Annotated in this window: 106 protein-coding genes and 1 other RNA gene (1 of these 107 only partly in view); 48 read left to right on the top strand and 59 right to left on the bottom strand. The window is 66.0% G+C overall.

Translation table 11 applies throughout. The features are described from left to right. Positions 1-698 precede the first annotated feature (698 nt). On the bottom strand, positions 699-1,679 hold the full coding sequence (locus tag ACQR1E_RS24015) for a catalase family peroxidase (protein ID WP_316193533.1): 981 nt from the start codon (positions 1,677-1,679) through the stop codon (positions 699-701). A gap of 284 nt (positions 1,680-1,963) precedes the next feature. On the opposite strand from ACQR1E_RS24015, the gene ACQR1E_RS24010 reads away from it, so the two are divergent. From ACQR1E_RS24010 to ACQR1E_RS23995, 4 genes are all read left to right on the top strand, one after another. Further along, positions 1,964-2,491, top strand: coding sequence for a ParB N-terminal domain-containing protein (locus ACQR1E_RS24010; RefSeq protein ID WP_315752627.1), 528 nt, complete (start codon positions 1,964-1,966; stop codon positions 2,489-2,491). 365 nt (positions 2,492-2,856) lie between these two features. Further along, a complete protein-coding gene (locus tag ACQR1E_RS24005) occupies positions 2,857-3,183 on the top strand; it encodes a DUF4396 domain-containing protein (RefSeq protein ID WP_315752626.1) in 327 nt (108 codons plus the stop codon). A 258-nt stretch (positions 3,184-3,441) separates the two neighbouring features. Further along, positions 3,442-3,804, top strand: coding sequence for a hypothetical protein (locus ACQR1E_RS24000; RefSeq protein WP_315752625.1), 363 nt, complete (start codon positions 3,442-3,444; stop codon positions 3,802-3,804). A gap of 257 nt (positions 3,805-4,061) precedes the next feature. After that, positions 4,062-5,936 (top strand): pyrroloquinoline quinone-dependent dehydrogenase, encoded by a 1,875-nt coding sequence (locus tag ACQR1E_RS23995; RefSeq protein ID WP_315713929.1) that lies wholly within the window; start codon positions 4,062-4,064, stop codon positions 5,934-5,936. A gap of 184 nt (positions 5,937-6,120) precedes the next feature. Here the strand turns inward: ACQR1E_RS23995 and ybgC are convergent, their stop codons facing one another. The 7 genes from ybgC to ACQR1E_RS23960 form a co-directional block, all read right to left on the bottom strand. After that, positions 6,121-6,570, bottom strand: coding sequence for a tol-pal system-associated acyl-CoA thioesterase (gene ybgC / locus ACQR1E_RS23990; protein ID WP_316165763.1), 450 nt, complete (start codon positions 6,568-6,570; stop codon positions 6,121-6,123). An 80-nt stretch (positions 6,571-6,650) separates the two neighbouring features. Continuing rightward, on the bottom strand, positions 6,651-7,571 hold the full coding sequence (locus ACQR1E_RS23985) for a metallophosphoesterase (RefSeq protein WP_315713927.1): 921 nt from the start codon (positions 7,569-7,571) through the stop codon (positions 6,651-6,653). Between the two features lie 84 nt (positions 7,572-7,655). After that, positions 7,656-8,705 carry a Holliday junction branch migration DNA helicase RuvB gene (gene ruvB, locus ACQR1E_RS23980; RefSeq protein WP_316165764.1) on the bottom strand — a complete coding sequence of 350 codons (1,050 nt, stop codon included), beginning with the start codon at positions 8,703-8,705 and terminating at the stop codon, positions 7,656-7,658. Continuing rightward, entirely contained in the window at positions 8,702-9,121 is a 420-nt protein-coding gene (locus ACQR1E_RS23975; protein WP_315713925.1) for a cytidine deaminase, read from the bottom strand. Before ACQR1E_RS23975 ends, ruvB begins: the two co-directional genes overlap by 4 nt. A 46-nt stretch (positions 9,122-9,167) precedes the next feature. Next, complete coding sequence (ruvA, locus tag ACQR1E_RS23970; RefSeq protein ID WP_008961684.1) at positions 9,168-9,785, bottom strand: Holliday junction branch migration protein RuvA; 618 nt, start codon at positions 9,783-9,785, stop codon at positions 9,168-9,170. Next, positions 9,782-10,309 (bottom strand): crossover junction endodeoxyribonuclease RuvC, encoded by a 528-nt coding sequence (gene ruvC / locus ACQR1E_RS23965; protein WP_315713924.1) that lies wholly within the window; start codon positions 10,307-10,309, stop codon positions 9,782-9,784. The genes ruvA and ruvC overlap by 4 nt, the downstream gene beginning before the upstream one ends. Before the next feature lie 73 nt (positions 10,310-10,382). Then, positions 10,383-11,129 (bottom strand): YebC/PmpR family DNA-binding transcriptional regulator, encoded by a 747-nt coding sequence (locus tag ACQR1E_RS23960; RefSeq protein ID WP_315713923.1) that lies wholly within the window; start codon positions 11,127-11,129, stop codon positions 10,383-10,385. 222 nt (positions 11,130-11,351) lie between these two features. Between ACQR1E_RS23960 and ACQR1E_RS23955 the strand changes: the two genes are divergently transcribed. Both ACQR1E_RS23955 and ACQR1E_RS23950 read left to right on the top strand, forming a co-directional pair. Then, complete coding sequence (locus ACQR1E_RS23955) at positions 11,352-13,100, top strand: methyl-accepting chemotaxis protein (protein WP_315713922.1); 1,749 nt, start codon at positions 11,352-11,354, stop codon at positions 13,098-13,100. Positions 13,101-13,145: 45 nt separating this feature from the next. Next, complete coding sequence (locus tag ACQR1E_RS23950) at positions 13,146-14,576, top strand: methyl-accepting chemotaxis protein (protein ID WP_315713921.1); 1,431 nt, start codon at positions 13,146-13,148, stop codon at positions 14,574-14,576. Positions 14,577-14,585: 9 nt separating this feature from the next. Here the strand turns inward: ACQR1E_RS23950 and ACQR1E_RS23945 are convergent, their stop codons facing one another. From ACQR1E_RS23945 to ssrS, 3 genes are all read right to left on the bottom strand, one after another. Continuing rightward, positions 14,586-15,410, bottom strand: a complete 825-nt coding sequence (locus ACQR1E_RS23945; protein ID WP_315713920.1) for a TIGR00282 family metallophosphoesterase — start codon at positions 15,408-15,410, stop codon at positions 14,586-14,588. Position 15,411: 1 nt separating this feature from the next. Beyond that, a complete protein-coding gene (locus tag ACQR1E_RS23940) occupies positions 15,412-15,993 on the bottom strand; it encodes a 5-formyltetrahydrofolate cyclo-ligase (RefSeq protein WP_315714372.1) in 582 nt (193 codons plus the stop codon). A gap of 110 nt (positions 15,994-16,103) precedes the next feature. Continuing rightward, positions 16,104-16,265: non-coding RNA, 6S RNA (gene ssrS, locus ACQR1E_RS23935), on the bottom strand. A 1,058-nt stretch (positions 16,266-17,323) separates the two neighbouring features. Here ssrS and ACQR1E_RS23930 point away from each other — a divergent pair. Further along, complete coding sequence (locus ACQR1E_RS23930; protein ID WP_315826031.1) at positions 17,324-17,779, top strand: DsrE family protein; 456 nt, start codon at positions 17,324-17,326, stop codon at positions 17,777-17,779. Positions 17,780-17,895: 116 nt separating this feature from the next. After that, complete coding sequence (locus ACQR1E_RS23925) at positions 17,896-19,143, top strand: TAXI family TRAP transporter solute-binding subunit (protein ID WP_315713918.1); 1,248 nt, start codon at positions 17,896-17,898, stop codon at positions 19,141-19,143. Positions 19,144-19,461: 318 nt separating this feature from the next. On the opposite strand, the gene ACQR1E_RS23920 is transcribed toward ACQR1E_RS23925, so the two are convergent. Both ACQR1E_RS23920 and ACQR1E_RS23915 read right to left on the bottom strand, forming a co-directional pair. Next, positions 19,462-20,103, bottom strand: coding sequence for a glutathione S-transferase family protein (locus ACQR1E_RS23920; protein ID WP_316193527.1), 642 nt, complete (start codon positions 20,101-20,103; stop codon positions 19,462-19,464). Positions 20,104-20,106: 3 nt separating this feature from the next. Continuing rightward, positions 20,107-21,375 (bottom strand): serine hydrolase domain-containing protein, encoded by a 1,269-nt coding sequence (locus ACQR1E_RS23915; RefSeq protein ID WP_434897642.1) that lies wholly within the window; start codon positions 21,373-21,375, stop codon positions 20,107-20,109. A gap of 211 nt (positions 21,376-21,586) precedes the next feature. Between ACQR1E_RS23915 and ACQR1E_RS23910 the strand changes: the two genes are divergently transcribed. Both ACQR1E_RS23910 and ACQR1E_RS23905 read left to right on the top strand, forming a co-directional pair. After that, positions 21,587-21,790 carry a hypothetical protein gene (locus ACQR1E_RS23910; protein ID WP_434897641.1) on the top strand — a complete coding sequence of 68 codons (204 nt, stop codon included), beginning with the start codon at positions 21,587-21,589 and terminating at the stop codon, positions 21,788-21,790. A 161-nt stretch (positions 21,791-21,951) separates the two neighbouring features. Beyond that, positions 21,952-22,338, top strand: a complete 387-nt coding sequence (locus tag ACQR1E_RS23905) for an ester cyclase (RefSeq protein WP_315713914.1) — start codon at positions 21,952-21,954, stop codon at positions 22,336-22,338. A 138-nt stretch (positions 22,339-22,476) separates the two neighbouring features. On the opposite strand, the gene ACQR1E_RS23900 is transcribed toward ACQR1E_RS23905, so the two are convergent. Both ACQR1E_RS23900 and ACQR1E_RS23895 read right to left on the bottom strand, forming a co-directional pair. Beyond that, positions 22,477-22,860 (bottom strand): cell division protein ZapA, encoded by a 384-nt coding sequence (locus ACQR1E_RS23900; RefSeq protein WP_284423241.1) that lies wholly within the window; start codon positions 22,858-22,860, stop codon positions 22,477-22,479. Continuing rightward, complete coding sequence (locus ACQR1E_RS23895) at positions 22,857-23,207, bottom strand: DUF4164 domain-containing protein (protein WP_315713913.1); 351 nt, start codon at positions 23,205-23,207, stop codon at positions 22,857-22,859. Before ACQR1E_RS23895 ends, ACQR1E_RS23900 begins: the two co-directional genes overlap by 4 nt. 268 nt (positions 23,208-23,475) lie before the next feature. Between ACQR1E_RS23895 and tkt the strand changes: the two genes are divergently transcribed. From tkt to ACQR1E_RS23845, 10 genes are all read left to right on the top strand, one after another. Further along, positions 23,476-25,461, top strand: a complete 1,986-nt coding sequence (gene tkt / locus ACQR1E_RS23890) for a transketolase (protein ID WP_316193525.1) — start codon at positions 23,476-23,478, stop codon at positions 25,459-25,461. 213 nt (positions 25,462-25,674) lie between these two features. Next, the gene (gap, locus tag ACQR1E_RS23885; protein WP_316193524.1) at positions 25,675-26,682 is read left to right on the top strand and encodes a type I glyceraldehyde-3-phosphate dehydrogenase; all 1,008 of its coding nucleotides are present in this window, start codon (positions 25,675-25,677) and stop codon (positions 26,680-26,682) included. Positions 26,683-26,787: 105 nt separating this feature from the next. Further along, a complete protein-coding gene (locus ACQR1E_RS23880) occupies positions 26,788-26,931 on the top strand; it encodes a hypothetical protein (protein WP_315713910.1) in 144 nt (47 codons plus the stop codon). 26 nt (positions 26,932-26,957) lie between these two features. Beyond that, the gene (locus tag ACQR1E_RS23875) at positions 26,958-28,148 is read left to right on the top strand and encodes a phosphoglycerate kinase (RefSeq protein ID WP_315713909.1); all 1,191 of its coding nucleotides are present in this window, start codon (positions 26,958-26,960) and stop codon (positions 28,146-28,148) included. A 46-nt stretch (positions 28,149-28,194) separates the two neighbouring features. Continuing rightward, positions 28,195-28,446 carry a hypothetical protein gene (locus ACQR1E_RS23870; protein WP_315713908.1) on the top strand — a complete coding sequence of 84 codons (252 nt, stop codon included), beginning with the start codon at positions 28,195-28,197 and terminating at the stop codon, positions 28,444-28,446. Positions 28,447-28,642: 196 nt separating this feature from the next. Further along, on the top strand, positions 28,643-29,710 hold the full coding sequence (gene fba, locus ACQR1E_RS23865; protein ID WP_316175432.1) for a class II fructose-bisphosphate aldolase: 1,068 nt from the start codon (positions 28,643-28,645) through the stop codon (positions 29,708-29,710). Positions 29,711-30,084: 374 nt separating this feature from the next. Then, positions 30,085-31,107, top strand: coding sequence for a class I fructose-bisphosphate aldolase (locus ACQR1E_RS23860; RefSeq protein ID WP_315826025.1), 1,023 nt, complete (start codon positions 30,085-30,087; stop codon positions 31,105-31,107). Next, a complete protein-coding gene (locus ACQR1E_RS23855) occupies positions 31,107-31,784 on the top strand; it encodes a thiamine phosphate synthase (RefSeq protein WP_315826024.1) in 678 nt (225 codons plus the stop codon). Before ACQR1E_RS23860 ends, ACQR1E_RS23855 begins: the two co-directional genes overlap by 1 nt. Before the next feature lie 10 nt (positions 31,785-31,794). Continuing rightward, entirely contained in the window at positions 31,795-32,877 is a 1,083-nt protein-coding gene (locus tag ACQR1E_RS23850) for a tetratricopeptide repeat protein (RefSeq protein WP_316165772.1), read from the top strand. Between the two features lie 129 nt (positions 32,878-33,006). After that, positions 33,007-33,798 carry an inositol monophosphatase family protein gene (locus ACQR1E_RS23845; RefSeq protein ID WP_315713903.1) on the top strand — a complete coding sequence of 264 codons (792 nt, stop codon included), beginning with the start codon at positions 33,007-33,009 and terminating at the stop codon, positions 33,796-33,798. A 247-nt stretch (positions 33,799-34,045) separates the two neighbouring features. Here ACQR1E_RS23845 and ACQR1E_RS23840 read toward each other — a convergent pair whose 3' ends face one another. From ACQR1E_RS23840 to ACQR1E_RS23820, 5 genes are all read right to left on the bottom strand, one after another. Then, a complete protein-coding gene (locus ACQR1E_RS23840) occupies positions 34,046-34,642 on the bottom strand; it encodes an outer membrane protein (RefSeq protein WP_316201454.1) in 597 nt (198 codons plus the stop codon). 184 nt (positions 34,643-34,826) lie between these two features. Then, positions 34,827-37,982: a multidrug efflux RND transporter permease subunit gene (locus ACQR1E_RS23835; RefSeq protein ID WP_434897640.1), complete on the bottom strand. Its 3,156-nt coding sequence runs from the start codon at positions 37,980-37,982 to the stop codon at positions 34,827-34,829. Positions 37,983-37,988: 6 nt separating this feature from the next. Beyond that, entirely contained in the window at positions 37,989-39,185 is a 1,197-nt protein-coding gene (locus ACQR1E_RS23830; protein ID WP_315713900.1) for an efflux RND transporter periplasmic adaptor subunit, read from the bottom strand. 285 nt (positions 39,186-39,470) lie between these two features. Beyond that, on the bottom strand, positions 39,471-40,499 hold the full coding sequence (locus tag ACQR1E_RS23825) for an SAM-dependent methyltransferase (RefSeq protein ID WP_316201457.1): 1,029 nt from the start codon (positions 40,497-40,499) through the stop codon (positions 39,471-39,473). Positions 40,500-40,511: 12 nt separating this feature from the next. Next, on the bottom strand, positions 40,512-41,324 hold the full coding sequence (locus ACQR1E_RS23820) for a DUF1295 domain-containing protein (protein WP_315826019.1): 813 nt from the start codon (positions 41,322-41,324) through the stop codon (positions 40,512-40,514). A 180-nt stretch (positions 41,325-41,504) separates the two neighbouring features. Here ACQR1E_RS23820 and ACQR1E_RS23815 point away from each other — a divergent pair, with 180 nt between their 5' ends. The 3 genes from ACQR1E_RS23815 to ACQR1E_RS23805 are packed head-to-tail and all read left to right on the top strand — an operon-like array spanning position 41,505 to position 44,044. Further along, on the top strand, positions 41,505-42,494 hold the full coding sequence (locus tag ACQR1E_RS23815) for a flagellar motor protein MotA (protein ID WP_315713897.1): 990 nt from the start codon (positions 41,505-41,507) through the stop codon (positions 42,492-42,494). A gap of 42 nt (positions 42,495-42,536) precedes the next feature. Continuing rightward, positions 42,537-43,565 (top strand): peptidoglycan -binding protein, encoded by a 1,029-nt coding sequence (locus tag ACQR1E_RS23810; protein WP_315734445.1) that lies wholly within the window; start codon positions 42,537-42,539, stop codon positions 43,563-43,565. After that, on the top strand, positions 43,562-44,044 hold the full coding sequence (locus ACQR1E_RS23805) for a GNAT family N-acetyltransferase (RefSeq protein WP_315713895.1): 483 nt from the start codon (positions 43,562-43,564) through the stop codon (positions 44,042-44,044). Before ACQR1E_RS23810 ends, ACQR1E_RS23805 begins: the two co-directional genes overlap by 4 nt. A gap of 227 nt (positions 44,045-44,271) precedes the next feature. On the opposite strand, the gene ACQR1E_RS23800 is transcribed toward ACQR1E_RS23805, so the two are convergent. Then, complete coding sequence (locus ACQR1E_RS23800; protein ID WP_006614616.1) at positions 44,272-44,472, bottom strand: hypothetical protein; 201 nt, start codon at positions 44,470-44,472, stop codon at positions 44,272-44,274. A 147-nt stretch (positions 44,473-44,619) separates the two neighbouring features. Next, positions 44,620-46,476, bottom strand: coding sequence for an ABC transporter ATP-binding protein/permease (locus ACQR1E_RS23795; RefSeq protein WP_316169477.1), 1,857 nt, complete (start codon positions 46,474-46,476; stop codon positions 44,620-44,622). Between the two features lie 228 nt (positions 46,477-46,704). Here ACQR1E_RS23795 and rpmE point away from each other — a divergent pair, with 228 nt between their 5' ends. Next, complete coding sequence (gene rpmE, locus ACQR1E_RS23790) at positions 46,705-46,932, top strand: 50S ribosomal protein L31 (RefSeq protein ID WP_012046762.1); 228 nt, start codon at positions 46,705-46,707, stop codon at positions 46,930-46,932. A gap of 159 nt (positions 46,933-47,091) precedes the next feature. On the opposite strand, the gene ACQR1E_RS23785 is transcribed toward rpmE, so the two are convergent. Continuing rightward, positions 47,092-47,604: a DUF1465 family protein gene (locus tag ACQR1E_RS23785; RefSeq protein ID WP_315713893.1), complete on the bottom strand. Its 513-nt coding sequence runs from the start codon at positions 47,602-47,604 to the stop codon at positions 47,092-47,094. A gap of 613 nt (positions 47,605-48,217) precedes the next feature. Next, complete coding sequence (locus ACQR1E_RS23780; RefSeq protein ID WP_315713892.1) at positions 48,218-48,409, bottom strand: DUF1192 domain-containing protein; 192 nt, start codon at positions 48,407-48,409, stop codon at positions 48,218-48,220. An 87-nt stretch (positions 48,410-48,496) separates the two neighbouring features. Here ACQR1E_RS23780 and ACQR1E_RS23775 point away from each other — a divergent pair, with 87 nt between their 5' ends. Both ACQR1E_RS23775 and ACQR1E_RS23770 read left to right on the top strand, forming a co-directional pair. Next, on the top strand, positions 48,497-49,495 hold the full coding sequence (locus tag ACQR1E_RS23775; RefSeq protein WP_434897639.1) for an NAD(P)H-quinone oxidoreductase: 999 nt from the start codon (positions 48,497-48,499) through the stop codon (positions 49,493-49,495). Positions 49,496-49,664: 169 nt separating this feature from the next. Further along, positions 49,665-52,544 (top strand): EAL domain-containing protein, encoded by a 2,880-nt coding sequence (locus ACQR1E_RS23770; RefSeq protein WP_315713890.1) that lies wholly within the window; start codon positions 49,665-49,667, stop codon positions 52,542-52,544. A 163-nt stretch (positions 52,545-52,707) separates the two neighbouring features. Here the strand turns inward: ACQR1E_RS23770 and ACQR1E_RS23765 are convergent, their stop codons facing one another. Then, the gene (locus tag ACQR1E_RS23765) at positions 52,708-53,187 is read right to left on the bottom strand and encodes a MarR family winged helix-turn-helix transcriptional regulator (protein ID WP_316169479.1); all 480 of its coding nucleotides are present in this window, start codon (positions 53,185-53,187) and stop codon (positions 52,708-52,710) included. A gap of 288 nt (positions 53,188-53,475) precedes the next feature. Here ACQR1E_RS23765 and ACQR1E_RS23760 point away from each other — a divergent pair, with 288 nt between their 5' ends. Further along, the gene (locus ACQR1E_RS23760; protein WP_434897638.1) at positions 53,476-55,332 is read left to right on the top strand and encodes a feruloyl-CoA synthase; all 1,857 of its coding nucleotides are present in this window, start codon (positions 53,476-53,478) and stop codon (positions 55,330-55,332) included. A gap of 165 nt (positions 55,333-55,497) precedes the next feature. Continuing rightward, entirely contained in the window at positions 55,498-57,483 is a 1,986-nt protein-coding gene (locus tag ACQR1E_RS23755; protein WP_434897637.1) for a cache domain-containing protein, read from the top strand. 16 nt (positions 57,484-57,499) lie between these two features. On the opposite strand, the gene ACQR1E_RS23750 is transcribed toward ACQR1E_RS23755, so the two are convergent. The 7 genes from ACQR1E_RS23750 to ACQR1E_RS23720 all read right to left on the bottom strand — a co-directional run bounded on the left by ACQR1E_RS23750 (position 57,500) and on the right by ACQR1E_RS23720 (position 64,179). Beyond that, positions 57,500-58,498 (bottom strand): ABC transporter ATP-binding protein, encoded by a 999-nt coding sequence (locus tag ACQR1E_RS23750; protein ID WP_315713886.1) that lies wholly within the window; start codon positions 58,496-58,498, stop codon positions 57,500-57,502. Next, positions 58,498-59,496 carry an ABC transporter ATP-binding protein gene (locus ACQR1E_RS23745; protein WP_315826015.1) on the bottom strand — a complete coding sequence of 333 codons (999 nt, stop codon included), beginning with the start codon at positions 59,494-59,496 and terminating at the stop codon, positions 58,498-58,500. The genes ACQR1E_RS23750 and ACQR1E_RS23745 overlap by 1 nt, the downstream gene beginning before the upstream one ends. Beyond that, complete coding sequence (locus ACQR1E_RS23740; protein WP_315826014.1) at positions 59,496-60,437, bottom strand: ABC transporter permease; 942 nt, start codon at positions 60,435-60,437, stop codon at positions 59,496-59,498. Before ACQR1E_RS23740 ends, ACQR1E_RS23745 begins: the two co-directional genes overlap by 1 nt. Then, complete coding sequence (locus ACQR1E_RS23735; protein ID WP_316165784.1) at positions 60,403-61,362, bottom strand: ABC transporter permease; 960 nt, start codon at positions 61,360-61,362, stop codon at positions 60,403-60,405. The genes ACQR1E_RS23740 and ACQR1E_RS23735 overlap by 35 nt, the downstream gene beginning before the upstream one ends. 43 nt (positions 61,363-61,405) lie before the next feature. After that, the gene (locus tag ACQR1E_RS23730) at positions 61,406-63,199 is read right to left on the bottom strand and encodes a peptide ABC transporter substrate-binding protein (RefSeq protein ID WP_316186664.1); all 1,794 of its coding nucleotides are present in this window, start codon (positions 63,197-63,199) and stop codon (positions 61,406-61,408) included. A gap of 508 nt (positions 63,200-63,707) precedes the next feature. Further along, positions 63,708-63,833, bottom strand: coding sequence for a hypothetical protein (locus ACQR1E_RS23725; protein WP_410051199.1), 126 nt, complete (start codon positions 63,831-63,833; stop codon positions 63,708-63,710). A gap of 88 nt (positions 63,834-63,921) precedes the next feature. Then, positions 63,922-64,179, bottom strand: a complete 258-nt coding sequence (locus ACQR1E_RS23720) for a DUF7662 domain-containing protein (RefSeq protein WP_315713880.1) — start codon at positions 64,177-64,179, stop codon at positions 63,922-63,924. 143 nt (positions 64,180-64,322) lie between these two features. On the opposite strand from ACQR1E_RS23720, the gene ACQR1E_RS23715 reads away from it, so the two are divergent. Beyond that, positions 64,323-65,831: a sensor domain-containing diguanylate cyclase gene (locus ACQR1E_RS23715; RefSeq protein ID WP_316186663.1), complete on the top strand. Its 1,509-nt coding sequence runs from the start codon at positions 64,323-64,325 to the stop codon at positions 65,829-65,831. 46 nt (positions 65,832-65,877) lie between these two features. Here the strand turns inward: ACQR1E_RS23715 and galU are convergent, their stop codons facing one another. Next, complete coding sequence (gene galU, locus ACQR1E_RS23710) at positions 65,878-66,759, bottom strand: UTP--glucose-1-phosphate uridylyltransferase GalU (protein WP_315713878.1); 882 nt, start codon at positions 66,757-66,759, stop codon at positions 65,878-65,880. A 218-nt stretch (positions 66,760-66,977) separates the two neighbouring features. Here galU and ACQR1E_RS23705 point away from each other — a divergent pair, with 218 nt between their 5' ends. Then, positions 66,978-68,372, top strand: a complete 1,395-nt coding sequence (locus ACQR1E_RS23705) for a lytic murein transglycosylase (RefSeq protein ID WP_315713877.1) — start codon at positions 66,978-66,980, stop codon at positions 68,370-68,372. A 140-nt stretch (positions 68,373-68,512) separates the two neighbouring features. Next, positions 68,513-70,252, top strand: a complete 1,740-nt coding sequence (locus ACQR1E_RS23700) for an SGNH/GDSL hydrolase family protein (RefSeq protein WP_316169486.1) — start codon at positions 68,513-68,515, stop codon at positions 70,250-70,252. 133 nt (positions 70,253-70,385) lie between these two features. On the opposite strand, the gene ACQR1E_RS23695 is transcribed toward ACQR1E_RS23700, so the two are convergent. The 3 genes from ACQR1E_RS23695 to ACQR1E_RS23685 all read right to left on the bottom strand — a co-directional run bounded on the left by ACQR1E_RS23695 (position 70,386) and on the right by ACQR1E_RS23685 (position 72,830). Further along, on the bottom strand, positions 70,386-70,757 hold the full coding sequence (locus tag ACQR1E_RS23695; protein ID WP_315713875.1) for a CsbD family protein: 372 nt from the start codon (positions 70,755-70,757) through the stop codon (positions 70,386-70,388). A gap of 74 nt (positions 70,758-70,831) precedes the next feature. Further along, positions 70,832-71,566, bottom strand: coding sequence for an SDR family NAD(P)-dependent oxidoreductase (locus tag ACQR1E_RS23690; RefSeq protein WP_315713874.1), 735 nt, complete (start codon positions 71,564-71,566; stop codon positions 70,832-70,834). 121 nt (positions 71,567-71,687) lie between these two features. Beyond that, a complete protein-coding gene (locus ACQR1E_RS23685; protein ID WP_315713873.1) occupies positions 71,688-72,830 on the bottom strand; it encodes a PQQ-dependent sugar dehydrogenase in 1,143 nt (380 codons plus the stop codon). A 136-nt stretch (positions 72,831-72,966) separates the two neighbouring features. Here ACQR1E_RS23685 and ACQR1E_RS23680 point away from each other — a divergent pair, with 136 nt between their 5' ends. Together ACQR1E_RS23680 and ACQR1E_RS23675 are read left to right on the top strand one after the other, a co-directional pair. Beyond that, complete coding sequence (locus ACQR1E_RS23680; protein WP_315713872.1) at positions 72,967-73,746, top strand: SDR family NAD(P)-dependent oxidoreductase; 780 nt, start codon at positions 72,967-72,969, stop codon at positions 73,744-73,746. 136 nt (positions 73,747-73,882) lie between these two features. Next, the gene (locus ACQR1E_RS23675) at positions 73,883-74,770 is read left to right on the top strand and encodes a TauD/TfdA dioxygenase family protein (protein WP_316172639.1); all 888 of its coding nucleotides are present in this window, start codon (positions 73,883-73,885) and stop codon (positions 74,768-74,770) included. A 238-nt stretch (positions 74,771-75,008) separates the two neighbouring features. On the opposite strand, the gene ACQR1E_RS23670 is transcribed toward ACQR1E_RS23675, so the two are convergent. Further along, positions 75,009-75,659, bottom strand: coding sequence for a YqgE/AlgH family protein (locus ACQR1E_RS23670; protein WP_316172640.1), 651 nt, complete (start codon positions 75,657-75,659; stop codon positions 75,009-75,011). Positions 75,660-75,795: 136 nt separating this feature from the next. Between ACQR1E_RS23670 and ACQR1E_RS23665 the strand changes: the two genes are divergently transcribed. From ACQR1E_RS23665 to ACQR1E_RS23655, 3 genes are all read left to right on the top strand, one after another. Continuing rightward, on the top strand, positions 75,796-76,635 hold the full coding sequence (locus ACQR1E_RS23665; RefSeq protein WP_316172641.1) for a protein-disulfide reductase DsbD domain-containing protein: 840 nt from the start codon (positions 75,796-75,798) through the stop codon (positions 76,633-76,635). A 112-nt stretch (positions 76,636-76,747) separates the two neighbouring features. Then, positions 76,748-78,124: a lipopolysaccharide biosynthesis protein gene (locus ACQR1E_RS23660; protein ID WP_316172642.1), complete on the top strand. Its 1,377-nt coding sequence runs from the start codon at positions 76,748-76,750 to the stop codon at positions 78,122-78,124. Positions 78,125-78,299: 175 nt separating this feature from the next. After that, complete coding sequence (locus ACQR1E_RS23655; protein ID WP_316172643.1) at positions 78,300-78,959, top strand: L,D-transpeptidase; 660 nt, start codon at positions 78,300-78,302, stop codon at positions 78,957-78,959. A 14-nt stretch (positions 78,960-78,973) separates the two neighbouring features. Here ACQR1E_RS23655 and ACQR1E_RS23650 read toward each other — a convergent pair whose 3' ends face one another. The 13 genes from ACQR1E_RS23650 to cysG form a co-directional block, all read right to left on the bottom strand. Further along, positions 78,974-79,225 carry a SemiSWEET transporter gene (locus ACQR1E_RS23650; protein ID WP_315713865.1) on the bottom strand — a complete coding sequence of 84 codons (252 nt, stop codon included), beginning with the start codon at positions 79,223-79,225 and terminating at the stop codon, positions 78,974-78,976. 113 nt (positions 79,226-79,338) lie between these two features. After that, positions 79,339-80,130 carry a 3-hydroxybutyrate dehydrogenase gene (locus ACQR1E_RS23645; RefSeq protein WP_172134430.1) on the bottom strand — a complete coding sequence of 264 codons (792 nt, stop codon included), beginning with the start codon at positions 80,128-80,130 and terminating at the stop codon, positions 79,339-79,341. A gap of 4 nt (positions 80,131-80,134) precedes the next feature. Continuing rightward, positions 80,135-81,310, bottom strand: coding sequence for a patatin-like phospholipase family protein (locus ACQR1E_RS23640; RefSeq protein ID WP_316172644.1), 1,176 nt, complete (start codon positions 81,308-81,310; stop codon positions 80,135-80,137). 140 nt (positions 81,311-81,450) lie between these two features. After that, on the bottom strand, positions 81,451-81,966 hold the full coding sequence (locus tag ACQR1E_RS23635) for a CAP domain-containing protein (RefSeq protein WP_315714371.1): 516 nt from the start codon (positions 81,964-81,966) through the stop codon (positions 81,451-81,453). Positions 81,967-82,330: 364 nt separating this feature from the next. After that, positions 82,331-83,368 carry a sulfate/molybdate ABC transporter ATP-binding protein gene (locus ACQR1E_RS23630; protein WP_316169490.1) on the bottom strand — a complete coding sequence of 346 codons (1,038 nt, stop codon included), beginning with the start codon at positions 83,366-83,368 and terminating at the stop codon, positions 82,331-82,333. Further along, complete coding sequence (gene cysW / locus ACQR1E_RS23625) at positions 83,358-84,266, bottom strand: sulfate ABC transporter permease subunit CysW (RefSeq protein WP_316165794.1); 909 nt, start codon at positions 84,264-84,266, stop codon at positions 83,358-83,360. The genes ACQR1E_RS23630 and cysW overlap by 11 nt, the downstream gene beginning before the upstream one ends. A gap of 8 nt (positions 84,267-84,274) precedes the next feature. After that, positions 84,275-85,111, bottom strand: coding sequence for a sulfate ABC transporter permease subunit CysT (cysT, locus tag ACQR1E_RS23620; protein WP_315713861.1), 837 nt, complete (start codon positions 85,109-85,111; stop codon positions 84,275-84,277). Positions 85,112-85,318: 207 nt separating this feature from the next. Continuing rightward, positions 85,319-86,311 (bottom strand): sulfate ABC transporter substrate-binding protein, encoded by a 993-nt coding sequence (locus tag ACQR1E_RS23615; RefSeq protein WP_316165795.1) that lies wholly within the window; start codon positions 86,309-86,311, stop codon positions 85,319-85,321. Positions 86,312-86,522: 211 nt separating this feature from the next. Continuing rightward, the gene (locus ACQR1E_RS23610) at positions 86,523-87,248 is read right to left on the bottom strand and encodes a phosphoadenylyl-sulfate reductase (protein WP_316172646.1); all 726 of its coding nucleotides are present in this window, start codon (positions 87,246-87,248) and stop codon (positions 86,523-86,525) included. Further along, entirely contained in the window at positions 87,245-87,763 is a 519-nt protein-coding gene (locus ACQR1E_RS23605; protein WP_315826005.1) for a DUF934 domain-containing protein, read from the bottom strand. The genes ACQR1E_RS23610 and ACQR1E_RS23605 overlap by 4 nt, the downstream gene beginning before the upstream one ends. Beyond that, positions 87,750-89,405, bottom strand: a complete 1,656-nt coding sequence (locus tag ACQR1E_RS23600; protein ID WP_434897636.1) for a nitrite/sulfite reductase — start codon at positions 89,403-89,405, stop codon at positions 87,750-87,752. Before ACQR1E_RS23600 ends, ACQR1E_RS23605 begins: the two co-directional genes overlap by 14 nt. A 9-nt stretch (positions 89,406-89,414) precedes the next feature. Beyond that, positions 89,415-89,729 (bottom strand): DUF2849 domain-containing protein, encoded by a 315-nt coding sequence (locus ACQR1E_RS23595; RefSeq protein ID WP_315713857.1) that lies wholly within the window; start codon positions 89,727-89,729, stop codon positions 89,415-89,417. Next, entirely contained in the window at positions 89,730-91,160 is a 1,431-nt protein-coding gene (gene cysG / locus ACQR1E_RS23590; protein WP_434897635.1) for a siroheme synthase CysG, read from the bottom strand. Between the two features lie 204 nt (positions 91,161-91,364). On the opposite strand from cysG, the gene cysD reads away from it, so the two are divergent. Continuing rightward, positions 91,365-92,189, top strand: coding sequence for a sulfate adenylyltransferase subunit CysD (cysD, locus tag ACQR1E_RS23585; RefSeq protein ID WP_315826002.1), 825 nt, complete (start codon positions 91,365-91,367; stop codon positions 92,187-92,189). 14 nt (positions 92,190-92,203) lie between these two features. After that, positions 92,204-94,120, top strand: coding sequence for an adenylyl-sulfate kinase (cysC, locus tag ACQR1E_RS23580; RefSeq protein WP_315826001.1), 1,917 nt, complete (start codon positions 92,204-92,206; stop codon positions 94,118-94,120). 203 nt (positions 94,121-94,323) lie between these two features. Here cysC and ACQR1E_RS23575 read toward each other — a convergent pair whose 3' ends face one another. Next, positions 94,324-95,316, bottom strand: a complete 993-nt coding sequence (locus ACQR1E_RS23575) for a cytochrome-c peroxidase (RefSeq protein ID WP_316172647.1) — start codon at positions 95,314-95,316, stop codon at positions 94,324-94,326. A gap of 380 nt (positions 95,317-95,696) precedes the next feature. Here ACQR1E_RS23575 and ACQR1E_RS23570 point away from each other — a divergent pair, with 380 nt between their 5' ends. The 3 genes from ACQR1E_RS23570 (at position 95,697) to ACQR1E_RS23560 (ending at position 100,485) form a co-directional block, all read left to right on the top strand. Further along, on the top strand, positions 95,697-96,425 hold the full coding sequence (locus tag ACQR1E_RS23570) for an MgtC/SapB family protein (RefSeq protein WP_315825999.1): 729 nt from the start codon (positions 95,697-95,699) through the stop codon (positions 96,423-96,425). A 187-nt stretch (positions 96,426-96,612) separates the two neighbouring features. Further along, positions 96,613-97,074, top strand: a complete 462-nt coding sequence (locus ACQR1E_RS23565; RefSeq protein ID WP_434841727.1) for a hypothetical protein — start codon at positions 96,613-96,615, stop codon at positions 97,072-97,074. A gap of 1,248 nt (positions 97,075-98,322) precedes the next feature. Next, complete coding sequence (locus tag ACQR1E_RS23560; protein WP_316201469.1) at positions 98,323-100,485, top strand: malate synthase G; 2,163 nt, start codon at positions 98,323-98,325, stop codon at positions 100,483-100,485. Between the two features lie 64 nt (positions 100,486-100,549). Here the strand turns inward: ACQR1E_RS23560 and ACQR1E_RS23555 are convergent, their stop codons facing one another. Then, the gene (locus tag ACQR1E_RS23555; protein ID WP_315713847.1) at positions 100,550-100,705 is read right to left on the bottom strand and encodes a Thivi_2564 family membrane protein; all 156 of its coding nucleotides are present in this window, start codon (positions 100,703-100,705) and stop codon (positions 100,550-100,552) included. A 178-nt stretch (positions 100,706-100,883) separates the two neighbouring features. On the opposite strand from ACQR1E_RS23555, the gene ACQR1E_RS23550 reads away from it, so the two are divergent. Beyond that, positions 100,884-102,977 carry a methyl-accepting chemotaxis protein gene (locus ACQR1E_RS23550; protein ID WP_434897634.1) on the top strand — a complete coding sequence of 698 codons (2,094 nt, stop codon included), beginning with the start codon at positions 100,884-100,886 and terminating at the stop codon, positions 102,975-102,977. Between the two features lie 13 nt (positions 102,978-102,990). Here the strand turns inward: ACQR1E_RS23550 and ACQR1E_RS23545 are convergent, their stop codons facing one another. Beyond that, positions 102,991-103,650, bottom strand: coding sequence for a DUF2865 domain-containing protein (locus tag ACQR1E_RS23545; RefSeq protein WP_434897633.1), 660 nt, complete (start codon positions 103,648-103,650; stop codon positions 102,991-102,993). A 15-nt stretch (positions 103,651-103,665) separates the two neighbouring features. Further along, complete coding sequence (locus tag ACQR1E_RS23540) at positions 103,666-104,415, bottom strand: L,D-transpeptidase (RefSeq protein ID WP_316194811.1); 750 nt, start codon at positions 104,413-104,415, stop codon at positions 103,666-103,668. Positions 104,416-104,634: 219 nt separating this feature from the next. On the opposite strand from ACQR1E_RS23540, the gene ACQR1E_RS23535 reads away from it, so the two are divergent. The 3 genes from ACQR1E_RS23535 (at position 104,635) to ACQR1E_RS23525 (ending at position 106,751) form a co-directional block, all read left to right on the top strand. Further along, complete coding sequence (locus ACQR1E_RS23535) at positions 104,635-105,753, top strand: AI-2E family transporter (RefSeq protein ID WP_434862657.1); 1,119 nt, start codon at positions 104,635-104,637, stop codon at positions 105,751-105,753. Between the two features lie 80 nt (positions 105,754-105,833). Next, complete coding sequence (locus ACQR1E_RS23530) at positions 105,834-106,205, top strand: DUF883 family protein (RefSeq protein WP_315713842.1); 372 nt, start codon at positions 105,834-105,836, stop codon at positions 106,203-106,205. A 102-nt stretch (positions 106,206-106,307) separates the two neighbouring features. Continuing rightward, positions 106,308-106,751 carry a hypothetical protein gene (locus tag ACQR1E_RS23525; RefSeq protein WP_316169505.1) on the top strand — a complete coding sequence of 148 codons (444 nt, stop codon included), beginning with the start codon at positions 106,308-106,310 and terminating at the stop codon, positions 106,749-106,751. Positions 106,752-106,842: 91 nt separating this feature from the next. Here the strand turns inward: ACQR1E_RS23525 and ACQR1E_RS23520 are convergent, their stop codons facing one another. Continuing rightward, positions 106,843-107,283: a hypothetical protein gene (locus ACQR1E_RS23520; protein ID WP_315713840.1), complete on the bottom strand. Its 441-nt coding sequence runs from the start codon at positions 107,281-107,283 to the stop codon at positions 106,843-106,845. A 378-nt stretch (positions 107,284-107,661) separates the two neighbouring features. Here ACQR1E_RS23520 and ACQR1E_RS23515 point away from each other — a divergent pair, with 378 nt between their 5' ends. After that, a complete protein-coding gene (locus ACQR1E_RS23515; protein ID WP_315713839.1) occupies positions 107,662-108,147 on the top strand; it encodes an energy transducer TonB family protein in 486 nt (161 codons plus the stop codon). A 78-nt stretch (positions 108,148-108,225) separates the two neighbouring features. Here ACQR1E_RS23515 and ACQR1E_RS23510 read toward each other — a convergent pair whose 3' ends face one another. After that, positions 108,226-109,029, bottom strand: coding sequence for a response regulator (locus ACQR1E_RS23510; protein ID WP_315713838.1), 804 nt, complete (start codon positions 109,027-109,029; stop codon positions 108,226-108,228). A gap of 196 nt (positions 109,030-109,225) precedes the next feature. On the opposite strand from ACQR1E_RS23510, the gene ACQR1E_RS23505 reads away from it, so the two are divergent. Together ACQR1E_RS23505 and ACQR1E_RS23500 are read left to right on the top strand one after the other, a co-directional pair. Beyond that, positions 109,226-109,462 (top strand): NepR family anti-sigma factor, encoded by a 237-nt coding sequence (locus tag ACQR1E_RS23505; RefSeq protein WP_315734569.1) that lies wholly within the window; start codon positions 109,226-109,228, stop codon positions 109,460-109,462. Beyond that, positions 109,463-110,011 (top strand): sigma-70 family RNA polymerase sigma factor, encoded by a 549-nt coding sequence (locus ACQR1E_RS23500; RefSeq protein ID WP_006612137.1) that lies wholly within the window; start codon positions 109,463-109,465, stop codon positions 110,009-110,011. It begins immediately after the preceding gene. A gap of 130 nt (positions 110,012-110,141) precedes the next feature. On the opposite strand, the gene ACQR1E_RS23495 is transcribed toward ACQR1E_RS23500, so the two are convergent. The 3 genes from ACQR1E_RS23495 to ACQR1E_RS23485 form a co-directional block, all read right to left on the bottom strand. Then, entirely contained in the window at positions 110,142-111,797 is a 1,656-nt protein-coding gene (locus tag ACQR1E_RS23495) for a CHASE domain-containing protein (protein WP_316172654.1), read from the bottom strand. 293 nt (positions 111,798-112,090) lie between these two features. Beyond that, the gene (gene ureG / locus ACQR1E_RS23490) at positions 112,091-112,714 is read right to left on the bottom strand and encodes an urease accessory protein UreG (RefSeq protein ID WP_315713835.1); all 624 of its coding nucleotides are present in this window, start codon (positions 112,712-112,714) and stop codon (positions 112,091-112,093) included. Positions 112,715-112,782: 68 nt separating this feature from the next. Continuing rightward, on the bottom strand, positions 112,783-113,128 hold the end of the coding sequence (locus ACQR1E_RS23485) for an urease accessory protein UreF (RefSeq protein WP_315714368.1). The gene runs 377 nt beyond the window's last position; 346 of the gene's 723 nt are visible here — the last part of the coding sequence; the start codon falls outside the window, past its right edge; its stop codon occupies positions 112,783-112,785.

Below are 113,128 nucleotides of genomic sequence, written 5' to 3'. Positions count from 1 at the left end.
CGTGCGCACCGAACTCACTGGAGGCGCAGCGCGCGGCCCCGCGCTCGACGGCATGCTTCCTGATCGCGCGCACCTCGCGATCGTCGTCCTTCACATCTACTACACGCCTCGATTGCATCACATCGAGCGGGGCGGCACATCGGCTGCACGGTCGCCATCGTCTTCGACGCGCCGACGCTCGGCGGTCCATGCGTGTCGACAACCCCTGCTCTTGGTTTCGCCGTTATCGCGCAGCCTGTGCGACGTCATCGATCGGGAGAGAAAGCGGCGGACGCCGCCGCAATCGCACCGAATGAGGCGTGGCTTCGTCAACGTTGCGGCAACTCATCGGGGGCGCGTGCCGCGAAGCATCCATAATTGCGGCCGGTTGTGTCGTGCTCACTCGCCGGGCTCGAAGGCCCCGCAGAGGGTGTCGATCCGATCCTGCACTCCGAAGAGATGCACCCATTTCCGCTCGTTCTGGATTGCGATGAGGATGGAACGAAGCTAGGTCACGGCCGATCGCGTCCGGAAATACGGATTTGAGCTCGCCGCCAAATCGTCCGGTCATCAGCACAAGCGCCGCCTGCGGCGCGCAGCATCATGGCGGGGCTCGCCTCGGCCATGACGACAGACTGAGGCCCGTCAGGCGGATCAGCGCAGCGTGATCCGCCGCACCGCGCGGTGCGCACGGCACATGGCGTGTCATGCCACCATCATCACGGATTGCGCCGGGAGAACGAGATGGCATAGGCGCCGTTGCGGATGTCGATCATCGGATCGTCGGAGGCCTCGATGCCGTCGGTGAGCTGGCCCGGCAGGAACAGCAGCTTCTTCTGCGCGGCGTCACTGTCTTCGACCGCCTTGTCGATCGTCAGCACGCCGAGCTCGACCAGCTTGCGATCGTCAGGCCACGGCTTTGCCGGATCCTTGGTGTCGTCGCCGGCCGCGGCGAGCTGCGCCTTGAAGCGGAACGTCACCGGCCCCTGCTTCAGCCGCGCCGGCAGCTCGGCCATCAGGAAGTCCGGCGCGCGTTTCGCCGCGTCCTCCTGGTCGATATGCACGACCTTCTCCGGCAGCATCTGCCAGCGCACCGCCTGCTTCTCGCCGGCCCTGTTGACGAGGACGAAGGCGTTGACGCCGAAATAGGCCTCGTCGGCAAGACTGTCCGGCGTCGCGATGGTGCCGAGCGCCGCCGGCACCGAGGGATGGCTGGCGACGAACTGCTCGAGCCTGGTCGGCTTGGCCGCGTTCGGTCCAGAGTCCGCGATCGCCAGGAACAGATCGCGCAGCTCCGCACCGGTCGAGACGGGGAAGAATTTCAGCGAGTTGATCACGAGGTCCATGTCGCTGCCGTCGGCGAGATGAAACTTCACCGCCATGCCGTGCGGATTGGCGTCGCCGGATCCGTCCGGCAGGTTCGGCACGCCGGTGGAGTCCGAGAACCGCACCGTCACCGGAATCTCGCCGCCGCTGAACAGCGACGCCTTGCTCAAGGTCGTCGCCTCGGTCGACGGCTTGAACTTGCCCTCGACCACGACGCCCTTGGCGTGATTGGCGCGAAAGCCGGCGTGCACGCCGAACACCTTGTTCATCGCATTGACGAGTTGCTCCTCGACCGGCGGTTCCTGCGCGAGGGCAGCGGCGGGCAACGCGAGAGCAATCCCGGCCAGCGCGGCAACGAGTGTGCGTATCGTCATGAGCGGCGTCCTCCTGTATGAGCGATGCAGCATAGCAGCATGAATTGACGCGTGAGCGATTTTCGAGCGCGGCCGATTGGGCGCCCATCACAGCGGCATGATCCACCTTGCGGTCTGACAGGAGCCATCACGCCCCATCACCGCTCCTTGCGGCGAGATGGCGAATGTCTCTATTGTAGCCACACGTGCCCGGTCTGCCTCCCTCCGCCCTGCGGTGCGGATCCGGGGATCGTGCCCCCTCCGACCCTGACGCCGGACGGCGCGCCCACGACGGAGTTTCGACTGTGTCCGCACCGGAAAGCTTCCCCATCGACAAGATCCACATCCCCGACAAGAAGCGCAAGGCGCTGAAGCAGGACGCGATCGACGCGCTGGCCGAAAGCATTTTGGAGGTCGGCCAGCGCGAGCCGATCCTCGTCCGCCGCGACAAGGACCATTTTGTCCTGGTCGAAGGTCTGCACCGCCTCGAAGCCTGCAAGGCCCTCGGCGAAAGCGCCATCATGGGTCTGCTGATCTCCGCCGAGGAAGCCCGCCAGCGCGAGCTGCCACCGCCGCCCGTCGATCCGGAGCGCGAGAAGATGGAGCGGCTGCGCAAGCTGCGGCTGGAGAAGGAGGAAGCGGAGAAGCTCACAACGGCGCCGAGGGGCGTCTCTGGCGCCCATGCCGCGACGCGCCCGCGCGCGCCGACGGAGACGACGAACCGGAGCAACAGGCCTGCCACCGCGAAACCATCGCGCCCCGGACAAGGATCGTCGCCCCGGACCTTGTCGGATTGGATCAAGCAACAAGAGCGCAGCGGCGGGCGATACTGACGGTTTCAACGCGCGAGTTCCTCCCCGGCCACGGTCTGATTGAGCGGCAGTCCGTCTGGCGGGTCAGCGCAGCGTGATCCGCCCGGCGGCCTCTCCGATGCGCCTTGCGCAGCGGGATCACGGCAGGCTGCATGCAGATCGGACCGGCCTGGTTCTGCCCGTAGGCGCCGCGAGTCCGTCCCGCATGTTGCTCCGCGGAGGACGGTGCGGGACGGGATCGCTAGGCAACTCGGATCAAGCCCATCTGACTCAGCGCGACGCGAGGGAGCGCGGCAATCACTGCGAGCATGCCAAAGGCTGCGACGTTGGCCCCCACGTCCCTCGTCGCAGCCGCCTTCGGCTGAAAAAGCCTATTCTCGGAGAAGATGCTCGCCGTCTGGATCATCGACTTTTTGCGCGCTTACGGGTTCGGACGCCGTTTCCGGTATTTCACGATTGCGCCGATGCGAGGTCTGTCGCTCGGCCAGGGGCTTATCGCGGCCGCCAAGGCCGATACGATTTCGATCGCGTCTTGGCAGGTCGGAATGCACGGCGTCACACTTGCCATTTCCACGGCCTCCGACACGTGCTCGGCACGCGACTGGAGGTCTACGGCTCGTGAAGGTCAGCAGCCCGGAGTTCCGTGCTCCTGGGTTCCTTCCCACCCGGCGAACTGGTGGCTTCTGACTCGGGGCTCGAAGGAGAAGAAGTAGCGACCTCCGCGGCCGATCGAGGCCCGTTTGGTATTGAGCTGCGGATTGTCTCACGCCCCCCGCTATACCGACAGTGCCAGAGATAGTCCGCCATGCGCCGAGGAATTGGGTTGGCAAACCGGATGGGGGCCCTTCTCGGCCCCGAACGGGTACGGATGCGGCGCGTGGAACCCCTGCTTCGACGAGACATTCTTTTCTCGTCCGTTGAATCACCGCCGCTGCCCCGCGCTCGTCGGCCATGAATCTTGGAGCGTTGACTTGACCTCATTTGAGCAGAGGCCGCTCGGCCCGATCATCATCCTCGTGGCAGCCGCCGCCGGCACGCTGCTCGGCCTCTACGACTACCTAGCTCCTTTGACCGGGGTCACTGGCGCCCCGGGCGCGTTGCTCGTCATCGGATCCAGTCTGGCACTCGTCGTCGACGCCTTCGTCCTGTGGTTTGGTCGAAGCGGGTGGCTCTTCTGGGTGTTCTGGTCCCTCGGGCTGCTCGGCGCGCTCGGCACAATAACCGCCGCCTGCTTTCTGCATGCGTGGTGGCTGGCGGCGGCCACGGTCGTCGCACTCGTCGGATTGATTGTGACGCTTGCCGCCCCACCCCAGCCAAGAAGAGCCGTGGCATGAGAATCCGTTCATTCTGCCGTAGCGCCCCATTTGCGGCGCTCACGCTGGCGGTCATGGTCGCGCTGCCGCCGGCGATTGCACAGAACGACACTGCTCATCCGGCTGCCACCCCCGGAAGCATTCCAGGCCCAGAGCAGCATGGGCCTTCGAGCACTGGCTCGGAGCAGCCCCACAGCAATGCCGGTCGCGCATCGTCAGCACCGGGCAACGAGCAATCGGGAGCTGCCGACGCAGGCGCTCAGCTGCCGTCCGGCAGCTTGCCCACGCCGAAGCCGATCCCGCTCGTCCCGACCCATGCCGTCTGGAATACGTTTCACGGTCAGCTCAATGCCCAGAAGTACTCTCCCCTGACCCAGATCACAGCCGACAATGTCCGATCGCTGGTAAAGGTGTGGGAGTATCACACCGGCGACGTTTCGGATGGGTCGGGCAAGCTGCCGACCAGCGTCTGGTCCGCCACGCCGATCTTTGCCAATGACACGCTCTACATCGGCACGCCGTTCTATCGCGTTGTTGCGCTGGAGCCCGCGACCGGAAAGGTCAAATGGACCTTCGACTCCAAATCGACGCTCAAGGCCTTGACCCAGCCGGCGCTGAAGAACCGCGGGGTCGCCTATTGGGAGGCAGCGAATCCCGTCGCGGGCCAGCCGTGCCAGAAGATCGTCTATCTCGGCACCATGGACGCGCAGCTCTTTGCCATGGACGCGGATACTGGCAAGCTCTGTCGTGATTTCGCGAACGGCGGCGTCCTCAACGTCGATCAGTGGAACGACGTGAACAACAAATATCCGCTTTCGTTGCTTCAGCCGCCGACGGTCGCGGGCAATCACGTGATCCTGGGCTGGGCCGGCAAGGACTGGGCCTATGCTGAAGCACCGCCCGGCACCGTATTCTCGCTCGATCCGCAAACGGGCAAGCGACAATGGTCCTTCGCTACGCTGCCGCCGAAGATCGCGTCCCGCACCGGCACCGCCAATGTGTGGACGGGCATGTCGGTCGACGAGGGACTTGGATTGGTCTATCTCCCGGTCTCCAGCCCCTCCCCGAACTACTGGGGCGGCAACCGCACCGAGCCGATCCCGTTGGCCACATCGACAACGGCCCTCAACCTCGAAACCGGCGAGGTCGTTTGGTCTCGCCAGTGGGTGCACCATGACATCTGGGACTACGACATCAACTCCGCGCCGACGTTGATGGACATCACCGTCGATGGGAAGCAGATCCCAGCGCTGATGCAGGCAACCAAGATGGGGTTCCTCTTCGTCGTCGACCGACGCACTGGCAAGGACGTCTGGCCGATCGAGGAGCGCAAGGTGCCTGGTGGCGACGGCTCGATCCAGGGCGAAATCTACGCGCCGACGCAGCCGTTTCCGATCAGGCCGGCGCCGCTGCTCGACCAGTCGAAGAAGCCTCCCATCTGGTGGGTCGCCGACGCCCTCGGGCTCGGCCAATGCTCGAGGCTCTGGAAGAGCCTCAATTACGCCGGCATGTACTCGCCGCCGACTCACAAGGACAGCGGCGTGCTCGCCTATCCCGACTCGGCCGGCGGCGTGCAATGGGGCGGCGTAGCCTTCGATCCGCGCGGCAAGACCGCGATCGTCAACTTCTCGCACGTGGTGCAATCCATCAAGCTCTACCCCCGGAAAGAATATGAGCAGCGCGCAGCCGGCTCGGGCAACGAGCAAGGCTTCTATCCTCAAGAGGGTGCGCCATACGGCATGTCACTCGACAACGCGCTGAACTGGCTCGGCATGCCCTGCTGGAAGCCGCCATTCGGCGAGATCGCCGCCATCGACATGACCACCGGTGACATCAAATGGCGCCGTCCCATCGGCGCCTCCCAGAAGTGGGGCTTCTACATGCCGGAGTCGATGGGATCGGTGACGATCGGCGGCCCGGCGGTTACGGCCGGAGGCGTGATCTTCATCGGAGCCTCGATGGACGCCAAGGTGCGGGCCTACGCGCTGGCCGACGGCAAGGAGCTCTGGTCCGACATCGTCCAGGCCCCCGCGGTCGCCAATCCCGCCGTCTATGAGTACAAGGGCCGCGAATACGTCGCCTTCATCGCGGGCGGCAACACGATCCTCAAGGACCAGGTCGGCGATCAGGTCGCCGTCTACGCTCTACCGTAGTGCGGCGGTGCTCGCCAGCTGGCTTGCGCTGAACCGGAGCGGAATGGCTTCCGTGCCTACGCCGCGGCGATACAGCTGCCGTCGCATTCGCTGCGCAAATGGCGCGGCCGACTGGACCGCGGCGAGGTCGCGATCGCCGGCGGGCGCATCCTCATCCCTCCGCCCGCCCACCGTTAGGACGTCTTTAGGCGAGGTCCGCCTTCATCAGGTCGCGCAGCGCTTTCGGTATGGGCTGCGCCCTGCCGCCGCTGACGAACGCAACTCTCACGTCGGCCTTGACGAGCACCTCCTCGCCGCGCCTGACCTCCTGCGCCAGCGTGATCGACGCGCCCTTCACCGCCACGGGCCAGGTGACGACGTCGAGCACGTCGTCCATACGGGCCGGCCGCAGGAAGTCGAGCGTCATCGAGCGCACCACGAAGGCGAAGCCCGGGGCCTCGCTTGCCGCCTCCGCGAACAGCGCGTGCTGCTCGGCGCCCATCAGCCGCAGATGATTGGTGCGGCCGCGCTCCATGAAGCGGAGGTAGTTGGCGTGATAGACGATTCCGGAGAAATCCGTGTCCTCGTAGTAGACCCGCACCTGCATGTGGTGGCGGCCGTCGCGGATCGCGCCGTCGAGATGTCGTTGGGTCAAGGGAAGCCCTCGATAGCCGGAAATGGCGATCGTTTCGCCCAGTTCAACGGCCAACGCAAGAGCAGGCCAGCACGAGCCGGCTAGGACGTCACCTCGACGGGTTCCCTGCCGACGTTGACCAGCACGATCTCCGGCGGCATGCCGATCCGGACTGGCATGATGCTGCAGCCGAGGCCGCCGGAGACGATCACGTCGCATTGGGTGCGGATGTGGCCATAGGCCAGATTGACGCCATTGCGCGCGGGAACGGCCGGCGACCAGCCGAGCACGCGGATCTGGCCGCCATGCGTATGCCCCGACAACTGCAGCGCCACGCGCGGCGGCACCCGGAGCGCGACGTCAGGCTCGTGCGCCAGCAGAATTACCGGGGCGCTGTCCGTCACCTTGCGCAGCGTCGCTGCGAGATCATCGATGCCGATCCGCGGCATCGGCCGGAAGCGCCGCGCTGGCATGTAGGCCAACTGATCGCCGAGGCCGGCAAGCCAGAAGGCATGGCCATTCTTGGTGAGACGCACGACGTCGTTCTCGTAGACGGGAATGCCGGCGGCCTCGAGCGCCTTCTGGGCATACGGCGCGCCGCGGCCGTCGCGCTGCACGGTTCGATCATCCCAATAATCATGATTGCCCAGGATGGCGTGCACGCCCAACGGCGCCTTCAGGCCGCCGAGCACCGGCGCCCAGGCATCGGCGTCGATGCGTCCGATGTGATGACGATGACCGGCGACGTAGTCGCCGAGCAGAACGATCAGATCCGGCTGCAGCGCGTTGGTTCGCTGGACGATCCCGTCGATATGAGCGAGCGACATCCAGGGATCGCAGGCATGGATGTCGGCGATGGCCGCGATCTTCAGTCTTAGCCCAGCCGGCCAGTTGCGTGGATGGATGTGATAGTCGGTGACGCCCAAGCGGAGCGGCTCGACGCCGACGCCGTAGGTCGCGGTCGAAAAACCGGTGGCGGCAAGACCGCCTGAGAATGACAGAAAGCGACGGCGTGACAGCATCGATAAACTCCTCGCAGCGGCTCCCTTCTCCCCGATCATTGCAACCGATTTCGGGTGCGTCTGTGCAGATTGTCAGCAGTTTCGTTAATCATCGTCCTCGCTGCCGAACAGACCGAACTGGCCGGGATCGCGGTTCGAGGGCTCGGCCATGCCGAGATGCCTGAACGCGTGCGACGTCAGCAGCCGGCCGCGCGGCGTACGCTGCAGATAGCCGCATTGGATCAGATACGGCTCGATGATGTCCTCGATCGCATCGCGCGGCTCCGAAAGCGCTGCCGCCATGGTCTCGACGCCGACCGGCCCGCCGCCGTAGTTCAGCGCGATGGTCGAGAGATAGCGCCGGTCCATCGCGTCCAGCCCGGCGGCATCCACTTCGAGCGCGCTCAGCGCGTGATCGGCGATGGCACGATCGATCGCACTGGCGTTGGCGGCCGACGCGAAGTCGCGCACGCGGCGCAGCAGGCGGCCGGCGATCCGTGGCGTGCCGCGGGCGCGCCGCGCGATCTCGTTGGCGCCGTCGGCGGTCATGCCGACCCCGAGCACGCGGGCACCGCGCGTGACGATGCCTTCGAGCTCCTCCACCGTGTAGAAGTTCAGTCGGATCGGAATGCCGAACCGGTCACGCAACGGATTGGTCAGCAGGCCTGCGCGCGTCGTCGCGCCGACCAGCGTGAACTTCGACAGGTCGATCTTGACCGAGCGGGCCGCGGGGCCTTCGCCGATGATGAGATCGAGCTGGAAATCCTCCATCGCCGGATAAAGGACCTCCTCGACCGCCGGGCTGAGACGATGGATCTCGTCGATGAACAGCACGTCGCGCTCTTCGAGATTGGTCAGCAGCGCGGCGAGATCGCCGGCCTTGGCGATGACCGGGCCCGAGGTGGCGCGGAAGCCGACGCCGAGCTCACGCGCCACGATCTGCGCCAGCGTCGTCTTGCCAAGTCCGGGCGGACCGACGAACAGCACATGGTCGAGCGCCTCGCCGCGCTTGCGCGCCGCCTCGATGAAGATCGAGAGGTTGGCGCGCGCCTGCTGCTGCCCGACGAACTCCGACAGCTGCTGCGGACGCAGCGCGGTGTCGCCGACATCGTCGGAGCGCCGCTCCGGACTGACCATGCGCGCCGGCGGCTTCATTCGTTGCCGCGCCTGTATTTGTTCGGCAGCAATTCGCCGATGGTCACCGCCGCAGGCCCCTTGCCGTTCGACGGCACGATGACGCGCGCCTTGGCATCATAGTCGTGGATCAGCTCGCGGCAGGTGCCGCAGGGCGAGACCACGGCGACCTCGCCGGGCTCGCCGGGCTTGGGATGGCGCACGGCAACGATGGTCTCGATGCCGTGGTCGCCAAACTCGGTGATGGCGCGGCCGATCGCGATGGCCTCGGCGCAGACAGCGTTGCGGCCGAGATAGGCATCGATGTTGACGCCGGTGATGATGCGGCCGTCGCGCGTGCGCATGGCGGCGCCGACCTCCTGCCAATCGTTGCGATAGCGGCTCTTGACCGCTGATGCGGCCGCCTCGATCAGCTCCTTGTCCTTCTTGCTCACCATGGGGGAAACGGATGTCCTTCTGCTCGCCCGGCCGGGCGACGATAGCCTATTTCGCCAGCTCCTTGAGGCCGAGGCGAATGAGTTGCGCGGTCTCGGCCTTGTCGCCGGCCGCGCGTGACGCGGCGGCAATGGCGGCAGCCGCCTGCGGCTGGCCATAGCCGAGATTGATGAGCGCGGAGATCGCGTCCGCGATCGGCTGCGGCGCGCGGGATTCTTCGATGGCGCCGGACAGCCTGACGACACCGGGATCGACATCGGCGAACGCCGGCGCCTTGTCCTTCAGCTCGGTGACGATGCGCTCGGCGACCTTGGGGCCGACGCCCGGCGTGCGCGCCACCGCGGCCTTGTCGCGCAGCGCGATCGCATTGGCGAGGTCCGCCGGCGGCAGAGTGCCTAGGACCGCGAGGGCGACCTTGGCGCCGACGCCCTGCACCGTCTGCAAAAGGCGAAACCATTCCCGTTCGACATCCGAGCGAAAACCGAACAGCTTGATCTGGTCCTCGCGCACATAGGTCTCGATCGACAATGTGGCGGCTTCACCGGGCGACGGCAAGGCCTGCAGCGTCCGCGCCGAGCAGTGCACCTGGTAGCCGACGCCGCCGACGTCGAGGATGACGAAATCCTCCGCGTAGGAATCGATCAGCCCCTTCAGCTTGCCGATCATAGCCCGGCCACCTTCATGCGCAGCGCCTGGCCCTGGCGGTGATGGGCGTGGGTGATGGCGATGGCGAGCGCGTCCGCCGCGTCGGCCGACGGCGGCTCGGCCTTCGGCAGCAGGATCTTCAGCATCACCGCGATCTGGCCCTTGTCGGCATGACCGGCGCCGACCACGGTCTTCTTGACCTGGTTGGGGGCGTATTCGGCGACCGAAATTCCGAACATCGCCGGCGCCAGCATGGCGATGCCGCGGGCCTGGCCGAGCTTCAGGGTGGCGACGCCGTCCTTGTTGACGAAGGTCTGCTCGACCGCGGCTTCCATCGGCGCGAACCGGCCGAGCACCGCCGATAGCCCCTCATGGATCGCCAGCAGCCGGCTCGCCAGCGGCAGATCATCGGGCGGCTCGACCGAGCCGCAACCGACATAGATCAGCCGGTTGCCCTCGCTCTCGATCACGCCCCAGCCGGTGCGGCGGAGGCCGGGATCGATCCCGATGATGCGGATTGCTGCGCGAATCGGCTGGGCTTTCATGGATTAGAGATAGCCTCGCGCCGCACCGATGGAAACATAAACGGAACGCACGAACGACGTGGTTGAGCGTCCGTCAACCGCTCATCTTCGCCATCAGGGCGTCCGAGATTTCGAAATTGGCGTAGACGTTCTGGACGTCGTCGTGTTCGTTCAGGAGGTCCATCAGCTTCAGCAGCTTCTCGCCGGTCTCGTCGTCGACGGCCACCGTGTTCTGCGGCTTCCAGGTCAGCGCCGCCTTGCGCGGCTCGCCGAACTTGGCTTCGAGGTTCTTGGCGACTTCATGGAAACTGTCCGGCGAGGCATAGACCTCGTGGCCGCCCTCGCCCGAGATCACATCGTCGGCGCCGGCCTCGATCGCGGCGTCCAGCACGGCATCGTCGGAGGCGACGCTGCGGTCGAATTCGATGATGCCGACGCGGTCGAACATGAACGAGACCGAGCCGGTCTCGCCGAGGTTGCCGCCTGATTTGGTGAAGAAGGAGCGGATGTCGGACGCGGCGCGGTTGCGGTTGTCGGTCAGCGCCTCGACGATGACGGCGACGCCGCCCGGGCCGTAGCCCTCGTAGCGGATCTCGGCATAGTTGTCGCCCTCGCCGCCGAGCGCCTTCTTGATGGCCCGCTCGATGTTGTCCTTGGGCATGTTCTCGGCCCGGGCGGCGACCACGGCGGCGCGCAGCCGCGGGTTCATCGCCGGATCGGGCGTGCCGAGCTTGGCGGCGACGGTAATTTCGCGCGCCAGCTTGCCGAACAGCTTGGACTTCATCGCATCCTGCCGGCCCTTGCGATGCATGATGTTCTTGAATTGGGAATGGCCGGCCATGCGAGGTCTCTTGCAATCGTAGGGGATCAGGTGGGGAAGCGCGGCCTTATAGGCCGGGAATCGTCAAAATCAAAGATTTGAGGTAGTTTCAGGGTGGCTGCCCCCTCCTCGGAGAGCCAGTTGGCTGCCCCGCACCATAAGCCAAATGTTAACCATGGCTTCACAGTCAAGTGCAACGATGCCGCCCCTCTGCACCTTTTCACCCGCACCGGGGCCTACCCCATGGCGTTTGGTTTCTTTGCAAGACGAGCCTCTGCGCCCGAGCCGGTGGCCGAACCGAAGCCGGTGGCCGCGCCGGAGCCGCTGGCGTCGTCGGATGCCGATTCGGCCAAGGCCATCCTCGACCTGCTGGAGCTGGAACTCGGCGGCATGATTCGCCAGCTGGAGCGCGCCGCCGATGCGGTCGCCAGCGGCGCCGAGGCGACGGCGGGGACGCTGACGGACATTCGCCAGCGCGCCGATGCGCTGAGCGGACGCAGCAGCACCGCGCAAGGAACGGCGGCGACGTTCGCCCACGCCGCAGAGAAGGTGACCCAGTCCGCCCACGGTATCCGTGCCCAGGTCCAGGACGCCGGCCAGCTCGCCGACCAGGCCAGCGCCGCCGCCTCGGAAGCCCGGGCCAACGTCGACCGCCTGCGCGAATCCTCGGCGGCGATCGGCAACGTCGTCAACCTGATCTCCCAGATCGCGCGCCAGACCACCTTGCTCGCGCTCAACTCGACCATCGAGGCCGCCCGCGCCGGCGAGGCCGGCCGCGGCTTCGCGGTGGTGGCCACCGAGGTCAAGGCGCTTGCCGTCCAGACCCAGAACGCGACCGAGGAGATCACCCGCAAGATCGAGGCACTGCAGAAGGACGCCGCCGGCTCGGCCGAGGCCGTCCACCGCATCTCCCAGGCGATCGAGGCGATCCGCCCCGTCTTCACCAACGTCAACGGCGCCGTCGCCGAGCAGAACCAGACCACCGGCGAGATGTCGAACAATGCGGCCCAGGCCTCGCAGTTCATATCCTCGGTGGTCGACAGCGCCGCAGACATCAGCAACGCCACCCAGCAGGCCGAGAGCTATGGCGAGCGCGTCACGAACGCCGGCCGCGCCGTGACCATGTACGCCCAGAAGCTGAAGGCGCGCTGCGCCGTGCTGCTGCGGCAGGGCGATCGGCCCGTGCGCAGCGGCAGCGAGCGTCTGCCCTGTCACCTCAAGCTCGAGATCAAGTCGGGCGCACGCACGATCGGTGCGCCGGTCTATGAGATTTCCAACGACGGCCTTCTGATCACCGGCCCGGATGCGAGCCGCCTGCCCGTGAACGAGCGTCTCGACGCCGTGCTGGAGGACGTCGGTCCGTGCCGCCTGCGCGTCACCGAGCAGGTCAAGGCCGGCGCCCAGGCGCGGTTCGATGCGCCAAGCGCCGAGCTGCGCGAGAAGATCGAGGACAAGCTCTGGGCGCTGCATGAGGAGAACAACGAGTTCGTCACCCGCGCCATGGAAGCCGGCACCGAGCTGAACCGGATGTTCGAGAGCGCCGTTGCGCGCGGCGAGATCACGCTCGAGGACATGTTCGATACCAACTATGTCGAGATCCCCGGCACCAATCCGCAGCAGCACCGCAGCCGGATCCTCGACTGGGCCGAGCGCGTGCTGCCGTCGTTCCAGGAGGCCTTCCTCGCCAAGGACCAGCGCATGGCGTTCTGCGTCGCGATCGACCGCAACGGCTATCTGCCGGTGCACAACCGGATCTATTCGCATCCGCAGCGGCCGGGCGATACGGCCTTCAACACCGCCAACAGCCGCAACCGCCGCATCTTCAACGATCCGGCCGGGCTCGCGGCAGGCCGCAACCAGCGGCCCTATCTGATCCAGAGCTACGCGCGCGACATGGGCAACGGCAACACCATCATGATGCGCGAAATCGACGTGCCGATCCGGGTTCGCGGCCGGCACTGGGGCGGCTTCCGCACCGCCTACAAATTGTGAGCCAAGCCGTGATTTTCTGATCCTTTCAAGCCCGGGAGTCTGGACATGTCGGTCGCGCAACGCGCCATTCTGGAAAGTCACGACGCGCGCACCGGCGCCGAACGGCTGATGGACGAGATCGCCGACCGCATCGGCGGTCTCGGCGTCGAGCTCGCCGATGTCGCCGGCAACGTCCAGGAGGTCGCCAACCGCGTCAGCTACCAGTCGCAGCGGTTCGGGCATCTCCAGGCCACCGCCAAGACCATGGTCGCGGCCAATCACGACATCGCCACCGCCTCGCAGGCGGTGCAATCGGCCACGACCGCCGCGGTCGGCGACATCGCCCAGTCGCGCAACGTGGTCGACACCGCGGTGCGGCACATCGCCGAATTGGTCGAGTCCGTCGAGCGCATCGAGCAGCGGCTCGGCTCGGTCGGCGATGCGCTGTCGCAGGTCGCCAAGGTCTCGGTCGCGATCGAGGCGATCGCCAAGCAGACCAACCTGCTGGCGCTGAACGCAACCATCGAGGCGGCCCGTGCCGGCAGCGCCGGCCGGGGCTTCGCTGTCGTCGCGAGCGAGGTGAAGTCGCTCGCCGAGGCGACGCGGCAGGCCACCCAGGAGATCGGCGATACCTTGCGCGGGCTCGACTCGCAGGTGAAGAGCCTGCTCGGCGAGAGCGGCCAGGCCTCCTCCCGCGCCAAGACCGCGGGTGAAGGTGCCCAGCAGATCGGCGGCATCATCGTCCGCGTCCAGGACGGCTTCACCAGCGTCGGCCAGGAGATCGACGGCGTGGCGAAGGCCGCGACCTCCAACCTCGCGCATTGCGACGCCGTGATCAGCGAGCTCAACGAGCTCGCCAAGGGCGTCGACCAGTCCTCGGTCGAGCTCAAACAGGCCGACAGCCGGATCGCCAAGCTGCTCGATCATTCCGAGGCGCTGATCGGGCTGATCGCCGAGAGCGGCGTACAGACCGCGGACGCGCCGCTGATCAAGACCGTCGTCGACACCGCCCGGCAGATCTCGGCGACCTTCGAAACGGCGATCGACCGCGGCGAGATCACGCTCGCCGACCTGATGGACGAGAGCTATCGCGAGATCCCCGGCACCAATCCCAAGCAGTACATGACGCGCTACGTCGAATTCACCGACCGCGTTCTGCCGGCGATCCAGGACCCGATCCAGGGCAGCGATCCGCGCATCGTGTTCTGCGTCGCCTGGGCGCGCGGCGGCTACCTGCCGACGCACAATCCGAACTACCGCAAGCCGCAGGGGCCCGATCCGGTCTGGAACAACGCCAACTGCCGCAACCGCCGGCTGTTCGAGGACCGCGCGGTGAAGAAGGTCGCCGCCGCCAGCAACAAGCCGTTTCTGCTGCAGACCTACCGCCGCGACATGGGCGGCGGGCAGTTCGTGCTGATGAAGGACCTCTCGGCGCCGATCTTCATCAAGGGCCGGCATTGGGGCGCGTTCCGGATGGGTTTTCGGCTCAAGGCCTGATCCAGGCTCTCATCCTCCCCAGAACGAAGGCTTCGCCGGCGACAGCCGGCCGCCGATGCGCACCGGCGCGATCTTGATCGCAAGCCCGGTGCCGTTGTCGGTCTCGACCGCCACGCCGCTCAACGTCGCCTCGCCGGAGGCCGGCTCGAAGCGCGCCGACGGGATGCCCGACTGGAAGCGGCGCAGCGGCTCGTCCTTCTGCATGCCGATGATGGAGTCGTAATCGCCGGTCATGCCGGCATCGGTCATGTAGGCGGTGCCGCCGGGCAGGATCTGGTGATCGGCCGTTGGCACATGCGTATGGGTGCCGACGACGAGGCTGGCGCGGCCGTCGCAGAAATAGCCCAGGCCCTGCTTCTCGCTGGAGGCCTCGCAATGCACGTCGACCACGATCGCATCCGCCGCCTCGCGCAGCGGGCAGGCGCCGAGCTCGCGGCCGACAGCCGCGAACGGGTCGTCGAACGGCGTCATGAACACGCGCCCGAGCACGTTGACCACCAGCGCGCGGGCGCCGTTCTTGGCGTCGACCAGCGCCGCGCCACGGCCGGGCGTGCCCGCCGGATAATTCGCAGGGCGCACCAGGCGCGGTGCGCGCTCGATGAACACCAGCGCCTCGCGCTGGTCCCAGGAGTGGTTGCCGAGCGTGACCGCGTCGGCGCCGGCGTCGACCAGCTCCTGATAGATCGCCTCGGTGATGCCGAATCCGCCGGCCGCGTTCTCGCCATTGACGATGACGAGATCGAGCGCCCAATCGCGGATCAGGCCTGGCAGGTGGTCCGAGACGGCGCTGCGGCCGGCCCGGCCGACGACGTCGCCGACGAAGAGAATTCGCAACTCAATTGCTCCGGAAATCCAAGGTCTCGCGCTCGGTTAGCACATAATCCAGCGCCGCGTCGTGGGCCAAGGCCGGGATCGCCTCGGTTTCCTGCACGGCAAAGCCGAGGCCGACGCCGATGAGGTGATGCGATTTACGCAAGTGCGAGAAGGTGTAGTCGTAGTAGCCGCCACCGTAACCGATGCGATGGCCGGTGCGGTCGAAGGCGGCGAGCGGGACCAGCATCACGTCCGGCACCAGTTCGGCCGCAACAGGCGACGGCTCGGGGATACCGAGCGAGCCCAATGTCAGCCGATCACCCGGCGACCACGCCCGGAAGGAGAGCGAATGGCCGCGGGCCAGGATGACCGGCAGCGCCAGCCGCGCGCCCTTCGCCGCCAGCACGCGCATCAGCGGCACCGGATCGAGCTCGTTCCGAATCGGCGCATAGCCCGAGACCACCTGGCCCGGCTCCAGCGCGAAGGGGAGCCCGCGCGCCGCGATGGCCTGCGCGGCGGCGCTGCGCGCCTCGTCGCTCAGCGCGTCGCGCGCGGCGAGGGCTGCAGCCCGCAGCTGCTGCTTGGTGTGCTGGACGGCCTTCATCGGCATGCGGCGGGATCTCCGTCAAGAGCTCGCGGACGCGGGCACTCCAACGTTCTCAGAAACGCAGCAGATCGGCAATCAAGGGGACAGAACAGAGGGAGAGAGACAAGCGCGAAGCCGCAATCGCCGTTGAAACGCTCGATCCCGGAGTTCCCTACGAAAGTAGGTGGGCACCATATGTCCAGGTCCACGGACCTGGCCAGGGACAGTTCCCTAAAGGATCGATAAGGCCCCGGGGATATGTTGGTTCCGGACGCGCGTCGCAGCCTCGCTGACGCAATGTAACCATGGCGGGGTGATTTTGCCAGCGGTGGAAGCGGATTGACGCGCGCTGCCGTTGTCCAACCTCGGCGTCGTCGCCCGGCTTGACCGGGCGCCCCCGTACGCCGAGGCAGCAGTGGTTGAGCCGACAGGCCGCGGCGTACCGGATCGCCCGCTTTTCGCGGGCGATGACAGTTGTCGGGTGGTAGGAGCCGGGCCGAACACGGCAGAGCAGATCAGAATAGGCATGGCATCGCGTCCTCGTGGCGCTCGGCGTCCGAGTTGTTCATTTGGCTCGCCCTCTCGACACAGAGGGCACAGGGAAGGCCGGGCGTCGGCTGACGCCCGTGGCCCGCCTGCGTAAAAAATGCAGGCGGCAGGTACCACAGGTGCAGCCGGAAACACCCGGCCTTCCCTGCGCGACGGTTTGAACGGCTGCTTCGCGATCTCCCTGGTGCGCCGGGCTTGTTGGCCACCATGCGCGACAACGCGCTTGCGCGCGTTGCGCGGGACACCAGCATCGGGGTGTCAGGACCACGCGACTTGACCGTACGTGCATCGCCGTTCGTCCGCGCGATCAACTCACGCTGCGGCAATCCACGCCCATCGCATCCCACTGCCAACGCCTCGTGACGGTCGCGACACGCCCCTCATGCGGCAGCAGGACGAGCGGAAGCATCCGCCTGATTTGCCCGACACGGCAAGCCATGCGGCCTGCGACATCGTAACGCGACGGGCAGTTTACGCATGATCGACATGCGCGGTTTGCCCGTCGTGCAGTTTACGACGTGCATCTGCTCCCGTGCCGCCAGCTCAACATTCCGCCGTCGTCCCGGCCTCGCGCGCCCTTGCGCCGAGGCAATTCAGGATCTCTCCGCAGATGCAGCCTGTATTGCTTCGCCTCGCCACTGCGCTCGCAATGACGCCGTGGTGATGACGGCGCTCCCGCGGCAGCGCCGCGTCGGCAGCGCATAGTCTTGCCACGATTCAGGCTCATCGACTTGGAGCTGAGGTTGTGGCAGATCATGCCTACATCCCAATGCCCTGTATCGTACATTGGAGTCCTGGCATGCGCTTCGATCTCAAAACCGTCACGGCCGCCTGCGCGCTACTGATCGCGTCGGCTGCTGCGAGCCTCGCCGCCGACGTCAAGATTCATCGCGTCTCGATCCAGGTCGATCAGAACGATCCGGCGATCATGAATCTCGCGCTGAACAACGCCACCAACATCATGGAGACGTTCAAGGAGAAGGGCGAGGAGGTCGAGATCGAACTCGTCACCTATGGACCCGGGCTGAACATGCTGCGCGAGGATACCTCGCCGGTGAAGGACCGGCTCAAGCAGATTGCCGAGCTCAGCTTTCCCGCCAAGATCAAGTTCTCCGCCTGCAACATCACCAAGCGCGGCATGGAGAAACGCGAAGGACATCCGATTGCGATCGTCACCGAAGCGAGCCTGGTGCCATCGGGCGCCGTCAGGCTGATGGAACTGCAGGAGAGCGGCTGGAGCTACCTGAAACCTTAGGTAGTTTGTGCCCCAAAACTGCCAGCTTTAGGGCTCATTGAGATACGACCTTGGATTGAGCTGTGTCATCAGTCTGCTCGGGGGATGGCGAGCAGACGCGATCGGGGACTAGTCACATGCACAGAGTACTCGCCCGGCCGGCGCTGCTGGCGCTGGCAACGCTTTCGGCTGCCTTGCTCACCCCCGTCGGCGCGGTGCTTGCGCAAGGGCAGTCCGCCGCTCCGCTCTCGATCAAGCCTGCGCGCGCGTCGGAACGGCGGGCCGTCGAGCCGCGGGTCTCCGAGACCCGCGCGCCCGAACCACGGAGCGCCTCGGACGAAGCCGCCATCAAGACGCGCATGAACCAATGGACCGTCGGCCTGGCCGCGGGCCTGCCCGACGGTGGCTTCGTGCGCTTCGCCAGCGAGATGGCGCGGACCATGGACGACGGCGACAACATGCGCCTGATCCCGATGGTGACGCGCGGCACCACCTCGAACATCGCCGACCTGCTCTATCTGCGCGGTGTCGACGTCGCGATCACCTATGCCGATGCATTCGACTTCTATGCCAGGCAGGCAGGCCTTTCCAACATCAACGACCGCATCCGCTACGTGCTGCGCTTCTTCATCTCCGACGTGCACATCTATGCGCGCGAGGAGTTCAAGTCGCTGCAGGACCTGAAGGGCCAGAAGGTCGCGGTGGGCACGGCGGGCGTGGCCGCCGCCCACACCGGCCCACTGATCTTCCGGCGCCTCGGCATCGACATCGAGCCGGTCGCGGTCGGTGGCCCCGTCGCACTGGAGAAGCTGCACAAGGGCGAGATCGCCGCGATGGTGTATGTCGCCTCCAAGCCCGGCGAACTGTTCAGCGGCAAGAAGGCGGATCCTGGATTCCACTTCGTGCCGGTGCCGTACACGCAGCAATTCTCGGACTTCTACTATCCGACCAGCATCAAGGCCGACACCTATCCGGGGCTGGTCGCACCCGACACCGCCGTGGAAACCATCGCCGTGCCGTCGGTGCTGGCCGTCTACAACTGGAAGCCGGGCAGCGACCGCGCCGACCGCGTCAACCGCTTCGTCGACACGCTGTTCACCAACCTCGCGCGGCTGCAGCAGCCGCCGTTCCATCCGGGCTGGAAGGATCTCAATCTCGAGGCCCAGGTGCCGGGCTGGCAGCGCTATCCGTATGTCGACGCCGTGCTGGAGCGGATGAAGAAGGAGGCCAATGTCGGCCTGCCGCCCGCCGCGGCCGGCAGTCTCTCGCAGCAGGAGCGCTTCGATGCCTTTCTCGAATCGCAGGCCAAGGCGCCGACCTCGAAGGCGGAGAAGGAGGAGCTGTATCGCTCCTTCCTGGACTGGAGCCGCAAGCGGCAGAAGTGAGCAGGCGATGGGCTGATGACAGCGGGCGAGGTGGTGGGCTGTCGACCATAAGTTCATTTGCATTCTCGCCCTAACGCTGGCGTGTTGCGAGACGCTGAAAAATAGTGAGACGAGACATGGCGGCTCGGGCAGTCAGCTCTCTCTCCCTGTTCTCGCGGGGAGAGGGTTGAGGTGAGGGGCCGACGCACGGGGAGTGCACGTCGTGAGACCTGTACTCCCTCACCCGGATTGCATCTGACGATGCAATCCGACCTCTCCCCGCAAGCGGGGCGAGGTACACCGAGCAAGCCGCCAAAGCGATCTTCCGACCCGCGACGATCAGCTCAACAACAACGCCATCCCCGGATCCCCCTTGGCCATCGCGCGCTGATAGGCCGGGCGCGCAGCGATGCGGGCGAGATAGGCGCGGATGTTGGGGAAGGGTCCGAGATCGTAGGGCAGGAAGTAGCGCATGGTGGTAAGCGAGAACACGGTCATGATGTCGGCGGTGGTGAGCGCGTTTCCCGCGAGATAATCCACCTCGCCGCAACGCGCCTCGACCAGCGCGAAGGCACGGTCGAGCCTCGCCCTGATGGCGCCGAGAACCGGATTGTCGTCGGGCAGATGCAGCCGGTTGAGGATCATCAGTCGGCCCATCGCCGCCTGCAACGTACCGTTGGCGAAATGAAGCCAGTAGAGGAACGGCGCGAAGCTGGGATCATCAGGCCCAGGCCGCAAGCGGTCTTGGCCGTAGGTCGCGGTGACGTAGTCGACGATCGCGCCGGATTCGGCGAGCACGAGATCGCCATCGGTGATCACGGGCGCCGCGCCGATCGGATGCAGCGCCTTGTACTCGGGCGGCGCCAGCATCGTCCGGGCGTCGCGCGTGTAGCATTTCAGTTCGTACGGAATTTCCAGCTCCTCGCAGAGCCAGACGATACGTTCGGACTGCGACTTGCCGAGGTGATGAACCGTGAGCATGCGCTATTTCACCATCGCGCCATAGACGATGTCCTGCACCTGCTCGCGATAATATTTGCGCAAGTCCCCGGGCGCCGCCGTGCCGACCACGACGACGAGACGCTCCCTGGGATCGCAGAAGAACTGCGTGCCATAGGCGCCGTTCCAGCTGAACTCACCGGGATTGCCGGGCACCGCCGACAGGCCCTCGCTGACGCGCACGGCGACGCCGAGCCCGAAGCTGAAGCCGGCGCGATGCGGCTCCACATTGGCGACGGTGTTCTTGATCTCGGGCCCGAGATGGTTGGAGGTCATGTGGTGCACCGTCTTCGGACTCAGGATGCGCGCGCCGTCGAGCTCGCCGCCATTGAGCAGCATCTGGCCGAAGCGGACGTAGTCGCCGATGGTGGCGAACGAGCAGACGCCGCCGCAGTCCGACTTGGTCGGCGTGTCCAGCAGCTTGATCGCCTGCGGCTTGCCGGTCAGCGGATTGTTCGGAAACGGATGCGCCAGCCGCGGGCGCTGTGCGTCGGTCGGCGCGAACGTCGCATCGGCCATGCCGAGCGGCTTCCAGAGATTGGCCGACAGATATTCCCCGAGCCGCTGCTCGCTGACCTTCTCGATCACGGCGCCGAGCACGTCGATGGAGAAGCCGTATTCGAACTGCGTGCCGGGCTGATGCGCCAGCGGCAGCTTGGTGATGCGCTCGATGAACGCCTGGGTGTCGCCTTCGATCGCAGGCGCGGTGCCGTCGGGATAGAGCCGCGCCACCGCGCTCGAGCTGTCCGGCCGGCCGCCATACATCAGGCCCGAGGTGTGGCGGTAGAGATCATGGATCAGGATGGGGCGGGCCTGCGGCACCAGCAGCAGCGCTCCGTTCTCCTGGGTGACGCCGACCTTCATGTCGGCGAATGCCGGATAGTAGTCGGCGAGCCTGGCCTGCAGCGGCAGCCGCCCCTGCTCCATCAGCATCAGCCCGCCGACCGCAGTCATCGGCTTGGTCATCGAGGCCAGGGCGAAGATCGCGTCGAGCGGCATCGGCGTGCCCTTGACCGGATCGAGCTGGCCGTAGGCCTTGTAATGCACGAGCTTGCCGTCACGCGCGATCGCCACGACCGCGCCGGGCACGCGCTTGGCGGCGATCTCGCGAGCGAAGAAATCATCCATGCGTGCGAGACCCGCCGGCGAGAAGCCGACCTCGTCGGGCTTGGCTTCCGGCAAGGGCGCGGCAGCGACCGGCGCAATGATCGTTGTGAGCGCGACGGCCGCCGCCGCGAGGATCAGCTTGTTCAAGTGCACCTCCCTGATGTGCGGACGATCCCGCTTGTCTCGCAGGATTCGACAAGTCCGCTTCAGGAAGGAGTAAGGCAGCCCGTAGCGAACGACAAGCGCTCGCAACACGATCGCATCGCGATGACGTGATCGGCTTCGCTGCCGCACAATGGCGAATCCGCGCGACCAATCGAGGGGGACGGGTGAGACGCGCTGACACGCGAGATCACGCATGCTGAGGACGATCGGACTCATCCTTCACACGCTCTGGGCCATTTGTACGCTTGGGACCGGTGCCTTCGTCGGCGCAGCCGTCGGCTTTCACTATCATGGCTGGATCGGCGCCATTGTCCTTGGCGTCATTGGCCTCGGCGTCGGTAGCCTGGCCGCGGCCTACCCGCTGGAGACGATCGCGACGCTGTTGGAGGGTCTTTGACACGAGGGCCATGTAGCCCGCATGAGCGAAGCAACGTCCGGGAAAGCGCAGGCCCCGAGATGGTCTCGGATATCGCTGACCTTCATTGAGGCTACGGGCTGGGAACCGCCTTGCCGGCCACGTGTTGTCCGGTGCAACGCGTTCGTCCAAACAGCCGCGCCATGACCGGACCCGAGCTCGCCAATCACTATCGCGGCTATATCGTGTGCCTGAATGCGCAGGCTTGGCCGCAGCTCGGCGATTTCGTGCACGAGCACGTCGTTCACAACGGCCGGCAGCTCGGACTCTCCGGCTATCGCGACATGCTGATCGGGAACTTCGCCGACATTCCCGATCTCCGTTTCAACATCGGCCTGCTGCTATCAGACCCGCCCCGCGTCGCGAGCCGGCTGTACTTCGACTGCACGCCATCCGGCGAATTTCTCGGGCTCGCCATCGACGGCCAGCGCGTCGCCTTCACCGAGAACGTGTTCTACGAATTCCGCGAGCGCAAGATCGTGGAGGTGTGGTCGGTCATCGACAAGGCCGCAATCGAGGCGCAGCTGTGAATGCGAACGCGCGGCGGCACCAGCCGCCCCAATGGGCTCAAGGCCGGGACGACACCTTGGATGAGGCGGCAAGTCAGTCAATCGCTGATGGAGAGACTCACAACACGATGATACGTTGTCGCGAGGGCTTGAATCGTCTCACCCGATCGCCACACCACCGCCGATGGTGCGGTTCAGCACCTGCGTGGTGCGCTCGATGCGCTCGGCGGCGGCGTTCAGCGCCTTCGCCACCGCGACCTGCGTGGCACGGGCGCGGTCGCTGGCCTGGTTGCGGACGTTGCGCAGGCCTTCGAGCTCCTGCTCCAGCACCTGGACGCGCTGATTGGCATCGATCAGCTCATCGCACACGGTGAGCGCCGCCATCACGGTGAGCCGGGCGTCGCCGATCTCGCCGAACTTGCCGCGCAGATTGGTGATGCGCGTCTCGAGACTCTCCGCGAGCTTCAGCAGCCGCAGCTCCTGGCCCTCCTCGCAGGCCATGCGATATTGACGGCCGTTGATGGTGACGTTGATGTGGCTCATTCCTCGTCCTCATCATCATGGGCGGCGTCCTGCCCGTCGCCGCCAGCGAGCACCGCGCGGATGGTGCCGATCGCGGTGTCCAGGCGTTCGGCGATCTCGCGGTTGGTGCGCTCGAGCCGGCGCGTCTTCATCAGGGAGCCGTCGAGCTCGTCGGCGAGACGCGAGCGGTCGGCGCCGAGCGCCTGGATGCGCGTCGCCAGCTCGTCCTCGTCACGATCCGCCTCGCGCCGCCGCTCGACCGCGCTCTCCAGCGCGTCGAGGGCCGTCATCAGTCGCCGCGTCGCCGCCTCGAGATCGGCGGCGCCGGGTTCCACCTGGCCGGTAAGATTGGCAGGGTGATCGTTCATGGCACGGATGCGAGGCCCTCGGAGCAAGCGGGATGCGACAAAAGCGCTGTCCGGCAAGCGGTTACGGGCAAAATCTTACGTGGTGGGCGAGCCAAGCGCAACGCTCGGCCGAAACTATGCACTACTAAGCAACTTTTGGGAGGTTCCCGGCGTTGCAGAACCTTTGATTCCCGGAACCGAGGTGCTAATCAGCCCGCAAAATCCCGGCCCGCCAGCAATACCGGCGGCGCTCCTGTCATCAGCATTTCACGTTTGGACGGATTCCAGCATGACGCAGGTCGATCATTCCCGCATGGCCAACGCCATCCGCGGGCTCGCAATGGACGCCGTCGAGAAGGCGAAATCGGGCCATCCTGGCCTGCCGATGGGCGCGGCGGACGTCGCCACTGTGCTGTTCACCCGCGTGCTGAAATACGATGCCGCAGCGCCCGCCTGGCCGGACCGCGACCGCTTCGTGCTGTCGGCCGGCCACGGCTCGATGCTGCTCTATGCGCTGCTGTATCTGACCGGCAACGAGGAGATGACGCTCGACCAGATCAAGCGCTTCCGCCAGGTCGGTTCGCTCACCCCCGGCCATCCGGAGAATTTCCGCACCAAGGGCATCGAGACCACCACCGGCCCGCTCGGCCAGGGCATCTCCACCGCGGTCGGCATGGCGCTGGCCGAGAAGATGCTGCAGGCGGAATACGGCAAGAAGATCGTCGACCACCACACCTATGTGCTGGCCTCGGACGGCGACCTGATGGAGGGCATCTCCCAGGAAGCGATCGCGATGGCCGGGCACTGGAAGCTCAACAAGCTGATCGTGCTGTGGGACGACAACGGGATCTCGATCGACGGCCCGCTGTCGATCGCCGACTCGGTCGACCAGGTGAAGCGCTTCAAGGCGTGCGGCTGGGCCGCCGAGCTGATCGACGGCCATGATCCCGAGGCGATTGCGGCCGCGATCGCGCGGGCGCAGAAGTCGTCGAAGCCGTCGCTGATCGCCTGCAAGACCACCATCGGCTACGGCGCGCCGACCAAGGCCGGCACCTCCAAGGTGCATGGCGAGGCGCTCGGCGCGGAGGAATTGAAGGGCGCCAAGGAGAAGCTCGGCATTTCGCAGGAGCCGTTCTCCGTGCCCGACGACGTGCTCGCCGCCTGGCGCGAGGCCGGCCGCCGCGGCGCAACCGCACGGGCGGAGTGGGAGACCCGGCTCGGCGAGATGGGCCCGCGCAAGCGCGCCGAGTTCGAACGGCGGCTGCGCCACGAGCGGCCCGCCGCGCTGGCGAAGGCGCTGAAGGACCACAAGAAGGCGCTGCTGGAGACCCCGCTCAACGTCGCCACCCGCAAATCGTCGGAGGCCGCGATCGAGGTGATCGCAGCCGCCATGCCGTTCGAGTTCGTGGCCGGCTCCGCCGACCTCACCGGCTCCAACAACAACAAGGCGAAGTCGGCCGTCTCGTTCTCGGCCAAGACGCCGAAGGGACGCTTCATCCATTACGGCATCCGCGAGCACGGCATGGCCGCCTGCATGAACGGCATCTTCCTGCATGGCGGCTTCGCGCCGAACGGCGCCACCTTCCTGGTGTTCTCGGACTACGCGCGCGGTGCTATGCGCCTGTCGGCGCTGATGGGCGCGGGCGTCGTCTATGTGCTGACGCATGATTCGATCGGCCTCGGCGAGGACGGCCCGACGCACCAGCCGGTCGAGCATCTGGCCGCGCTGCGCGCGATCCCGAACATGCGCGTGTTCCGGCCGTGCGACGCGGTCGAGACCGCCGAATGCTGGGAGCTGGCGCTGAACCGCACCAACGGCCCGACCGTGCTGGCGCTGACGCGGCAGAACCTGCCGCAGCTGCGCACCAATGCGCCGGCGGACAACCCCTGCAGCCGGGGCGGCTACGAGCTCGTCGCCGCGCAGGGCGAGGCCAAGGTCTCGCTGTTCGCGACCGGCTCCGAGGTCGAGATCGCCGTTGCGGCGCAGAAGCAGCTCGCCGAGCGTGGCATCCCAGCCCGCGTCGTCTCGGTGCCGTCGCTGGAGCTGCTGCTCGAGCAGCCGGCCGAAGCCAGGGCCAAGATCATCGGCAATGCTCCGGTCAAGATCGCCATCGAGGCCGCGGTGCGCTGGGGCTGGGGTGCGGTGATCGGCCAGGACGGCATCTTCATCGGCATGCATTCGTTCGGCGAGAGTGGCCCGGCCAAGGAGCTCTACAAGCATTTCGGCATCACCGCCGAGGCGGCTGTCGCGGCGGCCGTACAGCGGCTGGCGTAAAGCCCGCTCGCTCCTGCGCGGCGGTTCACCAAATCAGGAGCGCCGCGCGAACATGATTCGCGACGGTTGAGCGAGCGCAAAAAAAGGACTACGAAAGGGCCATATCGTCCGCTCGCGCCCGGCAGAACCGGGCGTCAACAGGTCCAAACCCTCGTAGAGCCCTTGCCAGGGGCCGGCTGCGAGGGACGAGAAACGTCATTGAAGGAGACGAAAATGGCAGTCCGGGTCGGGATCAACGGGTTTGGCCGCATCGGCCGCAACGTTCTGCGCGCCATCGCGGAATCGGGTCGCAAGGACATCGTGGTGGTCGGCATCAACGATCTCGGCCCGGTCGAGACCAACGCCCACCTGCTGCGCTTCGACAGCGTGCACGGCCGCTTCCCCCATACCGTGACCGTCGACGGCGACACGATCGATATCGGCAACGGCAAGATCAAGGTCACCGCCGAGCGTGATCCGTCGAAGCTGCCCTGGAAGGACCTTGGCGTCGACATCGCGCTGGAATGCACCGGCATCTTCACCTCCAAGGACAAGGCCTCCGCGCATCTGACCGCCGGCGCCAAGCGCGTGCTGGTCTCGGCCCCGGCCGACGGCGCCGACGCCACCATCGTCTACGGCGTCAATCACACGACGCTGACCAAGGATCACCTCGTCGTCTCCAACGGCTCCTGCACCACCAACTGCCTGGCGCCGATCGCCAAGGTGCTGAACGACACGGTCGGCATCGAGACCGGCTTCATGACCACGATCCACGCCTACACCGGCGACCAGCCGACGCTCGACACCATGCACAAGGATCTCTATCGCGGCCGCGCGGCGGCGATGTCGATGATCCCGACCTCGACCGGCGCGGCCAAGGCGATCGGCCTGGTGCTGCCCGAGCTGAAGGGCAAGCTCGACGGCGTCGCGATCCGGGTGCCGACGCCGAACGTCTCGGTGGTGGATCTCAAGATCGTCGCCAAGCGCAACACCGATCCGAAGGAAATCAACGAGGCGATGAAGCGCGCCGCCGAGCAGGAGCTCAAGGGCGTGCTCGGCTACACCACCGCGCCGAACGTCTCGATCGACTTCAACCACGATCCGCACTCCTCGACGTTCCACATGGACCAGACCAAGGTCATGAACGGCAACCTCGTGCGCGTGATGTCCTGGTACGACAACGAGTGGGGCTTCTCCAACCGCATGGCCGACACCGCCGTCGCGATCGGCAAGCTGCTGTAACTCTCTCCCAGTCATTCCGGGGCGCCTCGCAGAGAGGCTCCCGGAATCTCGAGATTCCGGGTGTGGTCCTCCGGACCGCCCCGGAATGACGGCTGAGGAAGCGCGATGACCCTTCCCAACTGGCTTGGAATCCCCGGCGCGCTGCTGCTGATCGGCTTGATTGCCTATGGTTTCCGCCAAGGCATGCGGGTGACGACGAAGCAGGAAGGCGACCCGCCGGAAAACACCAACGGCTACAATCAGCCCTGATAGTCCCTCGTTCAACGGTGGCTTCAATGAAACAATTCCGCACCCTCGACGACGTCGATGTCAAAGGCAAACGCGTGCTGCTGCGCGTCGACCTCAACGTGCCCATGGAGAATGGCCACGTCAGCGATGCGACGCGCCTGGAGCGCGTCGCGCCGACCATCAATGAGATCGCGACCAAGGGCGGCAAGGTCATCCTGCTCGCGCATTTCGGCCGGCCGAAGGGGCGCGATGCCAAGGACTCGCTGAAGCCGGTCGCCACTGCGCTCTCGCAGGTGATCAAGCGTCCTGTCGCCTTTGCCGACGATTGCATCGGCGAGCCGGCGGCGACCGCCATCGCCGCGATGAAGGACGGCGACGTGCTGTGCCTGGAGAACACGCGCTTCCACAAGGAGGAAGAGAAGAACGATCCGGCGTTCGTCGCCGAGCTCGCCAAGCTCGGTGACATCTGGGTCAACGACGCCTTCTCCGCCGCGCACCGCGCCCACGCCTCGACCGAGGGCCTCGGCCACAAGCTGCCGGCCTATGCCGGCCGCACCATGCAGGCCGAGCTCGACGCGCTCGACAAGGCGCTGGGACGGCCGGCCAAGCCGGTCATCGCGATCGTCGGCGGCGCCAAGGTCTCCACCAAGATCGACCTGCTGGAAAACCTCGTCACCAAGGTCGATGCGCTGGTGATCGGCGGCGGCATGGCCAACACCTTCCTGCATGCCCAGGGCGTGCAGATCGGCAAGTCGCTGGCTGAGAAGGATCTCGCCGCCACCGCGCTCAGGATCATGGAGAAGGCCGAGGCCTCGAACTGCGCCATCATCCTGCCGGTGGATGCCACCGTCTCCTATCACTTCGCGGCCAACTCGCCGTCCTTCGCCTATGGCCTCGACGCCATCCCGCCGGACAGCATGATCCTCGACGTCGGCCCGCAATCGACCGCCCGCATCCATGCCGCGATCGACGACGCCGCGACGCTGGTGTGGAACGGTCCGCTCGGCGCCTTCGAGCTGACCCCGTTCGACCGCGGCACGATGGTCGCCGCCAAGCACGCGGCCGAGCGCACCAAGGCCAAGAAGCTGGTCTCGGTGGCCGGCGGCGGCGATACCGTCGCCGCGCTCAACCAGGCCGGAGTTGCTTCGGACTTCACCTATGTCTCGACCGCCGGCGGCGCTTTCCTGGAGTGGATGGAAGGCAAGCCGCTGCCGGGCGTCGAGGTGCTGAAGATCTGATTTCTCGAACGTTGTCGGCCATGGATGTTTCCGTTATGTTCCATCCATGGTCGAGACTCCGACAGACCATTCGATCCTGATCAAGATCCAGGAGAGCATTGCTGCGCTCCGGACAGAGGTCGGACAGTTCAGGCTGGATAATCGAGCCGAGCACGAGCGCATGGAAGCCTTGATCCGCAGGCAGCGTCGGGACTCTGCCGGCATGCTGGTGATGATGCGCGCGGCCGCCGGTGACTTAGACGTGCGTGTCACCGAGGTCGAGGAACGCATCACCGCTCTTGAAGCCAGGAAGACCTGATCTCCCATCGTTGAGCTACCGGCAACGCGCCAGCCCTACGCGCTAACCCTAGACGTATCCTGACCGCCTCCTCCTCCAGGCTGCGTCGCCACTGCCCTTGGAATCCGCCCACCACCGCGTTATGCACGGTGCAGCAGTTTCGGCGCGTGCGCATCCTGCCGCACGGTCCAATCCTTAATCTCAGGGAGTTCCAGCCATGGCTCGTATCACGTTGCGTCAATTGCTCGACCACGCGGCGGAAAATGACTACGGCGTCCCGGCCTTCAACATCAACAACATGGAGCAGGCGCTGGCGATCATGGAGGCGGCCAATGCGGTCGACGCGCCGGTCATCATCCAGGCCTCGCGCGGCGCCCGCTCCTATGCCAACGACGTCATGCTCAAGCACATGATGGACGCGGTCACCGAGATCTATCCGCACATTCCGGTGTGCGTGCATCTCGATCATGGCAACGGTCCCGACACCTGCATGACCGCGATCCAGTCCGGCTTCACCTCGGTGATGATGGACGGCTCGCTGAAGGCCGACGGCAAGACCCCGGCTGACTGGGACTACAATGTCGGCGTCACCAAGACGGTCGCCACCATGGCGCATCTCGGCGGCATCTCGGTCGAGGGCGAGCTCGGCGTGCTCGGCTCGCTCGAGACCGGAATGGGCGACAAGGAGGACGGCCACGGCGCCGAGGGCAAGCTGTCGCACGACCAGCTGCTGACCAATCCGGACGAGGCCGTGAAGTTCGTGCGCGAGACCCAGGTCGACGCGCTCGCAATCGCGATGGGAACGTCTCACGGCGCCTACAAGTTCACGCGCAAGCCCGACGGCGACATCCTTGCCATGAACGTGATCGAGGAGATCCACCGCAAGCTGCCGAATACGCATCTGGTGATGCACGGCTCGTCCTCGGTGCCGCAGGATCTGCAGGAGATCATCAACACCTACGGCGGCAAGATGAAGCCGACCTGGGGCGTGCCGGTCAGCGAGATCCAGCGCGGCATCAAGAACGGCGTACGCAAGATCAACATCGACACCGACAACCGCATGGCGATGACCGGCCAGATCCGCAAGGTGCTGTCGGAGCACCCGGAGGAATTCGATCCGCGCAAGTACCTGAAGCCGGCGATGGAGGCGATGGCCAAGCTGTGCAAGCAGCGCCTGCAGGAGTTCAACACCGCCGGCCAGGCCTCGAAGATCAAGCGCGTGCTGACGACGGCCGAGATGGCCAAGCGCTACGCCAAGGGCGAGCTCGCCCCGAAGGTCGCGTGAGCGTTCGTCGTGTAGTTCGACCTTCGCCCTGAACTCGGTGTGCTCCCCTCCCCCTTGCGGGTAGGGCTATCGCATCTGGCGCTTTACGTCTTGCGCCCGCCTTTTTCCACTTCGTCATGGCCGGGCTTGTCCCGGGCATGACGGAGTAACTCGTTGGCAGCAGTTCGTGCCGCGATTGCCGAATTTCGTCAAATGCGATCGCCCTGCCCGTACGGGGAGGGGAGCCGACTGCCGCTGAGTTGACAAGGTTGCACCATCAGCAACCTCCCCTTCACCTCTCCGAGAGTCCGCCTCACCTGCGGCCAATGTTTGCTCGGCAACCGCCCGAGAACCGTCTATTTTGATGGGCAGGGCAGGTGCGTCTGGAGCCAAGCATGAACCTCTCCGCACTGAACACCACGGCCCTTGCCATGGTCGCGCCGGGCAAGGGCATTCTCGCCGCCGATGAATCCACCGGGACGATCAAGAAGCGCTTCGATGCCATCAAGGTCGAATCGACCGAACAGAACCGCCGCGACTATCGCGAGATGCTGTTCCGCAGCGCAGGCATGTCGTTCATCTCCGGCGTCATTCTCTATGACGAAACAATCCGGCAGAACGCCGCCGACGGCACCCCGCTGGTGAAGCTGATCGAAGCGGCCGGCGCCATTCCCGGCATCAAGGTCGACGAGGGAACGCAACCGCTGCCCGGCTGCCCCGGCGAGCGGGTCACGGCCGGGCTCGACAGGCTTGCGGATCGGCTGGCGACGTACTACGCGCTGGGTGCGCGCTTCGCCAAATGGCGGGCCGTGATCGATATCGACAAGGACAATATCCCTTCGATGACAGCGATCCATGTCAACGCGCATGCGCTCGGCCGCTATGCCGCCCTGTGCCAGGCCGCGAACATCGTGCCGATCGTCGAACCGGAGGTGCTGATGGACGGCGATCATGACATCGCTCGCTGCTTCGACGTCACGCGCCGCGTCCTGAACGAGGTGTTTCGTGAATTGCGCATCCAGCGCGTCGCGTTGGAAGGCATGATCCTGAAGCCCAACATGGCGGTCCCGGGCAAGCAATCGCCGGACCAGGCCGGGGTGCAGGAGGTCGCCGAAAGGACCGTCCAACTGCTGAAGGAATGCGTGCCTGCGGCGGTGCCCGGCATCGCCTTCCTGTCCGGCGGACAATCCGACGAGAGCGCGACCGCGCATCTCGACGCGATGAACCGGCTCGGTCCGCTGCCCTGGAGGCTGACCTTCTCCTATGGCCGTGCGTTGCAGGCCGCGCCGCAACAGGCATGGGCCGGCAAGGCGGCGAACGTCGCTACCGGCCAGCGGGCCTTCACCCACCGCGCTCGCATGAACGCGCTTGCCAGCCGCGGCCAGTGGACCGCCGCGCTCGAGAAAGAGGCCGCCTAGTGTCCGGCAAGACGACATCCGCGCGGCCCGCGCCGCGCCTGTATCTGGCAACGCCGGTCGTGACCGACGCGGCGGCGCTGGCCGCCGGCCTGCCGGCGATCCTCGCCAGCGCCGATGTGGCAGCGGTGCTGGTGCGGCTGAAGGAGAGCGATCCGCGCAGCATGATCACGACGGTCAAGACGCTGGCGCCGGCGATCCAGGGCGCCGGTGCGGCGCTGCTGATCGACGGCCATCCCGACATCGTGGCCCGCGCCGGCGCCGATGGCGCGCATCTGACCGGCGTCGCCGCGCTGGAAGAGGCGCTGCCCGGCCTGAAGCCGGACCGCATCGCCGGCTGCGGCGGCCTGTCGACACGGCATGATTCGATGCGTGCCGGCGAGCTTGGCGCCGACTATGTGCTGTTCGGCGAGCGCGACGCGCAGGGCCGGCGGCCCTCGCCGGATGCCGTCAACGAGCGCCTGGCCTGGTGGGCCGAGCTGTTCGAGCCGCCCTGCGTCGGCTATGCGATCTCGCTCAAGGAGGCCGCGGACTTCGTCGCCGCGGGAGCCGATTTCGTGCTGGTCGACGACCTCGTCTGGAACGACGCCCGCGGTCCGGCCGCCGCTCTTGACGAGATCAGCGCCGCGATCCGGAGCGCGCATACGGCCGTGCCGGCCGACGCGCCGGGACAGAGCTGAACGGCCGCCGATGACGATCCTGCGCCTGACATGTGTTGTTGCTGCGCTCGCCATGGCGACGACGGGCGCGGCCGCGCAGATCTCGTTGACGCCGCCTGCTCAGCAGCCGCCGACGGAAAAGCCCAAGCCGGTCGAAAGGCCGGCGGAGAGGCCCAAGCCGCCGGCACCGTCCGCTGCGAAGAAGCCAGCCCCTGCCCCGTCGGCCAAGCCGGCCGCCCCGGCGCCGGCCGCGACGCCACAGCCCGCCGCCAATGATCCCAATGTCGACGTGGTCTACGGCGCCTATCAGCGCGGCCAGTACAAGACCGCGTTCGATCTGGCGTCGCCGCGCGCCCAGGCTGGCGACCCCAAGGCCATGGCGATGCTCGGCCAGCTCTACGAAAACGCCATGGGCATCCGCCGCGACTACGACAAGGCGGCGATCTGGTACAAACGCGCCGCCGAGGCCGGCGACCGCGAAGCGATGTTCGCGCTGGCGATGATGCGGCTGGCCGGGCGCGGCGGCCCTGTCGACAAGCTCGAGGCGGTCAAGCTGCTGGCCTCCGCCGCCAAGCTCGGCGAGCCCAAGGCAGCCTACAATCTCGCGCTGCTCTATCTCGACGGCCAGACCTTTCCGCAGGACCTCAGACGCTCGGCCGAGCTGCTGCGCCTTGCTGCGGATGCCGGCAACGCCGAGGCGCAATACGCGCTAGCGACCTTCTACAAGGAAGGAACCGGCGTGCCGAAAGACCTCGAGAAGGCCGCCCAATTGCTGAAGGCGGCCGCGGTCGCCGACAATATCGACGCCGAGGTCGAATACGCGATCGCGCTGTTCAACGGCACCGGCGTGCCGAAGGACCAGCCCGCGGCAATCGCGCTGCTGCGCAGGGCCGCGCGGCAGAACAGCCCGGTCGCCCAGAACCGACTGGCATGGGTGCTGCTGTATGGAATCGCCACCCAGATGGACAAGGTCGAGGCCTACAAATGGCACCTGGTGGCCAAGACAGCCGGCAAGGGCGATCCCAAGCTCGACGAGAAATTCGCCGACATGCCCCCCGAAGACCGCGCCAAGGGCGAACAGGCCGCCAAGCGCTGGCTGGGCACCATCAAGTGATCGGCCGCTGATCCGGCCTTGACGCGGCGGCCCCGGCAGGGCACCCACAGCCAGCCATTTCACCCGCCTTCGCCCGCTTCCGGGGAAGGCGCGCACCGCGAGGTGCGGTCAGCCCAGCGCATCGAGCTCATGATCCATTCCGCCCTCATCAATGTCATGGTCAAGGCCGCGCGCCGCGCCGGTCGCAACCTCAAGCGCGATCTCGGCGAGATCGAGCACCTGCAGGTGTCGCTGAAGGGCCCGGCGAACTTCGTCTCGCGCGCCGACAAGAAGGCCGAGGAGATGCTGTACGAGGACCTCTCGAAGGCCCGGCCCGGCTACGGCTTTCTCGGCGAGGAAGGCGGCAAGCGGGAAGGCAGCGACAAGTCGCACACCTGGATCGTCGATCCGCTCGACGGCACCACCAACTTCCTGCACGGCATCCCGCAATTCGCGATCTCGATCGCGCTCCAGCGCGAGGACACCGTGATCGCCGGCGTGATCTACAATCCCGCCAATGACGAGCTCTACATCGCCGAGCGCGGCAAGGGCGCGTTCCTCAACGACCAGCGGCTGCGCGTCGCCGCACGGCGCCAGCTCCATGAATGCGTCATCGCCTGCGGCCTGCCGCATATCGGCCGCGGCGACCACCAGCTGTTCCTGCGCGAGATGACCTCGCTGCAGGTCAAGGTCGCAGGGCTCCGCCGCTTCGGCGCCGCCTCGCTCGACCTCGCCTTCGTCGCCGCCGGTCGCTTCGACGCCTATTGGGAACGCGACCTGCAGCCCTGGGACATCGCGGCCGGCCTGATCATGGTGCGCGAGGCCGGCGGCACCGTGTCGGGCATCGACGGCAAGGAGGACGCGCTGGCGACCGGGCACGTCGTGTGCGGCAACGAGGTCATTCACCGCGAGCTCGTGAAGGTGCTGAAGGCGGCGGCGTAGCTTTGATTCTGCGCGGCCACGCCGTTCGCACCGCTCGCTTCACATACGGTGTCGTCCCGGCCTTGAGCCGGGACCCATAACCACCGGCTGTTCTGATGGAGCGAGATGGGGCGACCTGCGCGCCTCAAACATCTCCCTGGGGTATGGGTCCCGGATCTGCGCGCATACGCGCGCTTCTCCGGGACGACGCCGAGGATGGAGTTGGCGGCCGAGCTCTACCGCCGGAAAGCTATCTACAGCCTGAACGCTATCTGCGCCCGCTGGTGAACGCCTGCGGCGTCGCGCCGGGCAATGCCGGGGAATTGATGTCGCTGTCGACGCGGTCGGATGACTGGCCGGCATAGCTGAAGCCGAGCGACAGGCTGACATTGGATGTCGGCTTGAACTCGACGCCGCCATTGATCGCGTAGGCCGGCGTAGACGTCGAGCGTCCGTCGAATGTTGCGAACGGGCCGCCCAGGCCGGGATTGTATTTCAGCGTGTCGAAGCCGCCGTAGAGGCTGACGCCGCTCTTGAACGTGTAGCCGTATTGCGCGCCCTCGGTGGTATACGAGCCGAGTGCCCCATAGCGATTGACGATGTTCGGGCTCAGGCCGACTCCCGAAAGCGCCGCCCAATTGTTCGTCACGCTGTAGCGCCGCGAGAAGAAGCCGCTGTCGCTGCCGTTCGTCGTGAAGCTCGGAAAGTTGCCGTAGGAGTCGAGGCTGCCGGCATCGCTGAAGCCGACCGGCCAGCCCGGCAGCCAGTATTTCACGGGGCCCGACTGGGCGTGAGCCGCGTGGCTGACAAGGGAGAGACCAGCAAGCGCGATTGCGAAGACAGATTTGCGAGAGACCATCGACATGCCGTGACCGTTTACATGCTGTGGGAGCATACACGCGGAGAGTGGCGAACTCCAGCCGGCGTCGGTGGAGTTCCGTTCTCCCGGCACGAGCGGTGTGCTCCCCTCCCCCTTGCGGAGAGGGAAGCGGAGCGCCTGTGAGGCAAGACCGCGGCACAATCCTCCGAAAAGGCCTATTCAACCTCACTCACGGCTTCGCCGGCGCCGGCGGCCCATAAGCCTCAAGCTCCGCCACCGGCTCCGTCTTCTCCCGATCCCCCGCGAGCACGCGCTGCACCGAGACAAAGAACACCGGCACCATCAGCAGCGCCAGGATCACCACCGCGATCATGCCGCCCATCACGTTGGTGCCGAGCGCCTGCTGGCTGGCACCGCCGGCGCCCGTCGCCATCGACATCGGCAGCACGCCGCAGACGAAGGCGAGACCGGTCATGATGATCGGGCGGAAGCGCAAGGAGCAGGCCTCGATCGTCGCCGCGACCAGCGGCTTGCCGTGGGCGCGCAGATCCTTGGCGAACTCGATGATCAGGATCGCGTCCTTGGCGGCGAGACCGATGATGGTGATCAGCGCCACCGTGAAGTACACGTCGTTGGACAGGCCGCGCAGATTGGCGGCGACGACGGCGCCGAGGATGCCGAGCGGCACGGTCAAGAGCACCGCGAGCGGGATCGTCCAGCTCTCGTAGAGCGCAGCGAGACACAGGAACACGACCAGCGCCGAGAGACCGAGCAGCAGCGGCGCCTGCGAGCCCGACAGCTTCTCCTGCAGCGACTGTCCGGTCCATTCATAGCCGAAGCCACGCGGCAGCTTGCCGGCGAGCCGCTCCATTTCCTTGAGCGCATCGCCCGAGGTGTAGCCCGGCTTGGCCTCGCCGGAGATGCGGATCGCCGGATAGTAGTTGAAGCCGGCGATCTGGCTCGGTCCCTTGGCCCATTGGATGGTCGCGAACGACGAGAACGGCACCAGCTGCCCCTTGGCGTTCTTGACGCTGTAGTTGAGGATGTCGTCCGCGTTCATGCGGCTGATGCGGTCGGCCTGCACCACGACGCGTTGCATGCGGCCGCGGTTCGGGAAGTCGTTCACGTAAGTCGAGCCGAGATTGGTCGAGATCGTGGTGTTGATGTCCTCGAAGGTGACGCCGAAGGCGCCGGCCTTCTCGCGGTCGATCATCAGATTGACCTGGGGTCCCGGCGGCAGACCCTCGACATAGACCTTCTGCAGCACCGGGCTCGCATTGGCTTCCGCGATCAGCTGGTCGGCGGCAGCGGTCAGCGCAGCATAGCCCTTCTGGCCGCGGTCCTGCAGGCGGAAGCTGAAGCCCGAGGAGTTGCCGAGATTGTCGATCGGCGGCGGCTGCAGCGCCGTGATCTTGGCGTCGCGCAGCGAGGCCAGATCGCGATTGATGTCGGCGACCAGCGCCGCGGCACTGTCACGCTTGCCGCGCTCCGACCAGTCCTTCAGCGAAATGAAGGCCTGCGCGGTGTTGACGCCCTGGCCGGCATAGCTGAAGCCGGTCAGGAAGGTGACGTCCTCGATCCCTTCGCGCTTGGCGAGATACTTCTCGACCGCCTCCACCGCGGCCTGCGTCCGCGCGTAGGACGAGTCCGCCGGCGTCTGGACGTCGGTGGTGATGAAGCCCTGGTCGTCGACCGGCAGGAAGCCGCCGGGCAACTGAATGAAGGCGAAGGTCAGCCCGACCAGGAAGATCGCGTAGATCAGCATCAGCCGTCCGGTGCGCTTCAGCGCGCCGCCGACCACGCTGGTGTAGCGGTTGCGGCTGTTGTCCATGAAGCGGTTGAACCAGCCGAACACGCCCTTCTTCGCGTGGCCGTGGCCGGCCGTGACCGGCTTCAGCAGCGTCGCGCACAACGCCGGAGTCAGCGACAGCGCCAGCAGCGCCGAGAAGCCGATCGCCGCCACCATGGTGACCGAGAACTGCCGGTAGATGATGCCGACCGAGCCGGGAAAGAACGCCATCGGCACGAACACCGCCATCAGCACCAGCGTGATGCCGATGATGGCGCCGGTGATCTGGCCCATCGCCTTGCGCGTCGCCTCCTTCGGCGACAGCCCCTCCTCGGTCATGATGCGCTCGACGTTCTCGACCACGACGATGGCGTCGTCGACGAGGATGCCGACCGCGAGCACCATGCCGAACATCGTCAGCATGTTGATGGAGTAGCCGACCAGCATCAGCGTTGCGCAGGTGCCGAGCAGCGCCACGGGCACCACGATGGTCGGAATGATGGTGTAGCGGATGTTCTGCAGGAACAGGAACATCACCACGAACACCAGCACCACGGCTTCGACCAGCGTCATCAGCACCCGCTTGATCGACGCCTTCACCACCGGCGTGATGTCGTACGGAATCTCATAGCTGATGTTGGAGGGGAAGAAGCGCGACAGCTCCTTCATCTTGGCCTCGACCGCGCTCGCGGTCGCCAGCGCATTGCCGGTCGGCGACAGCAGCACCGAGAGACCCGCAGTCGGCTTGCCGTTGAGGCGGGTGTTGAACTGATAGCTGAGGCCGCCGATTTCGACGCGCGCGACATCGCGCAGCCGCACCGTCGAGCCGTCGGAATTGGCGCGCAGGATGATCGATCCGAACTCATCGGGCGAATCGAGCTGGCCCTTGACCAGCACCAGAGCCGAGGTGCGCTGCGAGGTCGTCGCGGGCTCGGCGCCGATGCTGCCCGAGGCGACCTGCGCGTTCTGCGCGCCGATCGCCTTGGTGACGTCGTCGGCAGTGAGGCCGTAGCCGATCAGCTTGGCGGGATCGAGCCAGACGCGCAGCGAGCGCTCGGTCGAATACAGCGTGGCGCGGCCGACGCCGGGAATGCGCCTGACTTCGCCGAGCACGTTGCGGATCATGAAGTCGCCGAGGCCGACCTCGTCGAGGCTGCCGTCGGTCGACTGCAGCGTGATGATCTGCAGCACGGCGGCGGAGGCTTCCTCGACCAGGATGCCCTGCTGGATGACGGCGCGCGGCAGCCGCGCCTCGACACGCTTGAGGCGGTTCTGCACCTCGACCGAGGCGTCATTGGTCGACGTGCCCGGCACGAAGTTCGCCGTGATCTCGACCTGGCCGAGCGAATCGCTGGTGGATTCGAAGTTGAGAATGCCGGAGGCGCCGTTGAGCTCCTCCTCGATCAGCCGCGTCACGCTGTTGTAGAGATTCTCCGGCGACGCGCCGGGGTAGCTGGTCGAGATCGAGATCGAGGGCGGCGCGATGATCGGATATTGCGCCACCGCCAGCAGCGGAATCGCGATCGCGCCGATCAGGCAGATGAACAGCGCGACCACCCAGGCGAAGATCGGCCTGTCGATGAAGAAGCTCGGCATGGCGACTTACCGCGTCGCCGACTTCGATTCGAGCTGCGTCGCGGCGCTGACCTCGGTCCAGACCTGCGGCGCGACCCTGTCGCCGGCGGCGAACTTCTGGAAGCCGTCCACCACGACCTTGTCGCCGGCGCGCAGACCGTCGGTGATCAGCACCAGGCCATCCTGGGTCGGGCCGGTGCGCACCGGCCTGGCGATCGCGCGGTTGTCGTCGCGGATGACGTAGACCTCGGACCCGCCGGCCGCGTTGCGCTGCACCGCCTGCTGCGGCACGCCGACGGAGTCGCTGTCGATGCCCTGCTCGATGCGGACGCGGACATACATGCCCGGCAGGAGCTCGCGCTTCGGATTGGCGAACTCGCCGCGCAAGGTGACCTGACCGGTGGCGGCATCGACCTTGGCGTCGGAGAACAGGAGCTTGCCCGGAATCGAATACGGCGTGCCGTCGTCGAGCACGAGACGGACCTTGATCGCGTCGGGCGCGATCTGGTCGAGGTCGCCGGACTCGAACGCCCGGCGCAGGCGGTTGAGCTCGCTCACCGACTGGGTGAAGTCGGCATAGATCGGATCGAGCTGCTGGATCGTGACCAGCGAGGTCTCGTTCTGGACCGCGATGGCGCCCTCGCTGACCTGGGCCGCGCCGACGATGCCGTCGATCGGCGCTCGCACGGTCGCATAGTCGAGATTGAGCTGGGCACGCGCAAGATCGGCCTTGCGGGCCTCGATGTCGGCCGCTGCCTCGCGCTCGGTCGAGATCGCCTTTTCGTTCTCGACCGCCGGGGCTGCGCGCTCCTTGAACAGCAGGCTGATGCGGTGGGCCTGCTGCACCGCGCGCTCATGCACCGCCTCGGCCTTGGCCAGCGCCGCCCGGCTCGACAGGATCTCCACCTCGAACGGCTTCGGATCGATGCGATAGAGGGGATCGCCCGCCTTGACCTCGCTGCCCTGGCGGAACAGCCGCTCGACGATGATGCCCGAGACGCGCGGACGGACGTCGGAGACGCGGGTCGGCGCGATGCGGCCGGGCAGCTCGCGCACGATCGCTCGCGCCTTCTGCTCGACGGTCACGATGCCGACGTCCGGAATGACGATCTGCTCATTGGCGGAGGCCTGAGCCTGGATGGGGTCGTTACAGCCGGCCAGCAGCGGCGCGGCGGCCGCGAGCATCAATGCACTGCTGACCAGCGACGCGCGAAAACGTGACATGCGTGGAGGAGCCCCCTCGATGATGATGATGAAAACCAGTCGACCGGATGGCCCAGTCATGGCGCCATTCTGGCGCTCGCCTTGCTGCAACATAGAAAAGAGCTGCTGCGACGCAACGCGAAACCCGGGCGGCTTGATGTCACACGAACTACATAACTGATAGATCAAGCTTTTTCGGGACTCACCTAATTGTGAGTGCTTTGTGGCAGCAGGTTCCCAGCAGGTTCCGCACAGCGAAACGCGAATCCCCCTACGACACTGCGGCATCCCGCCGCAGCGAACAAATTAGTTCGCCGGCCGCAGGCGGTAGTGACTGACGCCCCATTCACGGCCTTCGTCGTGCCCGAACAGACCCGCGGTGGCGAGGAAGAACCAGCGCCAGCGGCGCATCCACAGCGCCGTGTCGTCGCCATAGACCGGCTGCAGCACCTGCAGGATGCGGTTGTAATCGGCATCGAAATTGGCGAGCCAGTCCCGTGCCGTGCGCTGATAATGCGTGCCGCTCCAGCGCCATTCCTTCTCGACCGCGAACAGATCCGCGTACTGCCGGATCAGGCCGTGGCTCGGCATGATGCCGCCGGTGAAGAAGTGCTGCGCGATCCAGTCCTCGCGATCGTTGCGGTCGAACAGGTAGGATCCGGTGCGGTGGGTGAAGATGTGCATGAACAGGCAGCCGTCCGGCAGGAGCCATGACCGGACCCGCGACAGCAGCTCGCGCCAGTTCATCATGTGCTCGAACATCTCGACCGAGACGATGCGATCAAAGCGCGCGTCGGGAGCGAACCCGTTCATGTCGGCGGTGACGACCCGCAGGTTGAGCAGGCCGCGCGCGGCCGCCATCTCCTCGATCGCGCGGCGCTGCGAGTGCGAGTTGGAGACCGCCGTGATCTTCGCACGCGGGAACTGCCGGGCCATGAACAGCGACAGCGAGCCCCAGCCGCAGCCGAGCTCCAGAATGGTCTGGCCATCCTGGAGATCGGCATTGGCGACGGTCTGGCGCAGCGCCTCCTCCTCCGCCTCCCGCAGGGTCGAGACCGGCTCCTTGTAGAAGCAGCAGGAGTATTTGCGGTTCGGCCCGAGCACGCGGGCGAAGAACGCCGCCGGCACCTCATAGTGCTGGCTGTTCGCCGCGTCGGTATGCTCGGCGATCGGCCGCGTCGTCAGCAGGCGGGCGAACTCCGCGTCACCCATCGCATCGGCCCCGCCGAGCCGCGCCGCCGTGCGCGCGCACAATTCGGAGATTGCCGAGCGGATGACGGCATCGGGCAGCGGCACACGCTCGGCGGCGCCGATGATGGTCGAGATGAAGCTCATGCGGTGGCTCCGTTACTTCGTAAAAGGATTTGGCGGCAGGGGAAAGAACGCGCTGGTGCGCGCCTGATAGGCCCGGTAGCGATCGCCGCGCGAGCGCAGCATCTGCTGTTCCAGCGGCGGGATGCCGGTGACGTGGACCAGGATCCAGTACATGAACAATGGCGCGAGCAGGCTGGCGAGGCCCCACGGATGGTCGAACGACAGCGCGATGACCGGATAGGACAGCCAGCACACCCACTCGAAGAAATAGTTGGGATGGCGCGACCAGCGCCACAGGCCGACGTCGCACACCTTGCCCTTGTTGGCGGGATCGGCGCGAAACGCCTTGAGCTGAGCGTCGGCGACGCCCTCGCCGGCGATGCCTGCGAACAGCACGAGGATGCCGAGATAGTCCTGCAGCCGAAGCTCGGCGGCCGGCGCATGGGCGGCGACGAACATCGCGAACACCAGCGGGATCGAGCCCCAGGCCTGCTGCTGCAGGAACAGGAACATCTTTCGCGGTGCGGCCGCACCCCATTGCCGGGCAAACTCCGCGTAGCGCGGGTCGTCGGAGATGCCGCGGCTGCGCGCTGCGACATGGCCGCCGAGCCGCAGCGACCAGACCGCCACCAGCACCGCGACCAGCCACTGCCGCGCGTTGGGGGCGGCGCCGCCGGCGGGCCAGATCGCGCCGGCGGCGCCGACCAGCCCGACGGAAAATGTCCAGATCGTGTCGACCCAGCCGGAGTTGCCGGTGCGCTGCTGCACGACCCAGGCGAGCCCCATCAGCACCGACATCGCCACGGCCATCGCCAGCAGCGCCTGCAGATATTCAACGACGGTCATGACAAAGCCAGGGCGTTCCCGTTAGATATGAGCCACGGGACTAACTACGCCGCGGATGCCCGCCGGTTTCAGCCATAGTTCCGCGCAGGGACGGGATTGCGCTGATCGCGGCTTTTTTCCTGCCGCTGCTGTGCCATAGTGGATTTCAGGGACCGGTCCCCGCAACGGATGTCATCGACAATGCCTCAAGGCTCCCCTTCCCGCTCCGCGATGGATCTCGAACCGACCAAGCTGTCCACGCCCCGGATCTTCCTGGTGCGGATGCTGGTCTTCCTGGTGCTGTGCGCCCTGGTCGGTGTCGTGCTGTACAAGCAGATCATCCTGGCGTTCTTCGCCAATCCCGGCCTGAACGCGCTGATCGGGGCGGTACTGTTGATCGGCGTCATCCTGGCGTTCCGCCAGGTGGTCCGGCTCTATCCGGAAGTGTCCTGGGTCAACAATTTCCGCATCGCCGATCCCGGCCTGGCGGTGCCTCGCCACCCGGTCCTGCTGGCGCCCATGGCCGCGATCCTCGGCCGCGAGCGCTCGGGGCGAATGTCGATCTCGCAGCAGACCATGCGCCACCTGCTCGACTCGATCGCCACCCGGCTCGACGAGGCCCGTGACATCTCGCGCTACATGACCGGCCTCCTGGTGTTCCTGGGCCTGCTCGGCACGTTCTGGGGCCTGATCGAAACGGTCGGCTCGGTCGGCAAGGTGATCGAGGGACTCAAGGTCGGTGGCGACGCCGGCGCGCTGTTCGATACGCTGAAGGGCGGCCTTGCCGCGCCGCTGGGCGGCATGGGCATCTCGTTCTCGTCCTCGCTGTTCGGCCTCGCCGGCTCGCTGATCCTCGGCTTCCTCGACCTGCAATCGAGCCAGGCGCAGAATCGCTTCTATACCGATCTGGAGGACTGGCTCGCCGGCACCGTGCGGGAATATGGCGGCAGCGGCGACACCGGTGCCGACCTCTCGGTTGCCATCGAGCGGCTGCGCACCGCCTTGGAGGACGGCTCCAACCGCGGCGCCACCGCGGCGATGGCCAACCTCGCCGAGGCGATCCAGGGCCTGGTCGGGCACATGCGCACCGAGCAGCAGATGATCCGCGAATGGGCCGATGGCCAGGGCGAGCAGAACCGCGAGATCAAGCGGCTGCTGGAGCGGCTGGCGCGGCAGACCGAGAAGAGTTGAGCTGCTCCGCCGGCCGGCCGAAGACGAACTAGGAGACGCTGAATGGCGCTTGCCCGTACCCGCCGTGGAGATTCCGGCCTCAACTACTGGCCGGGCTTCGTCGATGCGCTGTCGACGCTGGTGCTGTCGATCGTGTTCCTGCTGACCGTGTTCCTGGTGGTGCAGTTCTTCCTGTCGCAGGAGGTCACCGGCAAGGACAAGGCGCTGGAGCAACTCAACGCCAAGATCGCGCAGCTCAACGAGATGCTGTCCCTGGAGAAGCTCGGCAAGCTCTCGCTGGACGACCAGGTTGCGCAACTGCGCGCCGGGCTCGCAAGCGCCGAAGCTGAGCGCGACCGCGTCAAGGGCCTCTATGACGGGCTCGCCAATGCCGGCAGCAATGCCGCCGGCCGCGCCAACGAACTCAACCGGGCACTCGACTCCGAGAAGCAGGTCACGGCGCGGGCGCTGGCCCAGATCGAGGTGCTCAACCAGCAGATCAGCGCACTGCGCCGCCAGCTCGCCGCGCTCGAGGATGCGCTCGATGCCTCGGAGAAGCGCGACAAGGAATCGCAGAGCCGCATCGCCGATCTCGGCTCGCGCCTCAACGTCGCGCTGGCACAGCGGGTCCAGGAGCTGACCCGGTATCGCTCGGAGTTCTTCGGCCGGCTGCGCGCCATCCTCGGCAACCGTCCCGACATTCGCGTCGTCGGCGACCGCTTCGTGTTCCAGTCCGAGGTGTTCTTCGACACGGGGCAAGCCACCCTGCTGCCCGAGGGCCAGCAGGAGCTGAACTCGGTGGCGACGGCGCTGGTCGATCTCGACAAGCAGATCCCCGCTGAGATCTCCTGGGTGCTGCGGGTCGACGGCCACACCGACGTTCGTCCGATCAACAGCCCGGTGTTCAAGTCGAACTGGGAGTTGTCCTCGGCGCGCGCCATCTCGGTGGTGCAGTATCTGATCTCGCTCGGCGTCCCTGCGCAGCGCCTGGTCGCGGCGGGCTTCGCCGAATTCCAGCCGCTCGACCCCGCGAACACAGAGGACGCCTTCCGCCGCAACCGGCGTATCGAGCTGAAGCTGACGGAGCGGTGACGTCGAGCTCCACCCTGCGCCCCTATCGCGCCGACGACGAGGACGCGGCAATCGCGCTGTGGCAGGAGACCTGGCAGCTCGCCTATCCCGCCATCGATTTTGCCGCGCGCGTTCCGTGGTGGCGCGAACGCTGGCGCAGCGAGCTGGTGCCGAAGGCCGATGTGATCGTGGCCGAGGCGGAGGGCGTGCTCGCCGGGTTCGTCACGATCGATGCGACGGGCTATCTCGATCAGCTGGTCGTCTCGCCCGAGCATTGGGGCTCGCCGCTCGCTACTCAGTTGGTCGATGCAGCGAAGGAGCGATCACCTCACGGCATCACGCTGCTTGTGAACAAAGACAACGCGCGCGCGATCCGCTTCTACAAGCGCAACGGCTTCATTGAAGCCGGCGAGGACGTCAACCCGACCTCGGGCCGTCCCGTGCTGCGGATGGTGTGGATGCCAACACAATCTGTTGAATCCGAGATGGTGCCGCAATGACGCTGCGCTCCCTCTCCCCGTTCTTACGGGGAGAGTGTTGGGGTGAGGGGCAGCCACGCGCACCGACCGTGCGGAGAGCCCCCCTCACCCGGATTGCATCTGACGATGCAATCCGACCTCTCCCCGCACGCGGGGCGAGGTGCACCGAGCGCGCCGCGATTTCTATTCACACAATTGCTGGCGCAGGGAGCTAACGACTTCTCTGCTCGACCCGTTTCGTATTGTCCTCAAACGCCGCGAAACAGCACACCGATCGTCAGCACCACGAACGCGATCGCCAGCGCGTCGAAGGCGTGGGCGGCCGACAGCAGCGGCACCGAGGCGTGCATGTAGTGCGCGAGCATCGCGACGAGGGCGAGCACCAGCGCAATTGCGAAGATGACGAACGAGGGCGGCGTGAGGGCAAAACTGCCACGACGATAAGGCATGTCCGTTGCTCCTGTTGGGACCCGGCACGCCTGCTACGAGCGGCGCGCCATCTGTTCCGGCAGGGAACGTACAAGGCGGGAGAAAGGTTGCAGGGTCGGGAACGAGAATTCCGAGGGTGTTGCCGGCCGTCCACGGTGTTGCAGGAACTACACGCCCTCGAACTGCAGCCGGGCCAGCCGCGCATAGAGACCGTTGGCCGCAACCAGCGACGTGTGGGTGCCCTGCTCGACGATGCGGCCGCGATCCATGACCAGGATGCGGTCGCAGGACAGCACCGTCGCGAGGCGATGCGCGATCACCAGGGTGGTACGGTCCTTCATCAGCCCCTCGAGCGCGGTCTGCACCAGCGTCTCGCTCTCGGCGTCGAGCGCCGAGGTCGCCTCGTCGAGCAGCAGCAGCGGCGCATCGCGCAGGATGGCGCGCGCGATGGCGATGCGCTGGCGCTGGCCGCCCGAGAGCGTGACGCCGCGCTCGCCGAGCGAGGTGTCGAAGCCGTCCGGCAAGCGGCGGATGAATTCGCTGGCATGAGCGAGATCGGCGGCGCGCTCGACCTCGGCGTCGGTCGCCTCCGGCCGGCCGAAGCGGATGTTCTCGCGCGCACTGGCGGCGAACACCACGGATTCCTGCGGCACCAGCGCGATGCGCTCGCGCATCCTGCGCGGGTCGGCCGCGCGCACCGGCACACCGTCGAACGAGATCGAGCCGGAGGCGGGATCGTAGAAGCGCAGCAGAAGATGGAACAGCGTGCTCTTGCCGGCGCCGGAGGGGCCGACGATCGCGACCTTCTCACCGGCGCGGATCGCAAACGAGACGTCATCGAGGACGCGGACATCGGGGCGACCCGGATAGGCGAAGCTGACCCGCTCGAAGCCGAGGTCGCCACGCGCCGGCTCCGGCATCGGGCGCGGCTGCGCCGGCGCCGTGATTTCCGGCTGCACGTGCAACAGCTCGAACAGCCGCTCGGCGGCGCCGGACGCCGCCGACACTTCGCCCCAGACCTCCGAGAGCTGGCCGAGCCCGGCGGCGGCGAAGGCCGCGTAGAGCACGAACTGACCGAGCCGGCCGGCGCTGATCGCACCGGTCAGCACGTCGTGGGAGCCGACCCAGAGGATCGCGACGACGCTGGAGAACACGATGAAGATGATGATCGCGGTGAGCACGCCGCGCGCCTGGGTCGAGACCCGCGCCGCCTCGTAGGCCTGCTCGACCTCGCCGCCGAAACGCGCCGCCGCGAGCCTCTCGCTGGTATAGGCCTGCACCGTCCTGATCGAGCCGATCAGCTCGGACGCATAGGCCGAGGCGTCGGCGAGCGTGTCCTGGGCGTTGCGCGACAGCCGCCGGACCCAGCGCCCGAACGCCACCAGCGGCAGCACGATCAGCGGGATCGCCAGCAGCACGAAGCCGGACAGCTTCGGGCTCGTGATCACCATCATCGCGGTGGCGCCGATGAACAGCAGCAGATTGCGCAGCGCGATGGACACGGAGGCGCCCGCCGCCGATTTGATCTGGGTGGTGTCGGCGGTGAGCCGCGACACCAGCTCGCCGGAGCGCGCGGAATCGAAGAAGGACGGCGACAGCGACATCAGATGCGCGAACACGTCGCGCCGGAGATCGGCGACGATGCGCTCGCCGATCGTCATGACGAGGTAGTAGCGGGCCGCGCTTGCCAGCGCGAGCACCGCCACGACGGCGATCATGACGCTGAAATAGCTGTTGATCAGCTCGATCCCTTTCGGCGTGAAGCCGAAATCGATCATGCGGCGGACCGCGATCGGCACCAGAAGCGTGGTCAGGGCCGCGACCGTGAGCGCGATCAGCGCCAGCAGGGCGCGGCCGCGATAGCGCAGGACATAGGGAGACAGCGCCAGCAGCGGGCGCAGCTTCGAGCGCCGCACAGGGCTTGCCGGCTCGGCCAATGCCTCGACGGCCGCAACGGCATCTCCAACCGGATCCTGCCCTGGGGCAGCGCCCTGCCGCTCGTCAAGCCGTTCCACTGCGCTCATGGGCCACCTGAGAATTCTTCCAAATACCGATCTGCCGTCCTGATAGGCCCGCCGGGCCGGGCTTGGCAAATCCGGAAACGTACCAAGGTGTTCATCCGCGACCTTGGCTTGTTTTGGGCAGAACCTTGGGCTATAGAGCGCGCCAATTGTCCCCCTTCAGTGACGACAGGATCAGGCGCGGCCGCGTCGCATCATGTCTTCTCTTCGCATCGTGCCGTAGGATCAGCCATGAAAGCCGACATTCACCCGAATTATCATACGATTACGGTCGTGATGACCGATGGCACCGAGTACCAGACCCGCTCGACCTGGGGCAAAGAGGGCGACAAGCTCAACCTCGACATCGACCCCAAGTCGCACCCGGCCTGGACCGGTGGCACCCAGCAGATCATGGATCGCGGCGGCCGTGTCTCGCGCTTCCAGAAGAAGTTCCAGGGCTTCCTCAAGAAGGATTGATGCCTTCTTGCCCTCGGCACCGGCCTTCCTGGCCTGCGCCTGATCGAGAGCTCACAGCAAAACGCCCCCGGAAACGGGGGCGTTTTTGTTTCTGAGCTGGTCGCAACGAGACCTTCGGCTGGGGGAGCGGCCCCGGCGGGGGCCGCCCGATGCCGGGGCCTACTGCTCGAACGCGGCCTTCAGCCGGTTGAGATGCGGCACCAGCGGATTGCCGATCGCGCTCTGGTCCGGCGGCGGGGAATGAATTGTCGAGTCGAGCCGGCGGACCCGCACCTGCAGGCTCATCGAGCGCGAGATCAGGCTCTGCAGCTGCTGCGGCAGCTTCTCCAGCAGATCATCCGGCCCGGGATCTGCGGCGGTGAGCTTGACCTTGGTCTTCTCGCGGTTGGCCTGGCTCAGGGTCATCTCGCCCTCCTTCACCGCGCGGTGCAGGAGCAGCCAGGACGCCAGTTGCATCAGGCGGGTGGTGAGACGCATGCTCTCGGTCGCGTAGGTCAGGCTGACGGCGCGGTCGAGCGCCTTGGCCTCGTTGCGGCCGTCGCCATCGAGATAGGCGGCGGTCTCCTCGACCAGATCCATGCCTTCCCGGAACAGCGCGCCGAATGCAGCAGAATTGGTGAGCCGCTCGTTGAACTGAACCAGAGCGCCATCGCCCAGCAAACGGTCCGACATGGTTAACGCCTCTTAAACGCGACTGTTTACGCAACCCGGCAACGTCGCCGGTATGATGAACAAATCATTGCGCGGCCGGTTTCGAGAGTCCAGCAGCAACGCCTTTTATGGTTTCCACGGCGTGGGCCATGCCGTGCCCTCGTACCATTTGCGACTGCAACACGGCCGATCGCGGCCGAGTCGCACGATCAGCTCAACTAGCAACCATGATCACGGCAATAGTTTGCAGTCGTCGAACGAGGATCGTCACGCCTGCCGCGGCGCACAGGATTTTCGCGCCTGACCTGCTGGCGACCGAAGACCGGCACGGGCGCAATGAGCCGGCACGACGTTCGTTCCACGATCGCCGCCTGCGCATGGGGGAGCGCGCCACGGGCGACCGCCCGGTTCGCCCGGCTCGGCGCGGGCGCAAAAAAAGAGCCGCCGTTTCCGGCGGCTTTGAAGTTGATAACAGGGAGGCGTCAAACAGAGTGGACAGGAGCCACTCGGTGTCCAAACGAGGACGGTTCCGGTTGTAAACGCGAAAGCTTAATCAACCGTAAATGGCGAAAATTTTTCAATCTTCGTTAGCCATGTCGGCCACTGGCCGACTGCGTTTCTACGGCCGCGAGGTTCACGACTTGAAGATGCTGGCGGCGGCATCACGCGAGGCGCGCTTTTTCGCCACCGCCTGCTCGATGCGCTCGATCTCGGCCCGGAGCAGCGCCACCCGGCTGGTCAGCTCCTCGACCGACAGCATCGACAGATCCTGCCCGATCTCGTGCGAAACGGCCTTGCGCGGCCGATCGTCGTCCTCGTTCGCCATCTCACCCTCCTCCCGGTTGCCAGCCATGCCCCGGCTGGCTTAAGCACGCGGCAGCACCCGCTTTCAGCCCTCGCCGAAGGATTTCTCATGGAACAGCTGCCCGCGCAAATGACCGTGGTCGCCATCAGCGAGCCGGGCGGACCCGAGGTGCTCAAGCCGGAAACCCGGCCCGTGCCCAAGCCCGGCCCCGGCGAGATCCTGATCAAGGTGAAGGCCGCCGGCGTTAACCGTCCCGATGTCGCCCAGCGCTCCGGCAGCTATCCGCCGCCGCCCGGCGCCAGCGACCTGCCGGGGCTGGAAGTGGCCGGGGAGGTCGTGGCGCTCGGCGAGGGCGCCGTCCGGCACAAGCTCGGCGACACCGTGATGTCCCTGGTCGCCGGCGGCGGCTATGCGCAATATTGCATCGCACAAGACGCGCAGGCGATGGCGGTGCCGCCGGCGCTGTCCCTCCTGGAAGCCGGCGCCCTGCCCGAGACCCTGATGACGGTCTGGCACAACGTGTTCGAGCGCGGCGGCCTGAAGGCGGGCGAGACCCTGCTGGTGCATGGCGGCTCCTCCGGCATCGGCACCATGGCGATCCAGCTCGGCAAGGCATTCGGCGCCAAGGTGCTGGTCACCGTCGGCTCGCAGGACAAGGCCGACGCCTGCGTGAAGCTCGGCGCCGACCGCGCCATCAACTACAAGACGGAGGACTTCGTCGCCGTGGTCAAGGAAGCGACCAGCGGCAAGGGCGCCAACGTCATCCTCGACATGGTCGGCGGCGACTACATCGAGCGCAACTACGACGCCGCGGCCACCGATGGCCGCATCGTCCAGATCGCCTTCCTCGCCAGCCCCAAGGCGTCAGTCAATTTCGTCAAGCTGATGGTGAAGCGCCTGACCCATACCGGATCCACGCTGCGCCCGCGCAGCAACGCCGACAAGGCGGCGATGGTGGCGGCGATCGAGGCCAAGGTGATGCCGTTCCTGCGCGAGGGCCGCATCAAGCCATTGATGGACTCGACCTTTCCCCTCGCAGATGCAGCCAAAGCGCATGCACGCATGGAGACGAGCCAACATATTGGCAAAATTGTGTTGGAAATCTAGGCGCAGTCTAAACACAGCGTGTTTGGAAACTCTTTGATTCTCCTCGCTTTCGTGCCAATGATCGCGCACATCTGAACCGTGCCTGGAACGGCTCCAATTAGCCCGGCGACGACCTCTTTCGATTTGGCTTGTTTCGCTTTGGATTGGTGTCGAACGCGGAGATTTGACATTGCGTCTGATCAGGTGCCTTGCGTCGTTGGCGGCGCTGGGCCTCGTGATGTGTGGTGCCGCTGCCCCCGCTCAGGCCGTTGACGCGGTCAGCGTTCGCAGCGACGCGCCTGCGATCGACCTCACGGGCATCCTCGATCATCAGCGCAGTGAGAACGACCGCATCCAGGTCTCGACCGCGCCCGGCACCGACGGCATCGTCCGCCGCATCGAGGTGCGGGCGCGCGAGGGCGGCCAGAACTGGATCGTGTTCGCACTGGCCAACAACACCGACGACCAGCTCGACCGCCTGATCGTGGCACCGCACTACCGCGTGGTCGGCTCCGGCGTGTTGTGGCCCGATCTCGGCCTGTCGCGCATCGCCACCATCACGCCCTCGGTCGGCGACCTGCCGGAGCGGCAGGAGAGTCCGACCGCCGACGTCTTCCGCGTCACCCTCGATCCGGGCTCGGTCGTCACCTTCGTGGCCGAGCTGCGCACGGACAAGCTGCCGCAGCTCTATCTGTGGGAGCCCGAGGCCTACAAGGACAAGGTCAACTCGTTCACGCTGTACCAGGGCATCGTGATCGGCATCTCCGGTCTTCTCGCCCTCGTTCTCACGATCCTGTTCGTGGTCAAGGGCAGTATCATGTTTCCGGCGGCCGCGGCGCTGGCCTGGGCGGTGCTGGTCTATATCGGCGTCGATTTCGGCTTCTGGGGCAAGGTCCTGGACATGTCGAACAATGCCGAGCGCGTCTGGCGCGCGGCGGGCGAGGCGATCCTCGCCGCGACCCTGCTGGTGTTCCTGTTCGCCTATCTCAATTTGTCGCGCTGGCACGTTCGCTACTCGCACATCACGCTGGGCTGGCTGTTCTTCCTGGGCTCGCTGGTCGCGGTGGCGCTGTTCGACCCGGCGGTGGCCTCGGGCATCGCGCGCATGTCGTTGCTCTTGATCGCCGTGCTGGGCTTTGCGCTGATCGTCTATCTCTCCAGCCACGGCTTCGACCGCGCGGTGCTGCTGATCCCGACCTGGTTCCTGCTCACGGTGTGGGTCGCCGCCGCCGGCATGACGGTCGCGGGCCAGGTCACCAACGACATCGTCGGCCCGGCGCTGCTCGGCGGCCTCGTGCTGATCGTGATGCTGATCGGCTTCACCGTGATGCAGCACGCCTTCGCCGGCGGCGGCGCCACCACCGGCATCGTCTCCGACGTCGAGCGCCGCGCACTGGCGCTCGCTGGCTCCGGCGACCTGATCTGGGACTGGGACGTCTCCGCCGACAAGGTGTTCACCAGCCCGGAGACCGAGAGCCTGCTCGGCCTGAAGCGCGGCACGCTGGAAGGCCCGGCCGCGAAATGGCTCGAGGTGCTGCATCCGCTCGATCAGGACCGCTTCCGCGCCGCGCTCGACAGTGTCCTCGACCAGCGCCGCGGTCGCCTGGTGCAGGACTTCCGGCTGCGCACGCCCGACGGTCATTTCATGTGGTTCGCGCTGAAGGCGCGCCCCGTGGTCGGCTCCGACGGCGAGGTCTCGCGCGTGGTCGGCACCTTGACGGACGTGACCGAGTTCAAGAATGCCGAGGAGCGCCTGCTCCACGACAGCGTGCACGACAATCTGACCGGCCTGCCCAACCGCAAGCTGTTCATCGACCGTCTTGCCGCCGTCGCCAATTTCGCCAAGTCGATGCCGGCCATGCGGCCGACCCTGATGGTGATCGATCTCGACCGCTTCAAGCAGGTCAACGACTCCGTCGGCATCGCGGTCGGCGATTCCATCCTGCTGACCCTGGCGCGGCGGCTGTCGCGCATCCTCAAACCCCAGGACACGCTGGCGCGGCTGGCCGGCGATCAGTTCGGCCTGATCCTGCTGTCGGAGCAGGACCCCGCCCGCATCACCGCCTTCGCCGAGACCATCCGCAAGACCATCCGCGCGCCGATCGCCTTCAACGAGCGCGAGATCTTCCTGACCGCCTCGATCGGGCTCGCTTTGTCCGATCCGCAGACGCAGCTGTCGGAGGACATCATCAAGGATGCCGAGCTTGCGATGTATCATTCCAAGCGCATCGGCGGCGACCGCATCGACGTCTACAAGCCGGCGATGCGCGCGCGCAAGAACGACCGCCTGACCCTGGAGAGCGAGCTGCGCCGCTCGATCGAGCGCCAGGAGATCACCATCCTGTACCAGCCGATCGTGCGGCTGGAGGATCGCTCGATCGCCGGCTTCGAGGCGTTGGCACGCTGGGACCATCCGAAGCTCGGCCGGATGTCGCCGATCGAGTTCATCACCATCGCGGAAGAGATCGGCCTGATCGTCGATCTCGGCACCTTCGTGCTCGACCAGACGGCGCGGCAGCTCTCGGTGTGGCAGCGCGCGACACGGCTGCGCGAGCCGATCTTCGCCAGCGTCAACGTCTCCTCGCGCCAGCTCCTGCGCCACGACCTGATCCACGACATCCGCTCGGTGCTGGCGCGCTCTTCGGTGGCGCGCGGCTCGCTCAAGATCGAGCTGACGGAATCGCTGGTGATGGAAAACCCCGAGCACGCCGCGCAGATGCTGGCGCGCATCCGCGAGCTCGGCGTCGGCCTGTCGATCGACGATTTCGGCACCGGCCATTCCTCGCTGGCCTATCTGCAGCGCTTCCCGTTCGATACCTTGAAGATCGATCAGTCGTTCGTGCGCACCACCGCGCGCGGCACCCGTCCCGTCATCCTCAAATCGATCATCGCGCTGGCGCACGACCTCGGCATGGACGTGGTGGCGGAAGGCGCGGAGACCGACTCCGATGCCGTCGAGCTCTATCAGCTCGGCTGCGAATACGCCCAGGGCTACGCCTTCGGCGAGCCGATGGACGCCGACGCCGCGATGCGGCTTCTCACGGAAGAGCGGCTGGAAGCGGCGAGCTGAGGCTGCAATGCATCGAGGATGGCAACAGCCTCAGGATGCATCTTTCATTTTGCTTCGTTTGAGGTAGAGTTACCGCGGTACCGCGTAAAGGGTGCCGTGTGAGTGATGACCGATGCGTGCTTGCGGGGCAGAAGGCTCGCGACATGGCCCGTTCGCGACGAGCCTAGTCCGTCTCGAACTGCGACAGCGCCGTGAGCGCGCGGCGATAATTGTCGCCCCCAAGCCGGCGTGCCACCCGCTTCTCGTGCGCGGCGACCAGTGCATTGGCCTTCTTGAGCATCAGGCGGCCACGCGGCGTCAGGCCGAGCGCATGGGCCCTGCGGTCGTGCTCGGAGCGTTCGCGCACGATCAAGCCGGCCTGCTGCAGGTCGTCGAGCAGCGCGACCATGCGCGCGCGCTCGATGCCCAGCGCGCCGGCGATCGCGATCTGCGCGGCGCCGGGATTGGCCGCGATCGTCTCCAGGATCGAATAGAGGATGACGTCGAGGTCGATCGTCGCGAGCGCGGCGTTGACATCGCGGAAAATCCAGTGCTGCAGGCGGCGGACGAAATAGCCGAGATGGTTCTCGAGCTCACCGAGACCGATCCCGGAATCCTGGCTGGTTGTGTCTCGCTGCGCTCCGGTGCTCGCGCTCTTGGGCATGCTGGCTCGCTGACATGAGGCATCCCTGCCTAGACCGATGCCGTCGCAGGGGCAAGCCGCTCCAATCGGTCACATCCACAATAATTGCAAAGTACAACCATTCTGTTAGTCTCGCGGTCAACGAATACAACATGGGAGGGAAACGCATGCCGTCATCGATGGCGATGGTTGCCTGCATTGCAACCGCAATGCGGCGGCGCATTACACCCGATCGCGGCGCCCGCCGCGCAGAGTGTTCCTCCCGCACTGCAGCTTCAGCGATCACCTCCCGCAGCCCGGAGACACGCCATGGCTGATGCAGAACGCCGCGCCTCCGAGCCTGCGATGTTCGCCGAGCCGTCGATCGAGGCTGTCAGGCGCGACGACGGCGCGATCATCCTGCGCTCGCGCATGCCGCTGCAGCCGGCCGCGCGCTGCACCGGCGAATGGCTGGAGCATTGGGGCCGCCATTTCCCGGATCGCACGTTCCTGGCCGAACGTCGTGGCGACAACTGGACCTGGCTCACCTACGGCGAAACATTGATGCAGGTCCGCGCCGCCGCGGCCTGGATGCTCGCGCAGGGCCTCGGTCCCGAGCGTCCGCTGGCGATCCTGTCCGACAACAGCATCGCGCATGCCGTGCTGGCGCTCGCCGCGCAGCACGTCGGCATCCCCGTCTGCGCGATCTCCCCGGCCTATTCGCTGATGTCGACGGACCACGAGAAGCTGCGTGCGATGATCCGTCTGCTCGATCCCGGCGCCATCTTCGTCGCGCAGCGCGAGCCGTTCGCGCGCGCGCTCGCCGCTGTCGACGGCCTGCATCGGGCGACGGTCATCGCCGGCGACGGCGATGCAACGAGCGCGCTGTCGCTGCAGGCCCTGCTCGCGACAAAGCCCGGGCCGGAGGTCGACCGCGCCTTCGCCGCGGTCACGCCGGACACGGTGGCCAAGCTGCTGTTCACCTCCGGCTCGACCGGGCAGCCGAAAGCGGTGATCAACACGCACCGGATGCTGACCATGAGCCAGCAGGCCAAGGCGCAGTTGTGGACGTTCCTGCGCGAGGTCGAGGGCGGCCCCGTCATCGTCGACTGGCTGCCATGGAGCCACACCTTCGGCGCCAACCACAATTTCAACCTGGTGCTGAGCCACGGCGGGTCGATCTACATCGACGGCGGCAAGCCTGCGCCGGGCCTGTTCGAGACGTCGCTCGCCAATCTGCGCAGCCTGGTGCCGATGATCTATTTCAACGTGCCGCGCGGCTTCGACATGCTGGTCGCCGCACTCAGGTCCGACGACGATCTGCGCCGCAGATTTTTCTCCGGCGTCAGGTGCATCCTCTATGCGGCCGCGGCCTTGCCGCAAAATCTGTGGGATGCGCTCAACGAGATGAGCCGGGCCACGATCGGCCGTCCTGCGCCGCTGGTGTCGGCGTGGGGCGCCACCGAGACATCGCCGCTCGCGACCGACTGCCACTTCTTCGCCGAGCGCGCCGGCAACATCGGCGTGCCCATCCCCGGCACAGAGCTCAAGCTGGTGCCGACCGGCGAGAAACTCGAGGTCCGCGTGCGCGGGCCGAACGTGATGCCGGGCTATTGGAAGGCGCCCGAGCTCACGGCCGCGGCTTTCGACGAGGAGGGCTTCTACAAGATCGGCGACGCCGTGAAGCTCGCAGATCCCGAGCATCCGGAGCGCGGCCTGTTCTTCGACGGCCGCATCACCGAGGATTTCAAGCTCAGCTCCGGGACATGGGTGAACGTCGGCGCGCTGCGCGTCGCCGGCATCGCGGCGCTGGCGCCGTTGGCGCAGGACATCGTGATCGCCGGCCACGGCACCGACGAGGTGCACTTTCTCATCGTGCCCAACATCGCAGCGTGCCGCGGCGCTGCCGGGATGACCGAGGCCGTCCCGGCCGGCGACGTTCTGGCGCATCCATCGGTGCGCACCGCCATCGCGCGAGGATTGGCCAGGCTCCGCACCGAGGCGGTCGGCTCGTCGCGCTATGCGACCCGTGCGCTGTTGATGGCGGAGCCGCCCTTGCTCGATGCCGGCGAGATCACTGACAAGGGCTATATCAACCAGCGCGCAGTGCTCACCCGCCGCGCCGATCTGGTCGCACGACTGAAGGATGAAACCGCGACCGAGCTGATCAGGCCCGACATGTCCTGACCCAGAACTACGCAACTACTCAACTCACTCACAAGACGGCGCCCGTACTACTACGGGAACGCCTCGCGAGTGCGGCAATTGGTTACCATCCACACTTAACCGGGCATCAACTGCGAATCCTTAGAATCACTCGCATCTAGCTCCCTCATTTGCCCGGACCGCCCCATGGCTCAGCCGCGTTTCTCTCTCGCTTTCCGCATCTACGCGATCATCGGCCTGTCGTTCTGTGGACTGGTGGGGCTCGCCGCAACGCAGAGCCAGAACCTCGAGACCGCTCTCAAGGATCAGCGGCAGAGCGAGCTGAGCCATCTGGCGCAGACGGCAGTCAGCATCGCCCGCGAGGAATATGACGCGATCGCGCGCGACAAGGTGGCGCCCGAGGTCGCGCAGAAGAAGGCGGCCGAGCGGATCGGCAAGCTGCGCTACGGCAGCGGCGACTACTTCTGGATCAACGACATGGGTCCGAAGATGGTCATGCATCCGATCAAGCCGGAGCTGAATGGTCAGAACCTCGCTGACAACAAGGACCCGACCGGAAAGCGGCTGTTCGTCGAAATGGTCGATGTCGTCAAGCGCCAGGGCGCCGGCGTCGTCGACTACATGTGGCCGAAGCCCGGCAAGGATGCGCCACAGCCGAAGATGTCCTATGTCGCCGGCTTCGAGCCCTGGGGCTGGATCATCGGCACCGGTGTCTATGTCGATGATCTCGAAGCCCAGATGTGGGAGAGCAAGCGCAGCGTGTTCATTGCCGCCATGCTGGTGATGCTGATCATCGGGTTGATCACGCTGATCATCGCGCGGCGGATGTCGTCGGCGCTGGCCGCGATGAGCGGCGCGCTGACCGAGCTCGGCAATGGAAACTTCGACATCAAGCTGCCGGGCCAGAACCGCAGCGACGAGCTCGGCGACATGGCGCGCTCGATCGAGCAGTTCAGGCAGAAGACCGAGGAGAAGGCGCGGCAGACCGCGATGCTCGAAGACGAGCAGCGCCAGGTCGCAGAGCGCATCAAGACCAAGGCGCTGCAGGAGATGGCCGAAGCCGTCGAGCAGGCCGCCAGCAGCGCGGTCGGCGAGGTCGCGCAGGGAACCGGCCACATGGCCGACAATGCCAAGTCGATGACCGACAGTGCGCTGACGCTGGAGCGCAACTCGAGCAGCGTTGCGGCGGCGGCCGAGCAGGCCCTCGCCACCACCCAGACGGTCGCCAAGGCGTCGGCCCAGCTCGCCGCCTCGATCTCGCAGATCTCCAGCCAGGTCAGCTCGTCGCGCGAGCTCACGCGCAAGGCCGTTGCCGCCTCGTCCGACGCCCAGGCCACCATCGCGAAGCTGTCGGAAGCCGCCGACAAGGTCGGCGCCGTGACCAGCCTGATCAGCGAGATTGCCGGCCAGACCAACCTGCTGGCGCTGAACGCCACCATCGAGGCCGCCCGGGCCGGCGATGCAGGCCGCGGCTTTGCGGTCGTCGCCTCCGAGGTGAAATCGCTCGCCGAGCAGACCGCCAAGGCGACCAGCGAGATCGCGCAGCAGATTGCCGAGATTCAGGACTCGACCCGCGCCTCGGTCACCTCGATCGGGGCGATCGGCGAAGTCATCCGCAACGTCGAAGCCGTATCCTCCGGCATTGCCGATGCGATCCAGGCGCAGAACAGCGTGACCATCGAGATTTCGCGCACGGTCGAGGAGACGTCCGCCGCCGCGCGCGAGGTCGCCAGCCAGATCGCCGAGGTCTCTCGCGAAGCCAGCGAGGCCGGCCGGCGCTCGACCGACATCCGCGACGGCTCGACTGTTGTCGCCGACAAGGTGCAGCGGCTGCGCACCGAACTGGTGCGGGTGATCCGGACGTCGACTGCCGACGTCGATCGCCGGCTGTCGACGCGGCTCAACATCAACCGCCCGGGCACGCTGCAGGTGAACGGCGAAGCGATCCCTGTCACCGTGCGCAACCTCTCGCTCGGCGGCGCCCTGCTCGAAGCCGTTCCGGTTCGTCTGACGATGAACACGTCGGTGACGCTTGCCATCACCGGCATGGTGTCCGATCTGCCGGGGACCGTGACCCGCGTTGGCGACCGTACCGCGCTGGTCCAGTTCGCATTGAACCCGGAGCAATCGGCGCGGCTGACGGCGCTGGTCTCGGACCGTCAGGCGGCGTAACGCGCCGATCTCCGCCTCAACGGAAATGGCAGGCGACGAGATGCCCCTCGGCGCTTGCCTTCAATGGCGGCACTTCCTTGCTGCAGACGTCCTTGGCGATCGGGCAGCGGGTATGAAAGTGACAGCCCGATGGTGGATTGATAGGGCTCGGCACCTCGCCCTTGAGCCGCACGCGCTTGCGCTTGACGCTCGGATCCGGGATCGGCACTGCCGACAGCAGCGCCTCGGTGTAGGGATGTTTCGGCGTCGAATAGAGCTGGCGTGACGGCGCGGTCTCGACGATGCGGCCAAGATACATCACCGCGACGCGGCGGCTGATGTGCTCGACGACCGAGAGGTCGTGGGCGACGAACAGATAGGCGATGCCGAACTTCTGCTGCAGATCCTCGAGCAGGTTGATGACCTGGGCCTGGATCGACACATCGAGCGCCGACACCGGCTCGTCGCAGATGATCAGCTTGGGCTCGACCGCGATCGCCCGCGCGATGCCGATGCGCTGGCGCTGGCCGCCAGAGAACTCGTGCGGGTAGCGCGTCATGTGGTCGGCCTGCAGGCCGACGGTCTCCAGGAGATGAACGATGCGCGCCTCGTATTGCTGGCGTGAGGTCGCCAGCCCATGGATGGTCAGCGCCTCGCCGATGATGGCGCCGATGGTCATGCGCGGGTTGAGCGAGGCATAGGGGTCCTGGAAGATGATCTGGATGTCGCGGCGAAGCGCGCGCAGGCTTTCGCCGGACAGCGCGATGACGTCCTTGCCCTCGAAATTCAGTTCGCCCGAGCTCGGCTCGATCAGCCGGAGGACGCAGCGCCCGGTGGTCGATTTGCCGCAGCCGGACTCGCCGACGAGGCCGAAGGTCTCGCTCGGCTCGATGTCGAAGTTGACGCCGTCCACGGCCCGCACGCTGCCGATCTGGCGCTTCAAGAGCCCGCCCCGGATCGGGAACGCCTTGGTCAGGTTGCGTACGCTGAGCAGCGGCGCGGGTACGACGGGGGTGGCAATGGCAGCTTCGGTCATCACAGCAACGTCTCTTCGGCGCGGATGCACGCCACCTTGTGGCCGGGCTCGATCTCGCGCAGCAGAGGCTGCGCGGTCCTGCAATCGGGAATGGCGAAGCGGCAGCGAGAGGCGAAGCGGCAGCCCTCCGGCGGATTGACCAGCTTCGGCACGCTGCCGGGGATGCTTTCCAGCCGGCTCTTCCTGACCGCGTCGAGATCGATCCGCGGGATCGAGCGGATCAGGCCCTGCGTATAGGGATGGCGCGGATTGGCAAACAGCCGCTCGACCGGCGCCTCCTCCGCGACCCGGCCGGCATACATCACCACGACACGCTGCGCGACCTCGGCCACGACGCCCATCGCGTGGGTGATCAGCATGATCGACATGCCGAGCCGCTCCTTCATGTCGAGCAGCAGATCGAGGATCTGCGCCTGGATCGTGACGTCGAGCGCCGTCGTCGGCTCGTCGGCGATCAGGAGCTTGGGATTGCATGACAGCGCCATCGCGATCATCACGCGCTGCCGCATGCCGCCGGAGAAATGGTGCGGATAGTCGTGCACGCGGGCTTTCGGATTGGGGATCTGCACCAGCGCCAGCATCTCGGCCGCCCGATCCATCGCCGCCTTGTTGGACAGGCCCTGATGCAGCCGGATCACCTCGGCGATCTGATCGCCGACGGTGTAGACCGGGTTGAGCGAGGTCATCGGCTCCTGGAACACGATCGCGATCTCGCTGGCGCGGATCTTGTTCATCTCGGACGAGCCGAGCGGCACCAGGTCACGGCCCTGCCACAGGATCTGGCCCCCGGCGATGCGGCCGGGCGGCATCGCGATCAACTTCAGCACCGACATCGCGGTGACGGTCTTGCCGGAGCCGGACTCGCCGACCACGCACAGGGTCTCGCCGCTGCCGATCGAGATGTCGACGCCGTCGACGGCCTGGACCTCGCCCTCGTCGGTGTTGAAATAGGTCTTCAGCCCCTTAATCTCGAGCAGCGGAGCCACGCGCGCGTCCATCACATCACCTTCCGCGGATCGAGCGCATCGCGCAGGCCATCGCCGATGAAGTTGATCGCGATGACCGTGAGGAAGATCGCGCCGCCGGCGAACAGCGCCCAATGCGGCGCGATGTCGAGATAGTCCTTGGCGTCGAACAGCAGCCGGCCCCAGGTCGGAATGTCCGGCGGGAAGCCGAGACCGAGGAACGACAACGTCGATTCCGCGATGATCGCGGCCGCGACGTCGATGGTGCCGGCGACGATCACCGGCCCCAGCGCGTTCGGCAGGATGTGGCGAACGACGAGACGGGTGTTGGAGGCGCCGAGCGCGCGCGCCGCCTCGACGAATTCCTTCTCGCGCAGCGACAGGAACTGGGCGCGGACCAGACGCGCCACATGCATCCAGCGGAAGCCGCCGATCACGAGCACGATGAGCACGAACACGCCGCCTTCCGGGCCGAGCCAGCCTTTGAGGAAATCGCGGAACAAATAGATGATCAGGAGCAGCAGCGGCAGTTGCGGCAGCGACAGAAACAGATCGGTCAGCCACATCAGCGCGGCATCCACCGGTCCCTTGGCCGAGCCGGCGATCGCACCGACGAGAATGCCGACGAACAGCGCCACGCCCATCGCGGCAAAGCCGACCGCAAGCGAGATGCGGCCGCCATAGATCATGCGCGCCAGCAGATCCTGGCCGAGATCGTCCGTGCCGAACGGGTGCTCCCAGGACGGCGGCGCGAGGCGTGCCGTGAAGTCGATCTCGTTGATCGGAATCCGCCACAGCCACGGGCCGAGCAGGATCGAGAGCGCGAGCAGCAGCAGCACGACGATGCTGGCCGCCGCGAGGCGGTGACGGAGGAAGCGGCGGAGCGCGTCGCGGCCCGGCGAGAAACGCCGTTTGGGCGATGCGACGACCGGCACCGTCTCAACGGAAGGAGATGCGTGGGTCAAGCCAGCCATACAGAATGTCTGCGATGAGGTTGAAGAGGACGACGAGACAGGCGAACACGAAGGTCACCGCCATGATGACCGGCGTATCGTTGGCGAGGATCGCGCTGATCAGGAGCGAGCCGATGCCGGGAATGCGGAAGATCTGCTCGGTGACGATGGCGCCGCCGAACACCGTCGGCATCTGCAGCGCGACCAGCGTCACCACCGGGATCAGCGCATTGCGCACGACGTGCTTGACGATCACCTTGCCCTCGTCGAGGCCCTTGGAACGCGCGGTCGTGACGTAGTCGAGCTTGATGACGTCGAGCACGGCGGAGCGAACATAGCGCGTATAGGACGCCGCCTGGTAGAGGCCGAGCACCATGACCGGCATGATCGCCTGCTTGATGCTCTCCCACCACCATTGCCAGCCGGTCGCCTGCAGGTCGGCGCGATAGACGAACGGCAGCCAGCCGAGATTGACGCTGAAGATCAGGATCAGCAGCAAGCCGGTGAAGAAGGTCGGCAGCGAGAAGCCGATGAAGGCGAAGGTGTTGGCGATCTGGTCGAAGATCGAATACGGCCGCCGCGCCGCGAGCACGCCCACCGGCAGCGCCACCGCCAGCGCCAGGATCTGCGCGGTGCCGACCACGTAGAGCGTGGTCGGTATCCGCTGCAGGATCAGCGTGTCGACGTTGACGCGGCTGGCGAAGGAGAAGCCCCAGTCGCCCTGGAACATGGCGACCAGCCAGTGGACATAGCGCAACAGCACGGGATCGTTCATCCCGAACTTGATGCGCAGCGCCTCGCGCACCTCGGGCGGCACGTTCGGGTTGCTCGCGAGCTCGCCGAATGGATCGCCCGGTGCCAGCGCGAGCAGCACGAACAGAATGAGACTGATGCCGAGCAGGCTCGGCACAGCGACGATGAGGCGCCTGAGAAGATAGTTTCCCATCGCTCCACCCCTACGATGTCTGGCTGGTCATGCTGGCCGCGCGTCAGCTCGCCCGATACCAGGTGGCGATGAACGCCAGATCGTTGTCCCAGCCGCTCTTGTACAGCACCATGCCGTTCTTCACGCCGATCGCATTGAGCCGGTTGATCTCCGGCAGGACGTAGTTGTCACGCACGACGAGATCGTTGAGCTTGATGAACAGCGCGGCGCGCTTGACCGGATCGAGCTCGCTCTGGGCCAGCATGTAGGTCTCGTCATACTCCTTGTTCTGCCAGCGGCAGATGTTGCGGCCCTGCCACTTGTTCTCCTTGGTCGCGGCCTCGGTGGACACGAACTGGTTCATGAAGAACTGCGGATCCGCCTGCGGCATCGTGGTCTGATACATCTGCATGTCGCAGTAGAAATGCGAGTAGGTGTCGGGGTTCGCGACGTCCGAGGAGAAGAACACCGACGCGACCACCGACTTCAGCTCGACCTCGATGCCGGCCTTCTGGAACGCCTGCTTGATGATCGCCTGGTTCTTCTGGCGCGGGCCGTTGATCGAGGTCTGGAACACGAATTTGAGCGGCTTGCCGTCCTTCTCGCGGATGCCGGAGGCGCCCTTCTTCCAGCCGGCGGCGTCGAGGATCTGGTTGGCCTTCTCGATCGAGAACTCGAAAGTATTGTTCTTGGAGCGGAAGCGCTCGGGGTTGTTGAGAAAGTTGGGCGTCGCGACGCCGGCGCGTCCATAGATGAATTTCTGCACCGACGCACGGTCGATCAGGAGATTGATCGCCTTGCGCACCTCGGGATCGGAGAACAGCGGGTGCTTGGTCTTCAGGCTGGCGCGCTCGCCGTCGACCTCGACATTGGGGTCGGTGACGTTGAGGCCGATATACTCGATGTTGCCGGTCAGCGTCAGCTCGGTCTTGCCCTGGCCGCCCGCCTCGAGCTTGGTCAGGATCTCGTCCTCGACCTGCAGATTGTAGGCGTAATCGTATTCACCGGTCTGCAGCACTGCGCGCGCAGCGGAGACCGCGTCGCCGCCGCCCTTGATCTCGACCGTGTCGAAATAGGGCTGCGTCGGCACGTGATAGTCCGGAAAGCGCTTGCCGGCGACGGTGTCGCCCGGCTTGAAGTCCACGAACATGTAGGGACCGGTACCGACCGGCTTCAGGTTCGCCGGCGCCTCGCGCGACTTCGCCCCGATATAATCCGCAAAGTGATGCTTGGGGATGATGCAGCCGAACGAGGCGACGAAGGCATCGGCCCAGAACGGCGTCGGCTGCGGAAAGACCAGCTTCACGGTCAGATCGTCGATCTTCTCGATCGACTTGACGTTCTTGTAGCTGCCGATCGAGACCGCCGAGGTCTCGGGGTTGTTGGCGTATTCCCAGTTGAAGATGACGTCGTCGGCCGTGAACGGCTTGCCGTCGTGCCATTTGACGCCCTTCTTCAGCTTCCAGGTCACCGACATGCCGTCGGCGGCAAGACCGCCATTCTCCTTGCTCGGAATCTCGGCCGCGAGAATCGGCACCAGATTGCCCTCCTTGTCCCATCCGGCCAGCGGTTCGTAGAACAGGCGGCTGGCCTCCTGGTCCTTGGTGCCGATGGCGAAATGCGGATTGAGCAGCGTCGGCGCCTGCCAGAGCAGCAGCTTGAGCGGACCGCCGCCACCGGCCTTGGTCGGCTTGTAGGGGATGGCATCAGCAGCGACCGCGGCACCTGAGTAGGAGAGCATCGCGCCAGCCATCGGCGCGGTCAGCCCCACGGCAATCATCCGCTGCACAAATTCGCGCCGTGACAGGCGTCCTGCTTTGACATCAGCGATCTGGCTACGGAGGTCACGCTCGTTCATCCATCGACTCCAAAGGTGGTGCTGAATGCCAAAAACGCGTCCCCGTCCTGGATCGATCGGGAACTGCATAAAATTGGATCAGCCTTCGAAGCGACTGTCAAAGCAGAATCCGGGCCAATTCCGCAATAAAGAACGGATCGATTGTCGCACTTCGCAGATGCGGAAAGATTGACTGCGAGTCACATCCCGGAAAATGGAACTACGTCGCTCGCGACGGTCGCCACACACCGGAATGTTCTGCTTCGGAATGAACGCTCTCGATGTGCGCTCAGCTCTCGCGACACCAGTTCGGCAACTGCCAGAGGTCATTGTCCCATTCCGAGGAATGGCTCGACAAACCTTTGCGGATGCCGCTGACGCGCGGACCCGGCGACGCCATCGTTGATCATCAGCATCTCCATGTCGCAGTAGACGTGCGTGTAGGTGTCGGAATTGGCGACGTCGCTGGAGAAGAACGCCGAGCCACCACCGACTTCGGCTCGAGCTCGATGCCCGCCTTCTGGCAGGCCTACGTGACGATGACATGGTTCTTCGGCCGCGGGACGTTGGTGGAGATCTGGACCACGAGCTTGAGCGGCTTGCCGCCCTTCTCGCGAATGCCGCTCGCGCCCTTCTTCCAGCCGGCGTTCTCCAAAACCTCGATCGCCTCGTCGACGTTGAGCGCGAAGCACTACCGCCGGAAAATCAGGACACAGCCCCAGTGCCGCGGACACAGATGCAGCTCAGCGCTCCGGCTTCAGCTTGCGGAAGCGGACGCCCTTGCCATCGGGCAGCCGGGTCGCGACATAGCCTGCCGCCAGGCAGGCCTCGCGCTGCGGCATCTTCTCCTGCGGACTTCGCAGGCTGTCCCACCACGAGGCGCGCTGCGCGGCGCGCGGCAGGCCGTCGCCGATCAGCTCCTCGATCTCGTCGAGGCTGAGCACCAGCTCGGGGCGGGTCTGCCGCTTGAGATAGTCTCGAAGCGCATCATAGTCCGGCAAGTCTCGACTCCATCGTACCAGCGCGTGTGCGGCCGCCTTGACGACAGGCGCGGCGAACGCAACGACTCGTTAACCTAACATGCGTTACTTCGGCTTTATCCGTCAGTCTACGGACGGGACTCCACGGGGGACGGGACGATCCGATGCGCTGGACACGCCGAACGGGCCGGGCGACGCAGCCTTGGCGGCTCTCGGCGCGCACGCTGATCACCTGCTCCATCTCGACCATCATCGGTTTCTCCGCCATCTGCGCCAGCGTCATGATCGACCTGCGCCGGAGCGAGGAAGTCCGCGCCCGGCAGGCGCTGGAGAACATGGCCGCCAGCATCGGCGCCGACATCAGCCGCACCGTCGAGCTCTACGATCTCTCGCTGCGGGCGGTGGCCAGCAACATGTTGCTGCCCGAAATCAACGAGGTCAGCAAGCACGTCCGCCAATTGATCCTGTTCGACCGTTCGTCCACCGCGAAGAATTTCGGCACCATCCAAGTCTTTGATGCCCGCGGGCGGCTGTCGCTCGAGTCGTCGACGCTCGACCCGCTGCCGGAGGACCGCAGCGATGCCGATTTCTTCCAGGTGCATCGCGACCGGCCCGACACCGGGCTCTATGTCGGGCGGCCCGCTCAGCATCATGGCCAATATTCCATCGTTCTCAGCCGCCGCATCTCGACGCCGGACGGACGCTTCGCCGGCGTCGTCGCCGGCTCGATCCGCATCGGCTATTTCCGCGACCTGTTCGCAAGGCTCACGCTCGGGGCGGGCGACAACATCACCGGGCTCCGGCGCGACGGCACCGTCATCGTCAGCGCGCCGTTCGATACCGGCGCGATCGGGCGCAACCTGGCGCGGGCGCCGGCCGTGACCCGCGCGCTCACCGAGCCGGCCGGCTGGTCGAGCAGCTATGGCGCGCTGGACGATCTGCCGCGGCTGCTGGTCTGGCGCAATGCCAATGAGCCGCTGGTCGTGATCGCCAGCAAGTCGTGGGACAGCGTCTATGCATACTGGCGCCATGAGGCTGCAGAGATCGGGGCGATGATGCTGGCGCTGATCGTGTTCGTCCTGGCCGCGACGCAGGTCGCCGCGCGCGAGATCCAGCTCCGGGCGAAGGTCGAATCCAGACTGGAGCAGCTCGCGACCACGGATCCGCTGACGGGCCTGAAGAATCGGCGCAAGTTCGACGAGACCATCGAACTCGAATGGCGGCGGGCGCAGCGCGCCGGCGCGCCGCTGGGGCTGCTGATGATCGATGCCGATCACTTCAAGAGCTACAACGACACCCATGGGCACCAGGCCGGCGATCAGGTGCTGGTCGGCATCGCCGTGTGCATCTCCGATTCGGTGCGGCGCGCCGGCGACTGCGCCGCGCGTTATGGCGGCGAGGAGTTCGCGGTGCTGCTGCCGGGGACCTCGGAAGCGGATGCGCTGCGCGTCGCGGAGACGATCCGCAGCAAGGTCAAGCTGTGGGCGGGAGAAGCGTGCACCACCTCGATCAGCATCGGCGCCGCCAGCGTCACGCCGTCGCGCGACACGGACTGGACCGGCCTGCTCAATGCCGCCGACCGCGCCCTGTACATGGCCAAGGCCGCGGGCCGTAACCGCTGCGCCAGCGCAGCGGTGCGTCATCCGTCACCCGCGGCTTCGCTGGCGGCGTGATGCCGCCAACCGCCTCGAAGGCGCGGCATTTCGCGCCGGCTTGGCCTCAGCCCTTGCCTTCGAGATAGCGCTTCATGTCCGCGCGCAGGCCATCGCGCAGGTCGGCTCGCGCCATGGCGAAGGCGATGTTGGCCCTCAGGAAGCCGGACTTCGAGCCGCAATCATGCCGCTCGCCGTCGAAGTCCACGCCGTAGAATTTCTGCGTCTTCGACAGACCGATCATCGCGTCGGTGAGCTGGATCTCGCCGCCGGCGCCGCGCTCCTGCGTCGCGAGGATCTGGAAGATCTCCGGCTGCAGGATGTAGCGCCCGGTGATCGAGAAGTTCGACGGCGCGGTGCCCTTGGCCGGCTTCTCGACCATGCCGTCGACCTCGAACATCTTGCCGTCGCGCTTGCCGACGCCGCAGATGCCGTATTGATGGGTCTGATCGGCCGGCACCTCCTGCACGGCGAGCACATTGCTCTTTTCCGGCAGCTTGCTGGCGGCAGCAATCATCTGCGCCAGGCACCCCGGCGCGTTCAGCACCAGCTCGTCGGGCAGCACCACCGCGAACGGCTCGTCACCGACGATGTCGCGCGCGCACCACACGGCATGGCCGAGCCCGAGCGGCGCCTGCTGGCGGGTGAAGCTGACCGCGCCGGCCTCCGGCTGGTCGCGCGCGAGGATTTCCATCTCGGTCTTCTTGCCGCGCGCCGCGAGCGTCGCGTCGAGCTCGTACATGCGGTCGAAATGATCCTCGATCGCGGTCTTGTTTCGCCCGGTCACGAACACGAAATGCTCGATGCCCGCCTCCTTGGCTTCGTCGAAGACGTATTGGATGAGCGGCTTGTCGACGATCGTCAGCATTTCCTTCGGCATCGCCTTGGTGGCGGGCAGGACGCGGGTGCCGAGACCGGCGACCGGGAAAACGGCTTTGCGGATCTTCATGGGGATGACTAGACCTTGTGGCGATATGAATGCGAAATCGATCGCATTTTAGGTAGCTCGTTTGCAGCCGAGAACAAAGGCGGATGTTGGTCCAGTGTTCCGCTCGACACGGACCGAACGGCTAAATTTCGCTGCGGAAATCGTTAACCTTGTTAATCTCCCGTTAAGCAGGACCGGGCCTCGTGGAGGCCGATCTTCCATGCGATCTGGATCGAGACATGATGCGACGGAACGTGATGCTGACAGCTCTGAAGGCCGGTGCTGGCGCGGCGGTTCTGGTCACGGCGTTGACGGTGGTGTCTGGTTCCGCTGTCGCGCAATCCTCAGGCGGGCCGCTGAACTTTCTCGACGGCCTGTTCACGGGCACCCTGACGAAGGGCGACCCCGCCCCCAACCAGCCCCCTGCCGCCGGCGGGCCGCAGCCGTGGAGCGGCCAGGACGGCGCCTCCGGCCATCCGCTGATGACGGCGGCGGCGATCCGCGAAGCCGCCGGCAATTTCGACAATTGCGTCGCCGGCATGTGGCCAGATGCCGCACGACGCAACATCACCCAGGACAATTTCCAGCGCTTTACCGCCGGCCTGTCGCCGGACCTGCGCATCATGGACCTGCTCGACGCGCAGCCCGAATTCACCAAATCGATCTGGGACTATCTCGACATCCTGGTGAACGACAACCGGCTGGCGAAGGGCCGCGAGGTGCTGGCGAAGTACAAGCCGCAGTTCGATGCGGCCGAGCGTACCTATGGCGTCGACCGCTACATCGTCGCTTCGATCTGGGGCATCGAGTCCAACTACTCGACCCAGATCGGCGACCGTAGCGTGCTGCAGTCGACCGCGACGCTCGCCTGCATCGGCCGCCGCCAGGCCTATTTCAAGGATGAGTTCCTCTCCGCCCTGGAAATCCTCAATCGCGGCGATTTGCGCCCCGAGCAGTTGCGCGGCTCCTGGGCAGGCGCCTTCGGCCCGACCCAGTTCATGCCGACCGCGTTCAAGCGCTTCGCCGTCGATGCCGATGGTGACGGCCGCCGCGACGTCGTCGACAATCCGGCCGACCTGATCGCCTCCACCGCCAACAATCTGAAGAAGGACGGCTGGCAGAGCGGCCAGAGCTGGGGCTACGAGGTCGTGGTGCCCCAGGGCTTCAACTACATGCTCGCCGACCGCGCCAAGAGCATGAGCTTCGCCCAGTGGGAACAGCTCGGCCTGCGGCGGGCCAACGGTCAGCCGTTCCCGACTGGCGCCGAAAAGGCCTATCTGCTGGCGCCGGCCGGCGCCCAGGGCCCCGGCTTCCTGATGCTGCAGAACTTCCGCGTCATCATGAAATACAACCCTGCGGAAGCCTATGCGCTGGCGATCGGACACTTCGCCGACCGCCTCCGCGGCGCACCGCCGTTCGTTCAGGCCTGGCCGCGCGAGGAGCGAACGCTGTCGCGCGGCGAGCGGCTCGAGCTGCAGCAATTGCTCGCCGAGCGCGGATTTTACCGCGGAACGCCGGACGGCCAGTTCGGCGGCCAGACGCGCGAGGCGCTGCGGAACTTCCAGGCCTCGATCGGGGCGCCGGCGGACGGATTTGCCACCTCGGATGTGCTCGAACGGCTGCGGACGCGCTGATCGCAGCCCCAATCTGCCCTGCCGGTAACCTTCTGGGGCGATTACCGGCGCCGTCAACACCATCCGGTGAATGCCCGTTTGCGGCCTGATTCGCGTCCTATTATATGAATCGTCACGATCACGCCGCGCGACGGGTGCGCATGTCAAAGCTGAAGTCCATCCTCAAGCTGTTGAACGAGCCCGGCCCGCTGGTCGTGCTGGCGGTCGTCATCGCCATGCTCGTCGGCATCGCCGGTCCCGCCTCGGCCCAGTTCTTCAACTTCAACCCGTTCGCTTCGCCCCGCCCGGCACCGCGCGGCGGTGGAGGTGGCGGAGGTTGGTTCGGCGGCGAATTCTTCGCTCCGTTCCCGCAGCAACAGCCGAAGAGGGTGATCCAAGACTATTCCAAGGCGCCGCCGCCGGAGAAGCGTGATGGCGCGCCGGACCGCTACGTGCTGGTGCTCGGCGACGCCATGGCCGACTGGCTCGCCTATGGCCTGGAAGAGGCCTATGCCGAGCAGCCCGACATGGGCGTGACCCGCAGGATCCGGACCACGTCGGGCCTCATCAAGTATCAGCCCAGGGGCGAGCCGGCCGACTGGGCCGCCGCCGCCAAGGGTATCCTGGCGACCGAACGCGCCGACGCCATCGTCATCATGCTCGGCCTCAACGACCGCATCTCGCTGCGCGAGCCCGCGATCGAGAAGACCGACGACAAGAAGGGCGACAAGGCCAAGAAGGATGCCAAGGCCAAGCCTGGTGAGACAAAGCCTGGTGAGACCAAGCCGGGCGAAGCCAAGCCGGATGGCAAGGCCGACACGGCGGCCAAGCCCGACGACAAGGCTGCCGATACCGATCTGCCGCAGGACGAGGCCGACAACGACACGCCTGCGGTCGCGGCACCGGAGAAGGCCGCCCGCTCGCCGGGCGGCCTCTACGAGTTCCGGGACGAGCGCTGGGTCGAGCTGTATACGAAGAAGATCGAGGAGATGATCGCGATCGCCAAGAGCAAGGGCGTGCCCGTGCTCTGGGTCGGCCTGCCCGCGGTTCGCGGTCCCAAGGGGACGGCGGACACGCTGTTCCTCGACTCGCTGTATCGCGATGCCGCCGGCAAGGCCGGCATCACCTATGTCGATGTCTGGGACGGCTTCGTCGACGAGGCCGGCCGCTTCCTGCAGAAAGGCCCGGACTTCGAGGGCCAGATCCGCCAGCTGCGCTCCTATGACGGCGTCTATTTCACCAAGCCGGGCGCGCGCAAGCTCGCCCATTATGCCGAGCGTGAGATCAACCGGCTGCTCGCGGCCCGTTCCGCGCCGCTCGAGCTGCCGAACGAGCCGGCCACGCCGGACGCCAATGCCGTACCGGGCCAGCCGGCGCCGCGGCCGGTCGCCGGCCCGATCCTGCCGCTGGTGGCGTCATCCGTCGGCACCGATCAGTTGCTGGGCGGCCCCGGCTCCCGACCTGCGGCGGTCGACGCGCTGGCGGCCCGAACCCTGGTCAAGGGCGAGGCGCTGAGCCCGCCGGCCGGCCGCGCCGACGATTTCGTCTGGCCTCGCCGCGAGGTCGGCCGTGAGCAGGCCAAGGAGCCGCCGAAGGAGCCTACCCGGCCCGAAGCGCCGATGGCAGCGACTTCGCCGGCGGAAGCGACGCCGGCAGCACCTGGGCCGGTGTCGCCGCAGCCGCGGCAAAGGCGGCTGACCACGCCGGGGGCGCCCACCCAGCAGCCGCCAGCCCAAACGCCGCAGCCGAATCAGGGCGTTCGTGAGTTTTTCGGCTTCGGCGCGCCTCAGCAGCAACAGCAGCCGGCGCGGCCGCCCGCCGCGCGCAATCCGAACGCGCCGCCGCGGCCGCCAGGATTGGTCGGCCGCTCGGCAGCATCGCTGGAGACCCAGGGCCGCTGATCGTGACCACATTTCGGCGCTGAGGGCGATCGACGCGGATCATTCCGGACCAAGGTGCCAATGACAAATCGGCCCGCATTCGAGAGCGAATGCGGGCCGATTGTCATCTGATCGTCAGCGGGTCTTTGCGGGCTCAGTAGCGCCAGCGCTGCGGCGGCTGCGGCCGGCTCGGCGAGCGCATCAGCATCGCCAGCAGGAAGCCGATGCCGCCGGCGACCAGCAGCGCGCCCATCGGATTGTCCTGAACCCGCTTGGTCAGCGCCTGCGTGCCGTCACGCAGCGTCTCGGAGCCGTTGCCGAACGTATCCTTGGCGAAATCCATCGCCGCATCGCCGGCCTCGCGCGCCGCGTCCTTGGCCTGGCCATACATGTTCTGCACGACGCCCGAGGCCTCGCGCGCACGCCCCGACGCCTGCGTGCTCTTGTCGCCCAACATCTCGCCGACGCCGCCTTCGATCTTGCCTGCGACATCCTTGGCCGTACCGGTCAGCCGATCCTGATCCATTGCCGCTCTCCTTCTCTGCATTGTGCGGGATTGCTGGCCTGCTAACCGGCCAGCACGGCGCAGGTTCCGGACGACTACAAAATCAGGCCGCCGTCGACGACGAGGGTCTGGCCGATGATGTAGGACGACAGCGGCGAGGCCAGGAACAGCGCCGCACCGGCCATGTCCTGCGGCGTCCCCAGCCGCCGCAGCGGAATGCGCTGCAGCGCGCCCTCGAGGCGCTTCGGATTGGCGGTCGTCACCTTGGTCATCTTGGTGTCGACGAGCCCGGGCGCGATCCCGTTGACGCGGATGCCGTCTTCCGCCCACGCCTCGGCCAGGGTTCGCGTCAATCCCATCGCGCCGGTTTTCGAGGCGTTGTAGGCCGGATTGCCCATGGTCGAATGATAGGCCGCGGTCGACGAGACGATGATGAGCGCGCCCCTGGCATCGCGCAGCAGGCCGTGAAATTTCGTCGCACAGGCCATCAGGCTGATGAGGTTGACCTCGACCACCTTGCGAAAGCCCTCCATGGCGAATTCGCCGCGCCGGTACAATACCGCGCCCTGCGCCAGCACCAGCACATCGAGCCGATCGAGCCGCGGCGCGAAGCTCTCGATCGCGCCGGGATCGCTCACATCGAGCTGATGGTAGTTCACCCCTGCGAGATCGGAGCCCTCACCTTCGGCATAATCGGCGGCGCTCGCCCGCGTGCCGCTGACGTCGACGCGCGCGCCCTGCGCGCGAAACGCCTGCGCGATGCCGTTGCCGATGCCGCTCGATCCGCCGATCACCAGCACCGAGCGTCCCGTGAAATCGAGCGCGTTCATCTCCCCACTCCTTCTCTTGTTGTTTGTCGGATGGTGTGGGGATCGGCGCAGGCCCTGTCAACGGCATCGCGGGCTGTGGCGACCCCGGCATCGGCGCCTTCGCATCAATGCTGCTGCGCAGCTACTTCATCGGTGTCAGCCGCAGCAGGCGGCCGGGCGAGTCGTCCTCGATGACCCAGACGGCGCCGTCCGGCGCCACGGCGACGTCGCGGATGCGCTCGCCCATGTCCCAGCGCTCGGCCTCGTCAGGCTGACCATCGGTCCGGAAGGCAACGCGGACCAGCGCGTGCACCCGCAAGCCTCCGATCAGCGCCGATCCCTTCCATTGCGGAAACATCGGACCATCATAGAAGACCAGGCCGGCCGGCGCGATCACAGGATCCCAATAGAGCGGCGGCGGCGCGAGGTCGGGCCGCGTCGCATGCCGCGGGATCGGCGTGCCGTTGTAATTGTCGCCGTTCGACACCAGCGGCCAGCCGTAGTTCTTGCCCGGCTCGATCAGGTTCAGTTCGTCGCCGCCGCGTGGTCCCATCTCGTGCAGCCAGAGCTTGCCATCTGATGCGAAGGCGAGCCCGTAGGGATTGCGGTGGCCGGTGGTCCACGTCTGGGCCGGCACGCCCTTGTCCTCGGCCATGGGATTGTCCGACGGAGTCGCGCCGTCGAGATCGAGCCTGAGCACCTTGCCGCGCGCCTGACGTGGATCCTGGGCGCTGTTCGGCTGCATGCGGTCGCCGACCGTCAGGAACAGATGCGTTCCCGACGGATCGAACGCGATGATGCCGCCGGGCTGCCCGCCGCCGCCGGCGGGCGTCTGGCGCCAGATGACGGTGGGGTCGGTCAGCGTGGCGTTGTCATTCGAAACCGACAACACGGCACGGGTCAGGACGAGCCGGCTGCCTTCGCTGCTCGGCTCGGTGTAGGTGAGATAGATCTGCGACGTCGTCGCGAAGCTCGGCGACACCGCAATGTCCAGGAGGCCGTTCTGTCCGCGCGCCGCGACGGCAGGCACGTTGCCGATCTGGATCTTCTGCCCACCTTGCGTGACGAGAAAGATCCGGCCTGGCTTCTCCGTGACCAGCATCCGCCCATCCGGCAGGAAGGCGATGGCCCAGGGCGTATCGAACTCGGCAACGCTCCGCGCTTCGAACGGGCGCACGGCGCTTGCCTTGCGATCGCCGGCATTGATGCTCTCGGCTCGCGCGGCCGTGGTCGCAACGAGTCCCATCACCAATGCCAGGCGCAGGAAGGTCGTGGAGAGCACCATGATCACTCCGGTTTGTTGATCCGCGTCGTCGGCAACGAGAATTCGGCCATGCCGGATCGGTGCCTACCGAATACGTCCGATCAGTGATAATCCCGACGGCGAGCATGCGATGCGCATTTTTCCGTGAGCCGCAAATATGCACCAGCACAGGCAACTCAGCCGCTCGGTCAAGGGATTGACCGTCCTGATCACCGGCGCCGCGTCGGGGATGGGGCGCGCGACCGCGCGCGTGTTCGCCGATGAAGGCGCCAGGGTCGCAGTCACCGATGTCGATGAGGACGCGGCCCGCGCGGTGGCGGCAGACATCGAGGCCAGCGGCGGAACGGCGCGCGCCTGGCGGCTCGACCTCGTCGACCGCAACGCCATCGCGGCCGTCGTCGGCGATGCTGCGACGCATTTCGGCGGGCTCGACGTCATCGTCAACAATGCCGGCATCTCGGTGCATGTCGCGATCGACGACGAAGCCTACGACGAGGCCTGGGCAAGAGGGCTTGCCATCATGCTGACGGCGCAGCAGCGCGTCATCCGTGCCGCGCTGCCGCATCTGCGCCGCTCGAACAGCCCGCGCATCGTCAACATCGCTTCGACCGAGGCGCTCGGCGCAACCGCGCGGCACAGCGCCTATTCGGCTGCAAAGGCCGGGGTGACCGGATTGACGCGCTCGCTCGCGGTCGAGCTCGGCCGCGATCGCATCACCGTCAACTGCATCTGTCCGGGCCCGATCACCACGGCGATGACCGCGCGCATTCCAGACGAGCAGAAGGCGGTCTATGCACGGCGCCGCACCGCGCTTGGCCGCTACGGCGATCCCGAAGAAGTCGCGCACATGACCTTGAGCCTGTGCCTGCCGGCCGCGTCGTTCCTCACCGGAGCGGTGATCCCCGTGGACGGCGGGCTGATGGCCCGCAATGCATGACGTCTGACGCGCCGGCATGACAGCCGTGCGGTCGGCGATCCGCGCCTTGCGTTGACTTCGCGCATCGCCGGCGTAGCCTCTTCCATCAGAAGAAGCGGACAGGAGTCCGCCCTGATGAGGACGCGAGGAGGAGACCATGGCGATCGCCATCCGGCAGTTGCATCGGCATTTCGTCGGCGAAGTATCCGGTGTCGATCTGCGAAAGCCTCTCGCTCGGGACGAGGTCGCGCAGTTGCAGGCCGCGATCGATCACTACGCCGTTCTCGTATTTCACGATCAGGACGTCACCGACGAGCAGCAGCTCGCCTTCGCGCTCAGCTTCGGCGACCGCGAGCAGGCGCGCGGCGGCACCGTCACCAAGAAGGAGGATTACCGCCTCACCACCGGCCTCAACGACGTCTCCAATCTCGGCAAGGATGGCAAGCCGCTGCCATCAGACCATCGCACGCATCTGTTCAATCTCGGCAACTGCCTGTGGCACTCCGACAGCTCGTTCCGGCCGATCCCGGCGAAATACTCGATCCTCTCGGCGCGGATCGTGAACCCGAAGGGCGGCAACACCGAATTCGCCGACATGCGCGCCGCCTATGACGCGCTCGACCGGGAGACCAAGGCCGAGATCGAGGATCTCGTCTGCGAACATTCGCTGATGTATTCGCGCGGCGCGCTCGGCTTCCTCGACTACACCGACGAGGAGAAGGAGATGTTCAAACCGGTCAGGCAGCGGCTGGTCCGCATTCATCCTGCCCATGGCCGCAAGTCGCTCTATCTGTCATCGCATGCCGGCGCCATCATCGGTATGAGCATGCCGGAAGGCCGGCTGCTGCTGCGCGACCTCACCGAGCATGCCACCCAGCCCGAGTTCGTCTACGTCCACAAATGGACGCTGCACGACCTGATCATGTGGGACAACAGGCAGACCATGCATCGCGTGCGCCGCTACGATCAGTCGCAACCGCGCGACATGCGCCGCGCCACGGTGGCCGGCACCGAACCGACGGTCGCGCAGCAGGCGGCGGAATAGTTCTGCCTTCAGCAGAGATGCGCGGCCTCATCCCTCTCCATGTCGTCATTGCGAGGAGCGAAGCGACGAAGCAATCCAGACTGCATCCGCGGGGGGACATTCTGGATTGCTTCCGCCTACGCTCTCAAAGCTTCGGCGGACAAGTCGCTGCGCTCGCAATGACGGCGGAGAGGCAGAGCGCCCCATTAAGCCTTCTCTGATCCCAGCGAGCGCGGGGGCTCCAACGGGACAATAAGGCCTATGCGTGCCCGGCGGCGTTGGACAGCATGCCGGGATCGATGCCGATCTTGCGCAGCGCAAGATCGTATTTGGCGTCGACATTGTCGCCGAAGATCAGCTCCGGATCGGCGTCGCAATGCAGCCAGCCATTGTCCTGGATCTCTTCCTCCAACTGGCCGGCGCGCCAGCCGGCATAGCCGAGGGCGAGGATGGCGTGCTTCGGACCGTCGCCCTTGGCGATCGCCTTGAGGATGTCGATCGTCGTCGTCAGGCAGACGCCGTCGTTGATCTTCAAGGTCGCGTTGGCGATGAAGTAGTCGCTCGAATGCAGAACGAAGCCGCGCCCGGTATCGACCGGGCCGCCGCTCAGCACCTTCATCGTCTCGGCGCTGTCGGGCAGGCTGATCTGATCGCTCTTCTCGATGATATTCAGTTGCATCAGGAGCTGAGGGAAGTCGATGCTGCCCGCCGGCCGGTTCACCATGATACCCATGGCGCCCTCGGCCGAATGCGCGCAGAGATAGATCACCGAGCGCTCGAAACGGGAATCGCCCATCACGGGCATCGCAACCAGCAGCTGACCGTCGAGGTAACCACCGTGAGAGGTGTGATCCCCGATCCCTGTCACTTTGCGGCGAATGTCGCTCAGCCTTTTTGCCTCAGGATTCATCCGCAAGGACTCTCATGATCATCGATATCCTGATATTGGGATGCGCATCTGTCAATCAAGGTTCAGGTCCTCGCGAGGAAATCTGCTCACAAGCATTTCAATGGTTTGCGCCCGAACCGCACTCTAAAGACGTCTCATGTCCGCCTTGGTTCCTCACCACTCTGCCACACTGCTCGTCGCGACCGTCGTATCATCCTGCCTTGCGTTCGGCGCGCAGGCGCAGGATTCCTCGCCCTGGCAGCGCGACAGCCACTCCGCGGTGCGCCTGCTCGCGGGCTCGCGCAGCGGTCCGGTCATGCTGGGCGGCATCGCCTTCGCGCTGCAGCCGGGATGGAAGACCTATTGGCGAACGCCCGGCGATTCAGGCGTGCCGCCGCGGTTCGACTTTTCCAAGTCGGAGAACGTCGAAGCGGTGACGGTTCTGTGGCCCGCGCCGACAAAGTTCGACGACGGCGCCGGCGGGCACTCGCTCGGCTATCATGATCAGGTCGTGCTGCCGCTGCGCATCGTCGCCAAGAACCCCGACAAGCCGATGACCTTGCGCGCCGACGTCAGCTACGCGGTCTGCGAGAAGATCTGCATTCCCGTCGAGGCAAAGGCCGAGCTCGCCTTCACCAGCGTCGCCAGCACCGAGGATACGGCGCTCTCGGCGGCCCTCGACACGGTGCCGAAGCCGGCCACTGTCGGCGACGCCATCCCCTTGACGATCCGCGACGTCAAGCGCGACGGCCCGAAGGACGTCGTCGTCGACGTCGCCGTCGCCGATCCGCGCGGCGTCCAGCTCTATGTCGAGGGGCCGACGCCTGACTGGGCACTGCCGATCCCGACCGTGCGCGACAGCGGCATGCCGGGCATCAAGCGCTTCGCCTTCGAGTTCGACGGCGTTCCGCCGGGCGTGAAGCCGGACGGCGCGGCCCTGAAATTCACGCTGGTCGGCCCCGACAAGTCTTACGAGTTCAACTTCACTCTGCCGTGACGGCTGTAGCGCCGCGCGACCGACGCGGCGCCGGCCCAACTCAATCTTAACGTTGCGTTGATAGGGAAGCACCATCGCCGCCATCCGCGCGGCCGTGGAGCCGGACCCCGCCGTGGCCGTGATGGATGCCCGCAACGCCCCCGCATCGACCGGCCTCGCGGCCCGCCTGAAGGCGCGCCTGGCCGCGCTCGGCGGCAGCGGCGAGGCATCGCTGACGCGCCGCCTGGCCGGCACCATCTTCCTGATCCGCGTGCTCAGCGCGGGCCTCGCCTATCTCAGCCAGATCCTGCTCGCGCGCTGGATGGGCGGCTCGGACTACGGCACCTATGTCTATGTCTGGACCTGGGTGCTGCTGCTCGGCAGCATGCTGGATGTCGGCATCGCCTCCTCGGCGCAGAAGATCATTCCGGACTACCGCACCGCGGGCCAGCAGGCGCTGCTGCGCGGCTTCCTCTCCGGCGGACGCTGGCTGACGCTGGCGACGTCCACCGCTGCGGCGCTGCTGCTCGCCGGCCTGATCGCGCTGCTGTCGCCCTGGATCGACGCCGGCGAGCGCATGCCGCTCTACATCGGCTGCCTCACCTTGCCAGCCTTCGTCGTCGCCAACACCCAGGACGGCATCGCCCGCTCGCACGACTGGATGACGCTCGGCCTGATGCCGCAATTCATCATCCGCCAGACGCTGATCATCGGCTTCACGGCGGGCGCCTTCGTGCTCGGCCTCGATCTCGGCGCCACCGCTGCGATGGCCGCGAGCGCGGCCGCGGTGTGGCTTGCGATGCTCGGCCAGATGCTGGTGCTGAACAACCGGCTCCGCGGCCACGTCGAGCCAGGTCCCAAACAATATGATCTCCGCGGCTGGCTCGCGATCTCGCTGCCGATCCTCATGGTCGAGAGCTTCTATCTGCTGCTGTCCTACACCGACGTGCTGGTGCTGCAGCAATTCCGCTCTTCCGAGGAGGTCGGCATCTATTTCGCGGTGGTGAAGACGCTCGCGCTGGTGTCGTTCATCCACTACGCGATGTCGGCGACGACGGCGCATCGCTTCGCCGAATACCACGCGCTCGGCGACAAGGCGCGGCTGTCGGCCTATGTCGCGCATGCGATCAAGTGGACGTTCTGGCCCTCGCTCGCGGCGACGCTGGTGCTGCTCGCGCTCGGCAAGCCGCTGCTGTTTCTGTTCGGCGCGCAGTTCACCGCCGGCTACGACATCATGTTCATCGCCGCAATCGGGCTCGTCGTACGCGCCGCGATCGGACCGGTGGAGCGGCTGCTCAACATGCTGGGCCAGCAGCGCGCCTGCGCCATGGCCTATGCGGCGGCCTTCGTCATGAACCTCGTGCTCTGCATCCTGCTGGTGCCGCAGTTCGGCGGCCACGGCGCCGCGGCGGCGACCTCGCTGTCGCTGGCCTTCGAGACCGTGCTGCTGTTCCGGATCGTCAAGCAGCGGCTCGGGCTGCATGTCCTCGCCTTCGGCAAGGCATCTTGAGGAAACCATATTGACGCATCTGTTGCGTCATCTTGGCCTCGCCTTGGCGGAACTGCGAGCGTCGTGCCGCCACGTCTCGTCTCGCCCGGCGATCACGCAAGTGTTGGGTGCAACGCCTTGATATTGGCGCGATCCTCCGGGCACATGATTTGAATGCGCGCTGGGGGAGAATGAGATGTCGAGACTGGGGGTCGCACTATCGCTGGCCGGAACCGTGATGCTGGCCGGCTGCATGGAAGCGACGCTGTCGCCGACGTCAGACGCGGCGTTGACGCCCCGCGACCGTCAGTTGCTGGCGCACGCGCCCTATGTCGAGGCGCAGATCCCGCAACAGTTCCAGCGCCACATCGTCGACTACACCCGGCAGGAACAGCCGGGCACGATCGTCGTCGATACCGATGCGCGCTTCCTGTACTACGTGCTGCCCGACCGCAAGGCGATCCGCTACGGCGTCGCCGTCGGCGAAGAGGCGATGGCCTTCTCCGGCGTCGCCACCGTCGGCAAGCTCGCGGAATGGCCGGACTGGGTTCCCACCGCCGACATCCAGGCGCGCCTCGGGCCGTATCCGAAGCGCGTCGCCGGCGGCCCGGCGAATCCGCTCGGCGCCCGCGCCATCTATCTGTACGAGGGCAACAAGGACACCCTGTACCGCATCCACGGCACCAACCAGCCCGAATATATCGGCCAGGCGATCTCGTCAGGCTGCATCCGCATGACCAATACCGACGTCGCCGACCTCTACAACCACGTCCAGCTCGGATCGACCGTGGTCGTGCTGCCGCCGGGCCAGAGCGTCGCGTCCACCACCGCGAACGTGTTCGCCCGCCGCAGCTGATCGGCTGAGGTTTCCTAGCCGTAGCGCAGCTTCAGGCCGAGGATCGCCGCCACCAGGCCGAGCGTGATCGCGTTGGCGACGACCAGCGGCAGGTCGCTGATCAACGCGCCGTAGAGCAGCCACATCGAGTTGCCGGTGGTCTGCAGAACGAACATGCCCATCGAGATGTCATGGGTCGAGCGCGACCGCCAGGCCTTGATGACCTGCGGCAGGAACGAGCTCGTGGTGCAGATGGCGGCGCCGAGGCCGATGATGGTGGTCAGCAAGGTGGAGGATCCGTGCGCTGGTCGTGGAAACGCACGCTTGTAGAATGGACCGCGCCGAAGCGAAACCCGCCTCGGCGCGAAACTGGTGCCTTGTTCAGCGCTCCCTGCGATCGTTACGCCGCCGTCCAACCGCCGTCGATCGAGAGGTTGGTGCCGGTGATCTGCGCCGCATCGTCGCCGCACAGGAACAGCGCCAGCGCCGCGACCTGCTCGGAGGTCACGAACTCCTTGGTCGGCTGCGCCGCGAGCAGCACGTCGTTGATGACCTGTTCCTTGGTGAGGTTGCGCGCCTTCATCGTATCGGGAATCTGCTTCTCGACCAGCGGCGTCCACACATAGCCCGGCGAGATGCAGTTGCAGGTGATCTTGAAGGTCGCGAGCTCGAGCGCCACGGTCTTGGTGAGGCCGGCGATGCCGTGCTTGGCCGAGACATAGGCCGACTTGAACGGCGAGGCGACCAGCGAATGCGCGGACGCCGTGTTGATGATGCGGCCCCAGCCGCGCTTCTTCATGCCGGGCACCGCGGCGCGGATGCCGTAGAACGCGGACGACAGGTTGATCGCGATGATCTGCTCCCACTTCTCCGGCGGAAAGTCTTCGACCGGCGAGACGAACTGGATGCCGGCATTGTTGACGAGGATGTCGACCGAGCCGAACGTGGTCTCGCCGAGCGCGATCATGCCGGCGATCTCGGCCGGCTTGCTCATGTCGGCCGGCGAGTGCACGGCCTTGACCTTGAAGTCGCTCTCGATCGCCGCACGCTCCTTCTCGATGTCGGCTGGCGCGCCGAAACCGTTGAGCACGATGTTCGCGCCGGCGGACGCGAAGGCGCGCGCATAGGCCAGCCCGATGCCGCTGGTCGAGCCGGTCACGACCGCGGTCTTGCCCTTCAGATTCGTCGTCATTGCTTCACTCCTTCTTGGCGGCAGCGAGACTGCCGTCCTGCGTGAGATCGTAGGTGACCATGGTCTCGCCGGACTGCGGCCGCTCCAGCCAGTCCTTGTGGCGCATCGACTGGTGGACATCGCGCACGCCCGCTTCCCAATGCTCGACCATCGCGACATGGGAAAAATCGTAGTCCTTGGAGGACGTCTCGTAGTTCTTGCTGCGATAGATCAGGTGCACCACCGTGACGGTGTTTTCCTGCGCCGCCTTGCACAGGACCTCGAGCGAGGGATCGTTGCGCAGCTCGTCGGGCAGCTTGGCATAGAGCTCGCGCAGCGCCTTGCGCGTGTTGTGGATCATGCGGTTCTTGTCGGTGTTCATCCGCGTCCGGCTGGAATAGCGGATGTCCTTCTCGCGCTCGGCGGCCTCCAGCAGCGTCCGCGGCAGATCGCCGCGCGCGGAGAACAGATCGACCTGGAAGATCAGCAGATCACGATCGGTCTCGGTATCGAGCACGTAGTCCAGCGGCGTGTTGGAGGCGATGCCGCCGTCCCAATAGTGCTCGCCGTCGATCTCGACCGGCGGGAAGCCGGGCGGCAGCGCGCCCGACGCCATGATGTGCTCGGGCCCGATCCGCTTGCCCTGCTTCCTGAATTCGACATTGTCGAAATAGGTGAAGTTGCCGGTGGTGACGCCGACGGCTCCGACGGAGAGCCGCGTCTTCAGATCGTTGATGCGGTCGAAATCGACCAGCCGTTCCAGGGTCCGCTTGAGCGGCGCGGTGTCGTAATAGCTGACCGATTGCAGCGTGCCTGACGGCCACAGCGGCGCCGGTGGGAAGCGCGGCGTGAAGAAGCCGGGCACGCCGAACGCCGCGATCAGCCCGGCGCTGACTTCGTTGAAGGCCGAGCGGTGATGATCGCCATTGAGCAGCGGCTTCCACGGCACCGGCGACGACACCATCTCCCAAAATTCCTTGAGACGGCCAATGCGTTTCTCCCGGTCGTTGCCGGCGATGATCGCGGCATTGATGGCGCCGATCGAGATACCGGCGACCCATTCCGGTTCGAAATCGAAATGGCACAGTGCCTGATAGGCGCCGGCCTGATAGGAGCCGAGCGCGCCGCCGCCCTGCAGGACGAGCACGCGTTGCGATTCGGCGGGGGTTGCAGGCAGCGGGGGAAATGGATGTTGCGTCATTACCGCGGTCATTAGCAAAGCAAGGCGCCACCGTGGCGTCACTTCGCGGTGACGTCAATCCACCCCAAGGGCTAGGCCGGCCTGACTCGCGCGCGAGCCATGCGCACGCGGCCTGCGCAGGGCGGCGGCAGCCCAGCCTGTCAGGAGGGCTTCTTGCCGTCCGGCGCGGCCAGGATCATGGTCCAGAACACTTTGTACTTGGTGTTCGGAGCATAGCTCGCTGCGATGCCTATTTTTGTGACACCGCTCTTGAGCATGTTGGCGCGATGCGGCGGCGAGTCACGCCAGCCGGAAAACGCTTCCGCCAGCGTGTGATAGCCGGCCGACACGTTCTCGACCGCGACGACAGCGTCATAGCCGGCACCCGTCAGGCGCTTCGCCAGCGGGGCGCGCACGTCATGATCGAGCTTGTTCTTGTCGGCCATCGCCTGCGACTGCGATTCCGCCAGCCGCATCAGCTCGGGGTCGACCTCGACCGTGCCGAGCCCGTTGTTCTGGCGGTATTGCGAGATCATCGTCGCCGCAGCCACCGCATCGAGCTTGGCGCCCGCGACCGCCATATCGGCATACATGGTCGGCGCCTGCACGACCGGCGTCTCGGCCGCACAGCCGGCGAGCAGGAATGCAATGGAGAGAGCGAGAGCCAGACGCTTCAATGAACCAATCCCTATGCCGATGCGAGAGGCGGGTTGTTGCACATCAACCGTGGCTGAAAGGTGAATCGGCGGTAAGTTCCGTCGCGACAATTGCGGCCATTCCTGCCGGCAACCGTTCGTCAACCATAGGAGCAGTTCGGTCAAGCCAGGAACGGAACGACGCCCTCGCTGTCGTCCCGGCCTTGAGCCGGGATCCATACTCCGCAGCGGTCGTGGTGAGACCCGATGCCGCTCCGGCGTGCCTCAAGCAAGCTTCACGGCGCATGGGTCCCGGATCAGCGCCCGCCAACGCTTTCGCGTTGCCGGGCTTGTCCGGGACGACACCGCATGTTTGGCAGAGAGCCGGGACGAGCCCGAGCAGCCCCTACCCGGCCGCGAAAATCCGATAATGCCGCGGCTTCAGGCCGATGCGGTCGCCGATCCGGAGCTCGCGGTCGCGGGGGGCGTCGATCTCGATGGTCGAGCCTTCAGTCAGCGCGATCTCGGCGCGCTGCACCGGGCCGAAGCTGCGGACGTGGGTGACGGCGCCGTGCAGCGTGCCGCTGTCCGCGGGGCCGATCAGCATGTCGTGCCGGCGCACGAACAAGGTCGAGGCGCCCGCGGCCACGCCCTCCGCAGCCAGGTCCAGCGGCCGCCCGTTGAGATGTACCGCGCCGCTGGCGATCTCGACCGGCAGCATGATCGACTCGCCGATGAAGCCGTGCACGAACGCGGTCGCCGGGCTGTCATAGACGTCGCTCGGCGAGCCGACCTGCTCGATGCGGCCCTTGTCCATCACCACGACGCGGTGCGCGACCTCGAGTGCCTCCTCCTGATCATGCGTCACGAAGATCGAGGTGACGTTGATCGAGTGATGCAGGGTGCGCAGCCATTGCCGCAGCTCCTTGCGCACCTTGGCGTCGAGCGCGCCGAACGGCTCGTCGAGCAGGAGGATGCGCGGCTGGATGGCGAGCGCGCGCGCCAGCGCGATGCGCTGGCGCTGGCCGCCGGAGAGCTGGCTCGGATAGCGATCGGCGAGCCAGTCGAGCTGGACGAGGTCGAGCAGCTCCTTCACGCGCGCGCGGATCTCAGCCTCGCTCTTGCGGATGCGGCGCGGCTGCACGCGCAGGCCAAAGGCGACGTTCTCGAACACGTTCATGTGCCGGAACAGCGCGTAGTGCTGAAACACGAAGCCGACGTGACGCTCGCGCGCGCCGCGATCGAGCGCGCTCTCGCCGTCGAACAGGATCTCGCCGGAATCGGGCCACTCCAGCCCGGCGATGATCCGCAGCAAGGTCGTCTTGCCCGACCCGGACGGGCCCAGCAGCGCCAGCAATTCGCCGTCGGCGACCTTGAGATCGACGCCGTCGAGCGCCTTGAACGTTCCGAACGTCTTGACGACACCCCTGACTTCAATGGTCACGCGGACCTCCCTCATCGAGTTGCCGTTCGAGGACGGTTTTGACGACCAGCGTGATCAGCGCGAGCATCGCCAAGAGCGAGGCGATCGCGAACGAGGCGACCATCTGGTATTCGTTGTAGAGGATCTCGACCAGCAGCGGCATCGTATTGGTCTCGCCGCGGATATGGCCGGACACGACCGAGACGGCGCCGAACTCGCCCATCGCGCGCGCGTTGCAGAGCAGCACGCCATACAGCACGCCCCATTTGATGTTCGGCAGGGTGACGCGGAAGAACGTCTGCAGGCCGGACGCGCCGAGCGAGATCGCCGCCTCCTCCTCCTGCGTGCCCTGCTCCTGCATCAGCGGGATCAGCGCGCGCGCCACGAACGGGAAGGTCACGAACACGGTCGCCAGCGCAATGCCGGGAAAGGCGAACAATATCTGCAGGCCATGGCTCTGCATCCACGGACCGAAGAACCCCTGCGCGCCGAACAGCAGCACGAACACGAGGCCCGATATCACCGGGCTCACCGAGAACGGCAGATCGATCAGGGTGATCAGGAACGTCTTGCCCGGAAAGTCGAACTTGGCGATCGCCCAGGCGGCGCACAGGCCGAACACGAGATTGGTTCCGACCGAGACCAGCGCCACCAGCAGCGTCAGGCGGATCGCGGCCCACGCCTCGGCGTCGGCAAGCGCGGTGAAATAGGCCGCGATGCCCTTGCCGAACGCTTCCACGAACACGACGATCAGCGGCAGCACCACGAACACCGACAGGAACGCCAACGCCAGCGTCGTGATGACGATGCGGACAAGGCGCGGCTCGGTGCGCGGATCGGGACGGCCGGCCTGCGCGACGTGCGGGCTGGCCGCGGACGATGCCACGGATGGCGCCTGCAGGGTCATCTCCACGCTCATGTCGGGTCCTAGTTCAAGGGCGCCCGGCTCTGCGCCCAGCGCTGCAACCGGTTCACGGCAAAGATGATCAGGAACGCCACGACCAGCATCACCACCGCGATCGCGGTGGCATCGGCGTAGCGGAATTCGGACAGCCGGATCACGATCAGCAGCGGCGCGATCTCGGAGACGTTCGGCAAATTGCCGGCGATGAAGATCACCGATCCGTACTCGCCGACCGCGCGCGCAAAGGCGAGTGCGAAGCCGGTGAGCAGCGCCGGCGTCAGGCTCGGCAGGATCACGCGGGCCACGATCTGCCAGCGGCCGGCGCCGAGGCTCGCTGCCGCCTCCTCGATCTCCGGATCGAGATCGATCAGCACCGGCTGCACGGTGCGGACGACAAAGGGGATGCCGATGAAGATCATCGCAACGAAGATGCCGAGCGGCGTGAACGCCACCTTGATGCCCATTGCGGCGAGCGGCGCGCCGAGCCAGCCCTTCTGTGCGAACAGCGCCGTCAACGCCACGCCCGCCACTGCCGTCGGCAGCGCGAACGGCACGTCGACGATGGCGTCGAACAGGCGGCGGCCGGGAAAGCGGTAGCGCACCAGCGCCCAGACGACAATGGTGCCCATCACCAGATTGACGCAGGCGGCGGCGAAAGCGAGCCCGAACGAGATCTTCAGCGCGCTCAAGGTGCGACGGCTGGTGACGATGCCCCAGAACTGCTCCAGGCTGAGATCAGTCGAGCGAACGAACAGTCCCGCCAGTGGAATCAGGACGATCAGCGACAGCCAGGTCAGCGTCAGCCCCATGGTGAGACCAAAGCCTGGCAAGGTGCTGCGACGTGGTGCAAGTACGTTCAAAAAAAGGCCTGGTCCGTTGATGATCGGTGTCGATGGGCTTGAATCGATCGTGGTGTCCGCCCGCCGCCCCCAGCCTCGTCTCGGCAATCGAGACCGGGGACCGCGTCTCATGCGCGATATCGCAGATCGCCGCAACGCCAGCTTCTTGCCTTGTTGTCTCGAAGCCGTATCAGATCGGCGGTCACCAACTTGTTCCTTCTGATTCGATCAATTCTTGTAGATTTGATCGAAGATTCCGCCTTCCGCAAAATGGTCCTTCTGGGCCTTGGTCCAGCCGCCGAACACCTCGTCGATGGTGAACAGCTCGACCTTGGCGAAGGCAGCCTCGTACTTCTTGGCCACCTCTGGATCACGCGGACGGTAGGAGTTGCGTGCGGCAATTTCCTGACCTTCCTTTGTATACCAGTATTTCAGGTAGGATTCAGCCACACTTCGCGTGCCCTTTTTGTCGGCCACCGAGTCGACCACCGCAACTGGCGGTTCGGCCAGGATCGACAGCTGCGGCGCGACGATCTCGAACTTGTCCTTGCCGAACTCACGCAGGGCCAGATGCGCCTCGTTCTCCCAGGCGAGCAGGACGTCGCCGACACCGCGCTCCACGAAGGTCACGGTGGCGCCGCGGGCGCCGGTGTCGAGCACAGGGACGTGCTGATAGAGGTCGCCGACGAACTGCTTGGCCTTGTCGGCCGAGCCGAACTTCTTCAGCGCATAGCCCCAGGCGGCCAGATAGTTCCAGCGCGCGCCGCCGGATGTCTTCGGATTGGGCGTGATGACGTCGACGCCCTTCTTGAGCAGGTCGTCCCAGTCCTTGATGCCCTTGGGATTGCCTTTGCGCACCAGGAAAACGATGGTCGAGGTGTAGGGCGAGGCATTCTGCGGCAGTCGCTTTTGCCAATCCTTGTCGAGCAGACCCTTGCCCGCGATCGCGTCGATGTCATAGGCGAGCGCCAGGGTCACGACGTCGGCCTGCAGCCCGTCGATGACGCTGCGGGCCTGCGCGCCGGAGCCGCCATGCGACTGCTTGACCTCGACGCTCTTGCCGGTCTCCTTCTGATACGCGGCTGAAAACGCCTTGTTGAACTCGACGTAGAGCTCGCGGGTCGGGTCATAGGAGACGTTGAGCAGACTGATGTCCGCGGCATGGGCCGATCCTGCCCATGCCAGGCCTGCGACCGCTGCCAGAAGACGTCGCATCTTCATCCAAGCTCTCCGTTCCATTCACCGCCCGCAATGTTGCAGGCGCGCACTGCAGATCGCCAAATGTTCACGTCGGAGTCAACGGAACCGGATTTTCTTGTTTCCGGCCGGACATAGGCATTTTGCTACGAAGCGCTCGGCGTTGGGATAGCTGTTCTTGCCGCGGCACAATGTCGTCATGGGCTGCCAGGTCAGCCGGCCGGTGAGTTTCGAACTACACCGTCGAGGTCGCGACCGTGTGGATGCCGCATTCGGTCTTGTCGCGACCGCGCCAACGGCCGGCCCGCTCGTCCTCGCCGGAGTCGGCGCGGCTTGTGCAGGGCATGCATCCGATCGAACGGAAGCCGGCGGCGACCAGCGGATGCTGCGGCAGATTGGCAGAGCGGTAGATCGCCGCGATCTCCTCGCGGGTCACGTTGGCGAACGGATTGAATTTCACCCGCACGCCGTCCTGCTCGACGACCCGGATCGCCGCCCGCAAGCCGCCCTGGAAACGCTTGCGGCCATTGATCCAGGCGGCGAACGGCGCCAGCGCGCGTGCCAGCGGCTCGACTTTGCGGATGCGGCAGCAGGCGTCGGGATCGGAGAACCACAGATCGTTGCCGGCGTCCTCGCGCTCGAGCGTGGCGGCGTCCGGCTTCATCGAGCGCACGTCTTGCAGGCCGAGGATCTCGATGAGCCGGTCGCGATAGGCCAGCGTCTCCGCGAACATGTGCCCGGTGTCGAGGAAGATCACCGGGATCGCCGGATCGACATCGGACGTCACCTTCAGGAGCGCGGCCGACTCCGTTCCAAACGACGACACCACCGCCAGCCGCTCGCGACCGATCGCCGCGAGAGCAGCGGCAATGACCTCATGCGGCGCGGCGGTGCGCAGCGCGGCGTCGAGCGCCGCGACCGGGATCTCCGCAACGGAAGGCGATGCAGCCAGCGTGCTCACAGCCCGGCACTCTCCGAATGGCGCAGTTGCAGGCGCTGATGCAGCGCCGAGATCCGGCCGTCGCCGGTCGGCTGGTAGAACACCGAATAGCGCTTCACGGTCTCGGTGAAGGCCTCGGCATCCGCCTGCTTCTTGACCTCGAAGGCGTCGAAGCCGGCGCGCAGCATGAACACGAACTGGTCACGCAGCACCTGCCCGGTCGCGCGCAGCTCGCCGCGGAAGCCATGGCGCTCGCGCAACAGGCGCGCCTGGGTATAAGCGCGGCCGTCGCGAAAACTCGGAAACACCAGCGCGACCAGCGCGAGCCGATCGAGATACGGCACGAGATCGTCGACGTCGCGATTGTTCGGCCAGATCACGCCGAGCTTGCCGGTGGCGCGGCCGACCAGCGCGTCGGGGCCGGCGAGGAAGCGCGTCTCCGAGACGAGGATCGCGCCCTGCGCCGGCAGCTCGGCATCGTCGGTGAGGCGGACGAACGTGTCCGCGATGATGTGTCCGCCCTTAACGAGTGGCATAGACCCGCTCCCTGAATGGTTCGACCCCGAGCCGCTTCACCGTGTCGACGAACAGCTCCTCAGGGCTCGCGCGCAGCGCAAGATAGGCTTCGACGATGTCCTCGACGACATCGGCAACTTCGGCATAGGGCACCGCGGGTCCGATCAGGGTGCCGAGCACGGCGTCCTCGTCGGCGCGGCCGCCGATCGTGATCTGATAGAATTCCTCGTTGTTCTTTTCGACGCCGAGGATGCCGATGTGACCGACGTGATGGTGGCCACAGGCATTGATGCAGCCGGAGATGTTGATGTGCAGCCGGCCGATCAGGTTCGCCGTGTCGTGATTGGCGAAGCGGCGCGTGATCTCCTGCGCGATCGGGATCGAGCGCGCGTTCGCCAGTGAGCAGTAGTCCAGGCCCGGACAGGCGATGATGTCGGACACGAGGTTGACGTTGGGAATCGCGAGGCCAATGGCCTCGAGCGCCTTCCACACCGCCGGCAGGTCGCGCTTGCGGACGTGCGGCAGCGCCAGGTTCTGCTCATGCCCGACCCGGATCTCGCCGAACGAGTATTTGTCGGCGATGTCGGCCAGCGCATCCATCTGGTCGGCGGTCGCATCGCCAGGCGGCTTGCCTATGGGCTTCAGCGACACGGTCACGATGGCATAGCCCTGCACCTTGTGCGGGAACACCGAGTTCTTGCGCCAGGCCTCGAACTTCGGATCGTGCGCCGCCTGCTTCAGCTCCTCCGGCATGTGCGGCAGCGTCTCGTAGGCCGGATAGAAGAAGCGCGAGCGGATGTCCTCGATGATCCCCTGATCGAGCTTGAGCACGCCGTCGCGGATCTGCTGCCACTCCTCCTCGACCTCGGACGCGAACTTCTCGATGCCGAGCTCATGCACCAGGATCTTGATGCGCGCCTTGTAGATGTTGTCGCGGCGGCCGTACTGGTTGTAGACGCGCAGGATGGCCTCGACATAGCTGAGGATGTCGTGGCCATGGACGAACGGCTTGATGGTCTTGGCGATGAACGGCGTGCGGCCGAGGCCGCCGCCGACCAGCACCTCGAAGCCGGTTTCGCCCTGCTCGTTCTTCTTGAGACGCAGGCCGATGTCGTGGATCTTGATCGCGGCGCGGTCGTGGTCGGACGCCGTGATCGCGATCTTGAACTTGCGCGGCAGGAACGAGAATTCCGGGTGAAGCGTCGTGAACTGGCGCAGCAGCTCCGCCCAGATCCTGGGATCCTCGACCTCGCCCGGCGCGACGCCCGCCCACTGATCCGAGGTGACGTTGCGCATGTTGTTGCCGGAGGTCTGCATCGACTGGATGCCGACCTCGGCGAGGTCGGCCATCGCATCCGGCAGCTCGGCGAGCTTGATCCAGTTGAACTGGATGTTCTGCCGCGTCGTGAAGTGACCGTAGCCGCGGTCGTAGCGGCGCGCGACATGAGCCAGCCGGCGGAGCTGGTTCGACGCCAGCGTGCCGTAGGGGATGGCGATGCGATACATATAGGCGTGGAGCTGCAGATAGACGCCGTTCTGCAGCCGCAGCATCTTGAACTCGTCCTCGGACAATTCGCCCGACAGGCGCCGCTTCACCTGGTCGCGGAATTCGGCGACGCGCTCGTTGACCAAGGTACGGTCGATTTCGTCATAAGCGTACATGACAGGCCTTCAGACTTGAGCCGGGAGCGCGATGGAGGCGCCCGTGAGCCGGATGTGTTCGCGCATATTGCCGGGCTTGACCGCACCGTCGGCGCCCACCTCGACCGGCGCGATGTAGGGACCGATCGCACCGAGATCGTCGGCCACCGCTTCCGACAGCAGGGCGCGCGCCTCGTCGGCGGTGCGGACGATCGCCGCATCGGAGAGCTCATCCGACCAGCTCTTGGTGCCGGTGCGGTAGATCACCGCGCCATCCCAGGTCCGGTTCGCGGTGATGATCGAGGGACCGGTGATCTTGATCTTCTGTTGCAGCGGGGAGGTCATTCAGACGGGTTCCAGGAGTTGTGCGATCACGCCACTGATAGTCTGCTGACGCCACGGCGCGGAGTGCGCCACGACGTCACCGATGATGAGGATGGCCGGACCGCCATCGATTTGGCCGACGAGATCCGGCAACTGATCGAGCGCGCCGACCGCCGCCTGCGCATCGGGGCGCGTCACCTTCGCGAACACACCGACCGGCGTCTGCGGCGAGCGGCCCGCCGCGAGGAGCCCTGCGCGCACCGCCGGCGCCGCGGTCATGCCCATGTAGACGACGACGGTCATCTTGGTGTCAGTCAGCGCCGACCAGTCGACCGCCTCGGCATCGCGCTCCTTGTGCGCGGTGAGGAAGGTGATGCGCAGCGCCTTGCTGCGGAAGGTCAGCGGCACCTCGAACTGCGCGGCGGCGCCGAGGCCGGCGGTGATGCCGGGCACGATCGTGTAGGACACGCCCGCCTTGCGCAGCGCATCGACCTCCTCGCCGCCACGGCCGAACACGTAGGAGTCGCCGCCTTTCAGCCTGACCGCGCGCTTGCCCTCGCGTGCCGCTTCGATCAGCAGCCTGTTCACAGCATCCTGGCCAATGCCGGGCTTGCCGACGCGGCGGCCGACCGGCACGCGCGAGGCATCGCGGCGGATGCGGTCGAGAATCTCAGGCGTGACCAGCTCGTCGTAGAACACGACATCCGCGTCCTGCAGCGCGCGCAGCGCCTTGATCGTCAGCAGGTCGGGATCGCCGGGACCGGCGCCGACCAAGGTCACATGGCCGTTGCTGCGGCCGGCATGATCGGCGCCCGCAAACGCCGTGGGATCGGCAATGCCATGCAGCGCCGCCTCCGCTTCCTGCTTGCGGCCCGCCAGCACCAGTGCACCGATCGGGCCGTCGACGATGCGCTCCCAGAAGCGGCGGCGCAGCGTCATCTCGGCGATCTGCGGGTTGATGGTCTTGCGGAAGTCGCCGATGAAGCTCGCGAGCTCGCCGATCCGCGCCGGCAGCAGCGCCTCGATGCGCTCGCGCACGCGGCGTGCCACGACGGGCGAGGAGCCGCCGGTGCCGATCGCCACCACCACGTCGCCGCGATCGACGATCGCCGGAAAGATTAAGCTGGAATGCGCGAGGTCGTCCATCACGTTGACGGGCAGACCAACGCTGCGCGCCCGCGCCGACATCGCAACGCCGATGTCGCCAGCGCCCGCGCACAGCACGGCGATGACGCCAGTGAGATCGGCGCTCAGCGGGTCGCCTTCGGCGCGCTCGATCTGGCCGTGCTGATCGCGCAGACCCGCGAGATCGAAGTCGCCGTCGGTGGCGAACCAGCGGATCCGTGCGCCCGCGGACAGCAACACGCGAAGCTTGGCGCGCACGAGCTCGCCCGCGCCGATCAGCAGCACGGGGCCGGTCTTCAGATCGAGAAACACCGGCAGATATTGCATTGCGTTCTTCAGCTTCGGCACTTGGGGGTTGACTGGAATTATTTTCTATATAAGTGTCCCGCCTACGACGTAAAGAGAAAATTATTCCTTGGCTCCGCCATAGAATTTTCTCCCAGGCAGGCGATGGCTGATAGCATGCACATTCTCACCAACGACGTTTCCAGAGATCGGTTGCCCTCCTCCGAGATCGAGCAAGCATCTTCCATGCCGCGCGTCCTCAACGCCGCACCGACGATGGACCATCTCGACGAGCTGGAGGCGCAGAGCATCTACATCCTTCGCGAGGCCTTTGCACGGCTGAAGAAGCTGGCGCTGCTGTGGTCGCTGGGAAAAGATTCCAACGTGATGATCTGGCTGGCGCGCAAGGCGTTCTTCGGCCGGGTGCCGTTTCCGGCCATGCATGTCGATACGGCCAAGAAGTTTCCCGAGATGTACGCCTTCCGCGACACCTACGCGAAGGAATGGGGCCTCGATCTCAAGGTCGAGCCGTGCCCGCCGATCGATGCCGTCGATCCCACACTGCCGCCCGCCGCACGCTCGGCTGCGCGCAAGACCGAAGGCCTGAAGATGGCGCTCGCCAAGCATGGCTTCGACGGTCTGATCGCGGGCATCCGCCGCGACGAGGAGGCGACGCGCGCCAAGGAGCGCGTGTTCTCGCCGCGCGGAGCCGAGGGCCATTGGGATGTGCGCGACCAGCCGCCGGAATTCTGGGATCACTTCAACGCCTCGCCGCCGCAGGGCGCTCACTTGCGCATCCATCCGATCCTGCATTGGACCGAGGCCGACATCTGGGCCTACACGGCGCGCGAGAACATTCCGATCATCCCGCTGTATCTGTCCAGGAACGGCAAGCGTTATCGCTCGCTCGGCGATCAGGACATCACCTTCCCGGTCGCATCGAACGCCTCGAACATCCCCGAGATTCTCGCCGAACTCGAAAGCACCAAGGTGCCGGAGCGTGCCGGCCGCGCGCTCGACCACGAGACCGAGGACGCCTTCGAGCGGCTTCGCGTCGCCGGCTATCTGTGAGGGGGGATAAGGCGATGAACATGCGAGTCCCGTCAGCCGCCCCCGCCACGCCGAACGGCACCACCCGTCCGCAGGTCCGCATCGTGATCGTCGGCCATGTCGACCACGGCAAGTCGACCTTGGTCGGCCGCCTGCTGCATGAGACCGGAAGCCTGCCCGAGGGCAAGCTGGAGATGCTGCAGGCCGTCTCCGCCCGCCGCGGCATGCCGTTCGAATGGTCGTTCCTGCTCGACGCGCTGCAGACCGAGCGCGACCAGGGCATCACCATCGACACCACGCAGATCCGCTTCCGCACCAATGCGCGCGAGGTCGTGCTGATCGACGCGCCCGGCCACGCCGAATTCCTGCGCAACATGATCACCGGCGCCTCGCAGGCCGATGGCGCTGTGCTGATCATCGACGCGCTCGAAGGCGTGCGCGACCAGACCCGCCGCCACGGCTATCTCCTGCATCTGCTCGGCGTGAAGCAGGTCGCAGTCGTCGTCAACAAGATGGACCGCGTCGATTTCGGCGAAGACCGCTTCGACGCGATCAAGGCCGAGATCTCGGCGCATCTCGAAGGCCTCGGCGTCAAGCCGGTCGCCGTCATCCCGATCTCCGCGCGAGACGGCGACGGCGTCGCCGAGCTGACCTCGCGGATCGGCTGGTACGACGGCCCGACCGTGGTCGAGGCGCTCGACGGGCTGGAGCCGGCCAAGCCGCTGTCGAGCCTGCCGCTGCGCCTACCCGTGCAGGCGATCTACAAGTTCGACGACCGCCGCATCGTCGCCGGCCGCGTCGAGGCCGGCGAGTTGCGCGCCGGCGACGAGATCGTGATCATGCCCGCCGGCAAGATCGCCAAGATCAGGACCGTCGAGGGCTGGCCGCAGACCCCGGTGACCACGGCGCAGGGCGCGGGCCGCTCGGTCGGCATCACGCTCGATCGCGAGCTGTTCATCGAGCGCGGCGACGTCATCGCCCATGTCGGCCGCGAGCCGCAGGCGGCGCGCCGGCTGCATGCCCGCATCTTCTGGCTGCACGACCAGCCGCTGTCGAAAGGCGACAGCATCCTGGTCCGGCTCGGCACCCGCGAGGCGCGCGGCAGCGTCGTCGCGATCGCGAAGGCGGTCGACCCGGGCTCGCTGTCCAACGAAGAGAACGCTTCGATCGCGCGCAACCATGTCGGCGAGATCGAGATCGCACTGACCCAGCCGGTCGCCGTCGATCCCTACACCGAGAATGCGCGCACCGGCCGTCTCGTCATCGAGGTGCAGGGCCGCATCGCCGGCGGCGGGCTGGTGCTGTCGATCGCCGCTGGCAAGCGCGCCGCACCGGTCGACATCATGCCGGTGGAATCGGCGCTGCAGCCGCAGGAGCGCGCCGATCGCTATCGCCACAAGGGCGCCGTCGTGTGGATGACCGGCCTGCCCGGCGCCGGCAAGTCGACCCTGGCGCGCGCGCTGGAGCGGCGGCTGTTCAGCCGCGGCGGCGCCCCGGTGCTGCTCGACGGCGACACCGTCCGCGCCGGCCTCAACAAGGATCTCGGCTTCACGCCGGAGGACCGCGCCGAGAACATCCGTCGCCTCGCTGAGGTCGCGACCCATCTCGCCCGTAACGGCCACATCGCGATCGTCGCCGCGGTATCGCCCGCGCGCGAGGACCGCGCGGCTGCGCGCCGCGTCGCCGGCGACCTGTTCCGTGAGGTCTACGTCGCGACGGCCGCCGAGATCTGCGAGAGCCGCGACCCCAAGGGCCACTACGCCAAGGCCCGCGCCGGCAATCTGCAGAACTTCACCGGCATCGGCACCGACTACGAGCCGCCGCTCGATGCGGAACTGGTGATCGACACCGCGACGCGCGGGATTGCGGACGCCACCGACGAGCTCGAGGCGCTGCTGTCGCGGACATCCGTGCTGTTCGACGACATCGCCGATCTCGGCGCGAATATCTGACGTCTGCTTCCAGACTTGTCATGCACCCCGTCATTCCGGGGCAAGGCCGCAGGCCTTGAACCCGGAATCTCGACATTGCCTTGCGCTCAATCCCCAATCACTTCGAGATTCCGGGTTCGATCGTCAACGCACAGCCGCTTCACGGCTGCGCATTGTCAATCGCCCCGGAATGACGGTGAAGCGCGACCCAGCTCAGCCCGAAGCTACAGCGCGCCGACATAGGCGGTGAGATCGTCGAGCTCGGCCTCGGTCGGCAGTCGCGTCTCCATCTTCTTGGCATAGAACTCCCACATCAGCTTGACGGCGTCGCGCAGCGACGCCGTGCGGCCGTCGTGGAAATACGGCGCGGTCGACGCGGCCGCATGCAGGGTCGGCACCTTGAACTTGCCGCCGGTGCCGATGTCGTCTTTGCTCTTCTTGTCGAAGCTCGGCAATTGATGGCAGGTGCCGCAACCGCCGTCGCCGATATAGAGCTCATAGCCGCGCCTGACGGCCGCGCTGGCATCCTCCCTCGGCGTGCCGTCCCCCTTGACCTGCCAGTTCGCCGGATAGTTCAGCGTGCGCACATAGGCGACCAGCGCCGCCAGGGTCTCCGGCGACGGCTCCGGCCCCTTCATGCGATTGACGATGATGCCGCGGATGCTGTCCTCCAGGGTCGGCGCCTGGCCGGCCCAGCCGAACACCGCACGCTCGCCGACACCCCACAGCGTCGGCGTATTCCGGCCATTGGGATCGCCGTCGGCGACCACGTCGAGGCCGACATAGGTCTTGTTGTTGGTATGCCCGGTCGAGAAGTGGCAGGTCGCGCAGGACGCCTTGCTGCCGCCGGAGAGGCTCGCGTCGTTGAACAGCTCCAGCCCCTTGGCGGCGAGTTCGGCTTCGGAGAGCTGGGCCGGTGGCGCCACGGCGGCGCCGACCGTGGTGGGCTCGGCCACCGGCGCCTCGGTCACGGCAGGTGCTGACGGCGCCTTCGGCTGCTTCCTCACCGCCGCGGTGGCGTGGCGGATTCTCGGCCTGTGCTCGGACGACGCCGCGTGCGCCGATTTCGGCTTCAACGCTGAAGCCAGCATTTGCAGCAAGGTCGGCTTTTGCGGAGCTGCCGCGAGATAGGGCGCTACAGATTTGTCCGCCGCAAGCGCGGGCAGGGCGAGCAGGCCAAGACACAAGACGACCGACCGCAGCCCCGTGAACGACATCGCCCGTCTCCCCCGACATCCCCTTGATGCAAATCGTTATCGATAGCTTTTACGTCCGAAGTGGGACTGTGCGGGGGCAATGAATCGGCGCAGGCGGGATTGAGCGGCGTCAGTGCACGGCCTGACCGCCATCGGCGGACGCGATGCCGGCGTGCGTCGAGAACAGCCGGCGCGGCGAATGTGAGAACCTGTCGCCTCCATCGACGACGGCGCGCCGGCGCGTCAGGCGCTGCGCGCATCCTGGCCGGAGAACTACGGAGGAGTGCGCCGGCTCGTGCCTGGACAGCAGTTTGCCCACGGCGCGGCCGCCGCATCGGCAAGCAGAAATTAGCACTTGATCCGCACAGTTCACGCCACCCGCAGCAACGCGGTCGAGGCGCATGATGGAGCATCTGGCGGCCTATTGGTCGACGGCCGAACTGGAGACGAACGGGATTCTGCTGCTGCACCTGATGGGTGCGGCGGCCGTCGGCCTGCTGCTGGGCTACGAGCGCACCTATCACGGACGCGCGGCCGGCATGCGGACCTACGCCCTGGTTTGCGTCGCATCGACCTTGCTGACGGCGATCAACGGCTTTCCCGGCAGCTGGTATGGCGGCATGGCGGTGTCGCCGACCGTCTCCGATCCGACGCGCGTGATCCAGGGCCTGATGACCGGCATCGGCTTCCTCGGCGCCGGCGTCATCATCAAGGACGGCTTCACCATCCGCGGCGTGTCGACGGCCGCCTCGATCTGGATGACGTCGGCGATCGGCATCATCATCGGCATCGGCTTCTACGGCACCGCGCTGTGCGCCACGGCATTGTCGCTGGCCGCGATGACCCTGCTCGGCCAAGTCGAGAAATGGCTGCCGCATCAGACCACGCTGTCGCTGTCGGTCGTCTACCGCCACGGCCTGCAGCCGAGCGAGGCAGAACTGCGCGAATGCATGCGGGCCTATGGCTTCGACGTGCTGGACTGGTGCTACGAATACAGCGAGGCGAAGCGGCAATTCCATTTCGAGCTGGTGCTGCAGGCCGCCGGCCGGTTCGAGACCGCAACGATGGCGCGCGACCTGTCCACGGCCGAGGACGTGGTGGAATTCCGGCTGGCGCCGTCAAGGGCGTGAGGGGAGCAGCGTTGCTGCGGTCATCGCTGTCCATCGCAAGATCCTCCCGACCTGCCTCTGAATCTGCTCCATTGATCAGACCCAAAGGCTGATGCCGAGAGTTCGAGCGCGGTCTCGAAGCACGGTTCCCGTCCGGCTCGAAGGTGGTATGCTCAATCGTGAGCGATCCGACGGAGGGCCAGAGCCGATGTGGAAGGCGCTTTGGAGAAAATGGACCATCGATCAGCCAGCTCTCCTTGGCGATTGGCTGTGGGACGTTTTCGTCGTCCAGTTCGCCGCCTTCCTGGACCGGCTGACACTGAGGCGGATCGTCGCCTTCCTGCCGGTCATCATCCTCGGCCTGGCCTATTATCATAGCATCCCGATCCCGCCCGAACTGATGCTCGTCGGCGATATCCTGGCCTATATCGATATCTTCTCCGTCCTGCTTCTCGTCGGCATCCTCAGTCGCGTCACGACGATCCTGTTTCTCATCAAGCAGGCGACCGCATCGATCGGACGCCTTGCCAACAGCTTGACGACGGTAGCGAGGCGCTTGGATCGTCGCCATCGGCGCGAGCGCGGCGCACAGGTCCGCAGGCGCGTGATTGAGGGACCCAACAAGGAAAGCGACCGTCCTGCGATCGTGATCGGCATGGCGTGGGCATAGCTCCGCAGTGGCGGAGGGAGGCAATGCGATGCCGCAGGCGGCGTGTACTCACCGCGCCGAGCCGACCAAGCGCATGCATGGCATCCTGCTCGAAGAGCGTGGCGAAGAGCCGACACACAGCCGCGACCAACATTCGAGCTCACCCTGCGTTCGTTTGCAGCCTCCATCTCGTCACGGCTGCACGCCGGCATGATTCCTGTGCACCAAGAAACGAATTCTTTGGGTCCCATCAAGCTGCGCGCGCCGTCCAATCCTCCCGCCCAAAAATTCTACTTTCTTTTTTTCAGAAATCATGATAGGTCTATGTTCATCCCGTCCCACACGAGGGACAGTTCGCGACCGTCACGGACGTCGGGTGCGGGATGCGGTGGGCGCTTTGGGCTGCGGCGTGAGCAATCATGTCGACGGACAGTCCCGAGGCGCACGGCCAAGCCGTGGGGTCCTGGCATCCCGACGCTGATGCCACGCAAGCTGCGACGCCGACGCGTCGCGCGGGCAACGGTGACCAGAAAGCCCGGCGCACCGGGGAGACCACGGAGCAACCGTAGAGCCATCGCGCAGGGAAGGCCGGATGTCCGGCTGAACCTGTGGTGACTGCCGCCTGCATTTTTTTCTGCAGGCGGGCCATGGGTGCAGCCTGCACCCGGCCTTCCCTGCGCCTCTCGTGACCGAGAGGCGGCAAGTGTGCAAAGCTCGGACGCGAACAGGCGCCGCGAGGACGAAGTTGCATGAGCCATCACCACCACGAGCGATCACCTTCGTTGAGTTGTCCGCAGCCGTTTGGTGTACGTCGAAACGCCATTTGCGGCACGCTGTGCGTTGTCACCCTACCCTGGAGGGGGAGGGTCGGCGCACGTCGCGGCAGCGATGCGCGGCGGGGTGGGGTGATGCCACGGGCACCGGCGCTCGTGGAGAGATCACCCCACCCCGCCTCGCATCTCGCTTCGCTCGTTGCGAGTCGACCCTCCCCCTCCAGGGGAGGGTGGCAGCGTGCCCGATCCGAGGGCTCTGCACGGCTGTGGGCTCGCGGCCGAACTCTGAGGCGGTCGTGCGAAATTACTTGTCATCACTCCGCCCGGAACCAGCCCGCCTGTCCGCTGCCCTCCCCCGACCAACTGCGATACCCCTCCCCCCTTTCGTGGCCCCCGCTTTGGCGCTAAATGCACTGCACACGCCGCCTTCGAGGCGGCCATTTCAGCACGCCCAAGACACGCGCAACGTCGCCCTATTCGAGAGAAACGTCTCATCATGACCCGTATCGACGCCCATGGACTGAAGATCGCCCCCGTTTTGTTCGACTTCATCGCCAAGGAGGCCGCGCCGAAGACCGGGATCGATCCGGACGCGTTCTGGGCCGGCCTTGCCGCGATCCTGCGCGATCTCGGCCCTAAGAACCGCGAGCTGCTCGCCTTCCGCGACGCCCTGCAGCACAAGATCGACGCCTGGCACCTCGCCAACAAGGGCAAGGCCTTCGACCTCGGCGCCTACACCGCATTCCTGAAGGAGATCGGCTACCTGCTGCCCGAGCCGGCCACGCACAAGGTCGAGACCGCCAATATCGACGAAGAGATCGGCAAGATCTGCGGGCCGCAGCTCGTGGTGCCGCTCACCAACGCCCGCTACGCGCTGAACGCGGCGAATGCGCGCTGGGGCTCGCTCTACGACGCGTTCTACGGCACCGACGCCATCCCGCACGATCCGAGCGAAGCGGGCAAGGGCTACAACAAGGCCCGCGGCGACAAGGTGATCGCCAAGGCCAAGGCCTTCCTCGACGCCGCCGTGCCGCTCGCCACCGGCAGCCACACCGACGTCACCGCCTACAGCGTCATTGCCGGCCAGCTCTCGGCCAAGCTGAAGAGCGGCAACGCCACTGCGCTCAAGAACGCCGACCAGTTCGCCGGCTATCAAGGCTCGGCCGACGCGCCCTCCGTGATCCTGCTTGCCAACAACGGCCTCCACGTCGAGGTCGTGATCGACCGCAGCCATGTCATCGGCAAGGACGATCCGGCCGGCGTCTCCGACATGATCCTGGAAGCCGCGGTCTCGACCATCCTCGACATGGAGGACTCGGTCGCCGCCGTCGACGCCGAGGACAAGGTGCTGGTCTACCGCAACACGCTCGGCCTGATGAACGGCACGCTGTCGGCCGACTTCGAGAAGGGCGGCAAGACACTCACCCGCGCGCTGAACAGCGACCGCAGCTACACCACGCCGTCCGGCGGCAGCCTCACGCTGCACGGCCGCAGCCTGCTGCTGATCCGCAATTGCGGGCATCACATGTTCACCGACGCGGTGCTCGACTCCGAGGGCAAGGAGGTGCCGGAGGGCATTCTCGACGCCGCCGTCACCGGCCTGCTCGCGATGCACGACCTCAAGGGTCTCTCCAAGGTCAGGAACAGCCGCACCGGCTCGATCTACATCGTCAAGCCGAAGATGCACGGCCCGGACGAGGTGGCGCTGACGGTCGAGCTGTTCGCGCGCGTCGAGAAGATGCTCGGCCTGCCCGAGAACAGCATGAAGGTCGGCATCATGGACGAGGAGCGCCGCACCACGGTGAACCTCAAGGCGTGCATCCAGGCCGCGTCCAAGCGCATCGTCTTCATCAACACCGGCTTCCTCGACCGCACCGGCGACGAGATCCACACCTCGATGGAAGCCGGTCCGATGATCCGCAAGAACGAGATGAAGGCGCAGCCCTGGATCAAGGCCTACGAGGATTGGAACGTCGACAACGGCCTGACCTGCGGCCTGCCTGGCCATGCCCAGATCGGCAAGGGCATGTGGGCCGCGCCGGACAAGATGGCCGACATGCTGTCGCAGAAGATCGGCCACCCGCAGGCCGGCGCCACCACCGCCTGGGTGCCGTCGCCGACCGCGGCGACGCTGCACGCTTTGCACTATCACCAGGTCAACGTTCACGCCCGCCAGGCGGAACTCGCGAAGGGCGGCCCGCGCGCCAAGCTCGGCGACATCCTCACCATTCCGGTGTCGCAATCGAACTGGGCGCCCGACGACGTGCGCCAGGAGATCGACAACAACTGCCAGGGCATTCTCGGCTACGTCGTGCGCTGGATCGACCAGGGCGTCGGCTGCTCCAAGGTGCCCGACATCCACGATGTCGGCCTGATGGAGGACCGCGCCACCTTGCGCATCTCGAGCCAGCATCTCGCCAACTGGCTGCACCATGGCGTGGTCAGCAAGGAGCAGGTGATGGATTCGCTGAAGCGCATGGCCGTCGTGGTCGACAAGCAGAATGCCGGCGATGCGCTCTATCAGCCGATGGCGCCGTCGTTCGACGGCGTGGCGTTCAAGGCGGCCTGCGACCTCGTGTTCGAAGGCCGCACCCAGCCAAACGGCTACACCGAATACATCCTCACGGCGCGCCGCCGCGAGGCGAAGGCAAGCGCCTGATGCGAAAAGCCCCGGCCATCCGCCGGGGCTTTTTTTGATCTGCCGGAGGTAACATGATGCCAGATCATATCACCGCGATGAATCGAAGCAGCGAGATCACGCCGAGCACGATGACGATCACGCGGCAGATCTGCTTGGCCCGGCCGTCGATCGGCAGCAGGTTGATCAAATAGAGGATGAGGATGACGACGAGAAAGGTGACGAGAGCACTGACGAGCATGAATGAGCCCCTGAACGAGAGGAGGATGCGCTGGCGGTGATCAGCTAACACGCTCGGCGGCTGGTAGTTCCACTCCCGGAACCTGAGTGCTCAACGACTGTCTCCGTAGTTCAACGGAGCCAGCCCTCATCCAGATTTTTACGGGTCTGCGGTCAAATGCGGTGAATCGGAGATCAACATGCTGAACCGCCTGACCATTTCCACGACGTTGAAGGCCATCATCCTGGTGACGGCATGCCTGTTTGTCGGCCTGTTCGCCTCGCGGGCCTACAATTCGTGGCAGCAGCTCGAGCTCACCGCGCGCATCAGCTCGATCGTCGATGCCTCCGAAAGCATGTTCAAGGCGATGGACAAGCTGCGGGCCGACCGCTCGACCTCGAACCGCATGGTGACCGTGGACGAGAAGGTCGAGCCAGAGACCGAGCGATACGTCCGCGGCCTGCGCGACGTCGCCATGCCCGCCATGGGCCGCGCGCTGGGCACCCTTCCGGGCATCGAGTTTGCTGACAAGGCGGCGCTGCTCTCGCAATTCCAACAACTGCTGACAACGCTGAGCGATCAGCAGAGGGAATTCTGGCAGGAGGTCGCCAAGCCGAAGGCGTCGCGCCGATTGGCGCTCGGCAAGGAATACATGCAGACCGAGGACAGGCTGCTGGAGACGCTGGAGAAGATCCAGGCCATTCTCGCCGCCGAGGTCAACCATGCGGATCCGACCATCGATCAGCTGTTGCAGATCAAGCAGATCGCATGGCTGCTGCGCAACACCGCCGGCGATGCCTCCTTCCTGGTTTCGAACGGCCTCGCCGCAGGCAAGATCACGCCCGAGGCGCGGCTGAACTATACCAAGGCGGTCGGCGGCGCCGAGGCCGCATGGAAGGCGCTCGAACTCGCGACCACCGGCGCAAAATGGCCGGCCGCGATGACGGCCGCGCTGGAGGCCACGCGCAAGGCCTATTTCGAGACCGAGTACACGGCGCTGCGCGATCGCCTCGTCAACGCGCTCGCGAGCGGCGAGACGCCAGAGATGGTCGCCAACAAATGGAGCCCATTCACGGTCGGGCGCCTCAATGCGGCGGTTGCGGTCGCCGAGACCGCGCTCGAGACCGCAAGGACCTATATCGAGGAGCAGCATGCGGCGGCCATGCGGACCCTTGGGGTCGAACTCTGCCTCCTGATCGCTGCGACCATGATCGGCGGCACCGCGCTGATGCTGGTGAGCCGCCGGGTGATCCAGCCACTCAACAGAATGCGCGATGCCATGCTGGCGGTTGCGAGCGGCGACCTCAGCGTCGAGACGGGCTACATGCAGCGGCAGGACGAGATCGGTGCGCTGGCGGGCGCGCTCGAAACGTTCAAGCAGCAGGCCAAGGACAAGCTCGCGATCGAGGCCCAGGAGCGCCAACGCAACGAAACGACGGTCGCGCGCCAGCGGGCGATCGAAAGCTATGTGAGCGAGTTCGAGGGGCTGGTCCGCGACTCGCTCGAGCAGCTCGGCCGCGCCTCCACCGACATGCAGGCGACGTCCGCCGGACTGACCAACGTCTCGCGGCAGACCAATGCCCGCGCCGAGGAGGCCTCGAAGGCCTCCAGCGATGCGTCGACGAGCGTGCAGACGGTCGCCTCGGCCGCGGAGGAACTGAACGCCTCGATCGCCGACATCAGCAAGCAGGCGTCTCATGCGGCCGGGATTGCCAGCCGCGCGGTGGAGCAGGCCCGGATGACCGACGGCACGGTGCAGGGGCTGGCACAATCGGCCAATCGGATCGGCGAGGTGGTCGGGCTGATCAACAGCATCGCCTCGCAGACCAACCTGCTCGCGCTGAACGCGACCATCGAGGCAGCGCGCGCCGGCGAGGCCGGCAAGGGTTTTGCCGTCGTCGCCTCCGAGGTGAAGACGCTGGCGAGCCAGACCGCGAAGGCGACCGACGAGATTTCCGAGCAGATCGCCGACATCCAGCGCGTCGCCAACGACGCGATCGACGCGATCAAGCGCATCGGCGGCATCATCGGCGAGGTCAACGAGGTGGCGACCGCGATCGCCGCGGCGGTGCAGGAGCAAGGGGCGGCGACGCAGGAGATCTCACGCAGCACCCAGTTCGCCGCCGACGGCACCAGGAACGTCTCCGACAACATCACCGGCGTCAAGTCGGACGCCGATGCCGCTGCGGCGGCGGCCGACGACGTGCGCACAGCCTCAGAGACGCTGGAGAGCCAGAGCAGGAATCTCGGTCATCAGGTCAGGGACTTCCTCGGCAAGATCCGCGCCGCCTGACGACCTCGCAGGATCAGTCGGACGCCGTCACCGGCGCACGCTCGTATTTCGCGCGCAACGCCGCGGGCGCCGGCGAGAAGTTCAGCTCGGCGCGCTTGCCGCTGCCGGTCCGGTTGGCGACCTTGAGGCCGTCGTCGCTGGCAACGACGTCGCCCTTGCGCAGGGTCGGATCGTTGTCGATCGACACCTTGGCAAGGCCGAAATGGTCCTTGCCGTTGCAGGTGCAGCCGTCGACGATCTCGGTGCGATACTTGAAGGCGTTGGGCAGCGCCGAATACGGCTTGCCGCCATCGGTCTCGGCACCGTCGATCGAGCTGCCATAGACAATCTCGGTCTTGGCCGCCGGGCAGAAGCTGTTGCAGGCGGCTTCCTTGCTCTGGTCGCCGGTCGCGCCGAGCGGGAAGTAGCGGCCATCACAGGTGCGGACACACCAGGCGACGCTGCTGCTGCCGCCGCGATAGGTGACGTCGCCCCGCGGGGCCGGCCGTGGCGCCGGTGGCACCTCGTCGGCGAACGGCATCCGGATATAGGGCGCCTGACGCTGCGGTGCGTTGAAGCCGCCGAACAGCGCCGAGAAAAAATCCTGCGCGCCCGCTGTGGTCGGCGCTGCCAACACACCCGCGGTTGCCATGGTTGCCACTGCAATGGCGGCGAGTGCACGTCGACCGTTCATCATTCCGCTCCCATATCAATTGACGGCCGAGACGGGCAGCGACATCGCCTGCCGCCCCGACGGCAGCGACGTCACGCGCGGCGTACGGCCGGCATTGGTGCGCGCCTGCAGCGAGCCGGCCTTCGGCAGCACCACGACCTTCGTCCCCACCTGCACGCGGCTGAACAGGTCGGAAACATCCTCATTGGTCAGGCGGATGCAGCCCGACGACACGAACTTGCCGATCGTCGTGGGGTCGTTGGTGCCATGGATGCGATACTCGCTGGACCCGAGATACATGGCCCGGGCGCCGAGCGGATTGCCCGGGCCGCCGGCCATGAAACGCGGCAGATAGGGCTGGCGCGCGATCATCTGCGCCGGCGGATGCCAGTCCGGCCATTCCGCCTTGCGCGTCACCGTCTGGACACCCGACCAGGTGAAGCCCTGGCGCCCCACGCCGACGCCGTAGCGCAGCGCGCGGCCGCCGCCGAGCACGTAGTACAGATAGGTATTGCCGGTATCGATGATGATCGTCCCCGGCGCCTCCCGCGTATCGAGATTGACGATCGTGCGCCGCAACCTGTCGGGCAGCCGGCTGTCCTCGTCCTGCTCCACGGCGGGTGCAGTCGCCTCGTCCGGCGGGAAGGCCTGCTGCTGTTCGACCGACGCATATCCGAGGCTCTGTGCGTGAGACGCGGTGGGACTAGCAACAAGAAGAACCGCGACGCCGGCGATCAGCGAAGCGGTCCGCGCAAAGCTGCGGTGATCGGAAACGAGCTGTGTCATGGAGTGCCCCTGTCAGACGAGCATCGCGGTACGATGCGTGATTGCTTTCCAAACGCCGAACGTCTCGCCGTAGTTCCGGCCCGGTGTGGTCGCCCTGCGTCAGTCAAGCGTATGAGTTCTCACGTTTGCGCGACGGAACCGGATGGCCCCCTCGGTTGTTGGATGACGAGAACGTCACCACGCGAGCTGTGCGCGAACGACTCGATCGGGAGATTCATGGTGCGTGTACTTCCCACCGAGCGGCTGCTCGCCAGCGGGAACGACGATTCAGCCCTGAATGAAAGTCACCAAGAAGCACCGCCCGTGATCAGGCGGGCTGACGTCGTCGCCATCGCTCTCGTCATCCTCACGGCCGTCTGCGTGACGGGTGTCCTCTATGTCGCCCGGGGGTTTTTCCTGCCGATCGTCATGGCCTTCGTGGTCGGCACCATGCTGTCGCCGGCCGCCAACTTTCTCGAACGCCATCACGTGCCGCGCGGCGTCGGCGCCGTGTTGATCGTGATCGCCGTTGCCACCGGGCTCGCCTTCATCATTGGCCTGATTTCGGCGCCTCTGCTCGACTGGACCAATCGCCTTCCCGAGCTTGCCACGACGCTCAAGGCCAAGCTGCACGTCTTCGATCGACCGCTGGCGCTGTGGCACGAAATGCAGGCGGCCGTCGGCGGCGGAAGCGCACAAGCCTCGGCCAGCCTGGAGCTCCCCAAGTTCGATTGGGTTCAGCCAACGATCGAATTCCTGTCGCCGACCTTCACCGAATTCCTACTGTTCTTCGCGACGCTCGTGCTGTTCATCGCAAGCTGGCGCGATCTCCGGCGAGCGCTGATCATGACCTTTGGTGATCACGAGGCACGGCTGCGGACGCTGCGCATCCTCAATGAGCTCGAGCTGCACCTCGGCAACTACCTCCTGACAGTGACGCTCATCAACACCGGTGTCGGTATTGCAGCCGGCCTCGCCTGCGCCCTCGCCGGCATGCCCAATCCCGCCGGCCTCGGGGCGCTTGCGGCAACGCTGAACTTCATCCCCATCATCGGGCCGATCGCGATGTTCGCGGTGCTCGTCCTGGTCGGCGCAATCGCATTCCCGACCTTGAGCGCCGGCATGGTCGCGCCCGCCATCTTCGCCGTGATCACCTTCATGGAAGGCCACTTCGTCACGCCGACCATCATCGGCAGGCGGCTGGCTCTCAACGCACTCGCGGTGTTCATCGCGCTGGCATTCTGGACCTGGCTGTGGGGCCCGATGGGAGCCTTCCTTGCCTCGCCGCTCCTGATCGTCGCCCTCATCGTCAAGGAGCATCTGCTGCCGGACGATTCGCCGCAACTGCCGGCAGACTAATTCGGTTTCCACCGTCGGAACTTCGGCTGAGACCCCGCGTTTGTCGAGCAGACGCAGTCACCTTACTCCGGGAGCTTGCCATGCCACCGACTGACGGTGAGACCGCCCTGAAAGATCTCGTCGACAAAGCGAACTACGAACGCCTGCAGAAGGATGTCCACGCCGTGAAAAACGATATCGCAGCTCTCACCGAACAGATCACCGACGCGCTCAATGCTTTCGCTGGGCAGGCCAGCAAGCAGGCCCGCAGCGGCTATCGTCAGGCACGCGAGAACGTGGACCAGACGTTCGACGACATGTCCGAGCGCGGCACTGCGATGTTTGGTGCAGCCCAGGATGCCGCAAACTCGCTGGAGGAGCGCCTCGAGGACGTGATCTCCCATCGCCCACTCGCCACCGTGGGTCTTGCGCTCGGACTTGGATTTCTCATCGGCGCCGCCTGGAGACGCTGAGGGTTGGCCCCTGAAATCCAGAGGTCGTCTTGTTTCGGCGCCGCGTTATCGGCGCCGATTTGAGTTTGTTGCGCAGATGAACGAGACGAGGAGGAGAATGACATGCTGCAGCGCCTGATTGCGGACTTCCAGGAATCGACCGGGCATGCCGTTCGGCTCACATCGCTCGCAATCGCTGCAGCGGTCGGACTGTTCGTAACCACGAGCTTTCTGTGCGCCGCAGCTTTTGTCGCCGTCCTGGATCGTTACGGGCTCGTGGCCGCGTGCCTCACAGGTGCCGCCATCTTCTTCGTGGTGACGTTGATGGCCGCAATCAGCTACATGGCGCGCAAGCGCGCAATCGAGAGTCGTGCCGCGCGAACCGCGGAAACGGCGCGGTCGGCAGTCCAATCTGCTTTCGCAGACCCGATGTTGTTGGCAAGCGGCCTGCAGATCGTCCGCATGATTGGCATCAAGCGGCTGATTCCCATTCTGGCTGTGGGCGGTCTGGCGCTCGGATTCATGGTCAGCCGCCCAGCCGCGGAGGAGCAAACTCCCGCAGAGTGAGGACTGCCCCTGACCGTCATCGGACGGCTTTTATCATTTGCCAGGCGTTGATCCGCCGCTTGAGCCGCGGGCCTGGTGCGAGGGGCTGTAACTAAGTCACACACCGTCCCGGTTGCAGGCGCTTGGCGATCTCCGTCAGCACGGACACCGACGGCTCGCACGCCACCGGATGCTTGACGGCCTGCCGCTCGTTGCCGGTGGTGATGAGCTGCGATCCCTGCGGCGATGGTAACGAGCCCGCGCTTACACCCGTGGGGTTGAAGGGAAGCCGCACCAAGAAGGAGGTCTCCGCGAAGGCTGCCAGCTTGATCGACACAGTCTGCGACGGCGCCGCAGTACCGTTTTGTTTGGCGCGGTCAGCCTTGGCGGCCCGGTTCACGTCATTCGCGGTTGCGACGATCGGCTGGGGAGAGGGGCTCTGAACCGGCAGGTTGGCGCCAAGATCATGGCCTGAAGCCAGTTGCATTGCGCCCACGAGCATCGCGGAAGCCGCAAGCGAACCCAAAACGATAACCTTCCTGGTCTGCGACATGTCTCTGCTCCCCTCGCCGTAAGGCGATCGGCATACCAACGTAAGTCGCAGGAACTGGGTTCTCGGTTGGGCAAATCACTTAACCGTGTGTAAACTGCGGCGGTATTCTTCAATTTCATGGCGCCAAAAAATTCGATCTCACGCGGAACGACTTTTCGGGTCGCGCGTCATCTCGGCAGCCGGTTATTCCCCCTGCCCCATTGACCGGCGACGCGGGGCACCGCCGTGGTGATGCCGGCGGTGCCCCGCATTCTTTCCTGATCCACCCTTCCGGTCAGATCGCGGCCCCGACATTCGCGGCGCTTTATCCCCTTTTCGTCCCGGTTATATGTTGAAGCAGCGCGGCTGCGTTCATGGTCCGCGCACGTGGGGGCAGGGATGCTGAGCTCGCTGGATCGCGTCGGCGTATGGAGAGGGTTTGGACTGGCGCTGGTTCTCGTGTGCCTGTTTCCCGGGATTGCAGCGGCCGACGGCGCCAGGGACACTTGGATCAAGAACCTCGTCGCACAATTGAAGGTTCAGCGTCGCTATCCGCTGCAGGCCTCGGATCAGGGCGGGACGGCCAAGGTCCTGTTTCACATCGACCGCGAAGGCCACCTGATCTCGGCGGTGCTGGCCGAAACGACCGGTGACCCCGCGCTCGACCGGGAAGCGCTCGCCATGGTGGAGCGAGCCCAACCATTTGCGCCACCGCCGCCGGAACTGGCGGACGGCGATCTCACTTTTCTCGTGCCGATCGTGTTCGCGCCTCGACGGACGTCCGCAATCATCCGGCTTGAGGAGACAACGTTGAAGCTCCAAGAGACCAAGCCGAATGACGCGACGCTGAAGGCACGGCTCAACGGCGTGTGCCGCGGCTGCTGATCTCGTCTTCGATGCTGCAACGAAATCCGGCGCGCTCCGTGAGGAACGCGCCGGGGCGACGTTGTGCGCGCGGCTTGATCAGGCCGCCGGCTTCGGCATCCTGTTGCGCGAGTTGCGCTGGAAGAACAGAGCCTGGCTGGCGACTGCCGACACCATGGCCGGCTGGAACGGCTTTGAGATCAGGAACGCCGGTTCGGGCCGCTCACCCGTGAGGAAGCGCTCCGGATAGGCGGTAATGAAGACCACCGGCACTTCGAAGGTGCGCAGCAGCTCGTTGACGGCATCCAGGCCGGACGAACCATCCGCGAGCTGAATATCAGCCAGGATCAGACCGGGCTTCTTGTTCTTGGCCAGAGCCACCGCGTCGGCATGGGTGCGGGCCACGCCGATCACGTTGTGACCGAGGTTCTTGACGAGGCTCTCGAGGTCCATCGCGATGAAGGTCTCATCCTCGATGATCAGGACATCGGTGGCGATCTCGGCGGCGAGCTCACGTCCGGCTGCATCCGCCAGCCGGCGGGTTTCCGCGACGTCGATGTCGAGGATGAAGGCCACTTCCTCCTCGGGAAAACCCTCGAGCGAGAGCAGCAGGAAGGCCTGGCGGGGCAAGGGGGTGATGTTGGAGAGGCGCCGCTCCGGCGGCATCGGCAGAGTCGCCACTTCGGCGTCGTCGTTGAGCGCCACCGAGTTCCAGATCTGCGTGAACAGCCGGAACAGCGCAGCCCGCGGGCCATAGCGCTCGTCCAGCAGAGCGGGATCCTGAATCAGCGCCTCGAGCATCGCTCCGACATAGGCGTCTCCGGAACCCTGGCTACCGGTGAGGGCCCTCGCATACCGGCGCAACAGCGGCAAATGTTCAGCAACAAGCTGTGATCGGCTCATCCCCACTCCATTCGGTCATCTGGGCTTCCCGCCCGGGTTCCATGATGGGCTGATTACGCCCGAACCGACGAAAAGTTCCCCAAACGCGTGGAACTTTTATCGCCCCGTCGCATTAGTTCCCGACAGACCCTCTCGGTGGCGAGAATAATTCTTGAAGCTTCAGGGACTTAACTCTCGGGGAAACGTGGAAAAGGTCATGAAAGATGTAAAGTCTCAAGCCAGCAAGAATGCGGCACCGCGCAAGCCCGGCGGACTGAACGCGGAAATTCAATCCAGAATCGGTCATCAACTCCGCGCGATGTACGACGACGTCGTCCGTCAGGGAGTGCCGGACCGCTTCGCGGAACTGGTGCGGAAGCTTGATGCGCCGGCAGCACAGTCCCACGTGGAGAACGGCGGGGGATCCAACGACCAAACCGACGGGAGGGAGTGAATGCCTCTCACTGATTCCTTGAGGGACGATATCCTCGCGGCCGTCCCCAGCCTTCGCGCATTTGCGATTTCCTTGAGTGGTAACAGCGATCGTGCCGACGACCTCGTGCAGGAAACCCTGCTCCGGGCGCTGGCCAACATCGACTCGTTTCAACCGGGATCGAATCTGCCTGCCTGGCTGTTCACGATCCTGCGCAACCTGTTCCGATCCGACTACCGCAAACGCCGGCGCGAAGTGGAGGATGCCGAAGGGAACTACGCCAAGACGCTCAAGACGCATCCCTCGCAGGGCGCGCATCTCGAGTTCGAGGAGTTCCGCGCGGCGCTCGAGAAGCTGCCTCAGGACCAGCGCGAGGCGCTGATCCTGGTCGGTGCATCGGGCTTCTCCTACGAGGATGCGGCAGCGATCTGCGGCTGCGCGGTGGGCACCATCAAGAGCCGCGTGAACCGCGCGCGCTCGAAGCTGGCAGCGCTGCTCTATGTCGAAGGCGCCGAGGATTTCGGCCCGGACGAGACCGTGCGGGCGGTGATCGGCGGCAGCGGCGGCTGATCAGCCAAGCCGTCGCAAACGAACCAGCAAAGAGGCGGCTCGCGAAAGAGCCGCCTCTTCTTGTTGTTGTTGATCACTTGCACTCGGGCATCGTGCGCCCTGGCATCCTGTTTGCCGACGAGCGCTGCGGCTATCGCGCCGGATGCACCGGCGCGGAGAACTGCTCGGTGCGATCGCGCTCGGTCATGTCGATCACCGTCTCCATCGGAGCGGTCAGCTCATACACATAGCTCGCCTCGGTGAAGAAGCGCTTTGACGTGCCGCCGAGCGCCTCCGGTGCCACGCGATCGAGCAGGATCAGTCCGAAATCGCTGTCCGGCCGCCGCGTTGCTTCACTGGTGTTCAATTCCTCCCAACGGAAGTGGAAGACGGCATTCGGCTCCTCGCCGGTCACCTCCCATTTGGCGGTGATGTGCGGGTGCTTTCCCACGAGCGAGAGGCCTTCGTCCGAGTGCGAGGCGAGTTCGAAAAACAGCAGCGAGAGGCTCTGCGCGGCACGCGCGCTCACGGTGATGTCGGGTCCGTTGACCGCAATCCTGTCCGCATGCGGGATCGCGCGAGCTTCGAACAGTCCGCGCAATTGCACGCCTTGCCATTGGCTCTCGCTGAGCAGCGTGACGACGTTCGACATCGCATGGATCCGTCCGATCAGCAGCTCGCGTGCGACGTCCATGTCGCTGCCATGACGCAGCGTGCGCGTCACGATGGATTGGATCACCGCCAGGATGTTCTTGACCCGGTGGTTCAGCTCGTCGATGACCGCCGTCAGTCGGCGCTCGAAGCCGATCCGCACCTGGATTTCGCGGCTCAGGCGCAGATTGTTGTAGGCGACGTAGCCGAACAGGCCGCAGATGATACCGGTCAGCGCCATCCCGATGACGCCGACGATCGCCGCGGTCTGTTGCGCGCGCCGGACCGCATTGCCCTTGGCGTAATAGACCAGCGACCAGTCGTGATTGCCGAAGGCCACGGTGCGGGTCGACGACGGAGCAGGATCGTCGGGCCTGCGGGTCCGGCTCGTCACCGCCCCCTGGTCGTTGGCAACCAGCTCATCCGAGGCGTTGCGCGGATCCTTCAACGCCACCGAGAACAACGACAGATCGTCATTGGTGAGCAGCAGTGGCCCGATCTCGTAGGAAAACGTCACGAAGCCCGCCGGCGCAGTGGCACCTTGCGGGACGACCGGGGCTGCCAGCACGATCCCGATCGGACCATCGCTCCGCAGCAGCGGAGTGGGATCGGATGCGACCGGCTTGCCCTCGGCCATGGCACGCGCGAGCATCGGTCCGACGATCGGCTGCCGGTCGAGTGCGATACCGGGAAGCTTCGAGGTCTCGGCATTGCGTGGCTCGAGATCCATCAGAACGTCCAACGGACGATCGACGTTCGGCCCGAGCGGCATGTCGTCGAAATTGCGAATGGTTGGATTCGGGAAGCCAGCCTGACGCAGCTCGGCTTGCGCGATGGGGAGCTCATCCGGCCGCAGCCGTGCGATCCACGACGCCACCACGAAGTCGGTCTTGAACGCGTAGATCGACGATCGCAGCGGCTCCAGCATATTGGCCTTGATCACGGAGGGAGCGCGGAACAGCCCGGAGGCCACCCGGGCCAGCAGCTCACGTTCGGTCAGCCGGTCCTGGACGAGGCTGGCATGGACGTCGATGGCACGGGCCAGCGCAATGCGATCGAGCGCCAGCTCCTGGTCGTGTACGCGATAGGCGGCCAAGCCGGACAGCGCCGTCCCGACCAGCGCGATCAAACCGATGATGACACCCAGCCGGAGCACTCGTTCACTCTGAAGTAAAGGGTTGGCGAAGGAGGAGACGAGTCATCCAATAACCGGGCCTGCAACTCAAGGACGCACCTCGGGGCGATCGGAAGTGATCGGAGCGATCAGCGGATAGCGATCCCAGGATACCGGTGCATCGGCGCCGAGACGCCTTGGGCAAGGCGCACCCCGGGTCGAGGCAACACCCGAGGGCTCAAGTTGTTCCGGCCGGATGAGGCTTTTTTGCGTCGGTCATTCCAGCAGACGCATCGAGCAACGAAGAGCCGTGCGACGCAGATCCGTCCCCGCGCTCAGGCCGACGGCTTCAGACCGCCCTTGGCTTCGATGAAGCCGATGATCCGGTCAAGCCCCTGGCTCTTCTTCAGGTTGGTCATGACGAAGGGCCGTGAGCCGCGCATGCGCTTGGCATCCGTCTCCATCTTCTCCAGAGAAGCGCCCACATGGGGTGCCAAGTCAATCTTGTTGATCACCAGAAGGTCGGAGCGGGTGATACCCGGTCCGCCCTTCGACGGGATCTTGTCGCCCGCCGCGACGTCGATGACGTAGATCGTGATATCGGCGAGTTCCGGCGAGAACGTTGCGGCGAGGTTGTCGCCGCCCGACTCGATCAACACCAGGTCGAGTCCGGGAAACTTGGCTCGCATGTCGGCCACGGCGGCGAGGTTCATGGACGCGTCCTCGCGGATCGCAGTATGCGGGCAGCCGCCGGTCTCCACGCCGGCGATACGATCCGGAGTCAGCGATCCCGAGCGAACGAGAAACTCCGCGTCCCACTTGGTGTAGATGTCGTTGGTGATCGCAGCGATGTCGTAGTGCTCCCGCATCGACTTGCAGAGCAGATCCATCAACGCAGTCTTGCCGGACCCGACCGGGCCACCGACGCCAACGCGGAGCGGACCGTGAGACGATGCCATGTCATTTATCCTTCTGTCGTGCGCGCGACCGCGCGGGGCCGTGATCGAGCAGCCGTTGCCCCGCTTCATCACGACCGAAACAGCCTTGTATATTGCGTCTCGTGATGAAGGCTTGCGAGATCGGAGCGGAACGTTGCGCCGCCGATGTGATCGAGCGAGGCGAGCAGAGCGCGGTCCGCCGTCGCGGCGACGACAGGTTCCAACGCGGCGAGCACGCGCTGGCTGTCGGTCTGCCCCAACGGTACGAGACGACTGCCGGCGGAAATCCAGTTCGACGTCAGGGCGTGCAGAAAGCCGTGCAGCAGGGGTCCCAGAGGAACGCCGTGAAGCGCGCCGACCAGCCCCACGGCGACCGGATAGACGATGGTCTCACAGCGCGCCACCGCCTCGTCGAGGCCTGCGCAGTTCCAGGCG

Origin of the sequence: Bradyrhizobium sp. HKCCYLRH1030 (genome assembly GCF_051168395.1) — a bacterium.
Taxonomy (GTDB): domain Bacteria; phylum Pseudomonadota; class Alphaproteobacteria; order Rhizobiales; family Xanthobacteraceae; genus Bradyrhizobium.
This window is presented reverse-complemented; position numbering and strand designations above follow the sequence as displayed.

What these genes read in the sequence shown, in the direction of transcription:
- ACQR1E_RS23510 (WP_315713838.1), bottom strand. Translation starts at nt 109,029, where the DNA reads ATGAGCCGATCACAGCTTGTTGCTGAACATTTGCCGCTGTTGCGCCGG.
- ACQR1E_RS23520 (WP_315713840.1), bottom strand. Translation starts at nt 107,283, where the DNA reads ATGTCGCAGACCAGGAAGGTTATCGTTTTGGGTTCGCTTGCGGCTTCC.
- ACQR1E_RS23940 (WP_315714372.1), bottom strand. Translation starts at nt 15,993, where the DNA reads ATGAAGGCCGTCCAGCACACCAAGCAGCAGCTGCGGGCTGCAGCCCTC.
- ACQR1E_RS23750 (WP_315713886.1), bottom strand. Translation starts at nt 58,498, where the DNA reads ATGACCGAAGCTGCCATTGCCACCCCCGTCGTACCCGCGCCGCTGCTC.
- ACQR1E_RS23810 (WP_315734445.1), top strand. Translation starts at nt 42,537, where the DNA reads ATGGCGCTTGCCCGTACCCGCCGTGGAGATTCCGGCCTCAACTACTGG.
- ACQR1E_RS23550 (WP_434897634.1), top strand. Translation starts at nt 100,884, where the DNA reads ATGCTGAACCGCCTGACCATTTCCACGACGTTGAAGGCCATCATCCTG.
- ACQR1E_RS23910 (WP_434897641.1), top strand. Translation starts at nt 21,587, where the DNA reads ATGCTGAGGACGATCGGACTCATCCTTCACACGCTCTGGGCCATTTGT.
- ACQR1E_RS23565 (WP_434841727.1), top strand. Translation starts at nt 96,613, where the DNA reads ATGTGGAAGGCGCTTTGGAGAAAATGGACCATCGATCAGCCAGCTCTC.
- ACQR1E_RS23735 (WP_316165784.1), bottom strand. Translation starts at nt 61,362, where the DNA reads ATGGGAAACTATCTTCTCAGGCGCCTCATCGTCGCTGTGCCGAGCCTG.
- ACQR1E_RS23500 (WP_006612137.1), top strand. Translation starts at nt 109,463, where the DNA reads ATGCCTCTCACTGATTCCTTGAGGGACGATATCCTCGCGGCCGTCCCC.
- ACQR1E_RS23960 (WP_315713923.1), bottom strand. Translation starts at nt 11,129, where the DNA reads ATGGCCGGCCATTCCCAATTCAAGAACATCATGCATCGCAAGGGCCGG.
- ACQR1E_RS23530 (WP_315713842.1), top strand. Translation starts at nt 105,834, where the DNA reads ATGCCACCGACTGACGGTGAGACCGCCCTGAAAGATCTCGTCGACAAA.
- ACQR1E_RS23930 (WP_315826031.1), top strand. Translation starts at nt 17,324, where the DNA reads ATGCGCTTCGATCTCAAAACCGTCACGGCCGCCTGCGCGCTACTGATC.
- ACQR1E_RS23920 (WP_316193527.1), bottom strand. Translation starts at nt 20,103, where the DNA reads ATGCTCACGGTTCATCACCTCGGCAAGTCGCAGTCCGAACGTATCGTC.
- ACQR1E_RS23675 (WP_316172639.1), top strand. Translation starts at nt 73,883, where the DNA reads ATGGCGATCGCCATCCGGCAGTTGCATCGGCATTTCGTCGGCGAAGTA.
- ACQR1E_RS23800 (WP_006614616.1), bottom strand. Translation starts at nt 44,472, where the DNA reads ATGCCTTATCGTCGTGGCAGTTTTGCCCTCACGCCGCCCTCGTTCGTC.
- rpmE (WP_012046762.1), top strand. Translation starts at nt 46,705, where the DNA reads ATGAAAGCCGACATTCACCCGAATTATCATACGATTACGGTCGTGATG.
- ACQR1E_RS23705 (WP_315713877.1), top strand. Translation starts at nt 66,978, where the DNA reads ATGATGCGACGGAACGTGATGCTGACAGCTCTGAAGGCCGGTGCTGGC.
- cysD (WP_315826002.1), top strand. Translation starts at nt 91,365, where the DNA reads ATGCCGCGCGTCCTCAACGCCGCACCGACGATGGACCATCTCGACGAG.
- ACQR1E_RS23835 (WP_434897640.1), bottom strand. Translation starts at nt 37,982, where the DNA reads ATGCCGAGCTTCTTCATCGACAGGCCGATCTTCGCCTGGGTGGTCGCG.
- ACQR1E_RS23690 (WP_315713874.1), bottom strand. Translation starts at nt 71,566, where the DNA reads ATGAACGCGCTCGATTTCACGGGACGCTCGGTGCTGGTGATCGGCGGA.
- ACQR1E_RS23740 (WP_315826014.1), bottom strand. Translation starts at nt 60,437, where the DNA reads ATGGCTGGCTTGACCCACGCATCTCCTTCCGTTGAGACGGTGCCGGTC.
- cysC (WP_315826001.1), top strand. Translation starts at nt 92,204, where the DNA reads ATGAACATGCGAGTCCCGTCAGCCGCCCCCGCCACGCCGAACGGCACC.
- ACQR1E_RS23875 (WP_315713909.1), top strand. Translation starts at nt 26,958, where the DNA reads ATGAAACAATTCCGCACCCTCGACGACGTCGATGTCAAAGGCAAACGC.
- ACQR1E_RS23955 (WP_315713922.1), top strand. Translation starts at nt 11,352, where the DNA reads ATGGCGTTTGGTTTCTTTGCAAGACGAGCCTCTGCGCCCGAGCCGGTG.
- ACQR1E_RS23870 (WP_315713908.1), top strand. Translation starts at nt 28,195, where the DNA reads ATGGTCGAGACTCCGACAGACCATTCGATCCTGATCAAGATCCAGGAG.
- ACQR1E_RS23900 (WP_284423241.1), bottom strand. Translation starts at nt 22,860, where the DNA reads ATGAGCCACATCAACGTCACCATCAACGGCCGTCAATATCGCATGGCC.
- fba (WP_316175432.1), top strand. Translation starts at nt 28,643, where the DNA reads ATGGCTCGTATCACGTTGCGTCAATTGCTCGACCACGCGGCGGAAAAT.
- ACQR1E_RS23775 (WP_434897639.1), top strand. Translation starts at nt 48,497, where the DNA reads ATGGAACAGCTGCCCGCGCAAATGACCGTGGTCGCCATCAGCGAGCCG.
- ACQR1E_RS23540 (WP_316194811.1), bottom strand. Translation starts at nt 104,415, where the DNA reads ATGACACAGCTCGTTTCCGATCACCGCAGCTTTGCGCGGACCGCTTCG.
- ACQR1E_RS23905 (WP_315713914.1), top strand. Translation starts at nt 21,952, where the DNA reads ATGACCGGACCCGAGCTCGCCAATCACTATCGCGGCTATATCGTGTGC.
- ACQR1E_RS23645 (WP_172134430.1), bottom strand. Translation starts at nt 80,130, where the DNA reads ATGACGACGAATCTGAAGGGCAAGACCGCGGTCGTGACCGGCTCGACC.
- ACQR1E_RS23715 (WP_316186663.1), top strand. Translation starts at nt 64,323, where the DNA reads ATGCGCTGGACACGCCGAACGGGCCGGGCGACGCAGCCTTGGCGGCTC.
- ACQR1E_RS23670 (WP_316172640.1), bottom strand. Translation starts at nt 75,659, where the DNA reads ATGAATCCTGAGGCAAAAAGGCTGAGCGACATTCGCCGCAAAGTGACA.
- ACQR1E_RS24005 (WP_315752626.1), top strand. Translation starts at nt 2,857, where the DNA reads ATGCTCGCCGTCTGGATCATCGACTTTTTGCGCGCTTACGGGTTCGGA.
- ACQR1E_RS23685 (WP_315713873.1), bottom strand. Translation starts at nt 72,830, where the DNA reads ATGGTGCTCTCCACGACCTTCCTGCGCCTGGCATTGGTGATGGGACTC.
- ACQR1E_RS23780 (WP_315713892.1), bottom strand. Translation starts at nt 48,409, where the DNA reads ATGGCGAACGAGGACGACGATCGGCCGCGCAAGGCCGTTTCGCACGAG.
- ACQR1E_RS23600 (WP_434897636.1), bottom strand. Translation starts at nt 89,405, where the DNA reads ATGTACGCTTATGACGAAATCGACCGTACCTTGGTCAACGAGCGCGTC.
- cysG (WP_434897635.1), bottom strand. Translation starts at nt 91,160, where the DNA reads ATGCAATATCTGCCGGTGTTTCTCGATCTGAAGACCGGCCCCGTGCTG.
- ACQR1E_RS23975 (WP_315713925.1), bottom strand. Translation starts at nt 9,121, where the DNA reads ATGGTGAGCAAGAAGGACAAGGAGCTGATCGAGGCGGCCGCATCAGCG.
- ACQR1E_RS23950 (WP_315713921.1), top strand. Translation starts at nt 13,146, where the DNA reads ATGTCGGTCGCGCAACGCGCCATTCTGGAAAGTCACGACGCGCGCACC.
- ACQR1E_RS23845 (WP_315713903.1), top strand. Translation starts at nt 33,007, where the DNA reads ATGATCCATTCCGCCCTCATCAATGTCATGGTCAAGGCCGCGCGCCGC.
- ureG (WP_315713835.1), bottom strand. Translation starts at nt 112,714, where the DNA reads ATGGCATCGTCTCACGGTCCGCTCCGCGTTGGCGTCGGTGGCCCGGTC.
- ruvB (WP_316165764.1), bottom strand. Translation starts at nt 8,705, where the DNA reads ATGAAGCCGCCGGCGCGCATGGTCAGTCCGGAGCGGCGCTCCGACGAT.
- ACQR1E_RS23755 (WP_434897637.1), top strand. Translation starts at nt 55,498, where the DNA reads ATGGCTCAGCCGCGTTTCTCTCTCGCTTTCCGCATCTACGCGATCATC.
- ACQR1E_RS23665 (WP_316172641.1), top strand. Translation starts at nt 75,796, where the DNA reads ATGTCCGCCTTGGTTCCTCACCACTCTGCCACACTGCTCGTCGCGACC.
- ACQR1E_RS23985 (WP_315713927.1), bottom strand. Translation starts at nt 7,571, where the DNA reads ATGCTGTCACGCCGTCGCTTTCTGTCATTCTCAGGCGGTCTTGCCGCC.
- ACQR1E_RS23860 (WP_315826025.1), top strand. Translation starts at nt 30,085, where the DNA reads ATGAACCTCTCCGCACTGAACACCACGGCCCTTGCCATGGTCGCGCCG.
- ACQR1E_RS23680 (WP_315713872.1), top strand. Translation starts at nt 72,967, where the DNA reads ATGCACCAGCACAGGCAACTCAGCCGCTCGGTCAAGGGATTGACCGTC.
- ACQR1E_RS23840 (WP_316201454.1), bottom strand. Translation starts at nt 34,642, where the DNA reads ATGTCGATGGTCTCTCGCAAATCTGTCTTCGCAATCGCGCTTGCTGGT.
- ACQR1E_RS23795 (WP_316169477.1), bottom strand. Translation starts at nt 46,476, where the DNA reads ATGAGCGCAGTGGAACGGCTTGACGAGCGGCAGGGCGCTGCCCCAGGG.
- ACQR1E_RS23545 (WP_434897633.1), bottom strand. Translation starts at nt 103,650, where the DNA reads ATGAACGGTCGACGTGCACTCGCCGCCATTGCAGTGGCAACCATGGCA.
- ACQR1E_RS23570 (WP_315825999.1), top strand. Translation starts at nt 95,697, where the DNA reads ATGATGGAGCATCTGGCGGCCTATTGGTCGACGGCCGAACTGGAGACG.
- ACQR1E_RS23615 (WP_316165795.1), bottom strand. Translation starts at nt 86,311, where the DNA reads ATGAAGATGCGACGTCTTCTGGCAGCGGTCGCAGGCCTGGCATGGGCA.
- ACQR1E_RS23765 (WP_316169479.1), bottom strand. Translation starts at nt 53,187, where the DNA reads ATGCCCAAGAGCGCGAGCACCGGAGCGCAGCGAGACACAACCAGCCAG.
- galU (WP_315713878.1), bottom strand. Translation starts at nt 66,759, where the DNA reads ATGAAGATCCGCAAAGCCGTTTTCCCGGTCGCCGGTCTCGGCACCCGC.
- ACQR1E_RS23815 (WP_315713897.1), top strand. Translation starts at nt 41,505, where the DNA reads ATGCCTCAAGGCTCCCCTTCCCGCTCCGCGATGGATCTCGAACCGACC.
- ACQR1E_RS23505 (WP_315734569.1), top strand. Translation starts at nt 109,226, where the DNA reads ATGAAAGATGTAAAGTCTCAAGCCAGCAAGAATGCGGCACCGCGCAAG.
- ACQR1E_RS23525 (WP_316169505.1), top strand. Translation starts at nt 106,308, where the DNA reads ATGCTGCAGCGCCTGATTGCGGACTTCCAGGAATCGACCGGGCATGCC.
- ACQR1E_RS23640 (WP_316172644.1), bottom strand. Translation starts at nt 81,310, where the DNA reads ATGACGCAACATCCATTTCCCCCGCTGCCTGCAACCCCCGCCGAATCG.
- ACQR1E_RS23730 (WP_316186664.1), bottom strand. Translation starts at nt 63,199, where the DNA reads ATGAACGAGCGTGACCTCCGTAGCCAGATCGCTGATGTCAAAGCAGGA.
- ACQR1E_RS23880 (WP_315713910.1), top strand. Translation starts at nt 26,788, where the DNA reads ATGACCCTTCCCAACTGGCTTGGAATCCCCGGCGCGCTGCTGCTGATC.
- ACQR1E_RS23595 (WP_315713857.1), bottom strand. Translation starts at nt 89,729, where the DNA reads ATGACCTCCCCGCTGCAACAGAAGATCAAGATCACCGGTCCCTCGATC.
- ACQR1E_RS23655 (WP_316172643.1), top strand. Translation starts at nt 78,300, where the DNA reads ATGTCGAGACTGGGGGTCGCACTATCGCTGGCCGGAACCGTGATGCTG.
- tkt (WP_316193525.1), top strand. Translation starts at nt 23,476, where the DNA reads ATGACGCAGGTCGATCATTCCCGCATGGCCAACGCCATCCGCGGGCTC.
- ACQR1E_RS23555 (WP_315713847.1), bottom strand. Translation starts at nt 100,705, where the DNA reads ATGCTCGTCAGTGCTCTCGTCACCTTTCTCGTCGTCATCCTCATCCTC.
- ACQR1E_RS23700 (WP_316169486.1), top strand. Translation starts at nt 68,513, where the DNA reads ATGTCAAAGCTGAAGTCCATCCTCAAGCTGTTGAACGAGCCCGGCCCG.
- ACQR1E_RS24015 (WP_316193533.1), bottom strand. Translation starts at nt 1,679, where the DNA reads ATGACGATACGCACACTCGTTGCCGCGCTGGCCGGGATTGCTCTCGCG.
- ACQR1E_RS23575 (WP_316172647.1), bottom strand. Translation starts at nt 95,316, where the DNA reads ATGTCGTTCACGGGGCTGCGGTCGGTCGTCTTGTGTCTTGGCCTGCTC.
- ACQR1E_RS23695 (WP_315713875.1), bottom strand. Translation starts at nt 70,757, where the DNA reads ATGGATCAGGATCGGCTGACCGGTACGGCCAAGGATGTCGCAGGCAAG.
- cysW (WP_316165794.1), bottom strand. Translation starts at nt 84,266, where the DNA reads ATGAGCGTGGAGATGACCCTGCAGGCGCCATCCGTGGCATCGTCCGCG.
- ACQR1E_RS23605 (WP_315826005.1), bottom strand. Translation starts at nt 87,763, where the DNA reads ATGCCACTCGTTAAGGGCGGACACATCATCGCGGACACGTTCGTCCGC.
- ACQR1E_RS23745 (WP_315826015.1), bottom strand. Translation starts at nt 59,496, where the DNA reads ATGGACGCGCGCGTGGCTCCGCTGCTCGAGATTAAGGGGCTGAAGACC.
- gap (WP_316193524.1), top strand. Translation starts at nt 25,675, where the DNA reads ATGGCAGTCCGGGTCGGGATCAACGGGTTTGGCCGCATCGGCCGCAAC.
- ACQR1E_RS23820 (WP_315826019.1), bottom strand. Translation starts at nt 41,324, where the DNA reads ATGACCGTCGTTGAATATCTGCAGGCGCTGCTGGCGATGGCCGTGGCG.
- ACQR1E_RS23760 (WP_434897638.1), top strand. Translation starts at nt 53,476, where the DNA reads ATGGCTGATGCAGAACGCCGCGCCTCCGAGCCTGCGATGTTCGCCGAG.
- ACQR1E_RS23895 (WP_315713913.1), bottom strand. Translation starts at nt 23,207, where the DNA reads ATGAACGATCACCCTGCCAATCTTACCGGCCAGGTGGAACCCGGCGCC.
- ruvC (WP_315713924.1), bottom strand. Translation starts at nt 10,309, where the DNA reads ATGAAAGCCCAGCCGATTCGCGCAGCAATCCGCATCATCGGGATCGAT.
- ACQR1E_RS23785 (WP_315713893.1), bottom strand. Translation starts at nt 47,604, where the DNA reads ATGTCGGACCGTTTGCTGGGCGATGGCGCTCTGGTTCAGTTCAACGAG.
- ACQR1E_RS23925 (WP_315713918.1), top strand. Translation starts at nt 17,896, where the DNA reads ATGCACAGAGTACTCGCCCGGCCGGCGCTGCTGGCGCTGGCAACGCTT.
- ACQR1E_RS23560 (WP_316201469.1), top strand. Translation starts at nt 98,323, where the DNA reads ATGACCCGTATCGACGCCCATGGACTGAAGATCGCCCCCGTTTTGTTC.
- ACQR1E_RS23850 (WP_316165772.1), top strand. Translation starts at nt 31,795, where the DNA reads ATGACGATCCTGCGCCTGACATGTGTTGTTGCTGCGCTCGCCATGGCG.
- ACQR1E_RS23515 (WP_315713839.1), top strand. Translation starts at nt 107,662, where the DNA reads ATGCTGAGCTCGCTGGATCGCGTCGGCGTATGGAGAGGGTTTGGACTG.
- ruvA (WP_008961684.1), bottom strand. Translation starts at nt 9,785, where the DNA reads ATGATCGGCAAGCTGAAGGGGCTGATCGATTCCTACGCGGAGGATTTC.
- ACQR1E_RS23825 (WP_316201457.1), bottom strand. Translation starts at nt 40,499, where the DNA reads ATGAGCTTCATCTCGACCATCATCGGCGCCGCCGAGCGTGTGCCGCTG.
- ACQR1E_RS23830 (WP_315713900.1), bottom strand. Translation starts at nt 39,185, where the DNA reads ATGTCACGTTTTCGCGCGTCGCTGGTCAGCAGTGCATTGATGCTCGCG.